Raw genomic sequence first — 115343 nt, forward strand, 5'->3', positions numbered from 1 at the left:
GACGAGGTAGAGGTAGCGGAGGCACTCGGTGACCTGCCGCTCCACGTAGGCGCGTTCCTCGCCGGTCTCCTTCACGAAGTACGTGACCACCTCGCCGTGCAGGCCGTGGCCGAGCAGTTCGCGCAGGTCCTCGTCGGTGACGGTCGTGGTGGGTGCTTCGTGCGCCGCCGCGTGCGGGGTCTGCTGGTTGGCCTTGTGGTGCTGGTCGTTCACGTCGTTCCCCTCGGATGCTTCCCTCGGTACTGCCCCGGGTTGTCCCGTACTGTCCCGGCCTTCGCTCCTTCTGAGGGCTGGCGGTACCCGTCAACTCCTCGTCAGCCAGGCGTACTTGCCGGAGGCGCCGATGGGGATGTGGTCCCGGTGTTCGACGCGGCAGGCGCGTCCGGTCAGCGCGGAGACGGAGCGTCCCAGTGCTTCGGACTCGTCCGTGCCGAGCGGCTTGCCGTCGAAGGTGGTGCAGCGGAGCACGGCCGACGGTGACCCGCGCCCCTCCGATTCGGCCTCCGGCAGCAGCAGTTGGTGCACAAAGACGCGGGGTGCGGCGGTGGCGACCCGCTCGTCCAGGTCGCCCGCCGCGACGGGCCCGTCCGGCCCGTCGAGCAGCTCCTTCTCCCGGCCGCAGAACGAGACGATCTTCTCGGGGTCCGGCGAACCGTCCCGCGTACGGGCGCAGTCGCCGGAGCGGTAGCGGACCAGCGGCATGTGCGGGTTGCGGACGCTGGTGACGATGAGGGAGTAGAGGGTGCTGCCCGGGGCGACGGGGTGGAGCTCAACGCTCATCCCCTCCAGGTACGGGCGGTAACCGCCGGTGCGGTCGCTGTAGAAGAGGTAGCCGAGCTCGGTGCTGCCGAAGAGGTCGACGACCGGGCAGTTGAACCGGTTCTCCAGGAAGCGGCGTACATTGCGCGGCGTGTACTCGTACGCGGTGATGATGCTCGCCGGGCGCGGGAACGACTCCGGGTTCTCCCACAGCCCGGCGTCCTCGGCGTGGCGCACGAGGTGTGCCAGGTGGTAGCCGGAGCAGTCCAGGTGGTAGCGGCCCTCGGGGTGCGAGGCGGCGATCGCGCGCAGCTCGCCGAGCATGCGCTCGACATCGGCACGCTCCCACAGGGCGGGGTCGAGGCGCAGGTTGAGATAGACGGTGCGCTCGTCCAACCGCCGGTCGTCGAGGGAGGGTTCGGCGCCCGGGGTGCTTGCGTCCTGTCCGCCGCCGCGCTTCTTCGCATTCACGCGGGCCACGTGTTCGGTCGCAAGGACGGTGGTGAGGGAGGCGCGTCGGCAGCCGTCCCGCCAGGTGTGCGCGATGTCGGGGTGTTCGCTCCACAGCCGGTAGTAGGAGCGGAGCAGGAAGTACGGGGGGCGGATGAGCTGCATCCGCGCGTGGTTGGTGCCGGTGGACAGGACGTACTCCGCCGCGCCGGCCGCGAGGGCGGCCTCCAGTCGCGGCGTCATCCAGTTGTCCGGGAATCCGCGGGCGATCTCGGGCTTCTCCAGCACGGGGAAGTGGCCGCGCGCGACGGAGTCGCGGTAGATCGGTATGTCCTTGACCTGCTCTATGACGTCGGCAGTCGGCTGACCGTCCATGGTCGTCCTCGAAGGATCGGGAGCGTGGGGGGAGGGGGCGGGCCGCGGTCGGTCCTGTCGGTCCGGCCGCGGCCCGCCTGGACCGCCGCTGTCACCCGGGTCGGTGCTCAGCCGTAGTCCTTGATCGTGCGACCGGGTGCGTTCTGCTTCAGGAGATGCAGCCGGTCTTCGGGGCCGCGCTGATGCAGCCCGCCTTGGGGGCGGCGCTGATGCAGCCGTCCTTGGCGGCGGTCGCCGAGTTGGCGGCGACCCAGCCCTGCCAGTTGGCGTCCTGGGCCATCTTCTTGACGAGCTTCTCCATGTCGACCTCCGCAAATGTGGTGGGGACAGCGGTACGACGACCAAGATCCGTACCGCCCGATTGAGCGTAAAAGGCCCCCCAAGACAATGTCAAAGGTCGGTAAAGTGAACTGGTCGACGGCTGGGTGGAATTGGCTCGAACTGATCGTTAACGGGTCGCCACCTTCGTCGGCCACCACCTGCTTCACACCCAACTCGCCGCACGGGTCGGCGAATTCCCGGGACGTGAACTGGGTGCCCGTCGGCGCCGAGGCTGGTGTCGAGGACACCGTGTGGGGTCCCGGCGGATGCCGGGACCCCACACGACCGGCATCAGAGCGCGGCCAGCACCTTCTCCACCACACGGTCGGCCGCGAGACCGTACCGGTCGTGCAGCGTCGGCAGCGCGCCCGCGTCGATGAACTCGTCCGGCAGCGCGATCGGCAGCACCTGCTTGCCGAGCCCCGTACGCACGGCCGCGGACGCCACCGTCTCGAAGAGGCCGCCGACGACGGTGTGGTTCTCCAGCGTCACGGCGAGCCGGTCACCGGCCAGTTCGCGCAGCACGGTCTCCTCGTCGAACGGCTTGAGCGTCGGCGAGTGCACGACCGCCACATCGACGTTGTGGGCGGCCAGCTTCTGAGCCGCTTGCAGCGCCCGCATCGTCATCAGGCCGCTGGAGACGAACACGACGTCGCGCCCGCCGCGTACGACCTTCGCCTTGCCCAGCTCGAAGCTGTAGTCGTACTCGTCGAGCACGAGCGGCACCTTGCCGCGCAGCAGCCGCAGATACGTCGGACCGTCATGGGCGGCGAGCTGCGGGACGGCCTGCTCGATGTCGAGGGCGTCGCACGGGTCGACGATGGTGAGGTTCGGTATCCCGCGGAAGATCGCGACGTCCTCGGTCGCCTGGTGGCTCGGCCCGTAGCCGGTGGTGAGGCCGGGGAGTCCGCCGACGACGTTGACGTTCAGGTTCGGCTCGGCGATGTCGAGGCAGATGAAGTCGTAGGCGCGGCGTGCCGCGAACACCGAGTACGTCGACGCGAACGGCACGAGGCCCGTCTCGGCCATGCCGGCCGCCGCGCCGAACAGCAGCTGCTCCGCCATCCCCATCTGGAAGAACCGGTCGGGGTGCGCCTGCGCGAAGACGTGCATGTCGGTGTACTTGCCGAGGTCGGCGGTGAGGCCGACGATCCGCTGGTCCTGCTCGGCCGCGGCGGCGAGTGCCTTGCCGAAGGGGGCGGGGGAGGTGCGCTGCCCCGGGTCGGCGAAGGAGGCGATCATCGCGGATGTGGTGAGCCGCTTGGCCGGGGTGGGGGTGGTGGTGCTCATCGTGCCGCTTCCGTTTCCTTGTCCTCGCCCGCCGGGGAGTGTGCCGGGGCGCCCGCTTGGTGGCCCGCCGTCAACTGCTCTCGGCACACCGCCCATTCGTGCTCGTCGATCCGCATGAAGTGCGCCTTCTCGCGCGTCTCCAGGAGCGGCACACCGCGCCCGATACGGGTGTCGCAGAGGATCACGGACGGCTTGCCCTGTGCGGCGGCCGCCTCGCCCGCCGCGTCGAAGGCGCGCAGCAGCGCCTCGATGTCGTTGCCGTCCACGCGCTGCGTGAACCAGCCGCAGGCCTGCCACTTCTCCTCGGCGGGCTCGATGGAGAGCACGGAGTCGGTGGCGCCGTCGGCCTGCAGGGCGTTCATGTCGACGAGCGCGGTGATGTTGCCGAGCCGGTGGTGGTGCGCGCCCATCGCGGCCTCCCACGTGGAGCCCTCGTCGAGCTCGCCGTCGGAGAGGAAGTTGAAGACACGGGCGCCGTTGCCCTGGAGACGCAGTCCGAGCGCCATCCCGACGGCGACGGTCAGGCCGTGCCCGAGCGAGCCGCCGGAGATCTCCATCCCGGGCGTGTACGAGGCCATGCCGGACATCGGCAGGCGCGAACCGTCGGTGCCGTACGTGGAGAGTTCCTCGACGGGGACGGTGCCGGCCTCGGCGAGGGCGGCGTACAGGCCGATCGCGTAGTGGCCGGTGGACAGCAGGAAGCGGTCGCGGTCCGGCCACTCCGGCTCCTCGGCGCGCAGCCGCAACTGGTCGGCGTAGACGGCGGCGAGCATGTCGGCGACGCCGAGCGCCTGGCCGACGTAGCCCTGGCCCTGTCCTTCACCCATGGTCAGGACGTGGTGGCGCATGCGGTGAGCGGCTTCGCGGACGCGGCCGACGCGCTCGGGGAATGCGGCCCGTGCGGGGGCCTCGGTCTCGGATATCGCTGTCATGAGACTTTCTCGGTGGTGAGGGATACGGAAGAGGTGGCGCCGTCGAGGGCGCGCGTCCTGGCCGGTGCGGTCTCCGGGGTGACGAGTGCGGCGGCCACGGAGGCGACCCCCAACAGGCAGAACAGGACGGCGGGGCCGGTCCAGCCGATCCACCCGTACAGGGCGGTCGCCGCGAAGGGCAGCAGGCCCGCGACGAGGGACGCCAGGTTGTAGCCGAGGGAGATGCCGGAGGAGCGGACCTCGCGGGGGAACTGCTCGGAGAACCAGGAGGACTCGACGGCGAAGATCGGGTCGTGACTGAGCACCAGGCCCAGCACGACGGCGATCACGATGAAGATGGTCGTCCCGGTGTTGACCAGGAGGAACATCGGGAATCCGAAGGCGATGGTGAAGACGGCGCCGATGAGGAAGACCGGTTTGCGGCCGATCCGGTCGGACAGCGCGCCGAAGAACAGATGGCTGCCGAGGCCGATCACCGAACCGACGATGGTGCCCAGCAGGACGTCGTTGCTGGTGCCGAGATCGGCCAGACCCACGTACGACAGGACGAAGCTGGTCGTGACGTAGTAGCCGCCGGTCTCCGCGAGCCGCAGCATCGTGATCTTGAGGACGATGCGCCAGTCGCGGCGCAGCACGTCCAGGGCGGGCGCCTTGCGGATCTCGCCCTTCTCCTTCATCTGCGTGAACTCGGGCGACTCCTTGATCCGCAGCCGGATGAAGAGGCCGACGGCCACCATCACGATGGAGAACAGGAACGGCGCACGCCACACCCAACTGCCGCTGAACAACTGCTCGCTGACCAGGAACGTGCCGTTGGCGAGCAGCAGCCCGGCCGGGATGCCGATTTGGGGCACGGCCCCGTACCGGCCGCGTCGGTGCGGCGGCGCGTGCTCCACGGACATGAGGACCGCGCCGCCCCATTCCGCTCCGAAGCCGATGCCCTGCAGCACGCGCAGCAGGATCAGCAGCAACGGCGCGATGACGCCCACCTGTTGGAAGGTGGGCAGCGCGCCGACGAGGACGGTCGCGACGCCCATCAGCATGAGCGAGGCGTTCAGGACGGTCTTGCGTCCGATGCGGTCGCCGAAGTGTCCGGCGAGATAGCCGCCGAGCGGGCGGAAGAAGAAGCCGACGGCGAGGGTGGCGAAGGAGGCCAGGACGCCGACGAGCTGGTTGTCGGTGTGGAAGAACTCAGTTCCGAAATAGGCGGCGGACGCGGTGCCGTAGATGAAGAAGTCGTAGCTCTCCACCGCGGATCCCACCATGGAGGCCAGGGAGACCTTGGCGGGACTGTCGCGGTGGGGCGCGTCGGCGGCTCTGCTGACAGCGCTCATGGGTGGCTCCTTGTTCGGCCGCGGGGAGGGGCGGGATCGGCGCCGCGCCCCTCCCCGCGGGATCAGGGGGTCTGGTACGTCTCGATGACGCGGGAGTCGTCGTGCGCGGCGAGACCACGGTCGGCGGCGGCCAGGTAGCGGTCGCGGGCGAGATCGAGCAGGGGAGTGGCGGCGTCGGCGGAGCGGGCCGCCTCGGCGACCAGGCCGCTGTCCTTGACGAAGATGGAGACGGCGCTGGTGACTTCGACGTCGGTGCCGCCGAGCATGCGCGGCCCGCGGTCGGACAGCAGATACGACCCGGCGGCGCCGCCCTCGATCAGACCGAGCACCTGCGCGGGGTCGAGGTCGAGGGAGGAGGCCAGGTTCAGGGCCTCGGCGGCGGCGACGATGTGGACCGAGCACAGGTGCTGGTTGACCACCTTGATGGCCTGCCCGTCACCGGCCCGCTCGCCGACGGTGCGCACCGTGCCGCAGGGGCTGAGGATCGGGGCGACGGCGGCCACGTCGTCGGCGGCACCGGCCGCGAAGATCGTCAACTCGCCGGTACGCGCGCGTGCCACGCCGCCGGTCACCGGGGCGTCGACCACCCGGGCGCCGGCCGCGGCGAGCCGCTCGGTCTGCGCGCGCACGGCGTCCGGGCCGACCGTGCTCATGATCACCCAGTGCCGGCCGGCCTGATCGGGACGGGCCGCGAGAGCGTCGTCGACGAGCGCGCCGAGCTGATCGGGGGTGGCCACCATGACGATCGTCGTGGTGGCGTCGGCGGGCGCGGCGCCGATCGCGGGGACGGCGGCCGCGAGCCCGGCCTCCTTTGCGCGGTCGGCGGCGCCGGGCGCCGTGTCGACGCCGGTGACGGTGTGTCCGGCGGCGGCGATGCGGGCGGCCATGGGGAGGCCGATGGCGCCGATACCGACGAAGACGAGGGGAGAAGGGGTCATCAGGTGTTCCTTGGTGCGCGAGGGAGGCGGCCGACGGGCCGGCCGTCCGTGAACGTCAGTGGTCTGAGGCGTCGGTGTGGGCCGAGGTGTCGGTGAACGAGGACCACACCTCGAAGTGCCGGCGCATGGCCGCGCGGGCACCCTCGCCGTCCCGCCCGTCGATGGCCTCGACGATGCCGTAGTGCACGGTGTCGATGACCAGGCTGCGGCCGGGCGGCAGCGGGACCTGCGTGGCGAGCTCGCGCCGGTCCACCAGCTCGCTGCGCAGGGCGTGGCTGAGCGCCTCGTGCATGAGGTCGAACACCGGATTGCCGACGATCTCGCACAGTCGCCGGTGGAAGTCGAGGTCCGCCTCCAGGGCGACGGCCGACTCGCCCGCTGCGGTGGCGCGCACCATCTCGTCCACCAGGCCGCGCAGTTCGTCGACGTCGTCGGCGGTGGCGCGGCGCGCGGCGGCCTCGGCGAGCGCCGTCTCCAGGATTTCGCGGGCGGAGCGGAACTGCGGCTGCGTCAGATGTCCGAGCTGCCCGGCCATGTCGAAGTACAGCTGGAGAAAGGTCGCGTCGGGCGCGGTGAGGAAGGAGCCGCGGCCCTGCGTGCGGTCCAGGAACCCGAGGTGCTCGAGGATCGACAGCTGTTCGCGCAGCGCGCCCCGGCTGATCTCGAGCCGGGACACCAGCTCCCGCTCGGTGGGCAGCCTCAGCCGCCCGCCCTCCGTGTCCGGCGTGCTCTGCTCCGAGAGCGCGCGGACCAACTGCGGCAGGTCGAGTGCCACGGCGGCCTCCTGGAATGACGACTCGTACGACGGTCGACCCACTTTGGTTCGACCAATGTGAGGAGGCTAGGACTGTCCACACTCGCAGGTCAATGCTTTGGTACAACCAATCTCAAGGTGACGGCCGGGGTCAGGTCGCCCCTGTGCGGAGGTCTGCGCTCCTACGCGGGGATCTGCGCTCCTACGCGGAGGTCTCCGCTCGCACTGGCGGCCGTGTCCGCCGCCGCGCGCTCCTCGCGGCCCCAGGTCTCGCGGGTCACGAGGGCCGAGACCAGGCCGAGCAGGCCGTAGGCGAGGAAGAGCAGGGCCGGGCCCAGCCAGCCGAGCCACATGTACAGCAGCGTCGTCACGAAGGGCGTCACGCCGGAGATCATGGCCGAGATCTGGTAGGCCAACGAGGCGCCCGACGAGCGCGTCTGTGCCTGGAACAGTTCGGGGAACCAGGCGCCCTGCGCCCCGGCCAGGGCGTTCTGGCACACGCCGTAGGAGATCACCAGGGTCAGGACGATCACCGGTACGGCGCCCGTGTTGACCAGGAGGAACATCGGGATCGCCCACACCGCGCAGAAGAGGGTCACCCACAGGTAGAGGGGGCGGCGCCCGATCCGGTCGGTGAGTGCGCCCCAGCCGACGGTGGCGAAGATGCCCAGCGCGGCGGCGATGCACAACGCGAGGATCGTCTCGCCGCTGGAGGCCAGCTGTCGGTCCTTCAGGTACGAGATCATGTACGTGACGGCCACCGCGTAGCCGGCCGTCTCCGCCAGGCGCAGGCCGATGCCGCGCAGCACGTTCTGCCAGTCGTTCCTGATCACCTGCGCGATGGGGGCCTCGGCGATCTCCCCGCTGTCGCGCACGTCCTCGAAGACCGGGGACTCGGGCACCTTGGAGCGCACCACCAGGCCGACGATCACCAGGATCATGCTGGCGAGGAACGGCACGCGCCAGGCCCAGTCGCCCGGCAGGTGCACCGACCCGAGGAAGACCAGGTTGGCCAGGAGCAGGCCGATCGGGAAACCGGACTGCACGATCCCGGTGAAGGCGCCCTTGCGGCGCCATGGGGCGTGTTCGTACGTCATCAGGATCGCGCCGCCCCACTCGGCCCCGTAGGCGACACCCTGGACGATGCGCACGATCGCCAGCAGCGTCGGTGCCAGCATGCCGACGGTCGCATAGGTCGGCAGCAGGCCGATGGCGAAGGTCGCGAGGCCCATCACGATCAGCGAGGCGACCAGCACCGGTTTGCGGCCGATCCTGTCTCCGAGGTGGCCGCCGATGACGCCGCCCACCGGGCGGGCCACGAAGCCGACGCCCAGCGTCGCGAACGCGGACAGCGTCCCCACCAGCGGGGACGCATTGGGGAAGAACGCGTCCCCGAAGTACAGCGCCGCCGCGGTGCCGAAGCCGATGAAGTCATAGCTTTCGATCACGCCTCCGGCGGTGGAACCCCAGGCCACCCGGCGGGCGTCGGGCGTCCCGTGGACGGGGCCGCGCATGGTCAGCGCCTCGTTGCGCATCTTGATCGCCTCTCTGTAGCGCCAGGGGCCGCCGTGCTGGAGCACGAGCGGCCGCACTGCTGACAGCGAGCATCACCTCAGCTCGCACAGAGGTGTTTGTCAACAGCTCTGGACGGGATGAATACCCGCGATCAAGCGCTCGAATGGCAATTGACTGGGAGGCATTGACGTCTGTTGACAGCGCATTGTTAACATCGCTGGCCATGGAACGACAGCAATGGCCGGGCTGCTCCTCGATCAGCTTTCGGCACCTACCGCTCGCCGCCGCGCTGGCCACCATCGCGGACTGCGGATTCGACGAAATCGACCTCGGCGCCCTGCCGGGCGTGTGCGACCACGTGCCGTACGAGCTCACCGACCCGGCCGTGGACGAGGTTGCCGCCCAGGTACGCCGCTCCGGGCTGGCCGTCCGTTCGGTCAACGGCGACATCGGGGACCTCAACCGCCCCCTCGACGCCGAAGCGCGCCGCGAGCGCGACGCCCACCTGCAGCGGCTCCTGCGGCTGTCGTCCGCCTGCGGGGCACGGGCCCTCGTGCTGCCCTGCGGAGCGTCCTCGCACGATCCGGTCGCCGGTTTCGAGGCCGACCTCGACCTGGTCGCCTCCGAACTGGCCCGCGCCGTACGGGCCGCGGCCGAGCACGGCCTCGCCATCTGGGTCGAGGCCCCCCACCTGTACCGACTGTGCTGGAACTCCGACCTCGCGGCCCAACTGGTCGCGCGCCTCGACCCGGCGATCGGGCTGGTCCTGGACACCAGCCACATTGCCGCCTCCGGAGGCGACCCCGCCGCGTTCGCCCACCGCTTCGCCGGCCGCATCACGCACGTCCACCTGCGCGATGCCACCCCCGACTACATCAACTGCAGCATCGGCAACGGCGACATCGACTTCCCCGCGGTCCTCACCTCCCTGCGCGCGACCGGCTACCAGGGGGGCGCCGCGCTGGAGTTGGAGACCCGCGACATCACGGACGACGAACGCCCCGCCGCCGCCGTCAAGGCTGCCCAGTACATCGCCGCCTTGTAGGAGCCCGTCGTTCGTGGCCTGACCTGGCCTGGCCAGTCCTGACCTGACCGCCCCCCGCCGCTACTAGCCCCGCCCCATTCGTCCCGCACCCACCCGCCCTGACCCGACCTCGACCTCCGCCACTGCCCCCACGCCCGCGACCAGCGCCGCCGCACCAGCGCCGCCGCACCAGCGTCCCGCGCACACGGCGGCGGGCCAAGGCCAGGCCCCGACACCCACCACCGGGAGACCCGCACATGACCAGCACTCAGCAGCGCACCGCCGTCGTCACCGGAGCCGGAGCCCCCCGCGGCCTCGGCCGCGCCACCGCCCTGCGCCTCGCCGCCGACGGCTGGGCCGTCGCCGTCCTCGACCTGGACGAAGCGGCCGCCAAGACCGTCGCCGAGGAGATCGCGGCCACCGGTGCCACGGCCTTCGCCCACCACGTCGACGTAGCCGACGAGCCCTCCGTGCTCACCGCTCGTGCCGCCGTGGCCGCCGAGGTCGAGGCCGGTCGGCTGCCCATGGTCGGTGCCGTCGTCAACATCGCCGGCATCACCTCCCCCGTCCCGTTCCTGGAGACGACCCTGGAGCTGTGGAACCGGATCATGGCCGTCAACGCCACCGGCACCTACCTGGTCACCAAGGCATTCCTCCCCGGACTCATCGAGGCCGGCTGGGGCCGCATCGTGAACATGTCCTCCGTCTCCGCCCAGCAAGGTGGCGGCGTCTTCGGCCGCACCCCGTACAGCGCCGCCAAGGCCGCCATCCTCGGCCTGACCAAGTCCCTGGCCCGCGAACTGGGCGCGGCGGGCGTCACCGTCAACGCGGTCGCCCCAGGCGCCGCCGACACCGACATCCGCGCCGCCGACACCAACGACCGTCTTGAAGCCGCCATCACCAGCGGCGTCCCTCTCGGGCGCCAGGCCACCGCCGAGGAGATCGCCGGCGTCATCGCCTGGCTGACCACCGAGGACGCCGGCTACCTGCAGGGCACCACGATCGACATCAACGGCGGCTCGTACCTCCACTGAGCCGCTTGGAGCGCTCCCGATGACCTACCTGTACAACGACCCGGCCGCCTTCTCCGAAGACGCCCTCGCCGGGTTCTGCGACCTGCACTCCGACACGGTGCGGCAGGTCCCCGGCGGCGCCGTGCGCGCCGCCAGGCCCGAGCGCCCGAAGGTGGCCGTCCTGCCGGGCGGCGGCTCCGGCCACTACCCGGCCTTCTACGGCCTCGTCGGCCCCGGGCTCGCCGACGGCGCGGTCAGCGGGAACCTCTTCACCTCCCCCTCCGCACAGGACGCCTGCTCGGTGGCCGCTGCCGCGCACTCCGGCGCGGGTGTCGTGTTCACCTACGGCAACTACGCGGGCGACGTCATGAACTTCGGCCTCGCCACCGAGCAGTTGCGTGCCCGCGGCATCCGCGCCGAGAGCGTCGTCGTCACCGACGACATCGCCAGCGCCCCCGCCGACCGTGTCGACGAACGCCGGGGCATCGCCGGTGACTTCACCGTCTTCAAGATCATGGGCGCGGCCGCCGAAGAGGGCCTCGACCTGGACCGCGTCGTACGCGCCGGCCGCAAGGCCAACGCCGCCACGCGCACCATCGGCACCGCCTTCGCCGGCTGCACCTTCCCCGGTGCGGCCGACCCGCTCTTCACCGTCCCCGATGGCCACATGGGCCTCGGTCTTGGCATCCACGGCGAACCCGGGCTGCGCGACGTGCCCCGCCCCACCGCCGACGAACTCGCCGCCGAATTCGTCCGGCGGCTGCTCGCCGAGAAGCCCGCCGGCGCGGGCGACCGCCTCGCCGTCCTGCTCAACGGACTCGGCTCGGTCAAGCAGGAGGAGCTGTTCGTCCTGTGGCCCCAAGTCGCCGGCCTGCTGCGGGCGTCGGGTCACACCCTGGTCCGCCCCGAGGTCGGTGAGCTCGTCACCAGCCTCGACATGGCCGGCGTCTCCCTCACGGCCACGTGGCTCGACGAGGAACTCGAACGCTGGTGGACCGCCCCCGCCAGCACCCCCGCCTTCCGCCGCGGAGCCCTCGAGCAGCGGACGGCCGCCGACCCCGAACACGCCGTGGAGGACGAGGAGTTCGGCGGGCCGCGGTTCGCCGCGTCCACAGCGGCCTCCCGGTCCCTGGCCGCCGACCTCGTCACCGGCATCGAATCCGTGCGCAAGGCGCTCGTCGCGGCGGAGGACCGGCTCGGCGCCATCGACGCCGTCGCCGGGGACGGCGACCACGGACGGGGCATGGTCCGCGGTATCGAGGCCGCCAACGCCGCGGCCGAGGCGGCCCTGCGCGCGGGCGCGGGCGCCGGCGACCTTCTCGCCACCGCGGGCGACGCGTGGGCCGACCGCGCGGGAGGCACCTCCGGAGTCCTGTGGGGAGCGGGACTGCGGGCCGCCGGAGAGACACTCGGCAACACCTCCGCCGAAGCCGACACGGCCGGCGCCCTCGACGCCTTCGCCGAGCGCATCGCCGCCCTCGGCGGCGCCCGGATCGGTGACAAGACCCTCGTCGACGCCCTGGAACCGCTGCGCACCCGACTGCGCGGTTCCCTCGCCGAGGGCCGCCCCGCCGCGCTCGCCTGGGCCGAGGCCGCACACGCGGCGCAGACCGCGGCCGACGCCACGGCGGAGCTGCTGCCTCGCAAGGGCCGCGCCCGCCCCCTCGCCGAGCGCAGCCTCGGCACCCCCGACGCAGGCGCCGTCTCGCTGGCCCTGATCGCACACACCGTCGCCGTACGACTGCAGGAGGAGGAGTGATGGGTTTCCGGATCGTCATTGGCTGCGACGACGCGGGCATCGACCACAAGGAGCGGCTCGCCGCCGATCTGCGCGAGGCCCCCCCCGCGTCGACGACGTCCTCGACCTCGGGGTGCATCGCGGCGGCGCCGACGAGCACCGCCCCTCCCCGGAGGTCGGCTTCGCCGCCGCTGAAGCGGTGCGGACCGGTGACGCCGACCGTGCCCTGCTGATCTGCGGCACCGGTATCGGCATGGCGCTGTCCGCCAACAAGGTGCCCGGCATCCGCGCCACCGCAGCCCACGACTCCTTCTCTGTGGAGCGCTCGGTCCTGTCCAACGACTGCCAGGTCCTCACCCTCGGCCAGCGCGTCATCGGCATCGAACTCGCCCGCAGACTGGTGCGTGAGTGGCTCGGATACGCCTTCGATGAGCACTCGGCCAGCGCGGCAAAGGTAAAGTTGATTTCCGAGTACGAGAAGTGCTGACCGGCAGTCGGAGCCGCAGCAGCGTCGACAGTCGGAGGGGGACGCACGTGGCGGGCGGGCAGGCAGCGGCGAAACAGCCCGGACGCAATCTGCGCCAGATGGCCGTGGACTCCCTGCGCCGGGCCATCACCACCGGCCAGTTCCCCCCGGGCAGTCACCTGGGCGAGGTGCAGGTCTCCGAGCAGCTCGGCATCAGCCGCGGCACGCTCCGCGAGGCCCTGCGCCAGCTCCAGCAGGAGGGCCTGGTCAGCTACGGCGACCGGGGGCGCGTCACCGTCCGCTCGATAGACGAGAAGGACATCGTCCACACCTTCACCGTCCGCGCGGCGCTTGAGGCCCTCGCGGGGGAGACGCTCGCCTCCAGCCCCTACCGCCGCGAGCACTGCCGGCGGCTGCGCGAGGCGGTCGACGACATGGAGCGCGCGTCCCATGCCTCGCTGGAGGCGCAGATCGAGGCCGACCTCGCCTTCCACGAGCTGCTGCTCCAACTCACCGGGAACGACGCCCTCGTGCGCTCCTGGAAGCTTCTCGAGGGGCCGATCCGCATGTGTTTCATGCACCGCGGCCTGGAACGCGCCCTGTCCAACATGCGCGCCCAACGCCACCGGGACATCGTCACCGCCATCGAATCCGGAGACGCGGCCGCGGCCCAGAAGGTGATCTCCGAGCACATGGTCGCCGCCGCGCAGTCGCTCCTCTTCGGCGACGTCCGCAATCGCCCGCGCATCCGCATCACCGACGACCAACCGGCGGATCAGGACTGAGCGGGCGACGTTCACTGGTACGTCGACAGGGCGGAGCGTGCTTCGGCGGGCGTAGGGGAAATGAGCACGGACCACGACGTTCAGCTGCCTGTTGATGCGGCGGACGTGCTGTCGCGGACCACCAGACGCGGCGTCATCGACACCTGGACGGCTCGGTCGCGCCGCCCCTCGACGCGTTCGATCAGGAGTCGTACGGCAGTTGACCCCATGTCGTGTCCTGCTTGGTCGACGCTGGTCAGTTGCACGGTGGCGAGATCGGCGACAGCCGTGTTGTTGTACCCGACGATGGAGACGTCGTCGGGTACGCGCAGCCCGAGTTCGTGGGCGGCCCGCCACACACCCATGGCCGCCACGTCCGCACCGGTGACGACCGCGGTGGGGCGGTGGCTCCCCGACAGCAGGCTCATCCCCGCCTTGTGGCCGCCTTCGTCGGAGTAGGCACCCTTGCAGACGCGCGTGAGGTCGGCCAGGCCGTGTCTCTCCATGGCCTGCTCGTATCCAGTCACCAGCTCGATCTCGGGGGTGTGGCGCCAGCGACTGCCCCGGGTGCCGGGCGAGGCGACCAGGGAGATGTGGCGGTGGCCGAGACCGACGAGATGATCCACGACGAGCCCGGCTCCCGCGGCGTCCGCGTCGGCCACGGAGTCGTGGACGTCAGAGGTGTCGTGATGGCCGATGACGACGGTCGGCGTCGCACGTGCCACGTTCAGGACCTCGTCGCGTGGGGTGCCGGGGGCGATCAGGATCAGCCCGTCCATCTGCCGGTCGACCATCGATTCGACGGTCTTGCGCTGGGCCTCGGCGCCGAAGCCCGCCGCGCCGATCAGCACCGTGTACTCGCTGGTGCTGAGTGCGTCCTGGACGCCGTCGAGGATGTCGGCGAAGAAGGGGTTGCGGATGTTGTCGAGGAGCACGCCGATCGTGTAGGTCCGCCCGCGCATGCCCCTCGCCGCCGCGTGGGGGCGGTAGTCGAGTTCCGCGATGGCGGCGCGCACCTTTTGCTGCATGCCGGTGCTGACTCCGTAGGCGTTGCGCAGCACCTTGGAGACCGCCGTGGTGGAAACGCCCGCGTGCCGTGCCACGTCCGTGATGGTGACGCGTTTCCCCCGCTGTCGACCCTGCTCCATGTGTGACGCTCCTCGAACCGTTCGCGACCCAATCCAGGTAACGGTTTACACGATAAGGGACGCACCCGGTGGGCCGGTCTCTGATTTCATCACGTTATCCACTGGTGTCTTGACGGTCCCTGGGGCTGAGTGCATCGTAGGGCGCACCTCAGGAATGGGTAACGTTACCCATCGCTCGGCTCGTCTCCCACGGGGTGTACCGCACCCCGTGTCAGCCCTTCTTCCACGACGACGGGGAGCCCCATCGTGAACACCGTTCGGTCCGCCGCCCGCAGGGTCCGGTTCGCCTCCCTGGGTGCGAGTACCGCTGTACTGGCTCTTCTGGTCACCGCGTGCGGCGGCTCCGGGGGAGGTTCGACGGCCGCGCCGAAGGAGTTCAGCTATCTGACCAACACGGAGAACGCGACGGTGAAGACGGCGCTCGGCACCCTCGCGAAGGGCGCGTGCGCCGACGCGAACAAGGCACTGCCCCTGAAAGTGGAGACCGTTCCGCAGACCAGCCTGGACCAGAAGCTGCAACTGCTGGCCGGGCAGGGCGCGTTGCCCGTGCAGTTCGCCGCCGGTAACGCGCCGGCCCTGACCGACCAGCTCTACAAGTCGGGCAAAATCGCCGACATCGAGGGCGAGTTGAAGAAGCTGGGCGTCCTCGACCGGATCGAGCCCGGCGCGATCTCCACGATCAAGGCGCTGTACGACGGGAAGATGGAGGTCCTCCCGTACGAGTACAACATCGAGGGAATCTTCTACAACAAGAAGGTCTTCCGTGCGAACGGGATCGAGGAGCCCCGCACCTGGGGCCGGCTCACCAAGGCGGCAAGCACCCTTCAGGGCAAGGGAGTTCAGCCCTTCTCCGCGTCCGGGCAGCAGGGCTGGCCGCTGACCCGGCTCATCAGTGGGTACCTCTACCGCAGCCTGGGGGCCGACGCGCTGGAGAAGGTGCGGGACGGCAAGGCCAAGCTCACCGACCCCGCCTATGTGAAGGCCGCGCAGGCGGTCGCCGACCTGGGCAAGAAGGGGTACTTCGGCAAGGGTGTCGGCTCGGTCGACTACGACACGTCCTTCAACACGTTCCTGACCGGCAAGGCCGCCATGTTCTACATGGGCAGCTGGGCGCTGACCAACATCGCCGACAAGAAACAGAACAAGATCGGCGCTGCGGACATCGGCTTCATGCCCTTCCCTGCCGTCGCCGGAGGAAAGGGGTCGATCGACGAGTACCCCTCCAACGTCGGCCTGGCGATGACGCTCAACAAGAAGACGTTCGACTCCAAGGTCGGGGACTGGGTCGGCTGCGTCGCCAAGAACTACGGCAGCACGGCCCTGAAGGACCAGGGGTCGATCTCCGGATTCAAGCCGAGCAGCCCGGTCAAGGCCGCCAACGCGGTGAGCGGCGACGTCCGCGACCGGATCAGCAGGACCCGGCGGAACGTGCTGTGGTTCGAGGCCCTGTTCAGCACCAAGGCCACCACGGTCAGCCAGACGAACGCGGCCCAGCTCGTCAGCGGGTCCATGAGCGCCCAGCAGTTCATGCGGACCGTGCAGGACGCGCTCGACAGCAAGTGACGCCTTCCACCGTCGACGGTTCACCCCGTCGCCCCGCGCCGGCGGCACCCCCGCCGGCCCTCTCCTCAACGCTCCGCGACGAAGTGGACTGCGCTCATGCACCGCGTTCTCGGTGACCGCAGGGCCGTACTGATCCTGCTCGGTCCCGCTCTCCTCGTCTACTCCCTGATCATGCTCGTCCCGATGCTCTGGTCCCTCGGCTACAGCTTCACGCGGGGCAACGCGATCGACGGCTTCACCGGCAACGGACTGGCCAACTTCCAGCGCCTGTTCACCGACCCGGACGTCGGTCACGCCCTGTGGTTCACGGTGAAGTTCGCCGTCACCGTGACCGTCGGTCAGGTCGTCGCCGGGTATCTGCTCGCCCTGCTCTACGTGTTCTTCCTGAAGCGGGCCTCCGCCCTGGTGCGCACACTGGTGTTCTTCCCCGTCGTGCTGCCCACGGTGGCCGTCGGCCTGCTCTTCAAGAACTTCTTCCAGGTCGCTCCGCAGGCCGGCCCGGTCAACTCGCTGCTCAACGCCGTGGGCATCGAGTCCGTCGACTGGTTCGGCAGCGCGGGCAGCGCCTTCTGGGTGCTGATCATCATGGAGATCTGGCGCTCCATGGGCTTCTACGCGGTGCTCCTCTTCGCCGGACTCGTCGACATCCCCGAGGAGATGCTGGAGTCCGCGCGCCTGGACGGGGCCTCCGGGCTGCGCCTCGTGCGGCACATCGTCCTGCCGATGTCGTTCCCGGTGCTCCTGTCGTCGCTGATCTTCAGCATCAACGGCACGCTCAAGGTCTTCGACTCGATCGTCGCGCTGACGGGCGGCGGCCCCGGCAACAGCACGTCGCCCCTCACCCTCTACATGTTCCAGACGTCGTTCACGTACAGCGACTACGGCTACGGCAGCACCATCGCGCTGTTGCTCACCGTCGTCTGCCTGCTGGTGACCCTGGTCGTCTTCCGTGTCTCACGGCGCGACCTCACGAAGGACTGAACCCATGGCCCTCGACACGACGCACCGATCCACCACGAAGAGGGAGGGCGGCCGCGCCACCCCGAGGCGCCCAGTGCGCACCAACCGCGGCCCCCGCAGGGGCCGTTGGTGGGTCAGGGTGCTGATCGCCCTGCTCCTGGTGGCCGAGATCTACCCGCTGGTCTGGATGTTCCTCACGTCGCTGAAGTCCAACAGCGACTACCTGAACAACTCCACCTGGAGCCTGCCCACCCACTGGGAGTGGGGCAACTACAGCGACGCGTGGACCACCGGGAACATCGACCTCTACGTCAAGAACAGCGTCCTCGCGGTCGCGCCCGCGCTCGCCCTGATGCTGCTGCTCGGCACCGCCGCCGGGTTCGCCCTGCAGATCATGGTCTGGAAGGGGCGGAGCCTGACGCTGCTGGTCTTCCTCGCCGGGATCATGGTGCCCGCCCAGATGATCCTGCTGCCGCTGTTCACGATCTACTTCCAGACCGGCCTGTCCGGCACGCTCTGGCCGCTGATCCTCACCTACACCGGCACCGGGCTGCCGCTCACCGTCTTCATGATGGCCACCTACTACAAGGCGCTGCCCCGCGAGCTGTTCGAGGCGGCGGTCATCGACGGCGCCGGCGTCCTGCGGGCCTTCTGGTCGATCAGCGTGCCCATGGTCCGCAACGCCGTCCTCACTGTCGGCCTTGTCCAGTTCTTCTTCATCTGGAACGACCTGCTGATCGCGCTGACCTTCACCAACAGCCAGGACCTGCGCACCGTCCAGGTCGGCCTGCTCAACTTCACCGGTGACTTCGGCGCCACCCAGTACGGCCCGCTGTTCGCCGCCATCTGCATCAACGTCTTCGGCACCCTCCTGATCTACCTCTTCCTCAACCAGAAGGTGATGAAGGGCCTCACCTCGGGTGCCCTCAAGGGCTGACCGACGCCGCCCCGCTCCATCCCGCCCGACGGCGTTCGCGCGCCCACTTCATGAAGGGTTTTCCCCTGTGTCCTCGCTCCAGCCCGCCCCCGTCACGTTCGAGCACCTGCGTGACGGCCTCGGTATCGGCCGGGCCGCACCGCGGCTGTCGTGGCAGCTGCCGGCCGACGCCCCGGACCAGACCGCCTACGAAATCGAGATCGAGCGCGCCGGGGCCGTCCACCGCACGGGCCGGACCGAAGGCGCCGACCGCAATCTGGTGCCCTGGCCGCACACCCCGCTCGTCTCCCGTGAGCGGGCGGCCGTGCGCGTACGGGTGTGGGGCGACGGCGACGAACCCGGCGCCTGGTCCGTGCCCGCGCACGTGGAGGCCGGGCTCCTCGACCCCGCGGACTGGCAGGCCCAGCCGGTCGGCGCGGCATGGCCACAGACGCCCCACACCGACCGCCGACCGGCCCGGGTCCGCCGGGACTTCGAGCTGACCGCCCCCGTGTCCCACGCCCGGCTCTACATCACCGCACACGGCCTGTACGAGGCGGAGATCAACGGCGTGCGCGTCGGTGACGACACGCTCTCGCCCGGCTGGACCGTCTACGGCGAACGCCTGCGCACCCACACGTACGACGTCACCGGCCACCTCACCCAGGGTGCCAACACCATCGGCTCCTGGCTCGCCGACGGCTGGTACCGCGGCCGCATCGGATTCCACGGCGGCCACCGCGACCTCTACGGCACCGACCAGTCCCTGATCGCCCAACTCGAAGTCGTACACACCGACGGCTCGACGACCGTCGTCGCGACCGACCGCACCTGGCGGGCCGCCGTCGGACCGATCCTGTTCACGGGCCTGTACGAGGGCGAGGCCTTCGACGCCCGACTGCACGACCCGACGTGGTCCACCCCCGGCCACGACACCACCGGCTGGAGTCCCGTGGCGGTCCGCACCCGCGATCCCCGCACCTTCGTCGCACCGCGCACCGCCCCGGTGCGCTGCACCCAGGAGGTGTCACCGGTCTCCATCACCCGTACCGGAGAGGGCCGTTATCTGCTCGACTTCGGACAGAACCTGGTGGGCCGGCTCCGTGTCACCGCGGACGGCCCGCGAGACACCGCCATCACCCTGAGACACGCCGAGGTGCTCCAGGACGGCGAGCTCGCCACCCGGCCGCTGCGCGGCGCGGCAGCCACCGACGTCCTCACCCTCGCCGGGGACGGTCCCTTCACCTGGGAGCCCCGCTTTACCCTGCACGGCTTCCGGTACGCCGAAGTCGACGGCTGGCACGGCGAGTTGACGCCCGGCGATGTCACGGCCCGGGTCCACCACACCGACATGCGCCGCACCGGCTGGTTCGAGTGCAGCGACGACATGATCAACCGCCTGCACGAGAACGTGGTGTGGAGCATGCGGGGCAACTTCGTCGACATCCCCACCGACTGCCCGCAGCGCGACGAACGTCTCGGCTGGACCGGAGACATCCAGGTCTTCGCCCCCACCGCGAGCTTCCTCTACGACTGCGTGGGCATGCTCGACTCGTGGCTCGACGACGTGGCCGCCGAGCAACTGCCCGACGGCACGGTGCCCTGGTACGTGCCGGTCATCCCCGGGGGGCCTGCCTGGACCCCGATCCAGCCGGGTGCGGCCTGGGGAGACGTGGTCACCCTCACCCCCTGGGTCCTGTACCAGCGCTTCGGCGACCTTGACGTGCTGCGGCGGCACTTCCCCATGGCCAAGGCGTGGGTCGACCTCCAGGAACGGCTCGCCGGGGAGGACCGCGTCTGGGACACCGGCGACCAGCTCGGCGACTGGCTCGACCCCATCGCGCCGCCGGACGACCCCGGCGCCTCCCGCACGGACCGCTACCTGGTGGCCACCGCCTACTTCGCCCACTCGGCCCGCCATCTCTCCCTCGCCGCGGCCGAGTTGGGGGACACGGAGACGGCCACCCGGTACGCGCGGCTCGCGGACGAGGTCGCCGCCGCCTTCCGCGGCCGCTACGTCACCGCGTCGGGCCGGATGACCAGCGACAGCCCCACCGCCTACTCCCTCGCCCTGGTCTTCGGGCTGCTGGACACCGACGCCCGGCGCGCGTTCGCCGGTGACCGGCTGGCCGAACTCGTCCTCGCCGACGACGCACGCATCGCGACGGGCTTCGTCGGCACCCCGCTCATCTGCGACGCCCTCACCGACTCCGGTCATCTGGACGTGGCCTACCGCCTGTTGACCCAGACCGAGTGCCCGTCGTGGCTCTACACCGTGTCGATGGGCGCGACCACCATCTGGGAACGCTGGGACAGCCTGCGCCCCGACGGCACACTGAACCCCGGCGGCATGACCTCCTTCAACCACTACGCGCTGGGCGCCGTCGCCGACTGGCTGCACCGCACCGTCGCCGGCCTGGAGCCTGCCCGGCCCGGCTACCGCACCATCGCCTTCCGGCCCCGCCCCGGCGCGGGCATCACCTGGGCGAAGGCCCGCCACGAGACGCCGTACGGTACGGCCGCGATCTCCTGGCGGCGGACCGAAGCGGGCCTGAGCGCGCACATCACCGTCCCGCCGGGCTGCGAAGGCCGCGTCGAACTGCCAGGCCGCCGCGCGGTGACCGTCGGCGCCGGAGAACACCACCTCGACAGTGGCGCGGCGGGTGAGCGCGCCGCCTGACACCTCCGCGACGCACATCGCCGAGTCGTACCAGTGCCACCCCGAAGCGGTCTGCCTTCCACATCGCAGCTCACCCCTCCAGGGCAAGATCACAGGTCTCGCCCGGCCGCACCGTCACAGCACGGTCCGGCAGCTCAACGGTGATGGGGGAGCGGTCGGAAGCCGGGACCGTGATACGCAGGCGTTCCGGGAGAATGCGCAGCCGCACGCCCCAGTGGCCCTGGTACCGGAGCGTGAACCCGTAGGCGGAGCCGGTCAGTTCAGGGAGTGGGGCCGGGGCCAGATGCAGGGTGTCGCCGCGGGTTTCCAGGCCGGTGACGCCGCGCTGGACCAGGTCCACGGTGCCGGCCATCGCGCCGAGGTGGATGCCCTCGCCCGTCGTGCCGCCCTGCACGTCCGCGATGTCCCCGAGCAGGGCCTCGTGCGCGAACCGCCAGGCGTCGGCGCGGCGGGCGCGTGCGAGCACCCAGCCGTGCACGAGCCCGCTCAGGGTGGAGCCGTGGCTGGTGCGGCGCAGATAGTGGTCGACCGTGTGCTGCCAGGTGGTGTCGTCGAGTGGATGACCCAACTGGGCGAAGAGGGCGGAGAGTTCCGCGGGCGGAAAGAGGTAGCCGAGCATCAGGGCGTCCGCCTGCTTGGACGCCTGGTAGCGGTTGACGCTGTCGCCTTCGGCCTCCAGGATCCGGTCCAGGCGGCGGATGTCCCCGTACTTGTTCGCGTACGCCTCCCAGTCCAGTTCGGTCAGCCGCTCGTAGCCGGCGAACTGGCTGATCACCCCGTTGTGGAAGGGGACGTGCAGCGACCGGGACACGTCCCGCCACAGCTCCGCCTCACCGCTGTCGAACCCGATCCGCTCCGCGAGCTCCTGGCGGCGCGGAGGCGGCAGCAGGTCGAGCAGGTCGAGGGCGCGGGTCAGCACCCAAGCCGCGGTCACGTTCGTGTAGGCGTTGTCGTCGATGCCCGGCAGGTCGGAATCGGGATACGCGTCGTGGTACTCGTCCGGGCCGACGACGCCGCGGATGCGGTAGCGGGACAGAGCGGTGTCGTAGGTGGCCGTGGCAGCCCAGAAGCGGGCGATCTGCAGCAGGATCTCGGCGCCCTTGGTGTGCAGGAACTCGGCGTCGCCGGTGGCCTCCCAGTAGCGCCAGACGTTGTACGCGATGGCCGAGCCGACGTGGTGCTGCAGATGGGTGTGGTCGGGCAGCCAGCGCCCGGAGTTCGGGTTGAGGTGAAGCTGCTGGGTCTCCTCCCGGCCGTCGCTGCCGCTCTGCCACGGATACATGGCGCCCCGGCGGCCGGCGTCCTGGGCGGCGCGGCAGGCCCGCTCCAGGCGCCGGTGGCGGTAGGTGAGCAGCGCGCGGGACACCTCGGGGAAGTGCAGGTTCAGATACGGCAGGACGAACAGTTCGTCCCAGAAGACATGCCCGCGGTAGGCCTCGCCGTGCAGCCCGCGCGCCGGCACCCCGACGTCCAGATCGGCCGTGTGCGGTGAGAGCGTCTGCAGCACGTGGAAGAGGTGCAGCCGCAGAATGCGGCCCGCCTCGCCGGGCACGTGCAGCTCGGCGCGCCGCCAGAGCTGGTCCCACGCGGTGAGGTGGGACTCCAGCAGGTCGTCGAAGGGAAGCGCCCGCCGCGCGCGGTCCACGGCGGCTTGCAGCGGGTCGCTGATGGCGGGGTCGCGAGAGGTGTGCAGGGCGACGGTCTTGTCGAGGGTCACCGGGCTGCCGGCCCTCATCGGCAGGTGCAGCAGCCGCGTCGCACGCAGGTCGGTGTGCTGGTCGTACGTCCGTGTGATGTCGGGGCAGGTGGTCCGGGCCGCGAGAGCGATGCGGACGTCGGACGCGCGGGTGCGGCAGCGCAGCCAGATCAGGTCGGGGGCCGCGGTGCCGGTGTGGCCGTGGACGAGGTGGCGGTTGGCCAGGTCGCGGTAGCGCGGCACACCCGTGTTGTGGACGGCGCCGTCCAGGGCGGACTCGACCTCCAGCTCCCCTGTCCAGTTCTCCGCGGTGAACTCCGTGCGCAGCACGGCGAGATGCGGGTCGGCCATGTGCACGAGCCGCAGCTGGCGCAGGCTGACGCGCCGCCCCATGGCGTCCTCGTAGGTGGTCCGGCGCTCCAGTAGGCCGCTGCTGATCAGGAGCTTCTGGCGGTGTTCCAGGACGCGGGCGGTGTCCGGGTGCAGCCACGGTCCGGGGCGGCCGTCCTCGTCCCGGCAACGGAGGCGCAGCGGAAGCCAGTTGGGTACGTTGACCAGGTCCTCGTTCTCGATGTGGCGGCCCGCCACCTCGGAGGTGAGGCGGTCGTAACAGCCCGCGACGTAGGTGCCCGGGTAGTGGATCTCGTCCGCCGTGCACTCGGGAAGGACACCGCGCGTGGCGAAGTAGCCGTTGCCCAGCGTGCACAGGGATTCCCGGAGGCGTTCCTCGTGCGGAACGTAGCCTTCGTAACTCCACGTCGCGTCGGTCACGGCGAGGCCTCTTCCTTGAGCAGGTCCCCGAGGTCGGCGACCACGAGGTCGGCGCCGTGCAGCAGGAGTTCGCGGGTGCGCTCCCGCCCCGGGGTCCGGTCGACGCCGATCACCAGGCCGAACCCGCCCCGCCTGCCCGCCTCCACGCCGGCCAGGGCGTCTTCCACCACCGCCGTACGTGCGGGGGCGGTGCGCAGCCGGCGGGCGGCTTCGAGGAACAGGTCGGGGGCGGGCTTGCCCCGCAGTTTCAGGCGTGCCGCCTCCGTGCCGTCCACCACGGTGTCGAAGAGGTCCAGCACCCGGGCACGGGTGAGCAGTTCACGGGCGTGCAGTGACGCGGATGCCGCGGCCAGCAGCACTCCCGAGCCCAGCAGGACGTGCAGCAGACTCACGGTTCCGGGATAGGCGGGCACGGCGGTGTTGCGGTGGAGGTGTTCCGTGTAGCGGCGGTCCTTGTCGGCGGCCACCGCTTCGACCGCGGCCGGGTCAGGGTGCAGGCCGCGTGAGGTGAGGAAGGCGGCCGCGCCGTCGCGGCGCGCCTTTCCGTCCACATACCGCGGATAGTCGAGGCCGATGTCGAACGGTCGCCGATGCGCGGCCAGTCGCGGTGGGTGCTCCTGCAGGAAGGCGTCGAAGACGGTCTTCCACGCCTCCGCGTGCAGCCGGGCCGAATCGGTGATCACTCCGTCGGTGTCGAGGACCACGGCACGCAGAGCCCGCACAGGTGGGATCAGGTCACGCACGACAACTCCTCACGCGGTCCTTCAGGTTCCGTGCCCTGGCACAACGTCCCTGCCGGTGGGGTCATGCGTGCGGCACGAAGGCGACGGGGCAGGCGACATGGTGGATCACGGCGTGGGTGACCGCTCCCGGGTGTGCACCGAGGCCGGGGTGGTGGTGCGGCCCGCGCCCGACCACCAGCAGACCGGCGCCCTCAGAGGCGTGGACGATCTCATGAGGGGCTCGGGCATGAACGGTGGCGGCTGTCACGGGGACCGTCGGGTACTTCTCCCGCCACGGCCGCAGCAACTCCTCCAGCGCGGACCGGTCCGGTACGTGGTCGCCCGGAATCGCCTTGAGCGGCAGGCGTTGGACATGCACGGCACGCAGCGCCGCACCTCGCCCGGCGGCCTCGTCGAAGGCGTACGACAGCAGTCCGTCACAGGGCCTGCCGAGCTCGACGGCCGCCACGACGTCCCGATACGCGGTGCGTTCGGAAGCGGCACCGAACTCGTCACGCTCGTGCTCGTCCGAGGCGGTGAAGCCGGCGCGTACGAGCACGACGGGCAGCGGGGAGTGGGCCACGATCGACAGGGCGACGGTTCCCGAGAACAGCCCGCCGATGCCGCCGAGGCCCTCGTTTCCGATGACCAGCAGCTCGGCGCCCTCGGCTTCGGACAGCAGGGCCTGGCGCGGGGGCCTGTGTACTTGCTCCGCACTGATGTAGAGCTGCGGATACCGTTCGCTGACGTGCTCCATGGCACCGCGCAGCACCCGCCTCGCCCAGTACTGCGGAACGACGCGGTCGGATGGTCGCGATCCCGCGATGTCATGGCCGGGCACGCTTTCCCAGGCGTGGACGAGCCGCAGGGGCAGACCGTGGCGCAGGGCCGTGCGCGCGCCCCAGTCGGCGGCGGCGAGACTCGGGCGTGATCCGTCGACACCGACGACGACCGGCTTGGTCATGATCTTCGCCTCCCCGGGGATGCGGTTGCCGCGACGAGCCTTCCGGCTCCTGATTCCATCGTCGTGGTCCAGGGCGGGGCGCGGCAGGGCACTTGGGGCCTTGCGGGGTGGCCGGACGGCCCCCTCCGCGGAGCCGTGACCCTGGCCGGATCAGGCGATCAGGCGATCAGGCGATGAGGCGGCGATCGGCCCTCGTGTCTTCCGCACGGCCATACAGTCAACAGTCACGGGGACCACCAGGCCGAGTGGTCGTCCCGTCGCACCGGGTCGACAGGTCCCGCCAGGTCCACGAAGTCGTCGACCGCGACATCGTGCACGTGCAGGGCCAGGTCTTCGAGGGCGCGGCCGACGGCGAGTTCGTCACCGATTTCCGGCACCGGCCGGTCGACCGGATTGCGGCGCGCGCTTCCGTGGCCGAAGACCTTCATGGAGGACCCGGGAACGGTGAGTTCGGCACGGGCGCGAGTGACGTCGCCGTCCTCGACGAGGTGAATGCGAACCGTCCACTCCTTGGTGGTCATGGCGAGTACCTTCTTGTTCGGGTGACGTGCGCTCGGAGCGGCGGACCGTCGGGAGGGACCCGTCCGGATCGCGGTGTGCCCACCGCACACAGAGAGCGTCAGCCGCGGCGGTGACCGCGAGCACCAGCAGCGTCGAGGTGGCCAGGAGCGCTGCGAACATCCACCAGAACTCGGCCGGCAGGATCGTACGCATCGGGATCATCCCCTTGAGCGAGAGGGTCCGCTGCAGGTTGTGCGTGAGGTAGTGGGCCCGGAGCGCGTCGGCCACGTTTTCGCTACGAGTCGGCCGTCAGACCTTGCGGGGGCGGGGGGAGTCCTCGGCGTATCCGCTCAGGACGGACAGACGGCGCCGGTACTCGTCCTCGTCGATCTCGCCGCGCGCGAAGCGTTCGGCGAGTACTTCCTCGGGCCGGATCGACACGCTGCGAGGCGGAGTCCCGGCGCCTTCCGGTCGGGACAGGACGCGGAAGAGCAGCACACCGACCGCGATGACCAACACCCAGAAGAGGGCCATGCCGGCCGACATGGCGAACCAGTCCCACCCGCTGAAATCGTGGTCGTACCGGAACATCACCTCAGCCTCCCTTCCACGGAGACCGGGATCGACGCGGGCCCGCGCCCACTTCCATTCCGCGGTCTCGTCTTCACCGTCCTTCCGGCCGAGCCGGGCGTCATGGGTCGATGGGGCCAAGTCTGCCGACCATTGGGCACTTGCTCCGTACGCACGGTGGGGGGTGGGGGCGCGACAGCGCCGAATGAGGTCCGGCCGGCCCCACGTTCGGGGTCGTCCGGCCCGCGCAGGGCCTCGGGGTCCGGGCGGAGGGTCGAAGCAGGAGCCGTAGCCAGAAGGAGGGGGCGTCATGCCGTGGCAGACCATCCACAAGCCGGCGGGGGCAACAGCGTTCCACGTGGCACCGAACCTGACCGACTACGAGCGGGAACGCCGCTGGTTCACCTGGTCCAACGCGCGCGGGCAACTGCACGGCCTGCCCGGCGGGCGCGGCCTGAACATGGCGTACGAGGCGGTCGACCGGCACGTCGACGCGGGCCACGGCGAAGCGGTGGCACTGCGCTGCGTCGCACGCGACGACACCCTCACCACCGTCAGCTATGCCGAACTCGCCCGGCGGACAGGCCAGTTCGCGAACGTCCTGCGCTCCCTGGGCATCGGCCGCGGCGATCGCGTGTGCACCCTCCTGGGGCGCGGGCCCGATCTGTTCACCGTCGTCCTCGGCACGCTGAAGAACACCAGCGTTCTGTGCCCGCTGTTCTCCGCGTTCGGCCCGGAACCGGTGCGTCAGCGTCTCGCGCTGAGCGAAGCGAGGGTCCTGGTCACCACCGCCGCGCTGTACCGGCGCAAGGTCGCGGGCATCCGTGACGAACTCCCGGGGCTGTGGCACGTACTGATCGTGGGGGAGGGCGCGCAGGACCTGCCCGGGACCCAGTCGTTCGACGATCTGATGGCCGCGGCCCCGCCCGAGTTCACCATCCCGCCGACGGCCGGCGAGGACATGGCGCTGCTGCACTTCACCAGCGGCACGACGGCCGCCCCCAAGGGGGCCGTCCACGTGCACGAAGCCGTGATCGCACATCATGTGAGCGCCGCCTATGCGCTGGACCTCCACGACGACGACGTGTTCTGGTGCACCGCCGACCCCGGCTGGGTGACCGGCATGTCGTACGGGATCATCGCTCCGCTCACCCACGGCCTGACCGTGGTCGTGGACGAGGGCGACTTCGACGCCAGGCGCTGGTACCGGATCCTGGCGGAACAGCACGTCGCCGTCTGGTACACGGCTCCCACGGCGCTGCGCATGCTCATGCGCACCACCCCGCGCCAGGGCGACCACAGCCTGCCGCGCTCCTACGACCTGTCGGCGCTGCGCTTCGTCGCCTCCGTGGGTGAGCCCCTCAACCCCGAGGCCGTCGTGTGGGGCCAGGAGGTCCTGGGGCTGCCCGTGCACGACAACTGGTGGCAGACCGAGACCGGTTCCATCATGATCGCCAACTTCGCGGCCTGCGAGATCCGGCCGGGCTCGATGGGGCGGCCGCTGCCCGGAGTCAGCGCGACCGTGCTCGAACAGGGCACGGACGGACAGGTGAAGGTGGGGCCGGACGGGCACGTGCACGTGCTCGAAACGCCGGGTGTCGAGGGCGAGTTGGCGCTGCGAACCGGATCCCCCTCGATGTTCCGCGGCTACCTCCACGACAAGGCACGCTACGAAGAGGCCTTCGTGGACGGCTGGTACCTCACGGGGGACCTGGTGCGACGGGACGCGGACGGCTGGTACTGGTTCGTCGGCCGGTCGGACGACGTGATCAAGTCGTCGGGCCACCTCATCGGGCCGTTCGAGGCCGAAAGCGTCCTGATGGAGCATCCGGCCGTCGCCGAGGCCGGGGTCGTGGGACGCCCCGACCCGGTGGCCGGGAACATCGTCAAGGCATTCGTGTCGCTCAGGCCCGGTCACGAGCAGGGGCCCGAGCTCGAAAGGGAGTTGCTCGCCTTCGCCCGGCGCAGGCTCGGCCCCGCCGTCGCCCCGCGCGAGATCGCCTTCGAGCAGCTGCTGCCGCACACGCGCAGCGGCAAGGTCATGCGACGCCTGCTGCGGGCGCGGGAACAGGGACTGCCCGAAGGCGACCTCTCGACCCTCGAGGGACCGGAGGAGGCGTCATGACCACCAAGCGTGCGACGCGTGCGGCGGGCGCGTCGCGTCAGCGTGCCGCCAACCCGAAGGAGCGGGCGGAACACGGGCCGAAACTGCTGGAGTCCATGCTGCGCATCCGGCGGTTCGAGGAACGCTGCGTGGAGCTGTACAGCGCCGCCCGCATCCGCGGCTTCGTCCATCTCTACATCGGCGAGGAGGCCGTCGCCGTCGGCGTCAACGAGGCCCTGACGCAGGACGACGCGATCGTGTCGACGTACCGGGAACACGGCCATGCCCTCGCCCGCGGGCTCACCGCGGAAGCCGTGATGGCCGAGATGTTCGGCAAGGCCACCGGCTGCAGCCACGGACGCGGCGGCTCCATGCACCTGTTCGACGCCGACCGGCGCTTCTACGGCGGCAACGCGATCGTGGGCGGCGGCCTCCCGCTGGCCGCGGGGCTCGCCCTGGCCGACCGGATGAACGACCGGTCCCGCGTGACCTGTTGCTTCTTCGGCGACGGCGCGGTGGCCGAGGGCGAGTTCCACGAGACCGCCAACCTGGCCGCCCTGTGGGAGCTGCCGCTCCTTCTCGTCTGCGAGAACAATCGGTACGCCATGGGTACCGCGCTCGACCGGGCCCAGGCGCAGACCGATCTGGCGCTGCGGGCGTCGTCGTACGGCATGGTCGCCTGGGCCGTCGACGGCATGGACGTCGACGCCGTCGAGACCGCCGCGCGGCGCGCCACCGAGGCCATCCGCGCGGGCGGCGGCCCGCACTTCCTGGAACTGCGGACCTACCGCTTCCGCGCCCACTCGATGTACGACCCGGACCGCTATCGCGACAAGAGCGAGATCGAACGGTGGAAGAAGCAGGACCCCGTCGTCACGTTCGCCGACCGGCTGCGCCGCGAACACGCCCTGCCGACCGTGCGGCTGCACGCCATCGAAACACGGGTGAGCACCGAGATCGAGCGTGCCGTCGAGGCCGCCGAACTGGCCGCGCCCGAACCCGTCGAGGACCTGTTGCTGCACGTGACCAGCGAGGCGGGCAAGGAGCGCGAGAAGGAGGAGGCACGGTCATGACCGCGGCGAACGTCCACGAGCGGACGGCGAAGGAGACGCGCGGGAAGACGGAGCCGGGCGAGGCGTCCGCCGCCGAACACAAGACGACCTACCGCGAGGCGCTCAGGGAGGCGCTGCGCGACGCGCTGCGCGGCGACGAGCGCGTGTTCCTCATGGGCGAGGACGTCGGCGCGTACGGCGGCTGCTTCGGCGTCAGCCTCGGACTCCTGGAGGAGTTCGGCCCCGAGCGCATCCGGGACACACCCCTGTCGGAGTCCGCGTTCGTCGGAGCGGGGATCGGCGCGGCGCTGGCCGGGATGCGGCCGATCGTCGAGATCATGACCGTCAACTTCAGCCTGCTGGCCCTCGACCAGATCCTGAACAACGCCGCCACGCTGCTGCACATGTCGGGTGGCCAGCTGGCGGTGCCGCTGGTGATCCGCATGACGACGGGAGCCGGACGGCAGCTCGCCGCGCAGCACTCGCACAGCCTTGAGGGCTGGTACGCGCACATCCCGGGGTTGCGTGTGCTCGCTCCCGCGACGATCGAGGACGCCCGCCACATGCTGGCCCCGGCGCTCGCCGACCCCGATCCGGTCCTGATCTTCGAGCACGGCACGCTCTACAACGCCTCCGGCGAACTCGATCCGGCGGCGCGGCCGTTGCCCCTGGACCGGGCGGCGATCCGTCGCCCCGGCACGGACGTCAGCCTCATCACGTACGGAGGCTGCCTGCCCAAGACCCTGGCAGCCGCGGATGAGCTCGCCGCGGTGGGTGTCTCGGCGGAGGTCGTGGACCTGCGAAGCCTGCGTCCCCTCGACGACACCACGATCACCGAGTCGGTGTTCCGCACCCACCGGGCCGTGGTCGTCGACGAGGCGTGGCGCACCGGCTCCCTGGCCGCCGAGATCTCGGCGCGCATCGGTGAACAGGCCTTCTACGCGCTCGACGCACGCGTGCGGCGCGTGTGCAGTGCCGAGGTCCCGATCCCGTACGCCCGTCAGTTGGAGGCCGCGGCACTGCCCCAGATCGCCGACATCGTCAAGGCCGTGCGGGAGGCGGTGGGCTGAGATGGCCGAGTTCACCATGCCGTCGCTGGGCGCCGACATGGACGAAGGCACCGTGCAGGAGTGGCTTGTCGCGCCAGGAGCGCGGGTGGCGAAGGGAGATGTGGTCGCGGTCGTCGAGACGGAGAAGGCGACCATCGAGGTGGAGTGCTTCGAGAGCGGCACCGTGGGCACCTTGCTGGTCGAACCCGGCACCCGGGTGCCCGTGGGGACGCCGCTCGCCGTGATCGAGACGGTGGGCGGGCAGGCCGCGGCGGACGGGCCGCGCGCGCCGGCCGACCGCGGCCCGCAGGTTGCCGTTCCGGCTGCCGCCCCTGCCCGGCCGGCCGAGAGGACCGCGGCCACCGGCCCCCTCGTACGAAACCTGGCCAAGGACAAGCACCTGGACATCAGCAGGATCAAGGGCACGGGCCCTGGTGGACGCGTCACCCGTCACGACGTCGAGTGCGCGACGTCGACGGGGGCCGTACGTGTGCGGGCCACCCCTTACGCGAGGAGGATCGCCGAGGAACTGGGCGTCGATCTCGCCGCGCTCACGGGAACGGGCGAACTGGGCTCCGTGCGCGCGGCGGATGTGCGCGCCGCCGCGACAGCGCAGCACATGCCCGATGGACGGCACACGCCCGCTGGACGGCACACGCCCGACGGTCGGCAGGCGCCGGCGGCCCGCACGTCGCGGGAGCACGGTGACGGCTTGGCCATGCGCCGCAGCATCGCGCACCTGATGGCCCGTTCGAAGCGTGAGATCCCGCACTACTACCTCTCCACCACCGTCGACCTCGCCTCCGCGCTCGCCTGGTTGCACACGGCCAACCGCCAACGCCCCGTGACTGAACGGCTGTTGCCCGCCGCGCTGCTCCTGAAGGCGGCGGCCCGCGCGGGGCGGGCAGTGCCCGAGCTCAACGGCTTCTGGCACGACGACCACTTCGAACCCGGTGACGGTGTCCACCTCGGCGTGGCCGTGTCGCTGCGCGGCGGCGGTCTGCTCACCCCCGTCCTGCGGGACGCGGACGAGCTGGAACCCACCGTGCTCATGGCCCGGTTGAAGGACCTCGCGGGCCGGGCCCGCACCGGTCGGCTGCGGGCGAGGGAACTGACCGGCGCCACGCTCACCGTGACCAACCTCGGCGACCAGGGCGTCGAGACCGTGTTCGGCGTCATCCACCCGCCTCAGGTCGCCCTCGTCGGTTTCGGCGCGATCACCGACCGCCCGTGCGCGGTGAACGGACTGCTCGGCGTGCACCCCGCGGTGACCGTGACGCTCAGCGCCGACCACCGGGCGTCCGACGGGGCGCTGGGCGCCCGCTATCTCACGACAGTCGACCGCCTGCTGCAGCATCCGGAGGAGCTATGACCCACGAACAGGCACTGGCCCTCGTCAAGGAGGCGCTCAACCGCGTGGTGCCGGGCGCCGATCTCGCGTCGCTCGGCCCCGACGAGAAGTTCCGCGAGGTCCTTGAGGTGGACTCGCTCGACTTCCTGCAGTTCGTCGAGGTCCTCTCCGGGCTGACGGGTGTCCGTCTCGACGAGGACGACTACCAGGCCCTGACCACGCTCGCCGACAGCGCCCGCTTGGTCGCCGCCCGGGCCGGGGCGTGACCGGACGGGAACCGCTCCACCGGTTCCCGCCGGGGGAGGAGAGAGGCATGAGCGCGTGGCGGTCCCGGCCCGGTACGCGGCGACGCCGAGCACGGACTGCTCGACCATTCGTGGCGCCCGTCTTACGCTCAGTGGCATGAGGTGGGGGGACCTGGCGGCCTTGTGGCAGGCGCTGATCTATACCTTTGCCACGCTCGTTCTGCCAGCGGCTGCCTGGTTGCGGCGGCGCTCAACGAACAGGCGCGACGACGACGCGACAGACCCGGACTCCGTGAACCGTGTCGACCGCCGCGCGGTTGTCAGAGGGCTTGTTCTTGCTGGGACGGGTGCAGGAGTCGCAGTTGTCCTCATGTTGCTCGTTCCATCGTTGATCTCGGCGAGTAAGGGGGAGCGGCCGCAGGGGACGGACATGCCGGGCCAGTGGAAGATGTCGTCCGAACTGCGAACCGGTGAGTGCTTCGAGGCGAAGGGGATCCGAGGGGCGGACTACAAGGGACTTCCCGATCCTGTCGAAGTGGTGTCCTGCGAAGCCGGGCACGACGCCGAAGTGTTCTGGGCCGGCACGGCATGGCCCATTGCCGCCCCCTTCCCCGGGGACTCCAAGGCGGAAGCCACGTTCGACGAAGTCTGCGAGCAGAAGTTCGTGGCCTACGTGGGAATCGACTACAGGCGTTCGGTCTTGGAGTTTCTCGGCTATTACCCGTCGAAGGGGACATGGACGGACGGTGACCGCGACATCGTCTGCGTCGCCTTCCATGCGAAGGAGACGCTTCGCGGAAGCGTCGAAGACAGCCGGATGTGAACCCGCGGGCTCCCACGGGGGGCCGTGGCATTGGGCACGAATCGGGTAGCGGGATGGGCCGGACGGCCCTCTCCGGGGCCCGGCGGCCCCTTCTGGGGCCGAGGTGGCGGCGCAACCATGAGGTCGGACGGAGCAGGAGATCTCACGGAGGGTGCCGCACCATGCTGCGAGCTGTGGTCGTCGGAGTGGACGAGTCGACGGAGAGCCGGGCCGCCGCACAGTGGGCGGGCAGGGAAGCGACCCTGCGGGAACGGCCGTTGAGGCTCGTGCACGCCTGGAGCTGGAGCCCGCACCTCGCCTCGGACGTGCCTGCCGGTGTCTTCGAGGCCAGTGCCGCACAGCGGGAACGGGCACGCTCGACGCTGGGCGCCGCGGAGACACGGGTGCGTGCCGCCTTCCCGGCCCTGAGCGTGACGGCCGAAGCGGTGGAGGGGCCCGCGTCAAGTGCGTTGATACGGGCCGGTGGGCAGGCCGAGGTGTTGGTCCTCGGGTCGCGCGGGCTCGGCGTCATTGGCGGTGCGGTCGCGGGATCCGTCGCGCAGCACGTCGCGGCCGCCGCGACCGTGCCGGTGGTGCTCGTCCGGCCGGGTACGTCGACGGAGCAGCCCCGTACGGCCCCTGAGGACGTGGTGCTGGGGCTGGATCTCGCCGACCCGTGCGACGAGGTGATCGCATTCGGCTTCACGGCAGCCGCCTTGCGCGGTGCGCCGTTGCGCGTCGTGTCCGCCTGGCGCGATCCGGCCTTCTACACGCTGGGGCCGGGCGAAGTCGCCCTCGCCGAAGGGCCGCAGCGTGCGGCGGAGTGGCAGAGCTTTCAGCAGGCCGTGCTGGAGTCGTGGCGCGGAAAGTTCCCCGGAGTCGAGGTGAGCCCCGCGGTCGTCGAAGGGCGGGCCGCGCGGCCGCTGCTGGACGCGGCGCAAGGGGCGGGCCTCGTGGTGGTCGGGCGGCGCATCCGCGAAGCGCCCGCTCTCGGCCGGCACAACGGCCCCGTCACCCACGCGGTGATGCACCACGCCGCCTGTCCCGTCGCCATCGTGCCGCACGCCTGAAGGGGACAGTCATGAGCAAGCCCGAGCAGTACGTGTACGCCTTCGCCGACGGCGGCCGTGACATGGCCGACCTGCTCGGTGGCAAGGGCGCGGGCCTCGCCGAGATGAGCCGCCTGGGGCTGCCTGTTCCGCCCGGCTTCACGGTGACCACCGAAGCGTGCCGGGCGTTTCTGACCACCGGGTCGGAACCGGCGGACCTGGGCGTCGAGCTGGCACAGCATCTGGCGGCCCTGGAACGCGCGGTGGGGCGCACTCTGGGCGCCGCGGACGAGCCGCTGCTGGTGTCCGTGCGCTCCGGTGGCAGGTTCTCCATGCCCGGGATGATGGAGACGATCCTCGACATCGGCCTGACCGACGTCAGCGTCGAGGGGCTGGCTCGCGCCACCGGGCAGCAGCGGTTCGCCTGGGACTCGTACCGGCGGCTGCTGCAAATGTTCGGGCACACGGTCATGGGCGTCGACGCGGCGCTGTTCGAGAATCTCATCGCCGACCACAAGCAGGCGTGTGCCGTCAAGAACGACAGCGAACTGGACGTCGGCCAACTTCGCGTCCTTGTCGATGAGTTCAAGTCGCTGATTCGGCAGGAGAGCCGGGCCGACTTCCCCCAGAACCCCGTCGATCAGCTTCAGCAGGCCGTGCGGGCCGTCTTCACCTCCTGGAACAGTGAGCGCGCCCGGCTGTACCGGTCCCGCGAGCACATTCCGGACCATCTCGGGACCGCCGTCAACGTCCAGGCCATGGTCTTCGGCAACCTGGGGTCGAGCTCAGGCACCGGCGTCGCCTTCACCCGGGACCCCGCGACCGGTTCCATCGGCCTGTACGGCGACTACCTCCCCAACGCCCAGGGGGAGGACGTCGTCTCCGGGGTGCGCGACGCGCTGCCGCTCGACGCGCTGCGCCGGGAGCAGCCGGACGTGCACGCGGAACTCGCCCAGCACCTGGAGGCGTTGGAGCGGCACTACGGCGACATGTGCGACATCGAGTTCACCGTCGAACGCGGCAGACTGTGGATCCTGCAGACACGGATCGGCCAGCGGACGGCCGAGGCGGCCTTCCGCATCGCGTACGACCTGCTGGACGAGCGGCGCGTCACCGAGGACGCGGCGCTGCTGCGCGTCGACGGCGCGGCGCTGAACCGGCTGCTGTTTCCGCGCTTCGCGCGGCGGCCCTCCGACATGCCGCTCGCCCACGGCGTGCCCGCCTCGCCCGGTGCGGCGGTGGGCGTGGTCGTCTTCGACTCGCAGAGCGCGGTGCGCCGCCACAGGGCGGGTGACCGGGTCGTCCTCGTGCGGCGCGAGACCACGCCGGACGACCTGCCCGGCATGGTCGTCGCGGAGGCCGTGCTCACCAGCCGCGGCGGGAAGACCAGCCATGCCGCGGTCGTCGCGCGCGGCATGGGCAAGGTCTGCGTCTGCGGCGCGGACACCCTCACTGTCGACATCGCCGCCCGTCGCCTCACCACGCCCTCCGGTGCGGTGGTTCAGGAAGGTGACACCATCTCCGTCGACGGCACGGCGGGAACGGTCCACCTCGGGACACTGCCCCTGGTGGACTCCGAGATCCGGGAAAGCGTCGAAACCGGCCGGGGCGGGGGAGCCTTGGGTGCCGCGGTGCTGCGCGCTCTCGCCCACGCCGACGGGGCGGCCCGCCTGGAGGTCAGGGCGAACGCCGACAACCCGGCGGACGCGCTTCTCGCCCGGCGCTTGGGGGCCAGGGGGATCGGGCTGTGCCGCACCGAGCACATGTTCCTGGGGGAACGCCGCGTCCTGATCGAGGAGATGATCCTCGCCCGCGATGACCAGGCCCGCCGCTCCGCAGCGCTCGAAGCGCTGCTGCCCCTCCAGCAGGAGGACTTCATCGGCATCCTCCGGGCCATGGACGGGCTGCCGGTCACCATCCGGCTGCTCGACCCCCCGTTGCACGAGTTCCTGCCCGACCTGACGGAGCTGGCGGTCCGGGTCGCGACGGACGAGCGGGCGGACCCCCGCACGCGTGAACTCCTGGCCGCCGTAAGGGAACTGCACGAACAGAACCCGATGCTCGGCCTGCGCGGCGTACGTCTGGGGCTCGCGATCCCCGGCCTGTTCGCCACCCAGGTCCGCGCCATCGCGGAGGCGGTCGCCCGGCGTCTGCGGGACGGCGGGGACCCGCGCGCCGAGATCATGATCCCCCTGGTGGCCGACGCCGCCGAACTCAAGCTGGCCCGAGTCGAGGCGCAGCGGGTGCTCGCGGACGTGTCGCGCGCGACGAGGACCCGCGTCGCCTGCCCGATCGGCACGATGATCGAGTTGCCCCGCGCCGCGCTCACGGCCGACCGCATCGCAGCCCACGCCGACTACTTCTCCTTCGGCACCAACGACCTCACGCAGACGGTCTGGGGCATGTCGCGCGACGACGCCGAAGCCTCCTTCTTCCCGCTCTATCTGGACTGCGGCATCTTCGCCGTCTCGCCCTTCGAGAGCCTCGACGAGGAGGGGGTGGGCGCGCTGGTGAAGGGAGCAGTGGCCGCCGGACGCGCCGCCAATCCGCGCCTGGAGACCGGGGTGTGCGGCGAACACGGCGGTGACCCCGCCTCCATCCACTTCTTCCACCGGGCCGGCCTCGACTACGTCTCGTGCTCGCCGTTCCGGGTCCCGGCGGCACGGCTCGAAGCGGGCCGGGCGGCACTCGGTCCGGCGGAGGGGAGCGACACCCGGTGAAGGAGTCCGCGCAACGCGTTCGAGAGGGGGACGGACATGGCCAAGCCGATCGTCGTCGGCGTCGACGGCTCGCGTGAGAGCTCCGCCGCGGCGCACTGGGCGGCCAGGGAGGCGCTCCGCCGCGGCCTGCCGCTGCGTCTGGTCCACGCCTGGGAAGGGCTTCCGGAGCCGGGCACGCAAGTGCGGCTGCCCGAGCTGTCGGCCCCGCAGTACCGGGCCCGCGGGGTGCTGCGCTCCGTGAGTGCCGGACTCCTCGGCGGTTACCCCACGTTGTCCGTGTCCACCGAGCAGGTCAAGAACTCGCCCGTCCCGGCGCTCCTGGCCGAGTCGGCATCGGCCGAGCTGCTGGTGCTGGGCAGCCAGGGCCTTGGGAGCGTGAGTGGGGTGCTCGCCGGTTCGGTCGCTCTGGCGGCCGCTGCCCACGCGGCGTGCCCGCTGGTGCTCGTACGCGCCGCATTCACGCGTGACAGTGAGCACCTGTCGTTCGGTGGGGCCGCGGGTACGTGCGGCCCGCTCCGTGACGTGGCGCTCGCCGTGGACCTCCGGCAGCCGAGCGGTGCCGTCACGGAGTTCGCCTTTCACGCGGCGGAGTTGTGGAACGCACCGCTTCGCGTGGTGCACGCGTGGCATGTCCCGTTGCGGAAAGGGCTGGTGGGCCGGGACGAGCGCGCGGCGGCCAAGGAGTGCGCGGAGACCGGTCTTGCCGCCGCCCTGAGTGCCTGGCGGGCCACGTTCCCGAAGGTTCCGGTCCGTGAGGTCGTGGTGGAGGGAAGGCCCGTCCACCACGTCCCCAGGGCGGCGGCCGGCGCGGGGCTGCTGGTCGTCGGCCGTCGGTCGCGGCCGGCCGCGCTGGGACCCCACACGGGTGCGGTGACGCATGCGGTGATCCACCACGTGGGGTGCCCTGTGGCGGTGGTTGCGCACGAGTGACCACGGGTGCCAGCCGGTGACATCGGTGTGCCGCGGTCGGGTGCCTGTCGCCGGCCGTGCCGCGGGGCTCCTGCCGTCAGTCGAGCGGCACGACCGCGACCGGGCAGGCCGCATGGTGCAGCACGGCATGGCCGACCGGACCGAGCTGCAGGCCGACCGAACTGTGACGTCGACGGGCGCCGACGACCAGCAGGTCCGAGAGCGCGGACGCCTCCACCAGCACGTCACGCGCCCGGCCTTCGTGCGGCTCGGCGTGTGCCCGTACGCCGGCGTGGGCCTCACGGGGGTCGTGCAGCGCCACCGCCAACTCGTTCTCGGCGCGCACCACATGGGCCTGGCTGTCGTCCGTCGGGTAGTCGGGCAGCTCATGGGCGGGGCAGCGCCAGGCGCGCAGTGCGAGCACCTCGGCCCGCCTCAGTTCCGCTTCATGGAAGGCGAAATCGGCTGCCGTGGGAGCTTGTTCGGGAGCGCCGACGCCGAGGGCGATCCGGCCGAAGCCGCCGTGCACGTTCTTGTCGCTCCCGCGTACCACGACCACGGGACACTCGGCGTGGGCGGCCACCGGGAGGCTCACCGAGCCGAGCAGGAGACCGGAGAACGTCCCGCGGCCGCGGCTGCCCACCACGATGACGCCTGCCTCGCGCGAGGCCTCGACGAGTGCGGACGAAGGATCCTTCTCCGCGATGTGACTGGAGATTCGTGCCTGCGGGGCGCGCTTTCGGGCCCGCTCAAGGGCCTGCGCCACAAGGTGTTCGGAATGCTGGCGCAGGCTGCCCCGGGTGAGACCGGAGGACGGCTGGAGCGCTTCGTACCGCTCCCAGCGCGAGGCATGCACGATGCGCAGATCGGTGTTCCGCAGGACCGCCTCGTCGACCGCCCAGTCCAGCGCCTGCAGACTCGGGTCCGAGCCGTCGATGCCCACGATCATCTCTCGCTCCACTGTGTCCCGCCTCCTTCGGATCGGTCCCGCCACAGGGGTCCGTCGCTCTCACGCTGCCACCCACTCGGATCGGTGAGCAGGGCCCGACCGGCATTCCCGCATGGGACGTCCGGCCCATTTCCATCCGCCGCCCGGATGCGCAACCTGGGCGAAGAGCCCCTCGTACGAGCCGGGTTGGGAGGTAGTGGTGATGAGCACCACGCCATGGAGTGCATCGCTTCTGGAGGGCTGGCTGACGGCGGCCATCGCGGCACCTTCCATCTTCAACACGCAGCCGTGGAGGTTCCGCCTCAACGTCGACACCATGTTCCTGGAGGTGCGCGCCGCACCGGACCGGGGCCTGCGGGAGGCGGACCCCACCGGCCGGGCGCTGCACCTCTCAGTGGGCGCGGCCCTGTTCAACCTCCGTGTCGCGGTGGCCCATGACGGCTGGACGCCGGTGACGCGTCTGCTGCCCGAGCCGGACGATCCGGAACTGCTGGCCTGCGTGCGCACGGTCCAGGCGCCGCAGCGGCGTGTCCAGGACCATCGGAGCGACCTGTACGACGCGATAGGACGTCGGCACAGCTCACGCTTCCCGTTCGCGGACCGTCCGCTGAGCGCCGGTGTCCGCGCGGAGTTGACCGAAGCGGCGCACCTGAGCGGGGGTGCGCTGACGTTCCCGGAGTCGGCCGAGAAGGCCTTCCTGCTGGATGTCACGAGGGAAGCCGAGGAGCGTAACCGCCGCGACCCCGACCGTGCCTCCGAGAGCCGTCGCTGGGTGCACCGAGACGCCTACGACCGGGCCGACGCGGGAATGCCGCGCGGGACCCTCGGAGTGCAGGACGCCCATGAGCAGCTGCCCATGCGGGACTTCACGGCGCTGCGAAACGTGGCGCGGCTGCCGTCCCAGGAGTTCGAGCGGCACCCGGTGATCGCCGTGCTGAGTACCGCGCACGACCGCCGCGCGGACTGGTTGCGGGCCGGGCAGGCTCTTCAGCACGTGCTGCTCGTGGCGACGGCCCACGGCCTGCGGACCTCCCTGCTCCATCAGGCGGTGGAGTGGCCCGACCTGCGCCGGGCCCTGCGCCCCGAGCCCGAGCACACCGGGCATGTCCACATGCTGGTGCGCCTGGGGTACGGACCGGAGGGCGCGGCCAGCCCGCGCTCGGCGTCCAGCGAGAGTCTGCTCACGTCCGCGCGTGGGGCGTAGGGGATGAGGACGTGGCCGGGGTGCCGAGAAATGTGGTCGTCGGAGGGTGGCCGGGAGGGAATCGGACGGAGGCGGGACCAACGGGACGGCTACCAACTTTCTTGTGACCAGAGAAGGCGGAACGCGCCGCCGAGCAGGAGGAGCAATGCCGGTGCCGGCCTTGGACCCCACGTCCCTGACCGCCCTCGTCCGGGACTCCGCCACGGCCCCCTCGATGCACAACGCTCAGCCGTGGCGCTTCCACTTCGCGTCCGACAGCCGGACGCTGCGCATCAGCGCGGACCCCGCCCGTGCCATGCCGACGAGCGATCCCGATCGTCGTGCGGTGCACATCGGCTGCGGGGCGGCCCTGTTCAATCTGAGGGTCGCCGCCGCCCACGCCGGGTGGCATCCGGGCGTGCGGCTGCTGCCCGACCCGGCGGACCCCCTGCTGATGGCCACGGTCCACTTCGGGGCGGACGCCGCGACGGACGAGGCCGGCTCCCTGGCCGCGCTGTATCCCGCGGTGCGCCAACGGCACACCAGCCGCTGGCCGTTCGACGACAAGGAGGTCCCGGAGCGGGTGCGGGCCGCCCTCGCCGAGGCCGCCCGCGAAGAGCAGGCCCGGCTGGCCTTCCCCGGGCAGTGGCACACCGAGGTGCTGCGGGAACTCGTCCTCGACGCCGAGGGGCGTGACCGGGAGGACCCGGGCCGCCTGGCCGACATCGAGCGATGGACCCGCATCGGCCCGGAGGCCGACGTGTCGACCGAGGGTGTCCCCGCGTACGCCTTCGGGCCGAGGAAGCGCCGGGGCGAGGCGCTGGTGCGGGACTTCGCCGGCCGCCGCGCGGTCGCCGGTCGCGGCGCCACGGCGTTCGAACTCGTCCCGCATCTGGCTCTGTTGGGTACGACGGGGGACCGGGCGCTGGACTGGCTGCGGGCGGGCCAGGCGATGGAACGGGTCCTGCTCCTCGCCACCCTGCACGGCCTGGCGACCTCGCTCACCTCGCACGCGCTGGAATGGCCGGATCTGCGCAGCCTCGCCAGAGACCCGCTCTCGGCGATGGGACACGTCCAGATCGTGCTCCGACTCGGCTACGGGCCGATGGGGCCGACCACCCCACGCCGCCCTGTGAACGAGATCCTCGACATCGAGTGAGCGTAGCCCCGGTCACCCCTGGGCCGACCGGCCCTCCCCTCGCGCCCCGGGCGGCCCATACCGGCCCCGCGGGTGGACCGGCAGGCTGGCGGCACAGGCGCATCGGGACGGCCCGCGAAGACGGACGCGGTCAACGCGGCCCACCGGGAGGCGGTCGGCGGATCCTTGCAGGGGATCCCGCGGGTGTCCGAGGCCCCGATCGACGTCGGCGCGCGCCTGACGTGGACCCGAAGCAACCGGCGGAGGGAGTGGTGATGGCCCCAGGGACGCGTATCGCGGTGATCGGCGTGGGCAACGAGTTCCGGCGCGACGACGGTATCGGCTGGGCCGTCGTGGAGCGGCTGCGGGAGCGCGCCGCGCGGCGCCCGCTGCCCGCGGGCACCGTGCTCGGCACGTGCGAGGGGGACCCGGGACGGCTGATCGGTTTGTGGGAGGGGGCGGGCCTGGCGGTCGTCGTCGATGCCGCGCACGCCCACCCCGGGCAGCCGGGCCGGGTGCACCGGATCGAGCTCGACGCCGAGCGGCTGAACCAGCCGCCCACGACCAGCTCGCACGGCCTCGGCCTGGGCGAGGCCGTCGAACTCGCCCGCGTGTTGGGCCGGTTGCCGGGCCGCCTTGTCGTGTTCGCGGTCGAGGGCGGCGACAGCTCGCTCGGCACGCACATGTCGCGGGCCGTGGCCGACGTGGTCGGGCCGCTCGCGGCGTCGGTCGAGGACGAGATCGTCCGCTACCGCGACGCCGCCGCCCGGGGGTGAGCGCATGAGCCGCGTCGTGCGGGTCCAGGGGCAGTGGGTGTACGACCCCCTGCCCACCCTCGCCGATCTGTTGGCGCGCCGCGCGGAGGGCGAAGCCGTGCCCGCGCTGGCCGCCGCCTTCCACATCACGCTCGCCGAGGCCACCGCCGAACTCGTCACCAGAGCCGTTGAGTCGGGCGCCCCGCGCACCGTCTGTCTGGCCGGTGGCTGCGCGGAATCAGTTACGGACAGGCGGCCGTCGCCGCCGCCCGGCTCGGGCAACAGAAGGAGTGAGCAGGCGCCATGTGTCTTGGAATCCCCGGGCAAATCAAGGAAGTTCACGACAGCGGCGGACTGCCCATGGCGACCGTCGACTTCGGCGGAGTGCGCCGCGAGGTGTGCCTGGCCTACACGCCGGAGGCCGCCACAGGGACGTACGTCATCGTGCACGTCGGCTTCGCCATCACCACGGTCGACGAGGCCGAGGCACGGCGCACCCTCGATGTGCTGCGCGCCATGGACGGCGCCGTCGAGGGAGAGCTCGGCGAGGCGCTGCCCGCCCCCGGGCCGGGCGGTGGGAGGGCAAGGGCCGGACGGCCCAACGGCGATGCCCGCCCGGCACCTGGGGAGCGGGGCACCGGCGCCGGAACCTCTAGGTGACCGTGGCCGACTCCGCGCCGGCCCGCGACGGACAGGGGAGAGGCCGTGCCCGAGACGCATGCACTGCTCACCGACGGGACGACCGTCCGGATCCGCCCCGCCCGGGGTTCGGACCACGACGCGGTACAGGGGCTGTACGAGGAGATGTCGGACCTCAACCTGCGGCTGCGCTTCTTCGGCATGAGCCGCAACTCGGCCCGGAAGGCCGCGGACCGCATGTGTGTGTCCCTGCCGCCTCCCGGCTGTCAGGGGCTGCTCGCCGAAGTGCACGAACAGCTCGTCGGCGTCGCCGAGTACCAGCGGACCGCCGACTCGGACCTCGCGGAGATCGCGCTGGCGGTCTCCGACGCCTGGCACCACCGGGGCGTGGGCACACTGCTGCTGGAACACCTCGTCTCCGCCGCCCGCGACGACGGCATCACCGCGTTCACCGCGGACGCCCTCGCGGAGAACCACGCGGTGCTGAAGGTCTTCGCGGACCTGGGCCTGCGCACCGTACGCCGCTTCGACGGCCCCGAGGTGCACTGCACCGTCCAACTCGACCAGGACGAGGACTACTTGGCGACGGTGGACGAGCGCGGGCGCGCGGCGGACGTGGCGAGCCTCGGGCCCCTGCTGCGACCCGGTTCGGTGGCGGTGATCGGCGCCGGCCGCAAGCCCGGATCCGTCGGCAGGGCGATCCTGCGCAACCTCTGCTCCGGCGGATACACGGGACGCATCCACGTCGTGCACCCCCAGGCCGCCACCCTTCTCGGAGTGCACGCCAGTCCGTCCGTGTCCGCCCTGCCCACGCCCCCGGACCTCGCCGTCGTGGCCGTGCCCGCGGTCGAGGTCGGCCCCGTCGTCGAGGAGTGCGGCAAGGCGGGCGTGCGCTCCGTGCTGGTCGTCACCGCGGGGCTCGACGCCGCGCAGGCCGCCACGTTGCTGGCGACCTGCCGCGCCTACGGAATGCGCTGCGTCGGCCCCAACTGTCTGGGACTCGCCAACACCGAGGAGGGCTTGGCCCTCGACGCCACCTTCGCCGCCGGACACCCGCGCCCCGGCACGGCCGGCGTCGCCGTGCAGTCCGGAGGCGTCGGCATAGCGCTGCTCAGCGGCCTGGAGCGGCTCGGCATCGGCGTCTCCAGCTTCGTCTCCCTCGGCGACAAGTACGACGTCAGCGGCAACGACCTGCTGCAGTGGTGGGAGAGCGACGGCCGCACCGACCTGGCGCTGCTGCACCTGGAGTCCTTCGGCAACCCGCGGGCGTTCTCCCGCACCGCGCGCCGGATCACCCGGCGGATGCCGTTGCTGACCGTGGACGCGGGGCGCACCGAGGCCGGACGGCGGGCGGCTGCCTCGCACACGGCCGCCGCTGCCACCCGCACCATGACCCGCCGGGCCCTGTTCACCCAGGCCGGCATCACGGCGACCGGCACCGTCCGTGAACTCCTGGACACCGCGGCCCTGTTGCACACCCAGCCGGTTCCGGGCGGAAACCGGGTCGCCGTCGTCACCAACGCGGGCGGAGCCGGAGTGCTCGCCGCCGACGCCTGCGCCGAGGCCGGACTCGTCCTGCCGGAGCTGCCCGCCGAACTCGTCGACGACCTGCTGGCCGTCCTGCCGTCCGGCGCCACGGCCGCCAACCCCGTCGATGCCACGGCCACCGTGTCCGAGGACGAACTGCGCGCCTGCCTCGACCGGCTCGCCGACACCGGCGCCGTCGACGCCGTCCTGGTGGCCCTGGTGCCGACGGCGGTCGCCGCGGCCACCGGGGACGACCTCGTCCGCTCCCTGTCCCGCGCCCCGGGGACACCCGCACCGCGTGGCACCCGGACGACCGTCGCGGTCCTCCTCGACCAGGACGTTCCCGTACGCCTGCTGCCCGCCGGTGACGGACATGTCCCCGCCTACGCGGACCCGCGGTCCGCGGCCCGCGCCATCGAGCACGCGGTGACCCGTGCCCGGTGGCTCGCCCGGCCGCGTGGCACGGTCCCCGTGATCGCCGACACCGACCGGGCCCGTGCCGAGGGCGTCGTGGAGCAGTACCTCGCCGCGCACGAGGACGGCGGCCTGCTCGACCCGCGCACCTGCGCCGAGCTCCTCGACTGCTACGGCATCCGGCAACTGCCCTGGGCCTGGGCCGAGACGGAGGACGACGCGGTGCTCGCGGCCGAGCGTGTCAAGGGCCCCGGCGGCCTCGTCGTCCTCAAGGCCTACTGGCCGGGTCTGCTGCACAAGACGCAGGAGCACGCCGTCCACCTCGACCTGCGCGGTGACACACAGGTCCGTGCGGCCTGGAGGGACCTGGAGACCAGGTTCGCGGGGCTCATGACCGGAGCGGTGGTGCAGCCGCTCGCCGAGCGCGGCACCGAACTGTTCGCCGGAGTCGTGCAGGACGCCGTGTTCGGCCCGCTGGTCCTGTTCGGCCTCGGCGGCACCGCGACCGAGGTCCTGGCCGACCACGCGGCCCGTCTGGCACCGCTGACCGACCACGATGTCCACGACCTGATCACGGCCCCGCGCTGCGCTTCGCTGCTCTTCGGACACGGCGGCGGGGGACCGGTCGACCTGGAGGGTCTGGAGCAGCTCCTGCTGCGCCTGTCCACGATGGCCGGAGACCTTCCGCAGCTCGTCGAGGCCGACTTCAACCCGGTCCTCGCCCGCACCGACGGTGTGACCGTCCTCGACGCGCGGGTGCGCCTGACACCGGCCCGCGCTCAGGACCCGTATCTGCGCCGGCTGCGCTGAGCGGGCCCGCCGCCCGCACGCGGTCAGTCAGAAGGAGGCAAGACGATGAAGCACAGCAAGGTCGGCTCGGTCATGGTGAGCGACGTCATCCGGGTCGAATACGGCACCTCGTTCAAGGAGTTGGCACGCCTGCTGCACGGACATCGCATCAGCGGCCTCCCGGTCGTCGACGAGGACGCACACGTCATCGGGGTGATCTCCGAGACCGATCTGCTGACCCGGCAGGCGCGGGACGACGAACGCCCGTACGTCGGCCGTGGGCGCCGACTGCGGCGGCCGGTCCTCAGCCGTGCGGCCCGTTCCGAGACCCGCAGGGCGACCGCGCGTACGGCGGGCCGGTTGATGTCCCAGCCGGCGATCACGGTCCACGCCGAGGACACCATCGCGGAGGCCGCTCGCACCATGGCCCACCACAAGGTGGAGCGGCTGCCCGTGGTCGACGAGGAGGAACGCCTCGTCGGCATCGTCACCCGGCGCGACCTGCTCCAGACGTTCCTGCGGACCGACTCCGAGATCCGCCGCGAGGTGATCGACGAGGTGTTCGTACGCAGCCTGTGGCTGTCGCCGCAGACCCTCTCCGTCCAGGTGCACGAGGGCGTGGTCACGCTCTCCGGACAGGTCGAGCGGATCAGTGAGAAGGAGATCGCTGCCCGCATGACCGGCCACATCGACGGAGTGGTCGGCGTGGTCGACAAGCTGACGTACCGGCTCGACGACTCGCATCTGCGCCCGGACAGCGACGCGTTGCACGGCGTCGCGGACGACTGGCTGCGCAAGCTCTGAAGGAGGGCGAGGAACATGACGGACGCGATCCCCGCGGTGCTGGTCGTCCACGCGACGAAGAACGGCTCCGCCACCGAGAATCGCCGAACACATCGGCGAGGTACTGAGGAAGGGGGCTGCGCCGTCACGGTGCGTCCGGCGAGCGACATCCACACGGGCACGTCACCTTCGGCGGCCGTCCCGGAATCCTCCGACAGATGGGCCGGAACGGCCTGTGACAGGGACTTTCGGCCCAGGACGTGCGACCGGGTGCGGAGGAGGCTGGTAACGAGGAGCCTGGGGCTGCGCCCCCGAGGCCCAAAGGGAGGAGGCACGGCATGTTCGCCATGTTGCTTCTACTCGGAGCGGTGATCCTCGGGGCCGGACTGGTATTCGGCTTCCACGCCGCGATCATCGGCCTGATGCTGATGGTCGGCGGAGTCATCGGCCTGACCACGCTCACGGGCGTGCGTCGACTGCCGGGCGAGCGCGCGAAGGTCGTCGAGGAGCGGCACTACATCGGGGGCCGTGAGGACTTCGACCACCGCGCCGGCCACTGGCGTTGACACACGAGGTCATGATCGGCCGCCGCGAGCCCCGTTGACCGGATCAGGGCCGCTCGGCCCATACCCCCGACGGCCCCGGCGTCCGACCGTGGAGACGGACCGGAGACCCGACCAAGGAGGCGGCCATGGAGGCCACCCGAGCCACGGCAGCGCACCCCATCGGCGCCACCGCAGTCCTCGACCGGCAGGGACTCGACGCCCTCGTCGCGGCCCTGGCGGCCGACGGACGCACCGTCGTCGGCCCCACCGTGCGCGACGGCGCCGTGGTGCTCGCCGAACTCGACGGGGCGCAGGCGCTGCCGTGGGGGTGGGGGACCGAACTGGACGCCGGGCGTTACCGGTTGACGCGCCGCGGCGACGGAGCGGCGTTCGCGCACACCTCGGGGCCGCAGTCCTGGAAGTCCTTCCTGCACCCGCAGCGGGAGAAGCAGTGGGACGCGGACCGCGACCCCGACACCGGCCGGCTGACCGTGCGGCCGTCGGGGGAGGAGCGACCCGCCTACGCGTTCCTCGGCGTCCGGCCCTGCGACCTGCGGGCCATCGCCATCCAGGACCGCGTTCTGGCCGGCGGCCGCTTCAAGGACGACGGTTACGCGGCGCGGCGCAGGAAGGCGTTCCTCGTGGCCGTCGAGTGCACCGAGCCCGGCGAGACGTGCTTCTGCGTGTCGATGGGTGCCGGCCCCGGCGCCGACGCCGGCTTCGACCTCGCCCTGACCGAACTCGTCGACGCCGACCGGCACCGCTTCCTCGTCCGCGTCGGGAGCACGGACGGCGCCCGGATCCTGTCGCACGTGCCGTGCACCGAAGCGGACATGGCCTCCGCCGAGGCCGCGCGCGGGGCCGTCGACGCGGCCCGCGAGCGGATGGGCCGCGCCATGCCGCCGGTCGACCTGCGCGCCCTGCTCGGCGCGAACCCGGACGCCGACCGCTGGGACGACGTCGCCGCCCGCTGCCTGACCTGCGGCAACTGCACCATGGTCTGCCCCACCTGCTTCTGCACCACCACGGAGGAGGTCACCGACCTCACCGGCGACCACGCGGAGCGGTGGCAGCGCTGGGACTCCTGCTTCGACCTCGACTTCTCCCAACTGCACGGCGGCCCGGTCCGCGCCACACCGCGCAGCCGCTACCGGCAGTGGCTCACCCACAAACTCTCCACCTGGTACGACCAGTTCGACTCCACGGGCTGTGTCGGCTGCGGCCGGTGCATCACCTGGTGCCCCGTCGGAATCGACATCACGGAGGAAGCCGCGGCTCTGGCAGAGGAGGCCGCACGATGATCGCGACAACGACACCCCGGATGGCTCAGGCGCTCTCCCCTGTCCACCGGGCCCAACTCATGGGCATGGCACGGCAGGCCAACTTCGCCGAGGGCACCAGGATCCTGGACGAGGGCGCACACGCCGACCACTTCTGGATCATCCGCACCGGCACCGTCGCCCTCGACATGCACGTGCCCGGACGCCGTCCGGCAGTCATCGAGACTCTCGGGTTCGGCGAACTCGTCGGCTGGTCCTGGCTCTTCGAGCCGTACGTGTGGCAGCTGGGCGCCGAGACGATGAGCCTGGTCCGCGCCTTCGAGTTCGACGCCACGAAGGTCCGGGCGCTGTGCGAGAACGACGCCGGCTTCGGCCGGGAGATCGAGCACTGGGTCGGCGAGGTCCTCGCGCACCGCCTGCTGGCGGCGCGCACCCGGCTCCTCGACCTGTACGCCCCGCACGGCAGCGGGCTGCCACGATGAGCGCGGTCCCCGTCCCGTACCAAGTGGTCGAGCGGTGGGACGAGACACAGGACACGGTCACACTGCGCCTGGCCCCGACGGACACACCCCTCTCGCGCTTCGCCCCGGGGCAGTTCGCCATGGTGTACGCGTTCGGGGTGGGCGAGATCCCCGTCTCCGTCAGTGCGATCGCGACCGCAGGGGACGGTCTCGCCCACACCATCCGCGCGGTCGGAGCCGTGTCAACGGCGCTGTGCGGCAAGCAGGTCGGTGACGTGGTCGGGCTGCGCGGCCCCTTCGGGACGAGCTGGGGCGAGGAGAAGGCGCTCGGCCACGACCTCTTGGTCGTCGCGGGCGGGATCGGACTCGCGCCCCTGCTGCCGCTGATCCAGCATGCCACCCGCACACCAGAGGCGTTCGGCCGGACCAACCTCCTCATCGGAGCCCGCACCCCGTCCGACCTCATCTGCCGTACGGAGACCGGCACTTGGGCCACGGCGTACACCGGTGTCACCGTCGACCACCCCGACACCGCCTGGCGCGGCGAGATCGGTCTGGTCACCCGGCTCCTGGACGGCGCCCGCTTCGACCCGGCACAGTCCACCGCGTTCGTGTGCGGACCCGAGCCGATGATCAGGGCCACCGCCCGCGACCTGGTCCACCGAGGGGTGACACCGGACCGGATCCGGGTCTCCTTGGAGCGCAATATGCGCTGCGCGACCGGCCACTGCGGGCACTGCCAGCTCGGCCCGGTCCTGCTGTGCCGCGACGGCCCCGTACTCGGCTACGACCGGGCCGAACCCCTCATGTCCGTAAGGGAGTTGTGAAGACGATGACCGGGACCCCGACGCTCGCCGTCTTCAAACTGGCCTCCTGCGACGGCTGCCAGCTCACCCTCCTTGACTGCGAGGACGAACTCCTCGCGCTCGCGGACAAAGTCCGCATCGCACACTTCCTGGAGGCGTCCAGCAAGGTGCTGCCGGGACCGTACGACCTGACCCTCGTCGAGGGATCGATCACCACCGCCGCGGACGCCACCCGCATCCGTGACATCCGCGCGGCCTCCCGCCACCTCGTCACCATCGGTGCCTGCGCCACGGCCGGCGGCATCCAGGCGCTGCGCGACTTCGCCGACGTCGAGGAGTTCCGCCGCACCGTCTACGCCCGCCCCGACTACATCGACACCCTCGCCACCTCCACCCCGGTCTCCGCCCATGTCGACGTCGACTTCGAACTGCGCGGCTGCCCCATCGACAGGCGCCAACTCATCGAGGTCATCACGGCGTTCCTGGCAGGCCGGAGGCCCGACGTCCCCGACCACAGTGTGTGCTTCGAGTGCAAGCGGCGCGGCACGGTGTGCGTCACCGTCGCCCACGGCACACCCTGCCTGGGCCCCGTCACCCACGCCGGCTGCGGAGCGATCTGCCCCGCCTACGGACGCGGCTGCTACGGCTGCTTCGGCCCGTCGGGATCGGTGAACCTGCCCGCGCTCATCCCGGTGCTGCAAAGGGGAGGGGCATCGCGCGGCGATTCGGGCGAGGGCGGTGGCGGGCGACGGGCGGGCGGACTCGACGACCGGGACACCGAACGCCTCCTGCGCACCTTCAACGCCACCGCGTTCGCCCCGTACCAGAGGGAGCCCCGACCGTGACCCACCGTGGAACCCGTGTGCTGCACGTCGGCTCCCTGGCCCGCGTGGAGGGCGAAGGCGCCCTCCACCTCACCGTGGACGGCGAGTCCGTGACCGCCGCCCGGCTGCGGATCTACGAGCCACCGCGCTTCTTCGAGGCGTTCCTGCGCGGCCGCGCCCACACCGAACCGCCCGACATCACCGCCCGGGTGTGCGGGATCTGCCCGGTCGCCTACCAAATGAGCGCCTGCGCGGCGATCGAGAACGCGTGCGGCGTCCAAGTTCCGCACCGGATACAGGAGTTGCGGCGCCTGCTGTACTGCGGGGAGTGGATCGAGAGCCAGACGTTGCACATCTATCTGTTGCACGCCCCCGACTTCCTGGGCCGGGACGGCGCCGTCGACCTGGCCCGCACCCACCGCGCCGACGTCGAGCGCGGACTGCGCCTGAAGCAGGCGGGCAACGCCCTGCTGGACCTGCTCGGCGGCCGGGCGATCCACCCCGTCAACGTCCGCGTCGGAGGCTTCCACCGCGCCCCGACGAAGGCCGAGCTGCGCCCACTCGCCGAGCGGCTCCGCCGGGCCCGCGACGACGCGTGGGCGACGGTGCGGTGGGTGTCGGGATTCGACTTTCCCGAAGCCGAGAGCCCGCACGACTTCCTGGCCCTGTCCGAGCCGGACCGGTACGCCATCGACACCGGCACACCCACCGTTTTGCCCTCGGACTCGAACCGCACCCGCAGGTTCGCCCTCGCCGATTTCACCAGTGAGGTCGTCGAGACACAGGTCCCGCACTCCACAGCCCTGCACGCCACACTGCGCGGACGTCGCCACCTCACCGGCTCCCTCGCGCGGTACGCGATCAACGGCCGGCTGCTGTCACCCACCGCGCTGGAGGCGGCCCGCGAGGCCGGACTCGGCGACCCGCGCGACGCAGACGTGTGCCGCAACCCGTTCCGCAGCATCCTCGTCCGGTCCGTGGAGGTCGTGTACGCCGTCGAGGAGGCCCTGCGCATCATTGACACCTACGAGCCGCCCGCGCGCCCCTCCGTGGAGGTGCCGCCGCGCGCGGGTGTCGGTCACGGAGCCACCGAAGCGCCCCGCGGACTGCTCTACCACCGCTACGTGCTCGACGCCGACGGGACCGTCACCGATGCCCGCCTCGTCCCGCCCACGTCCCAGAACCAGGGCGCGATCGAGGAGGACCTGCGCCGCATCGCCGAGGACGCGCTCGTGCAAAGTCGTTGTGACGACGCGGAGTTGACGCGGCTGTGCGAGCGGGTCATCCGCAATCACGACCCGTGCATTTCCTGCTCCACCCACTTCCTCGACCTGACCGTCGACCGCGTTCCCGCTCCGTAGGAGGCTCCCGTGAACGACAGCCCGCACATCGTCAGTGACGTGATGACCCACACCGTGGTCGCCGTCGGGCGCGACGCCCCCTTCAAAGAGGTCGTCGAGCTGATGGAGCAGTGGAAGGTCAGTGCCGTGCCCGTCCTGGAGGGCGAGAGCCGCGTCGTCGGTGTCGTCTCCGAGGCGGACCTGCTGCCCAAGGAGGAGTTCCGGGACGCCGACCCGACCCGGTACGACCAACTGCGCCGGCTGTCCGACCTGGCCAAGGCGGGAGCCGTCAGCGCGGGCGAGCTCATGTCCAGCCCCGCCGTGTGCGTGCGGGCCGACGCCACGCTCGCCGAGGCCGCCCGCATCATGGCCCACCGCAAGGTCAAGCGACTGCCCGTCGTCAACACCGAGGGCATGCTCGAAGGCGTCGTCAGCCGGTCCGACCTGCTGAAGGTGTTCCTGCGCAGTGACACGGACATCGAGGAGGAGGTACGGCGCACGGTCACCTCGTACCTCTTCCCCGGCCAGCCGGTGACCGTCACCGTCGCCGAGGGCGTCGTCACCTTCGGCGGCGCTCTGGCCAACCGGAACCTGGTGCCCGTCGCCGCCCGGCTCGCACGGGCCGTGGAAGGCGTGGTGGACATCCGCATGGACTTCACCGAGACCGCCCCGAAGCCGCGATGAAGTACCTCGACGAATACCGCGACCCCGTACTGGCCCGGCGGCTGCTCGCCGATCTCACGGCCACGGCGACCCGGCCCTGGCGGATCATGGAGGTGTGCGGCGGCCAGACCCACACCCTGGTCCGCCAGGGCATCGACGAACTGCTGCCGGCCGGCATCCGAATGATCCACGGCCCCGGCTGCCCGGTCTGCGTCACCCCGCTGGAGACACTGGACCGGGCCATGGAGATCGCCGCTCGCCCCGGTGTCGTGTTCACCAGCTTCGGCGACATGCTGCGCGTGCCCGGTTCCACGACGGACCTGCTGTCGCTGCGGGCCCGGGGCGCGGACGTCCGCGTCGTCTACAGCCCCATGGAGGCGGTGCGCCTGGCCGTCCAACACCCGGACAGGGAGGTGGTGTTCCTGGCCGTCGGATTCGAGACCACCGCTCCCGCGAACGCCATGGCGGCCCTCGACGCGGAGCGGCTCGGCCTGCCGAATTTTTCGCTCCTGGTCAGCCACGTCCTCGTACCGCCCGCCATGACCGCCCTGCTCGACGACCCCGACTGCGAGGTGCAGGCCTTCCTGGCCGCCGGGCACGTGTGCGCGGTCATGGGCTGGCGCGCGTACGAACCGATCGCCGCCCGCTACCGCGTCCCCGTGGTCGTCACCGGATTCGAGCCCCTGGACCTTCTTGAAGGCGTCCTGATGGCCGTGCGGCAGCTTGAGGGCGGGCGGTACGCCGTCGAGAACCAGTACGTGCGCGCCGTACGTCGCGACGGAAACACCGCGGCCCAGGAGGCGATGGCCCGAGTCTTCCGCGTCACCGACCGCGCGTGGCGCGGCATCGGCACGCTGCCGGGCAGCGGCCTCGAACTCGCCCCCGCCTACGCACGGTTCGACGCGGCCCGCCGCTTCGACGTCGCGGGCCTGCATCCCGTCGAGGATCCCGCCTGCATCGCGGGCGCCGTCCTGACCGGCGCCGCGCTGCCCACCGACTGCCCCGCGTACGGCACTCGCTGCACACCCCGCACCCCGCTCGGCGCCCCGATGGTGTCCACGGAGGGCACCTGCGCCGCCTTTCACACCGCGGGCCGCGTCCGGACCGAGTCGACCACGAGGAGCACACCATGACCCCGGCCTGCCCCACGCCGCACCACGACGAGGAGACCCTGCTGCTGGGCCACGGTGCGGGCGGGCGGCTGACCGCCGAACTCCTCGACGACGTGGTCCTGCCCGCGCTCGGCGCCCCGCCGGACGGGGTCCTGGAGGATGCGGCCCTGTTGCCGGGCGACAGTCAACTGGTGCTGTCCACCGACGGTTTCGTGGTGGATCCGCTGGTGTTCCCGGGCGGCGACATCGGCTCGCTCGCCGTCCACGGCACCGTCAACGACCTCGCCATGCGCGGGGCCCGTCCGGTCGCCCTCGCCCTCGCGGCCATCGCCGAGGAGGGCCTTCCGCTCGCCGAACTGCGGGCCGCCCTCCAGTCCGCGGGCAAGGCGGCGCGTGCCGCCGATGTCCCGGTGATCACGGGTGACACCAAGGTCGTCGGGCGTGGCGCTGCGGACCGCCTGTTCCTCACCACCACCGGCGTCGGCCGCCGCATCCCCGGCCTCGAACCGTCCGCCGCCCGCGCGAGGACGGGAGACCAGATCCTTGTCTCGGGCCCCATAGGACTGCACGGCACGGCCGTGCTCTCCACCCGCGAGGGCTTCGGCTTCGAGACCACCATCGCCTCCGACACCCGGCCGCTGCACCGCCTGGTTGCCGCGCTCGCCCCCTTCGGCCCCGATGTTCACGCACTGCGCGATCCGACCCGCGGCGGGGTCGCCGCCGTGCTGAACGAGATCGCCCGGGACGCGATGGTGGGCGTCGAGATCGAGGAGGGGGCGCTGCCCGTGCCGCCCGAAGTGGCGGCCGCTTGCGACCTGTTGGGGCTCGACCCGCTGGTCGTCGCCAACGAGGGCTGTTTCGTCGCGTTCGTGGCGCAGCGGTCCGCGGAGGCGGCGCTGGAGGCTCTGCGCCGACTGCCGGAGGGCCGCCAGGCCGCCTGGATCGGGGCGGTGGTCGATGCCTCGCCGGGAGGAGTGACCTTGCGTACGCTGGTCGGCTCGCGGCGCATCGTGGACATGCCGCTGGGGGAGCAACTGCCGCGCATTTGCTGAGGGTCCGGGTCGGCCGGGTTCGGGTTCAGGCGGTGACGGCGTGTCGGCCCACATGGCCGTCTCACGCCCGGCTTCCGGCACCCCGGCTTCCGGCACCCCGGCCGCCATCCCCCGGCGCGTCCCGGCGACGCCGGCCGGGGGCATGGCCGTCCTCGCGGTGCGAGAGTGTTCCGACTCAGCCGTGAGCGGGGCGCACCGGGATCGTCCGGGTGTCGGCCTTCGCGGCCTGGGCCAGAGGAACGGTCACGATGAGGATGCCGTCCTTGTAGTCGGCCTTCGCCTCCTCCCACCGTGTTCCCGAGGGGAGCCGCACGGCGCGGGCGTAAGTGCCGTAGCGGAATTCGGTGTGGCGCTTCTGCGCCGTCTGGGCCGTGCGCTCCGCGTGCAACGTCAGGACATCGCCGGTGACACTGATCTCGATGTCCTTCTCCGGGTCGAGGCCGGGCAGTTCGGCGGACAAGGTGTACCCGTCGTCCGTGAGCTGCTCCTCGATACGGATGCCGTGCAGCGAGGGAGCGGCCCGATGCGCGGGAAGGCCGCCGAGCCCCGACTCGATCCAGTCGAACAGATCGGGCAGCATCGGAGGCCGCCATTCCAGCATGCCGGTCATGTGGAACCTCCCATCCGGTTGAGTGGGTTGGTCACTTTCAGCGTCCCTCGCGGGGCAGCGGGGGCCCAGGGCCGTATCGGTCCGAATCCGGGACGGATGGCCCCTCGCGCACACCGACAGGTCATGGAGCGCGGAGGGCGGGGCCGTGTGTCGTCCACGTCGTGCCGTCCGCGGTGACCGCGAATGCCGTGACACCGGGGAGTCGGTCCAGCCAATCCTTCGCTCCGGCTCCCCGTGCGTACGCGGCCGTCGCGAGGACGCCCGCGTCGGCGAGGGAGCCGCACACCACGGTGAGTGAGGCGAGTGTGCCGGCGGCCGGCTGTCGGGTGTGCGGGTCGACGATGTGGCAGCCGCGTTCGGCAGCGCCCGAGGTGGCGATCGCGAGGGGGCCTGCCGTGGACTCGATGTGTGCGGCTGTCTTCCCGGGCAGCAGGGGGTGGCTGACCCCGACGCGCCAGGGGCCGCCGTGCAGTTGGACCTCACACAGCTCGTCCTGCCACGCCACGTCGAGAACGCCCTCAGCGAAAGGCAGCGCAGCGAGGAGCGGCTGCGCACCTTCTCCGCCGACGCCAGCCACGAACTGCGCACCCCCGTCGCCTCCGTGCGGGGCCACGCGGAACTCGCCCTGCTCCACCGGGGGCCCGTCCCGCCGGAAGTGACCCACGCCCTGGAACGCATCGTCGCCCAGTCCGGCCGGATGGGCGCGATGGTCGACGACCTGCTGCTGCTCGCCAACGCCCGTCGGCACACGCCTCCCGGCACCGAGGTCACCGCGAGCCTGACCGCCCTCGACCACGACGTCGAATGAACCGTCTCCGACAACGGACCCGGCAGCACCAGGTTCACGGTGCGGCTCCCCCGGGACACTCGTGCGGACAGTCTTGAATGAGGTTTCCCTGCGGCCTACTTGCCTTACTGCTGTTGTGCGGCGGCTTCACGCAGCTGCCGCATACCCTCGGCCCGTGAATCGGCACTTTCCCCGTAGGGGAAGTTGTGTGTCATCTGCGCATCGGGGAAGACCTGCCCGAGCCACATCGAGCAGTAGTGTCCGGGCGTGAAGCACGGCTGCAGCTCGGTGTGGATGCGCAGTACCTGCTCAGCGTCAAAGCCTGCCGCGCGCAGCTGCTCCCACAGCTTCTCTTCGGGGTGAACGCCGATACCGCCCGGGGCGGTGACGATCTGCTTCTCGTCCTGACCATTGACGACTTCGAAGGCGGTGAACCACTCGGCGCTCGCGGTATCGCGGATGTCGTCCAGGACCAGCGGCCACCAGTTCTCGCGGCCGGCGAAGGCCTGCGCATCGGTGCTGTGCAGACGCTCCTTCAACTGGGCGAAGGCATGCCCGGCCCGCTCGGGGTCGTCGGTAGCCAGGATGAATCGCAACGCCTCGTCCAGCGCGGAAAGTGCCGCGGCGAAAGCCTCGGGGGAGGAGCTGACGTAGCGCGACTCCTCCTCCCAATCCAGCAGTACGGCTCTCACCGCCCCCTCCGCGTCGACACACAACTCGAATCCCTGGTCGGTTCCGAGGCGCGCCCAAGTCCGGCACTCGTCCCGGACGACCTGCCGGTCCATGAATTCCGCGTACTCGCCGAGCAACACGGGATCCTCGACCCGGGTCGCGAAATACGGCCCCACGCGGAGCGGCAGCACAAGTTGCCCAAGCCGCAGCACGCTGTCGGGCGTATGGAAGGGGCCACCAGTGGACGCTGCGCCGAAATGCCGCTTGCTCGTGCCTGACAATTTATTTTCCTATCCAGAGTTTCGCGCGTGCGCAGAGGGCGGTTCCATCATGCGGTATCCCCGGTGGGCGGTCCGGGAGAGGCCGCAGCCCCCGGCTGGCTGGTCTCCCGGGCAGTGGCGACGTACGCGCGCACGCCGGGGTCGCGCTCGTCGGTCTTCGCCTCACCCGGGTAGAGGTCGGCGATCCGCCGCATGGCCAGGCCGGGGAGGTAGGCGACCTTGCAGCCGACGTCCCTTGCGACGGTCAACGGGAGGGCGCCGATCGAGGCGGGCTGGTCCACGATCAGCAGGACGGTGCCGAACTTCGCGGTCGGCCCGTGGCCGTGATGGGCACCGCCCGGCATCGCGCCGGACCGGACGGTGGCCGGACCCCTGGCTTGTTGAATCGACCCCAGACGCGCGGTCTGCAGCCGTAGCGTCCAGGGTGCCGACCGGCACAGGCTCGCGTGACCTCATGCCGCCGCAACTCGGGCTGGCTCATGATGAGTTCGCCGCCGCCGGGGGCGTACACCCGCCTCCCCCGGCCCAGCCGGTCACGCCTCAGTGCGAGTCAGCGCGAGCGTGCCGCGCGTCGTTGGCCACCACCGTGTTGCGCAGCCGCCCGAGGCGTTCCACCTCCACCTCCACGACGTCCCCGGGGTGCAGCAGCCACGGGGGCGTGCGCGCGTAGCCGACACCGGAGGGGGTGCCGGTGGCCAGCAGGTCGCCGGGGCGGAGGGTGAAGGTGCGGGAGATGTGGGCGAGGGTGTCACCGACGCCGTACACCATCTCGTCGGTGCGGCCGTCCTGGACGACCTCACCGTTGACCCGGGTCACCACGCGCAGTCCGTCGCGCAGGTCGCCGACTTCGTCGGCGGGGACCATGGGGCCGAGCGGGCCCGAGCGGTCGCCGTTCTTGCCGAGGATCCACTGCGAGGTGAGCTTCTGGGCGCGGCGCGAGGTGAGGTCGTTGAACGTGGAGTATCCGACGACCGCGGCCAGTGCCTGCTCGGGCGTGGCGTCCACGAGCGGCGCTCCGACCCATGCGACGACCTCGCCCTCCCAGTCGAGGCCGTCCTCGCCGGCCGGGACGGGGACCTCGGCGCCGTCGACGGTGAGCGAGGCGGTCCAGCGGGCGAACAGCGTGGGATGCTCGGGCAGTTCCTGGTCGCGGAAGGTGCCCTCCGCCACGTGCTTCAGGTAGTTGAGCCCGATGCAGATGACACGGGCGTCCGGCCGCACCGGGGGTACGAGCGTGACCTCCGCGGCCGCGAGCGTCGGTCCTTCGGTGTCCGCCGCGAGATGCCCGGCGGGATCGGCCCAGAACGCGTCCAATGACGCGATCACGGTGATCTCCCGCCCGTCGTCGGAGAGTTGGGCGACCTCCGTGCCCCGGTCCGGCCGTCGGATACCCACTATGCGCATGCGCTGCTCCCGGTTCGCAGGGACCCCCGCCTTCGCCAAAGGTTCAATCCCTTTAAAGGTTCGGAGGTTTGTGCTTCGATGGCGACTATGCCTGACGAACCAGTGGCCCGACAAGCGGTTCTCGGCGGCCTCGGCGCCGCACCCCGCCGCACCCGCGCCGAGCAGCTCGCCGCCGACCTCGACGCGCGCATCCGCTCGCTCGGCCTCCGGGCCGGCGACCCGGTGGGGACCCTCGACTCCCTTCGCGAGGAGACGAGTTACGCGTACTCGACGGTCAGCGAGGCGGTGCGGATCCTGCGGGATCGCGGGGTGCTGCACATCCGTCCCGGCCGGGGCGGCGGGCTCTTCGTCGCCGACCGGGGGCCGGTGGTGCGGCTGCGCCACACACTGCTCGACGTGCGGGACGAGCCGGAGACGGTCGCCGACGCCATCGAACTCCGCGACCACCTGGAGGTGTTGGTCGATCTCGGTGCGGCCCGCTGCCGCACCGAGGACGACGTCGTCGAGCTGCGCGCGCTCCTGGAGGGATTGCGCGAGGCGCCGGACTGGGACGCGTTCATGCGGGCCAACTGGGCCCTGCACGAACGGATCGCGGCCATCTGCCCCAACCGCATGGCGTCGGCCGTCTACGCGGGGACGCTCGGGCACCTGAATTCCTCCGCCTCCTCCCGCCTCGCCGACGACGAGGAGACCTCGCGCCGTTACCGGGCCGAGCGCTATCAGGCGCACGAGGACCTCGTCGAGGCGATCGCCGCGGGCGACGAGGGTGCCGTCCGCGCGGCCGTCGCCCGGCACAACACGACCGTCTAGGACCCGCCGTGCGACGAGTCATCCGAGAGGGACGCCTCATGTCATCCGCCGCGTACCGCCAGTACCTTTTCCCGCCGGACCACCCGCGCATCCAGGAGCTCAAGGGCCTCGACCCGTACGCGTACCGGGAAGTGGCGCAGGCCGAGGGCACCTTTACCGGCGGGCTGATCCGCGGCTGGCGTCCGCTCTACAAGAACGACTTCAGGGGAATCACCGAGGACGGCCGGCTGCGCGAGGGCCTCCATCCCCTCGAACCGGCGCGGCCGGACGAGAAGGCGCCCGTCGACGACATGGTCGCCGCCGCGCAAAAGCTGCTCGCCGTACTGGATGCGGAGAGCCGTGACCGGATCAGCCACCCGGTGGACGCCGTGGAGTGGCAGACGTGGGCCAACCCGGAGTTCATGCAGTTCGACACGGGCCTGCGGCTCGAATTCCAGGCGCCCGAGGTGCGTGACGCCGCGCTGGCGCTCGTACGGGCGTCGCTCAGCGCCAAGGGGTACGACGAGGTCCGCACGATGATGCGGATCAACGGGTTCCTGGGCGAGGTCGTGGAACTGGAGAACATCCTGGGGGAGTTCAGCTACAACATCGCCCTGTACGGCACGCCCGACGCGCACGCCCCGTGGGGCTGGCAGCTGTACGGTCACCACTGCGCGGTCAACTGCCTTGTGGTGGAGGGACGTTCGGTGATCGGCCCGGTCTTCCTCGGGGCGGAGCCCAACCAGATCGACGTGGGGCCGCACGCCGGCACGACCGCGTTCACCGAACGGATCGCGCTCGGCCGGCGGATCATGGCGGCGCTCACCCCGGAACTGCGCACGGCGGCCACGGTGTACGGGCGGATGGTCGATCCGGAGATGCCCGAGGGACGGGTGCACCCCGGTGACGAGCGACATCTCGCCGGCGCCTTCCAGGACAACCGGGTGATCCCCGTCGAGGGCGTTCGCGTCCGCGACATGCCGCGGGCCGCCCGGGACGTGACCTGGACGACCGTCGAGGAGTTCCACAAGCTGCTGCCCGCGGGGCCGCGCGCCGCCCGGATGCGGGAGGTGCGCGCACACCTCGACGAGACGTGGTTCTGCTGGATCGGCGGCCACGGCCCCGACGACGTCTTCTACTACCGCATCCAGTCCCCCGTGGTCATCGCCGAACTCGACCACCACTGCGGGGTGTTCCTCGACTACGACTCACCCCAGCCGTTCCACGTCCACACCGTCCTGCGCACACCGCACGGCAACGACTACGGCCGCAGCTGGGTCCGGCAGTGGCAACAGGGGCGTCACCAGTAGCCAAGGAGGGCGCACGATGAGAATCAGACCCGGCACACGCGCGACGAAGGCGGACGTGCGCACGGCCGCGCGGGCAGATACGGCGGGGGAGTCACCGGCCGCGCCACGTGGCACCGGGGCCCGCACGGCGACCATCCTCGGCCTGGCCATGCTCTGCATCGAGGGCTACGACCTCTTCATCCTCGGTGCGGTGGGCCCCTCGCTCCTCGCCCACCCCGGCTGGGACGTCACCCGGTCCACCCTGGGCCTGCTGGGCAGCCTCACGGCGCTCGGCATGCCCATCGGCTCGGTCGCGGCGGGCTGGGCCGGAGACCTGTACGGTCGCCGTCTGCCCATGGTGCTCAGCCTGGCCTGGCTCTCCCTGTGGATGCTCCTGAGCGCGGTCGCCGGCTCCCTCGGCTTCTTCACCCTGACCCGCTTCGCCACGGGTATCGGCCTCGGGGCGCTCATCCCACTCGTCACGGCGTACGTGAGCGAATCGGCGACGCCGGCCCGGCGCAATCTGCAAGTCGGCACGGCCCTGACCGGACTCGCCGTCGGCGGCATCATCACGGGGGTGCTAGGCCGCGCGCTGCTGCCGTCGGCGGACTTCCACACCCTGTTCCTCTTCGGGGTCTTCCCGCTCGTGCTCGTGCCGGTGGTGTGGCGGCTGGTGCCGGCGACAGCGCCCTCGACGGCACGGGAGACCGGGGCTCGGGAGGCGGAGGAGCAGGTGGCCGGGGAGCGGGTGGCCGGGGAGCGGGAAGCCGCCTCCGCCAACCGCCTCGCCGACATCCTGACCGCCCGGCACCGCAGGGCCACGCTCCTCTTCTGGGCGGCCACCTTCTCCGGACTCGTCCTCGTCTACGGGGCGGGCACCTGGCTGCCGACCCTGATGGTCAGGACGGGCTACGACCTCGGCTCGTCCCTGGAGTTCTCGATCGCGTTCAACGCGGGCGCGGTCCTCGGCACCCTGGCCGCGACCCGCATGGCGGACCACGGCCACCTCAAGGCCGCCACGGTGGCCAGCTTCGTCCTCGCCGCCCTGGCCATGATCGCACTGAGCACTCCGCAGCCCCGCCCGGTACTGCTGCTCGCCTCCGCCATCGCCGGTCTCGGCGCCCTGGGCACGCAGAACCTGGTGAACATCGCGGTCGCCCACTACTACCCGCCTCATCTGCGTGGCACGGGGCTCGGGTTCAGCCTCGGAGTGGGCCGCATCGGAGCGGTCGTCGGTCCGAGTTACCTCGGCGCGGTCACGGTCCTGTTCACCTGGCCCAAGGCGGGCTTCTACGCGTTCGTGGTTCCGGCCCTGCTGGGAGCGGGCCTCGCGGCGCTGTTCAAGGGACCGGAGCGCGGGGCCGGGACGTAGGTGACGGGCTACAACGAGCCTTTGGTCAGGCGAAGTTGGCGCTCCCGCGACGCACACCCACCTCCGTGCGCCACCCCAGGCCCCGGGACACCGCGAGTCCACCGGCGATGACGGCGGGGCGCACCGTCCGCAGATCCACCGTTCCCGCCCGGACGACGACGCCGAGGGCGGCGACCACCGAGCCTTCGGCGTCGAGTACACGCGTGGCCACGGAATTCACCCCGGGCGAGGTCTCCCCGTACACCGAGGCCGTCCCGCTCTCGCGTATGTCGGCGAGCTCGGCGCGCAACAGGCCGGGGTCGGTGACGGTCCGGGGCGTGGTCGCCGGCAGTCCCTCGCGGACGACTGCGTCGGCCAGTTCGGGGGCGGCGTGCGCGAGCAGGACCTTGCCGACGCCCGAGCTGTGCAGGGGCAGCCGGCCGCCGGTCCTGAAGGCGACGTCGACGGCGCGGTCCGCGGAGAGCCGCTCGACGAGCACCGCCGACGTGCCGTCCAGGACGGCGATCTGTACGTGCTGGCGCAGGGCGGCGTGCAGGTCCTGCATGTACGGCAGCGCGACCGTGCGCAGCGGCAGGCTCAGTGGCGCCAGCGTGCCCAGTTCCCACAGCCGTATGCCCACCGTGAACGTGCCGTCCCGCGCGCGGTCGAGGGCGCCGGCCTCGACCAGCTCCAGCGCGAGACGGCGCACCGAGGCGTGCGGAAGGCCGGTGGCGCGGGTCAACTCGGCCAGGCTGAGCCGGGACCGGCCTGCCCGGAAGGCGAAGAGGACGTCGAGCAGGCGCGCGCTCACGCTGCGCCCGGGCTGGCCGGTGCGGGACATGTGCCCTCCCCGTACGGCCGGTCGACGACGATGTTCGCCCAATGAACATAGCGGTTACGGCGGTTGCCGCATACGGCGAGGATCTCAAGGGTGCCGCGGGGACAAGGACGTACGCGGCGGAGCCGAGGAGGAACCAGTGCGCAACAGGCAGCAGCAAGGGCCGCGGATCGCGATCGTGGGAGGCGGAATCGGCGGCATGGCGGCCGCGGCCTACCTCCACCGCGCGGGACTGACCGTGACCGTGCACGAACAGGCGGCCGCGCTCACCGAGGTCGGCGCGGGTCTCGTCCTCGCCCCCAACGCGGTGCGGCCGCTGCGCGCGCTTGGCGTGGCGGACGCGGCCCTTGCCCGGGCCGTCCCCCTCGACCTGGGCTGGGAGTTCCGGCGCTGGCAGGACGGCACGGTGCTGTCCGTGGAACGCCTCGACGGGGTGTGCGAGCGCCTCTACGGGGAGCGCATGTACACGGCGCACCGCGCCCACCTGCTCGACGCGCTGCGCTCCGCGGTGCCGGACGGGGCGGTGCGCCTCGGCGCGCGCTGCACGCGGGTCGAACCGCGCGCCGACGGGGTGCGGCTGACCTTCGCCGACGGCAGCCGTACGGACGCGGATCTGGTGATCGGCGCGGACGGCATGCACTCCCTGGTGCGCGCGGCGGTCGCCGCACCGCAGCAACCCCGGTTCTCGGGCCTGTGCGCCTTTCGCACAGTGGTTCCCGCGGCGGCGGCGCCCGCTTTCGCGCTGCGCCGCGCGCAGACGCTGTGGCTCGGCCCCGGCCACCACTTCGTGCACTACCCGATCTCCGGCGGCGACGCGGTCAACGTGGTCGCCTACGCCCCGGCGACCCGGGCAACGGAGGAGTCCTGGAGCGCGACGGCGACGGTCGAGGAGTTCCACGCCGAGTTCAGCGACTGGGACGACCGGGTGACCTCGCTGATCAAAGCCGGTTCGCTGCCCGGCCGTTGGGCGCTCTACGACCGCCCGCCGCTGCCCTCGTGGACCCGGGGCCGCATGACACTCCTCGGCGACGCCGCGCACCCCATGTTCCCGTTCTACGGCCAGGGAGCGGCGCAGGCCATGGAGGACGCGGCGGTCCTGGCCCGCTGCCTTTCCGCCACGCCCGAGGCCCCCGCCGAGGCCCTGTCGCGCTACGAGACGGAGCGCCTCCCTCGCGCCACCCGCCTCCAACGGGCCAGCCATGCCCGCGCCGAGTCCAATCACCTCCCGGACGGCCCGGAGCAGCGGAGGCGGGACGCGGCGCTGGGCGACGCGGACCCGCTGGCGGACAGTGGGTGGATCTACGGGTACGACGCCGGGGCAGTCGTCATCCAGCTCGGTTGATCAGGAGTTTCAGAATGAGGTCATCGAGGGACCGGTGGGGGGCATCCGGCGACGGTCGCCGAGATCGACATCGTCGAGTCGATGTCCCAGTGGGCCGTCAGCGTCATGGTGTCTCCTACCACGCCACAGGCGGTCACACCGGCACAGGGTCAGCCCATGCGGGGGTTTCCGGCCGATGCTCCTCCGTGTCGGGCGAAGGTCTCTACGCTGCCTGTATGCCGCCCGAACACCCGAAGGCGCCGAACCGGCGTGATGCCTCCGCCACCGAAGCGGACGAGATGGCCGAGGACCTGATGCGCCTCGCCCGTCAACACCCTCAAGATCGCGATGAGTTGCTGCTGGAAGCGGCCTCATTGTGGGAGGGGGAGCAGCGATATGACCGGGCCGTGGAGGTCTACGACGTGCTGCGCGCGGGTAAGTGCGCGGACCGGGACGTGGTGGACGCCTACCGCGCCGGAGCGCTCGCCGAGGCCGGGCGCGTCGAGGAGTTCCGTGCGGCCGCCGCCGAGCTGCGCGCCCGGCATCCGCACGACTGGGCTTCGTGGCTGTTCGTCGCGGAGACCTTCGAGAGCCTGAACGAACTGCGTACGACGGCCGAGTGGTGCACCGCCGGCCTGGCTCACCTGATCGGTCCGGGCACCGACCTCACCACGGACCTCGTACGGCACCACCCGCAGGCGCTCGACCAGCTCCTGGTCACCCGTCACCGCGCCCGCCGCGCCCTGCGCGAACCGCATGACCCGTGGGACGACGTCGCCGACGCGGCGCACGAGCGGCGCGTGTGGTCGCTGGGCCAAGACCCGCTCCCGCTCGACGAGTTGCACGACCCCGACCGGAGCGACGAACAGGAACGGCGCTTCCACGAAGCGGCCCTGGAGCGGCTGAACAGCCGCCACACCATGCACACGTCCCACCCGGCGAACCGCCCGACGGTGATGCTCTTCTGGCCGCGCGAGGAATTCGCGAAGGTGCTCGCCCGGTGGCCCGAACTCTCCGAGCACTACGGCGCGTTCCACCCGGAGCACGCGGACATCCTGGAGCGCGCGCTGCGCGACTACAGCGACCGGGGCACTCCGCGGCTCGCCCTGGCACCCGCGACCCTGGACGGGCTGCTCGCCCACGCCGACGACACGGGCGCGGACCCCACTGAGGGCAGCACGCGCGCCGCGTACGCGGCCGCCCTCGCCAAGAGCGGTGACTCCATCCCGTGGCCCCCGCCGCGCAACGGCCCGTGCTGGTGCGGCAGCGGCCGCAAGTACAAGAAATGCCATGGGGGCCCGGCCTTCAGCTGACCGCCGCGGCCAAGTCGGCGGCGCCGTCGCGTGCGACGCGGGAGTTGCCGCGCAGTGAAGGATCGCGCCAGATCACTGTTGCGCAACGGCAACTCGGTCCCGATCGAAAGCCCGGTCATCGGTCTCGAACTCCGCCCAGCTGAGGGCCGGGAGCTCGGCGTTCTGTCACCGTCGCTCCCCGCTCGGGGACGGGTGATCGCTAGGCGATCACCAGGGAGGTGGGCTCGTTGCTCAGGCCCAGGGGGGTGGTTGCCGAGACCGTGTTGGTCGTCGTGTCCACGCGGATGACCGTGCTGGACGTGTTGTTGGCGACCCATATGTCGGTGCCGTCGCCGATGATGCCGGTGGGTATGTGGCCGACCGTCAGGGTGCCGGTCACGGCCAGGCGGGACGTGTCGATGATCGACAGGGTGTCGTCGTTGGCGTTGGTGACGTACGCGTGCGAGCCGTCGCCGGTGAAGGCCACGTTCCACGGGGCGCGGCCGGTGGTGACGCGCTTGGCGACCTTGCCGGTGGCGGTGTCCACCACGGCTACCCGGTCGTCCATCGGCAGCGTGACGTAGCAGAACTTGCCGTCGGGGCTCAGCGCGGCGCCCCGGGCGCGGGACAGTTCGCTCAGGACGGTCAGCCGACGGCCGTCCGCCGCGTCCAGCACGTACAGGCCGTTGCTGCAGGGAACGTACAGCCGGGCGCCGTCGGGGGACACCGCGATCGTGCAAGGGGCCTCACCGGCCTGGTATGTGGCGGTCACCGTGTCGGTCGCGACGTCGATCACCGAGATGTCTCGCGAGCCGCCTGAGCCGGTGTCCGGGCCGGTGTCGGCCACGTATACGCGGGTGTTGTCCGGCGAGGCGGCGGCGCCGTGCGGGTATACGCCCACGGCGATCTTCTTCGTGATCCTGTTGGTGGCCCGGTCGACCACCGCGACCGTGTTCGCGCCGGAGTTGGCCACGTACACCTTGCCCGCGGCGGCCGTGATGCCGTACGCGTTGGTGAACCCCTTGACCGCGGCGATCAGGGTGCCGGACGACCGGTCGAGGATCGCGAGCCCGCCGCCGAGCGACGCGACGTACACGGCGGGTGTGGTCGTGTCCGCCGCGGCGTCCAGGTGGCTCTGGCTGGACACCGCCTCCATGATGCCGGGGAAGTTGGTGCCCCTGCCGTGGTCGGGATAGTCGTCGCGGGCGCTGGTGCGCACCTCGTCCAGGCGGCTGGGGGAGTCACGCAGGGCGCCGCCCCGGCGTCGGCCCGGGTTCTTCTGGGACGGCATGGGGGACGGCGACTGCTGCTGGTGCGGCGGCGTCTGGTCCGTGCCGGGAAGCGTCGGCGCGGGCAGGTTCCCGGCCTCGTACTCCGCCAGCCAGAACGACGGCAGCGTGGGCGGCATGGGCGGGAACCGCTTGTTCACCTTCATGCCGAGCGCGGACGTCAGGTCGCCGAACGTCTCGCGCCGCCAGTCCGTGATGTTGGCCGCGCGCACGCCGGTGACCTGCTCCAGGAACTGCAGCACGGACGTGTGGTCGAACGCCTCGCTCGCCACGTGCCCGCCGCGCGTCCACGGCGACACGATCGTGCAAGGCACCCGGAACCCGCCGCCGATGGGCAGCCCGCCCACGAACTCGTGCGGGGTGCCGGCCGGCGGCGTGGGCGGCGGCACATGGTCGAACAGCCCGTCGTTCTCGTCGTAGTTGATGATGAAGACGGTTTTGGAGAACAGGTTCGGGTCGGACGCGACGGCCTCCAGCTTGCGGGCCACGAAGTCGGCCGCGGCGGCCGGGAGATACGCCGGGTGGGAGGACTGCTCCGACGTCGGGACGATCCACGAGACGGCGGGCAGCCGGCCGCGCTTGACGTCGTACTCGAACTGATCCGCCGGGCCGATCCGCATGCCCCGCGTGTGCAGCGGCGAGCCGGGCCTGGCGTCCTGGAACGTCTGGAAGAACTCCAGCGGGTTGCAGCCGTAGTCGTCCTCGTCCTGGTAGACGCGCCAGCTCACCCCCGCCTCCTCCAACTGCTCGGGATAGGACTTCCAGCGGTACGGCTGCGGCACGACGTTGCTGATGACCGGGCCGCCCGCCGCGCCGTCCGGGTCGATCGTGCCGGACATCAGGTACAGGCGGTTCGGCCAGGTGGGGCCCATGAGGGAGCAGAAGTAGCCGTCGCACAAGGTGAACGCGTGGGCCAGCGCGTAGTCGAACGGGATGTCCTGCCATGCGTAGTAGCCCATGGTGTACGGCCCGACCGCGTCTCCATCGGCTCGCCGGTGAGCGGGCAGCCAGTTGTCCATCTGGCCGTTGTTCCAGGCCTCGTGCTGCACGGACCAGGCGTGGCTGGTCGAGGGGATGGCCTGGGCGCTCGTACGGTGCGTGTCCAGGTGCCAGGGCAGCAGGTAGCCGTCCGGGTTCTTCGGATCCGGTTGATGGAACACGGACTTGCCGTCCGGGAGCTTCAGCGCGTCCGGGTCGTCGAATCCGCGGACCCCGGCCAGCGATCCGAAGTAGTGGTCGAACGAGCGGTTCTCCAGCGTCAGGACGACCACGTGCTCGATGTCGCTCAGGGAGCCGGGTCTGGCCGTCGAGGCTGCCGCCGCTTGCAGATTGGGCGGCAGACACGAGGCGATGAGCGCACCGGTGGCGGTGCCCGCCAGGGATCCGAGCAGTCGACGACGCGTGATCTCGGGCATGTGGGAGACACCTTTCTGGCACGACGGTCCGGACGCGTTTCCCCCGAGAGGACAGCAGGTCTGGTCTCTTGATGACTCGGCCGCATGCGGGTGCCTGGCCGGCTCCGGGACGCGGCTACGGTGACGTGGAGAGCGAGAGGCGACTTGGATGACCATTACACGGATGTGCCGCGAGGGGCAGTTGTGTGATCGGACTTTGCGGGCTCTTTGCGGACGGGCTGAGGGGCTGTCACCTCGTGCCGCATGCTGGCCGAGGGAGTCGCCGTAACGCGCTCACCGGGCATCGTGGGGCGTGGCGCGTCGAGTCCCCGGCGCCCGCGCGCAGTGCCGGGCTCAGGCCGACTCGCGCACCACCAGACGCGGCCGCACCGCCGCCGCGACCTCGTCCTGGTCGACACCTTCGCCGTCCAGCAGCCGCCGCACGGCCGTTGCCACGGCCTTCGCGCGGGCGTCGGCCGGTACGTGGGCGGTGGTCAGCCGGGGCCGCAGCACCGAGCCCATCGGGAAGTCGCCCGAGCCGATGACGGCGATGTCCTCCGGCACCCGCAGGCCGTTGTCGCGCAGCACCTGGATGAGGGCGAGGGCGAACTCGTCGTTGTAGGCGTAGACGGCGCTCGGGCGCACCGCGGGGTCGGACCACGACGCGATGGCCGCCGCGATGCTGTCGGTGCCGAGCTCGCAGTCCACCCGCCGCACCGGCACCCCCGCGGCGTCCGCCACCTCCCGGACGGCGTCGAGGCGCAGCGCGCCCAGGTCGGCGAGTTCCCCGCCTGGCACCAGGGAGGCCAGGCGCCGGTGGCCCCGGTCGACCAGGTACTGGGCCGCGCACCGGGCGACCGCCGCGAGGTCCTCCGGGAGCCCGGGGGCGTGTGCCGCGCGCGGATCCGTGCTGAATGTCAGCAGCGTGACGATCTCGGCGCGGTGCAGCAGCTCCGCCGCGTCCGGTGGGCAGCGCGCGACGTCGACGAGGACGGCGGCGGGGCGCAGCGCCGCCCAGATGCGGGCGCCTTCCACGCCGCTCGCGGTGCGGTCTCCATGGATGAGCAGGCTGAGGTCCCGCTCCTCCAACTCCCGGCTCAGATGGTCGATGTACGCGTCCGTGGCCGGGCTCGACGGCAGGTTCCACATGGGCAGCAGTACGACTGAGCTGCGCCCCGCCCGCAGGGTGCTGGCCGCCGCGTTCGGTGCGTAGCCGAGCTCCTCCACCGCCGACAGGACGCGGCGCCGCGTCGTCTCGCTGATGCCCTGCTCGGAGCGGCCGTTGAGGACGTAGGAGACGGTCGTCCGCGACACCCCCGCGCGCCGCGCGACGTCCGCACTGGTGGGCCGCCTTTTCGGCGCGACGTTCGTCATTCCTGGTCGGCTCCCTCGGAATCGGTCCGGCGGCGGGGGGTTCTCAAGCGTCGTGACACGTGTCAGGATACCGGCTCGGCGGCCCTGACACGTGTCAGGGCCGCCGAGCCGGGCCTCGAAGAAGCCTCGAAGGAGCTTGGAGGTGTCCTCATGGACACGAGCGAACCCGCCGGCGCCACCGTTGCCGCCGGCGGCGCGGCCCCCTCGGCGCCGAGCAGCGACGGCTCGACGGCCGACGGGCCCGCGCGCGTCGGCCCGGGCCTCGTATCGGCCCTGACCGGCGCCTACTTCGGCACCTGGCTGGCCCTGCTGCCCGCGACCACGGTGACGCTCGCGCTGCGCGTGCAGCAGATCGCGCCCGACCACAAGGCCTCGGTGCTCTCCCTCGTCCTCACGATCGGCGCCACGGTCGCACTGCTCGCGCAGAACGTCTTCGGCGCCCTGTCCGACCGGACCACCAGCCGGTTCGGGATGCGCAAGCCCTGGATCGCGGGCGGGGCGGTACTCGGCGCCGCCAGCCTGACGCTGCTCGCCACGGCGTCGACGGTGGTCATGGTCGTGCTCGCGTGGTCGCTGACCCAGCTCACCTTCAACGTCCTGCTCGCCGGTCTCAACCCGGTGCTGCCCGACCAGGTGCCCTCGGCGCAGCTCGGCAAGGTATCGGCGATCACCGGCCTCACCAACCAACTCGGCTCCGTGGGCGGGGCGTTCCTCGCCAACCTGTTCCTGCCCGACCTGACCCTCGCGATCCTGCTGCCGGGGCTCGCCTGCCTGGCCGGGGTGGGCGTGCTGATGTTCGTGCTGCGCGACCGGCGGCTCGCGGCGGGGGAGCGTCCGAAACTGAGCCCGCTCGCGCTGCTCAAGTCGTACTGGGTGGACCCGCGCACGGCGCCCGACTTCGCCTGGGCGTGGCTCTCGCGCTTCCTGGTCTTCTGCGGCAACTACACGCTGACCGGCTACCAGACGTACTTCCTCATCGACCGGTTCGGCTACGCGGCGGACCGCGTCGGCAGCGTCGTCTTCCAGGTGCTTCTGGTGAACACGGTGACCGTGGTGCTCGCCAGCCTCGTCTCCGGCGCGCTCTCGGACCGGATGCGCAGGCGGAAGGCGTTCGTGCTCGTCTCCGCGCTCATCCTTGCCCTGGCCCACGTCCTGGCCGCCTACTCGTACAGCCTGGCCGGCTACATGGTCGCCACCGCCATCGCGGGCATCGCCACCGGCGTCTACCTGTCCGTCGACACGGCCCTGGTCGCGGAGGTGCTGCCCTCGCGGGCGGACGCGGGCAAGGACATGGGCGTCTTTCACTTGGCGAACGTGCTGCCGCAGACCCTGATGCCCGCGATCGCTCCCGTCTTCCTCGCCATCGGCGGACACGGCTCGAACTATCCCGTGTTCTTCCTGGTCGGGGCGGGGCTGGGCGTCGTAGGAGCGCTGTGCATCCAGCGCGTACGGACGGTGCGCTGACGCGCCGCCGGGCCGGCCCCGGCTTCCCAGCACGGCCGATCGGCAACGTACGACGAAGAACGAACGACAGCGAACAACGAAGGGACGGTGGGTGGTTCATGAGCACCTCCGCCACACGCCCGAACATTCTGTGGATCGTCAGCGAGGACTGCCCGCCCCGCTTCGGCTGTTACGGCGATCCGCACGCCGCCACCCCGAACCTCGATGCGCTCGCCCGCCGCGGCACCCTCTTCGAGCACGCCTACAGCGCCGCCCCCGTGTGCGCGCCCGCGCGCTTCGCGCTCATCACGGGCGTGGCACCGGAGAGCAACGCTCCGGCCCACCAGATGCGTAGCGCCGGCCCGAAACCCGACCGGTTGCGCACCTACCCGGAGATCCTGCGGGAGCTGGGCTACTACTGCACCAACAACGCCAAGACCGACTACAACGCCGCCATCGACGCGGACGCCATCTGGCATGCGTCGTCCCCGACGGCGCACTGGCGCGACCGCCCGGACGGCGCGCCGTTCCTCGCCGTGTTCAACATCGACGGCACGCACGAGAGCGCCGTGTTCGGCGACCACACCTCCGCCGTCGACCCATCGGCGGTCCGCGTGCCCGCCTACCTCCCCGACACCCCGGAGATCCGCGCCGACCTGGCCCGCTATTACCGCGACATCGCCGACATGGACGCCGCCGTGGGCGAACTGCTCGGGCAGCTGGCCGCGGACGGACTGGCCGGGGACACGATCGTCCTGCACACCTCCGACCACGGCGGCGTCAATCCCCGCTCCAAGCGCTACTGCTACGACGAGGGCCTGCACGTCCCCCTGATCGTCGCGGCACCGGAGCGCCACGCGCACCTCTTCCCGCCGCCCGGCACCCGCATCGACGCCGCCGTGAGCACCATCCGCATCCCGCCGACCCTGGTCGACCTCGCGGGCGGCGAGGTCCCCGCGTACATGCAAGGGGCGAGTCTCGCGCGCACGGACTTCGACGCGACCCGTGAACTCGCCTTCGGCATGCGCAACCGCATGGACGAGCGCTACGACATGATCCGCACGGTCCGCGACGCCCGCTTCCGCTACATCCGCAACTACCACCCGCACCGGCCCCTGGGCCAACACCAGGGCTTCGCCTGGCTCGCCGCCGGCTACCGCTCCTGGGAGACGGAACACCTGGCCGGTCGGCTCGACGACACCCGGTCCGCGTTCTGGCGCCCCAAGCCGGGCGTCGAGCTGTACGACACGGTCGCCGACCCCGACCAGGTGCACAACCTGGCCGGCGACCCCGCGTACGCCGAGGTTGAACGCCGCCTCGAACGGGCCCTGCGCGCGCACCTGCTCGCCATCCACGACAACGGCTTCCTGGCCGAGGGCTCCCCTGTGCAGGGCTACGACGCGAGCCGGGCCGAGGGCGCCTACCCGCTCGCCCGCGTCCTGGAGGTGGCCGACCGCATCCCCCTCCAGGACCCGGCCCAACTGTCCGTATTCCTCAAGGCCCTTGACGACGTGGACGCCACGGTCCGCCGCTGGGGGGCGATCGGCGTCCTGACGCTGGGGGAGGCCGGCACCGTCGGCGGCGCCGCCGAACGGCTGGGTGAGGTCGTGGAGTTGGAGACGGACCCGTTCGTCGTCGTGCCGTGCGCGGAGGCGCTCGCCCGCTACACCGGGGAAAGCGCCGCGGTCGAGCGCCTCGCCCGCCTCGCGGAGCCCGACCGCCTCCCGCCCCTGCGCATCGAGGCCCTCAACGCCCTGACCGCCCTCGACGTCGCGGACGTCGCCGCCTTCCGCGACGTGGTGGCGGCCGCGGCGGACGACGCGGACGAGTACGTGCGCGGGGCGGGCCGGTACCTCCTGTTCAGCATCGACGGCAGCTACCGGCCGGAGTCGGTGGTGTTCCAGTGGGAGCGGATGGCGCGGCCCAAGAGGTGAGAACCGCGCACGCCACGCCGGAGGGCCGGGCGGCGGCCGAGGACATCGCCAACTTCGTGGCCCCGGGCGGCTTCCGGACGAGCTTCTCGGAGGTGGTCACCTATCCGCTGTGAGCGGCCCGGCAACTCAGGCGGGTCCTTCGGCCCGCGTCCAAGCAGCCGCTCCGCCGCCGCGGCTGGTCGAGGGCATGCTGCGCCCGATGCGCAGGCGCTGCCGTAGGGCCGGCGCCGGCCGGAGGCGAGGAACCGCTGGTCACTGCCACCCACGTAGGAAAGATATTGCCCCAAGGTCACGACCCGCGGTCGTCCCGCCACCAGCAACGATTCATTTCTGCTTGCCTCTGATGCGGATTTGATTGCATCCCGGCCATTGACGGCGGGAGTTCGCCCTCGTGACGGTGTGCCACGCATCCCCGCTCGTCCCCTGAATCGTTCAAGGAAACAGCGCTTCGGGCCAGAGAAACGAGGCATCTTCGTGCACGAACCGACCCCCGCTCCCAGCACGCGGCACATCAACAAAACGACGCTGTACTTCTTCGGCGCGCTGGGCGGCATCCTCTTCGGCTACGACCTGGGAGTCATCTCCGGCGTCCTGCTGTTCATCAAGAAGCAGTGGGCCATGGGCTCGGTCGCCGAAGGAGTCGTGGGTGGCTGCCTCGCGGCCGGCGCCGTCATCGGGGCCGCCTTCGCGGGCCGTCTCGCCGACCGGGCCGGCCGCAGGGGGGCCATCAGGCTCGCGGCCGTGGTGTTCGCGGTCGGCACCGTGGGCTGCGCGCTCGCCCCGAACCTCGCGACGCTGGTCGTCTTCCGCTTCCTCATCGGCATAGCCGTCGGCGGCTCGTCGGCCACGGTGCCGATGTACCTGACCGAGCTGGCGCCGTCCCGGCTGCGCGGCGCCCTCGGTTCGCTCAACCAGCTGATGATCGTGCTCGGCATCGTCGTCGCGTACGTCGTGGGCTGGGCGTTCAGCGGCTCGGGCAACTGGCGCGCCATGCTGGCGATCGCGCTGGTTCCGGCTCTCGCGCTCCTCATCGGCATGTCGTTCCTGCCGGAGACGCCGCGCTGGCTGCTCGCCCGCGGCCGGGACGAGGAGGCGAAGGCGGTGCTGCGCGCCGCGCAGGGTGCCGACGTCGACGCCGACGCCGCGATCTCCGAGATCCGGGACATCATCCGCCTCGACAGCGAGCGCAAGGGAACGCTGCGGGACCTGAAGGCGAAGTGGGTACGCCCGGCGCTCGTCGTCGCGCTGGTGCTCGCCATGGGCCAGCAGTTCAGCGGCGTCAACGCGATCAACGTCTACGCGCCGACGATGTTCACCAACCTCGGCTTCTCGCAGTCCACTTCGCTGATCCAGTCGATTCTGCTCGGCATCGTCAAGTTCGCCTTCACCGCGTGGGTGATCTTCGTGGTCGACCGCTGGGGCCGCAAGCCGCTGCTGCTCATCGGCAACATCCTCATGGCGGTCACGCTGACCCTCGTCGGCGCCGTGGTGGTCCTCGTGCACTCGCAGACCACCGCCGGGATCTCCGCGGTCGTGCTTCTGATGATCTACCTCGCGGGCTATGAGCTCGGCTGGGGCGCGATCGTCTGGCTGATGATGGCCGAGGTCTTCCCGCTGCGGGTACGGGGTGTGGGCATGGGCACCAGCAGCGTCGCGCTGTGGGCGTCCACCTTCGCCATCACCTTCATCTTCCCGGTGATGAACGACAACCTGGGCCTCGCCTGGAGCTCGTGGATCTTCGCCGTCGTCAACGTCGTTCTCTTCCTGCTCGTCTGGAAGCTCGTGCCCGAGACCAAGAACCGCAGCCTGGAGCAGATCGAACTCGACCTGCGGGCGCGGTCCCGCCTGCGCACGACCCCGGCCGGCGCGGAGCCGGTGGAGGCACGGCGCGGGTAGGCCCGTCCACGGGTCGGCTTCCCGGTTCCGTTGGAAGCAGCGGGCCGGGCGCGGGTGCGCGGCGGATTTCTGGAGGGGGGCCTCGGGAGGTGTCGGCCGTCCGGCAGAATGAACCGACGATGTTGACTTCGTCCCCAGATGCGGCGTCGCCCGACACGTACGCCGCGTTCGCCCATCTGACCGTGCCCAATGCCGCGCTCTACCGCGAGGTCATGGGAGTGTTCGTCGCGGCCAAGGAGCGCTTCACGGTGCATCTGCGGCCCGAGGACGTGTACGCCGAGATGCCCGCCGGGCGGCGGCCCGCGGACCCGGAGGATGTGGCCAAGGCGCTCGACAGTCTCGTCGGCTGGGGGAACCTGCGCGCCGACCCGGACACGGCGCGGGTCACCGCGGTCGAGGACTTCTACCGCAAGCGGTTGATCTACCAGCTGACCCAGGCGGGCGAGGCGGCCGAGGAGGCGCTCGGCGTCTTCGGCGAGGCGCTGGGGCGGCGGGGCGCGCTGCAGGCCGTGGCACTGCACGACATCGTCACCCAGCTGCGAGTGCTGCTCGTGCTCGCCGCCGAGGACACCCCCGACCCGGCCCGTACGCACCTGACCCTCGATGCCCTGAGCAGCCGGTTCGCCGCGCTCGCCGAGAATGCGCGGGCGTTCATGGGCTCCCTGCAGCGCACCATCGACCTGCACGGAGTCGAGATCGAGGACTTCCTCGCGTACAAGGACCGGCTGATCACGTACCTGGAGCAGTTCATCCAGGACCTCATCACCCTCGGCGGGCGGATCGCCCAGCTCCTCGGCGAGCTCGAAGGACCGGCCGGCGTGGAGCCGCTGTTGCGGATCGCCGCGGCCCGGGAGGCCGCCGATGCCACGCCCGACGAGGCTTCGACCGCGGAGAAGGCGGCCCTGGACCGGTGGCGGGAGCGTTGGGCAGGCCTCAGGTCCTGGTTCCTGTCAGGAGGCCGGGGCGAGGGGCGTACGTCGCAGGCGCGGCTGCTGCGCGCGCAGGCGCGTGGAGCGATTCCGCAGCTCCTGGCCGTCGTGCGGATGCTGAACGAGCGGCGTACGGGGCGTTCGGACCGGTCGGCGGACTTCCGGGTCCTCGCCCGCTGGTTCGCCGAGGCTCCCGATGACGAGGAACGGCACCGGTTGTGGCGCGTCGCCTTCGGCCTGTACCCGGCGCGGCATCTGACCGTCGACGGTGACACCCTCGCCGCACGTGATGCCGCGCCGGTCGCGCCCGCCACCCCATGGGCGGCGGCCGAACCGCTCAGGATCAGCCCGCAACTGCGCCGCACCGGCAGCTACGAGCGGCGCGGCAAGGCCCGCAAGGTCGAGGACCGCTCGGCCGCCCGCCGTGTGCTGGCCGAACGCGCGGAGCGGCAGTCCGCACAGATCGCGGAGGCCAAGCGGCGCCTGGTCACCGCAGGACCGGTCCGCCTGTCCGACCTCGGCGAACTCGACCCGGCCGCCTTCAGCCTCTTCCTCCAGCTGCTCGGCGACGCCCTGGCCACCTGGCGGCCCGGCATGACCCGCACCGCCACCACCAGTAACGACGGCTCGATGGAAATCCGCCTCGCGCTCCTCCCCGGTGGCGGCCAGGCCGAGATTCGCACCCCCGACGGGGTGCTGCGCGGCCCCGACCATCTGGTGGAGATCGTCGACCTCGATGCGGCGTACGCACGCCAGGCGACCGATCCCGTCCGCGACGACGCCGCTGCCGCACCCGTCGCTGCTGCCGCCGATCCTGCCGCACCCGCACCCGCACCCGCACCCGTACCCGCACCCGCTCCCGCCCGCGCCGCCGACGCCCTCGCCGTACGTACGAAGGAGACGTCGTGACCACCCCACTCGCCGAAGTCCTCGAAGGGCAGCGCGCCGCAGAGCTTCGACGGGCCGCGCGTGCACTGCTCAAGCGGCCGCTGCTGCTCGTGCGCGGCCCGTACGCCGACGACTTCCGGCTCGTGCGACGGCACTCGGCAGAGCTGCGGGAGTGGTTCGAGCGGAACACCGGCTGGGCCCTCCAGGTGGACGCCGAGGCGGCGCGTTTGCGCAAGACGCCGGGCCGGCTCGACGACCACACCCATCCGGCACGTGAGGCCACTCGCGCCGCCGCACCCTTCACCCGGCGTCGCTACGTCCTGTTCTGCCTCGCGCTCGCGGCACTCGAACGCGGCGAGGCACAGATCGCGCTCGGCCGGCTCGCCGAGCACATTGTCCTCGATGTCGCCGACCCTCAACTGGTCGCTACAGGCATGGAGTTCACGCTGGAGCGGCGCGACGAGAGGCTCGACCTGGCCGCCGTCGTCAAGGTCCTCATCGACCTCGGTGTGCTGCGGCGGGTCGCAGGCGACGAGGAGGCCTACGTCAGCGGCGCCGGGGACGTGCTCTACGACGTCGAGCGGCGGGTGCTCGCCGGGCTGCTCGCCACCCGCCGCGGCCCCTCGACGGTCCGCGGTGACGACCTTCGCGAACGCGTCGCCGAGCTGACCCGCGACAGCACCCTGGACACGGACGAGGCGCGGTTCAGCGCGATCCGCCGCCATCTCACCCGGCGCCTCATCGACGACCCGGTCCTCTACTACGACGAGCTCAGCGACGCCGAACTCGCGTATCTGACCAAACAGCGGCCGTTCATCCTGGCCCGGATCAACGAGCTGACCGGTCTGGTCGCCGAGGTCCGCGCCGAGGGCATCGCCATGGTCGACCCGTACGACGACCTCACCGACGTACGCATGCCCGAACAAGGCACCCACGGGCATGTGACATTGCTGCTCGCCGAGCGACTCGCGGCGGCGGACGGTGCGGTGACGGTCGCCGAACTCCAGGCGCGCGTGCGCGAACTCGCCGTCGAGCACGCCGGGTTCTGGGCCAAGAGCGCCAAGGAGCCCGGCGCCGAGGCGTGGCTCGTCGAACAGGCGCTGGCCAGGCTCGCCGCACTCGATCTCGTCACCCGTACCCCCGAGGGCGCGGTGTCGCGTCCGGCGCTCGCCCGGTACGCCGTCGGCGAGGCGGTCGTCATCGAGCCCCGCAGCACCGGGAGCACCGGGAGCACCGGAAGCACCGCACGAAAGGCCACTCAGCGATGAACCGCCGCCCCCTGCCCGCCCCCACGCGAAACCGCTGGCAGCCGCTGCGGACCGGCCTCGTCGACCTCTTCTACTACGACCGTGAGGAGTTCTGGTTCCGCGACGGTCGGCTCCTGCTGCGCGGCAACAACGGCACCGGCAAGTCCAAGGTCCTCGCCCTCACTCTCCCCTTCCTCCTCGACGGCGACCTGTCCGCGCGGCGCGTGGAGCCCGACGGCGACCCCAAGAAGCGCATGGAGTGGAATCTGCTCCTGGGCGGCGAACACCCCCACCCGGAGCGGCTGGGCTACACCTGGATCGAGTTCGGGCGGCGGGACGAGGCAGGCCGTGAGCACTTCCGTACGCTCCTGTGCGGACTCAAGGCGGTCTCGGGGCGGGGCATCGCCCGACACTGGTTCGCCGTCACCGACCAGCGCGTCGGCGCGGACCTCAGTCTGCTCGACGCGACCGGCAGTGCGCTCGGCCGTGACCGCTTCGCCGAGGCGATCGCCGGGCACGGCCTCGTGTACGACCAGGCGCGCGCCTATCGCAGGGCCGTCGACGAGGCGCTGTTCGGGCTCGGCGAGCAGCGGTACCAGGCCCTGGTGGATCTCCTCGTGCAGCTGCGTCAGCCACAGCTGTCCAAGAAGCCCAACGAAGCGGCCCTGTCCAAGGCGCTGACCGAGGCGCTGCCGCCGATGGACCAGGCCGTGGTCGCGGACGTGGCCGAGGCGTTCCGCTCCCTCGACGAGGAGAAGGACACGCTGCGGGCCGCCGGCGAGGCCGAACGTGCGGCGAGCGCGTTCCTCGACCACTACCGGCGGTACGCGCGCGTCGCCTCGCGCCGCCGCGCCCGGCTCCCGCGTACCGAGCACGCGCGGTACGAGCAGCTCGGCCGGGATCTGGCGCATGCGAGCCAGGAGCGGGACGGTGCGGCGCGCGAGCGCGACGAGGCCGAAGGGCGCATCGCGGAGCTGGCGGAGACGGCGGCCCGGCTGAAGGCGCAGGACGAGGCGCTCCGCGAAGGGCCCGAGATGCGCAGCGCGCGGGAGTTGGAGCGTGCTGCGACGGAGGCGGGCCGCGCTGCCGACGCGCGCGCCCAGGCGGCCGACGACCAGGAGAAGGCCGAAGGGGACAACGTGCGGGCCATGGCGCGGCTCGACGAGGCGTGGGCCAAGGCGGCCGGCGCCGAGGAGCGGGCCGCCGCGGCCGTGACCCGCGCGCGCGGACACGCGAACGCCGCCGCTCTCGACGGCGAACCCCGCGTCGAGGCCGGAGCCGCTGCCGCCGACGAGGCCCTCGACCGCCGGCTGCGCACCGTCGACCACGTGACCCGGCTCCTTCGCGACGCCGAACAGGCCGAGGGCGACCGGCGCGAAGCCCAGCGCCGCCTCGACGACACGGCCGCCGAACTCGACCAGTGCCGCACCCGGCAGGCCGACGCCGAGGAGGCCGCCGACGCCGCCGGACGCGACCTCGTGGAGCGCGTCCGCCTGCACCTCGCATCCTGTACGGAGCTGACGCCGGCCGATCCGGTCGGGCTGCTCGACCGGCTGCAGGACTGGGCCGGCCACCTGGACGGCACGAACCCCGCGAACGCGGAGACCGCACGTGTCCATCGGGCCATCGGGCGTGAACTGGCCGAAACGGAAGCGTCGTTGGCCCGGAGCCAGGACGAGACCGAGCGGCAGGCGGGGGAGGCGCGGGCCGAGCTGGAGCGCCTTCGGTCGGGCGGGCAGCGGCCGCCCGAGGCGCCGCGGACCCGTACGCCCGGCGTACGCGACGGGCGGCCCGGTGCGCCGCTGTGGCGGCTCGTGGACTTCCGGGACGGCGTGCGTGAGTCCGAGCGTGCGGGGGTCGAGGCGGCGCTTGAGGCCTCCGGGCTGCTCGATGCCTGGGCCGGGGACGACGGCGTGCTGCACGACAGCGAAGGGCACGATGTCCTGCTGACCCCTGGTGCGGCGCTGCCCGGTCCGCACCTCGGTGAGCTGCTGCGACCGGCGATCGACCACGGCGACGAGTCGGCCGCGTCGGTCGGCGAGGCCGCGGTCGAGGGGCTGTTGGCGTCGATCGGGACCGGAGGAGGAGCCCATACATGGATCTCGGCCGACGGCCGGTTCCAGGTGGGAGTACTCACCGGAAGCTGGGCCAAGCCCAGCGCCGAGTACATCGGCGAGGGAGCGCGCGAGGCGGCGCGGCGCGCGCGTATCGACGTACTCGACGGTGAACTGGCCGTACTGGAAGGGCAGTTGGCGCTCCTCGCGCACGAGCGGGAAGAGGTCTCCGTCCGTCGCCGCACCCTCGACTCCGAAGTCGCCGCTCTCCCCGACGACGCGCCGCTGCGCCAGGCCCACGCCCGCGCGGGCGAAGCGGCACAGGCCGTACGGCGTACGAAGGAACGGCACGACGAGCGCGCCACGGAAGTCGCCGAGGCCGTCGGACGCGCCGAGCAGGCCCACGCCACCCTCACCGGGACCGCCACCGAACTGACCTTGCCCGCCGACCCCGACGGACTTGCCGCCGTACGGCAGGCGCTCCACGCGTACACGGTCGCTCTGGCCGCGCTCTGGCCCGCGCTGCGCGCCCGCGACGAGGCCGAAGCAGCCGTCGCACGCGAACGCGCCGAAGCCGAACAGACGGCCCAGCGCGTCGCCGAACTCGCCCTGCGCGTCGAGGGCCTCGCCCGCGAGGCCGCGGCAGCCACCGAGCGCCTTACCACGCTGCGCTCCACGGTCGGCGCGGCCGTCGCGGAGCTGGAGCGGCGGCTCGACGACACCGCACGCGAATTGGCGCGGACCGAGACGGAGAGGCGTGCGACCGCCCTGACGGAGAAGGCCGCCGATCAGCGGGCCCAGCGCGCCGCGGGCCGTATCGAGCAGCTGGACCAGGACGTCGCCGAGTCCACGGCCCAACGCGCGGACGCGATCGCGCAGTTGCAGCGGTTCGCCGGCACCGGCCTGCTCGCGCTCGCGCTGCCCGGCATCGACGTACCCGACCCGGCCGGGGAGCCCTGGGCCGCCACCCCGGCCATCGCGCTCGCCCGCACCGTGGAAGCCGAGCTGGCTCGTACCGACGCCTCGGACGACGCGCTGGAACGCGTCCAGTCCCACCTCAACGCCGAACTCAAGAAACTCCAGGACGGCCTGTCGCGCGGCGGGCACAGCGCGTCCGCACGGACGGTCGAGGACGGCGTGCTCGTCGACATCGTCTACCAGGGCCGCGAGAGGGGAGTGGCGGAGCTCGCCGAGGCACTCGCCACCGAGGTCGAAGACCTCCAGCGCATCCTGTCCGCCCACGAGCGGGAGATTCTGGAGACGCACCTGCTGAGCGAGGTCGCGGGTACTTTGCAGGACCTGATCGGCACGGCCGAACGTCAAGTGCGCGAGATGAACCGGGAGTTGGACGAGCGTCCGACCTCCACCGGCATGCGACTGCGCCTCGTGTGGCGGGCGTCGCGCGACGCACCCGCCGGACTCGGTCAGGCCCGCGACCGCCTCCGCCAGTCGGCCGATGCCTGGTCCCGCGAGGACCGGGCGGCGGTCGGTGAGTTCCTGCAGGCGCAGATCGCACGCCACCAGGCACAGGACACCTCCGGCAGCTGGCTGGAACACCTCACCGAAGCCCTGGACTATCGGGCGTGGCACGAATTCGGCGTCGAACGGCAGCAGCACGGCAAGTGGGTGCCGGCGACCGGCCCCGCCTCCGGTGGCGAACGCGCCCTCGCCGTCTCCGTACCTCTCTTCGCCGCCGCCTCCTCGCACTACGCCAGCGCGGCGTATCCGCACGCCCCGCGCCTGGTCACCCTCGACGAGGCGTTCGCGGGCGTCGACGACGACTCCCGCGCCAAGTGCCTCGGCCTGCTGCACGCCTTCGACCTGGACGTGGTGATGACCAGTGAGCGCGAGTGGGCCTGCTATCCATCGGTACCGGGCATCGCCATCGCGCAGCTGTCACGTGTCGACGAGGTCGCGGCGGTGCTGGTCACGCGCTGGGAGTGGGACGGCACGGCTCGGACGCGAGTGGAGGAGCCGGAGACCGCAGGGCAGAGGGAGCCGGACGCCGGGGAGGAGGCCGGGGTCCTGTGGTGAACGACGAGGCGCGCGGCGATACGGCGCACGTCGACTTCGCGCGGCTTCAGCGACTCCTGGGTGAGCCGGAGTCGGCCTGGCTGGTGCAGCGTGCCCGGCAGCGCATGGCCCGTGAAGAGCCGCTCACCGGCCCCGTCAGGCTGTCCGCGCCCACCCCTGCCCAGCGCGACGCCGCCGAACGGCTGCTCGGCCGTGCCCCTGGTGCGGGCCGCTCCCTCAGCGTGCGCCTGGAAGCGGTGGACGACGTGCTGCGCCGCAGCGGGATCAGCCCCGGAGGACTCGCCCCGGCCCTGGTCGCGCTCGGCGGCCCGGTCGAGCCACTGCGCGCGGTCCGCGAGCGCATGGAGCAGGCCTGGGCGAAGGCCTACGAGCCGCTGGCCGAACTCACCGCCTCCGGGCTGGCCCACTGGGCCGAGCGCCTGCCGCAAGAAGGTCTCGTACGACGCCTCGCACGCGATCCCGACACCGCGCACGACCTCGTTGCCGAGGTCGTGCGCGCCCTGCGTGAACTGCCCGCCGACCCGCCTGTTTCCCTCCCCGCCTTCGCCGCCCGCGTCCTGGGCGACGCACACGCCCTCGACGACGGTCGCCCGCCCGCCACCTTGCTGCTCTCCGCCGTACGCGCACTCACCGGTCACCCACAGGGGGCGGGAGCCGAGTGGCGACGCGATGCGTGGGCCTCGGCCGGGCTTCTGAGGGACGAGGTCTCCGCGACCGTCCTCGCCCTCAACGTGCGTGGCACCCCGGCCCTCGACTGGCTGGCCGACACCGGAGAGCCGGCCGTCCTGACCCTGCGCCAGCTTTCGGGTCGGGCCTTCACCCTGCCCCACCAGGAGCTCTGGATCTGCGAGAACCCGGCCGTCCTGGCCGCGGCCGCGGACGCCCACGGCCCGCACTGCCCACCGCTCGTCTGCCTCCAGGGCCAGCCGTCGGCCGCGGCACTCACCCTCCTCCGCAGAGCGCACGCCCAGGGGATCGTTCTCCGCTACCACGGCGACTTCGACTGGGGCGGCATCCGCATCGCCACCGGACTGCTGCGCCACGTGCCCTGGCAGCCCTGGCGCTACCGGGCGGCCGACTACCGGAGGGCGGCCCGCCACCCCGGTCTCCCACCACTGGCCGGGAGTGCCGCGGAAGCCCCCTGGGATACCGAACTGGCGTCGTCACTCTCGGAGTTCGGTGTGCGCGTCGAGGAGGAGACGGTGCTCGTCGATCTGATCCAGGACCTGGGTGCGTAGGGGCGATCGTCCTCATGGTCCCGCAGGAGCTTAGTTGGAGCGGCCGAGCAGGACGGGAAGCTCGCTGTGGCCGTTGCTGATCAGTGAACCGCCCGGCTTCAACTGGTCGGCGGGGACGGCGAGTTCGATGGCGGGGAAGCGGGCGAAGAGGCTGCGGAGCGCGGTGACGACTTCGAGGCGGGCGAGCGGGGCACCGAGGCAGAAGTGGACGCCGTGCCCGAAGGCCAGGTGGTCCTTGGAGGGCCGGCCGGCATCGAATTCGCCGGCGGTGTCGCCGTGCCAGTCCGGGTTGCGGTTGGCCGCGGAGTAGGAGGCGAGGATCGCCTCGCCCTTGGCGATGATCCGGCCGTCGGGCAGCTCGATGTCCTCCACGGCGAAGCGCATGGGGAGATGCTTCACCGCCGGTTCGACGCGGAGGGTCTCCTCGACGACGTCGGACCACGTGAGCTTGCCGGAGCGGACGTCGGCGAGCTGATCGGGGTGGCTCAGGATCATGGTGATCGCCTGGTCGATGACGTTCACCGTGGTCTCGTAGCCGGCGCTGATCATGAGGAGGAGGGTGTCGCGCAGTTCGGTCGCCGACAGGCGGCCGCCGTCCCCCTCCTCGTCACGGGTGCTGATCAGCAGGGACGTCATGTCGTCGCCGGGGGTGGCGCGCTTGGTCTCGATCAGGTCGTCGAGGGCAGCGTAGAGGGCCTGGGTGTTGGCGAGCGCCTCGGCCTGGTTCAGCTTGGTGTCGAAGACGCCGTCGACCACGGTCCGGAAGGCGGTGCGCTGCTCGGCCGGGACCCCCAGGAGGTGGCCGATGACCTGGATCGGCAGCGGATAGGCGAGGTGCTCGCGCAGGTCGACGGGCCTGCCGTCGTCGAGGCCCTCGATGGTGTCGAGGAGGCCGGAGACGACCCCTTCGATGTGGCTCTCCAGGGCCGTGATGCGGCGATGGCTGAAAGCGGGCGCGATCATGCGGCGCAGGCGGGTGTGGTCGGCGCCGTAAGCGGTGAACATGTTCTCCACCGCGATCCACAGGGCTAGCGGCCAGGTCTGTATCGCGTCCTGGAAATCGGGCCAGTGGGCCCGTGCGTCCTTGGAGACCTCTCGCCCCCGCAGCAGGCTCTTGAGGAGCACCGGGTCCGTGATCGACGTGGCGGGGACACCGAGGACGTCGACGAGGACCGCGGAGCCATGAGCGCGCAGCTCGGCGTCCTCCTTGTGCGAGTCGGACCCGGTGGGGTCGAGGACGATCGGGGTGGGGGGCGACTGCGTCATGATGCGGGGGCCTTTCAGCTGGGCTGGTTCGAAGGAGTGGGCTGGTTTGAGGGAGTGGGGTGGTTCGAGGGAGTGGGGTGGTTCGAAGGAGTGGCGGGGAACGTGACGGGCAGGCCGGTCAGGGCGCGGTGGAAGGGGCCCGGGCGCCACGTCAGCTCCGCGGCGGGCTTGGCGAGGTCCATCTCCGGGTGCGCGTCGAGCAGGTAGGTGATGGCGGTCTCGACGATGAGGTACGCGTGCGAGCGGGCCGGGCAGGCGTGCGGCCCGGTGCTCCACGACAGGTGCGCCCCGTTGCGGAACCCGGTCGCTCCGCCCAGGTCGGGATCGTTATTGCAGCCGGCCATGGAGATGACCACGGGCTGATGGGCCGGAAGCAGCACCCCGTCGACGGTGACCGGGTGCGGGGGATACGAGATGCAGTAGGCCGCCAGCGGCGGGTCCGTGTACAGGACGGTGTCGAGGGCCTCGCGGACGGAGAGGCCGCCCGCGTGCAGGTCACCGGAGAACGAGTCGTCGGTGAGGAGCTTGAGGACCGTGTTCGTGATCAGGTTCGCCATCGGCTCGCTGCCCGCGCCGTAGAGCGTGACGAGCTGGTGGGCCATCTCGGCGTCGTCCAGGCCGACTTGGTGGGCGACGAGCCGTGACGTGACGTCGTCGCCGGGCTGCTCGCGGCGCAGGGCCACCAGGTCCAGGACGGCGGTGGTGAGGATCTGGTTGCCGCTCTCGGCGTTCACCCCGTCGAAGATCTTGGCCATGCCGTCGGCGATGCGCAGGCCGATCTCGTCCGGGCAGCCGAGCAGCGCGCTGAGCACCCGGAACACGAGCGGCGTCGCGTACTGGGCGTTCACGTCGGCCTGGCCGTCCGCAGAGAACTCGGCGATCGTCGACGCGGCGACGTCCTCGACCAGGGCGCGCAGTTGATGCTGGTCGGTGCCGTCGATCGCGGCCACGTTCGCCGACCGGTAGCGGGTGTGGTCCGCGCCGGCGGAGCGCAGCGCGTTGGGACGCCACTCCATCATCGGGCGGACCGGGCAGGTCTCGGGGATCAGCTGCTCCCAGACGCGCGGGTCGGCGGGGAAGCGCATCGGGTCGTTGAGGATGCGGCGGGCCTGCGCGTAGCCGATGACGAGGGTGGCCGGTACTCCGGGTGACAGGTCGACGGGGACCAGCGGCCCGTACCGGGTGCGCATCTCCTTGTACGCGGCGTGCGGATCGTCGGCGAACTGCGCGTCGTACAGGGCGATACGGCCGGCCTCGGTGGGGGTGAGGGTCATGGACGGGGCTCCACGGGAAGGGTCGTGAGGTATTCGCCGAGGGTGATCAGGGCCCGGACGCTGGAAGCGGAGCTGCGGGCGTCGCACTCGGTCAGCGGGGTGTGCGGGTCCAGGGCCAGGGCCTGGCGAATCTCGTCGAGGGGGTAACTGGGCGCGCCGTCGAACGTGTTGATGGCGACGGCGTAGGGAGTCCCGTCGCTCTCGTGCGCGGCGAGGATGTCGTAGCAGGCGTCGAGGTTGCGGGTGTCCGCCAGGACCAGGGCGCCGAGCGCTCCCTCGGTCAGGCCGGTCCACAAGGGACGGAAGCGCGGCTGGCCCGGCAGGCCGAAGAGGTACAGCATGAGGCTCGCGCTGAGCTGGAGGCGGCCGTAGTCGAGACCCACGGTCGTCGTCCGCTTGGCCGGAGCCCCCGCCAGGTCGTCGATGCCGCTGCTGGCCTCGGTGATCCGCTCTTCCATGCGCAGCGGCCGCACTTGGGAGACGCTGCCGACGAGTGTCGTCTTGCCGGCTCCGAAGGCCCCGCTGATGACGATCTTCGCGGATCTGGTGACGGTGGACGGTACGAAGACGAGGCCGTCATCACGTGAGGGCGCGGAGACCACTCAGTACCTCCTGGAGCAGGTCGGGGACGGGCTGGTCGGTGTGTGCCGCGACGGGCTCGGTCAGCAGGCCGGCGTCCATCAATCCCGAGACGAGGATGCGGACCGTGGAGCCGGGCAGGTCGACGGCGGACGCGATGTCCGCCACGGCGAGGCTGCCGCCCTCGCTGTGGCGGAACAGGTCCATCACCCGCCGCGCGTCGAGGCCGAGGGAGTGCGTGGGACCGCTCGCGGCGAGCACGACGGTCTCCAGGCTCACCTCCCGGCTGGGACGCACCCGGCCTTCGGTGCGGACGTACGGCCTGACCAGGTCAGGGTCCCGCCGCGGGCCTGTCATGTCGCGGGTACGCCGTCGGTGACGGACTCGCGCGGTGCGGTGGCGAGTTCGCGGCCGACGCGGGTGGCGAGGCGCTCCATGTGATGGGCGATCAGACCGACATCGACCATGGCGTCCGTCGTGAGCACCGCGAGCATGGTGTTGTCGGCGGCCTGCGTGACCATCCCCAGATTATTGGCCGACTCGATCAGGATCTGCCGGGTGCCGCCGCCTCCGGTCTCGCTGTCGAAGGCCTTCGCGGCCGCCCGCAGGGCGGCGGTGATCGCCGCGAACTTCTCGGCTTCGTCACGCTCCACGGTCTCGGTGTGCGCCTTGAGGAGCCCGTCCGAACTCATGAGCACGGCGTGCTTGACACCTTCGATGCCCCCCAATTCGCCGTCCAGGAGCCATCCGAGCTCATTGCGGTCGGTCACGGTCGGGCTCCTTCGTGCGTGGTGGTGGCTGAGGTGTCAGTGGTGGCTGAGGTGTCGGTGCTGTCAGTGGTGTCAGTGGTGTCAGTGGTGTCGGCGGTGCGGGCGCTGCGGGAGCCGCGGCTCCAGGCGGCGGCGATGCCGGGCCGGCCCGGCATCGCGGGCTCGTCCGCCGCGGGCGCGGGGGCCGGGGCCGGGCGGGCCGGCGCCGAAGGGGCGCGGGTGCGCACGCGCAGCCCGCTCGCGGTGGTCTGCGCGACGGGCTGCTCGGCTGCCGCCGGCTCCTCGGGAGCGGGCGCCGGCGCCGGCGCTGCGGCACGGGCAGGAGCAGCGGCAGGAGCAGCGGCAGCGGCTGCGGCAGGGGCGACGGCCTTCGCGGCGGGCGGGGCGGGAGCCGCGGGGACGGTGGTCAGCAGCTCCTTGGGGATGAAGACGATCGCGCGTGTCCCTTCGAACCGGTTGGGTGCCTCCAGATCGACCCGGAATCCGTACTGCCCGGCAAGCATGCCTGCCACCCGGAGACCGGTCTGAGGGTGCGCGCCGAGATCGGCGATGCTGTCCTTCTGCGCACCGTTCAAGACCCGCCGTGCCCAGCCCAGTTGCTCGTCGTTCATCCGCAGCCCGGCGTCGTCGATGATGACCGACGTCCCGTGATGCCCTTCGAGGAAGGAGACGTGTACGGGGGCGGAGACCGGAGAGAAGTGGGCGGCGTTGTCCAGGAGGACGGCGAGCGTGTGGACGAGGGGGCCGACGGCGCGGCTGGTCACCGCGGTGTCGAGTACGTGGTACTCGACCCTTTCGTAGCCCTCGATGTTGCCCATGGCGGCGCGGATCACGTCGGTGAGTGCGGTGGCCGGCCAGCGTCGCTGCAGCGTCCCGCCGGCGAGCACGGTGTACCCCTGCGCCGTGAGCAGCATCTGCTGGGTGGGCTGGTCGATGCCGACGAGCGTCGCGTAGGCCTCGTCCCCCTCGTGGCGGCGCACCCCGGCGCTGACAAGGAGACCCACTCTGGAGGCCGCCGACACCATGGTGGCGGCGAAGCCGCGCACGGCGGCCTGTGTGGCCTGCTCGGACACCTTGCGAGCGGTCAACACCTCCTCCCGCGCGCTCTGTTGGGCCTCGTCCACCTGAGTGTCCGCACGGGCCTGGGTGGTGTCCCGTACGGTCCGCACCGTGTCGGCCGCGGCCGATGCCACCGCTGACACCTGCTGGTTCAGGACGCTCTCCGGCAGCTGCGGTGGCAGCGTCAGCTCGACGCCCGTTGCATCTTCCCGCTCCGTGGCGAGCGAGGGGATCGCTCTTTCGGCCAGCTGCTGCAGCGCTCCCGCCGCCGCGTATATCTCCGCGTTGAGCTGTCCGTTCTGCGCGCGCAGGTGTTCTCCCGCGGACCGTTCGTCGTCGCGTTGGACTCGCCAACGCCATGAGAACGCGGCCGTGCCGACGGCCCCGGCCGCCAGGCTCAGTACCGAAGGCACTACGACCTGTAGGAAATCCGTCATGTGGTCCTCACGATGTGGGGGTGTGTGGGTCACGTCGCAGTGCCGGGGCGGTCGTTGGCGACACGGTGGGTCCATGCGTCCGCGATCGCGGGGCGCGGTGCATGGGGTGGACGGCCCGTGCGGGGCGGCGGGAATCGGCAGTGCCCGCACCGCCGTGGCCCGGCGGAGGGCGGGGGCTCGGGTGTCCGCTGCTTCGCGGTGGGGGAGCCGCGCAGGCGTAGCCCCGTGCTCACGATGGGCAGCGCCTCCCCACTCCGTATCCCCCCAGTGCGCCAGCTGGTCCGTGCTTGCGGTGATCAGTGTGTTGCTCTGGACGTGTCGAGGTCAAGAGGATCCTGACAAGGGGTCAATAACCAGTCGAGTTACCGGTGTTCGGCGGCGACAAGGTTATACGGAGGGCGTGACCAGGTCGTGAGGGTGATGTGCGACAGCGGCGCCGCCCGAGGGGGCGTGTCGTACGACATGGGGCATTTCTGTTGGATCTCGCCAAATCGGCTGCTGCCGAGGGGGCGGGGGTCGGCCTCAAGTAGTCGGGTCACCTCGGGAGGCGGCCGTCAGCGTTGCAGGGTCAACAGGCCCGGCCGGTAGGGCAGGAGGCCGTAGTCTCCGCCGGAGGCCGGGCTGCGTCCCTGGTAGAGCAGCTGCAGGTTGCAGGGGTCGACGGTCATGGTCTGATCGGGGCCGGTGCGGAGTAGTTCGCCGTGGCTGATGTCGTTGGTCCAGGTGGCGCCGCTGTTGGCCTTGCCGGCGAAGGGGTTGTTCTCGGTCGCGGCCTGGGGTGTCCAGGAGCCGTTCAGGCTGGTGGCGGTGAACGAGCGGAAGTAGCGGCCCTGTGAGCCGATCGCCTCGACGATCATGAGGTAGCGGTTCTGGCCCTGGAGCTTGTAGACCTGCGGGGCCTCGAACAGGTTGTTCGTCGTGTCGCTCATGACCACGGTCGAGTTCGTGCCGAAGCTGCCCGGGAAGTTCCCGATCGGCATGCCGGCCCGGTAGATCTTGCCGTTGTCACCGGCGAAGAACAGGTACATGTTCGTGCCGTCGCCGATGAGCGTCTGGTCGATGGGGCCGGTTCCGGAGCCCGTGATGCTTCCGGAGAACAGCGTCTGCGGGGCGGACCAGCCGTTCGCGTTGGTGGGGTCGCTCGACGTCCGGTACGAGAAGGCGCTCCCGCCCCACTGATAGGTGAGCACCCAGATGTTCTTCGGCGCGAAGTAGAAGAGCGTGGGCGCGACCGTGGCCGACGACATGGTGTTCTGGCCGGCCGACGCCATGTCCGACCAGTTGGTGAACGGGGTGAAGTTCATCGAGCCCCAACTCGTCCCCGTGTCGTGCGTCGTCGCGTAGACGAGCTGCTTGCCGTTGTGCGGGACGACGGTGAAGTCCTTGAGGGAGACCCAGCCCGACTTGGGCTGCGCCAGCGCGCCCGTGGACGACCAGCGGTAGGTCGGGGGCAGATCGCACGGCGTTGGGGTGGTGTCGTCGCCGACCTTGACGAGCTTCCACTGCTGGTTGGCGCCGCCCCAGTCGTCGTACTGGACGATGTTCGCGCCGTCGGCGGTGGAGCCGCCCTGTACTTCGAGGGCCTTGCCGCTGTGCCGCGAGATCAGCCGTACGTAGCCGTCCGCGCTGTCGGCCAGTCGCCACTGCTGGTTGGTGGCGTTCAGGTCGGTCCACTGGACGATGGAACCGCCGTTCGCGGTGGACCAGTTGTAGATGTCGAGCACCTTGCCCGAGAGGCGGGACTTGATGCGGTAGGAGCCGTCGCCGGAATCGACGAACTGCCACTGCTGCTGGCTCTGGTCGTTCCTGGACCACTGGGTGATGCGGGCGCCGTCGTTGGTCGCCATGTTGTAGACGTCAAGCGCCTTGCCGCTGTTGCGGTTGACCAGGACGTACGAGGCGCTGGGGTCGACGGTCGCCGCCGCGGCGGGCTGGGCGCCGAGGAAGGCGGCCAGGAGCAGCAGGGGGGACAGGACGGCGAGCAGGCGTCTGAGTCGGATCGGGGACGGGCGACGTAACCGCATCGGAGGGCCTCCTTGGAGTACGGGGGTACGGGGGGTACGGGGGGTACGGGGGGTACGGGGGGTACGGGGGGTACGGGGATGGTTTCGAAAACTTTCGGAAGGTTCCCGGATCCGTTGACGCCACAAGCTAGGAATGTGGGTCCGCCCGGTCAAGGGTTGTCGCCGATCTGTCTACAAGTAGCCGCCGCATCAATGAATGTGACAGGACGTCATGACGGGTGAGGCGGTTCGGAATTCTCGGGTGAGTAACGGAAACTCCGTTGGGGTTGTCACGCTCGACGGCTGACCGTCGGCGCACTGGCGGCCGTCCCCCGCGTGGAACCACCGCACACCGTCGAGACGTGCTTGATCACATGGACGTCGAAGGCAACGCGCGGAGGACCCCGCGCAAGCGTGGCGGCAAGCGCCGGTGGGTGGTCGCGGGCGGTGCGGCTGTCGTCGCGGTCGCCGGCACGGTCGCGGTGGTGGTGGCGAAGTCGGGCCCCGAGGCCATCGCCGCACCCCGCACCTGCCACACCTCTGTTCACGGCACCGCGCCCTCCGGGACGGCGGCGAAAGGTGCCAGGACACCGGCCGGTACCGCGCCCGCCGCCAACTTCGACGGTGACGGGCACCCCGACCTGGCCATGGGGGCACTGGGCGATGTCGAGAACGCCGGCGCCGGCGGCAGCATCGCGGTGGCGTACGGGTCGGGTGACGGGACCGGGCTCGCCCGGTGCCAGTACCTCACGCAGAACGACGCGGGGATCCCGGGGAAGGCCAACTACGAGGCGTACTTCGGGTCCGACGTGGTGGCCCGCGACCTCGACGGGGACGGGTACACCGACCTCGCGAGCGCCGTCTTCGACGACGAACCGGGCGTGATCGTCATGTGGGGGTCCCCGGACGGGCTGAAGGAAGCCGTCCGCGTTCCGGGGACGGACGGCAGCCATGTCTCCTGGGTACTGGACCAGGCCCTGGAGGAGCATCTCGTCGCCGGTGACTTCGACGGGGACGGGCATGCCGACCTGGTCTTCGGGCTCGGTTCCGGCAAGGGCCTGCTCAAAGGCCCCTTCACCCGCGACGGCGCCCCGGCGGCGACCGGCCCGGTGGCCGCGCCGAGTCGGCCGTCGAAGGACATCACCTCCGCGAACTACAGCGACCTCGTCGCCGGGGACCTGGACGGCGACGGCTCCGACGAACTGCTGGCGCTCCACCACGAAGAGCCCCTCGGCACCGCCGAGTTCGAGGAACGTTGGCCGGTGAGCTACCTCCACGCACGCCGCGGCGGTCTCGCCCAGGCAGCGGACATCGACCTCCCCGACGCGGCGGCCGTAGCCGTCGGCGACGTGGACGGCGACGGACTCGCCGACCTCGTGCTCAGCCCCCGGCGCGGCAAGGTGAGCCACAGCGCGGTGACCGTCGTGTACGGCTCCGAGGAGGGGCCGGGGAAGGGGAAGCGCTCAGCCACCATCGACCGCGACACCCCCGGCGTACCCGGCGAGGAACCCCAGGACGAGGACGCGGCCCTGGTCTCCCTGGACACCGGTGACGTCAACGGCGACGGCTACGCGGACGTGGTGGCCGGCTCGCCCCGGAGCAAGGCGTACGCGAAGACCGGTCCGGAACAGGTGCTGCTCCTGCGGGGTGGGCCCAACGGCCTCACCGGTGAAGGGGCTCAGGCCGTCGACGCGGGCGACATCGGCGGCAGGAAGAGCGCGCGAGCCACGTTCGGGATGGCCGTGCGCCTCGTGGACATGGACGGCGACCACCGGGCCGACCTGACGGTGGCCGCACCCGGGGACAACAAGGTCCGCAGCGCCGCCTGGGTGCTGCCCGGCACGGCGGAGGGCCTGTCCACAGGCGGAGTCACCCGGCTGTACGGCGACGCCTTCGAGCCCACCGGAAAGCTGCGCCTGTACATGGGAGGGGGCGGGATCGCCCGGTAGCGGAGGAGTGGAAGCGGGGTCAACTCCTGGTCCGGTAGACCCGCATGGCCAGGGGCGCGAAGACGACCAGCATGACCGCCGCCTGGGTGCGACGCAGGCCACGATTGGTCGGCCCGCAAGTGGCTGTTGCTTGCCCACCAGTTGCACGGAACCGGCAGGCGCGATCGGGAATCAGGCGCGTCCAGGGCGGGTGAGGGCTGACAGTGAGCACAGATCGCGTACCGCTGCGCCCTGTCACCACCGAACTCGCCGCCCTCGCCGGGGGCGTCACCGCCGCCACCATCCGCACGGAACTGCTCGGCGCCCGGCTCGCGTTCGAGCGTGCCGCCACCGCGTCCGATCCGCGGATCGCGGTCATCGATGCCGGTGGGGCGGACCACCTCATGTTCGTCGAAACCGACACCGCCCCCAGCACCGATCTCGACCCTCTGGGCCGGGCGGTCGGAGAGATCGAGACCTTGCCCACCCAGTGGACGGCGACAGCACGCGACCCCGACGGCCGGCCTCTGGACATCAGGGCCCACCGCCCCCGGGGCGACTGGCGTCCAAGATCCGGATAAGTTGTCGCGAATTGGACTCACGTTACCTATCGGTATGCATCGACTTGATTGGCGATCAACAGTAGAACTCGTTCCCATTCCGTCGAGAGTGAGGAACGTGCGATGACCGACTCAACCCGCCCTGAAGTGGCCCGTAACGGGATCTCCCGTCGAGGCTTCCTCGCAGGAACGAGTTCTCTTCTCGGCGCCGTGGCCCTCAGTGGTCACGGCGCCGCCGCGGCCGCGGCGGCCGTCGCTCCCGTCGTCGACGGGGCGCGGCTGCCCGCCCTCGTCATCGGCACCGGGTACGGGGGCTCCGTGGCGGCGCTCCGGCTCGCCGAGGCCGGGGTCGACGTGCGGATGGTGGAGATGGGCATGGCCTGGGACACCCCGGGATCCGACGGCAAGATATTCGCCAACACCACCGCACCCGACAAGAGATCCTTCTGGCTGAGATCCAGAACCAAGCAGCCCCTGAGCAACTTCCTCGGCTTCCCGATCGACAAGGACATCCCGAAGTACACCGGGATCCTGGACGCCGAGGAGTTCGCCGGCATCACCGTCTACCAGGGCCGCGGCGTCGGCGGCGGCTCGCTGGTCAACGGCGGTATGGCGGTGACGCCCAAGCGGGAGAACTTCGCGGCGATCCTGCCGTCCGTGGACCCGGGCGAGATGTACGGCACGTACTACCCGCGCGCCAACGCGGGGCTCGGCGTCGCCACCATCGACCCGACCTGGTTCGAGACCGCCGAGTGCTACCAGTACGCGCGCGTCGGCCGTAAGCACGCCCAGCGTTCGGGCTTCCCGTTCGTGTTCGTCCCCGACGTGTACGACTGGGACTACATGAAGCAGGAGGCCGCGGGGACAGTGCCGAAGTCGGCGCTCGCGGGGGAGATCCTCTACGGCAACAACTACGGCAAGAAGTCACTGCAGAAGACCTACCTCGCGCGGGCCGCCGCCACCGGAAAGGTCACCATCTCCCCGCTGCACAAGGTGACTTCGGTCGCCCCGGCCGCGGGCGGCGGCTACACCGTGCGCATGGACCAGCTCGACACCGCCGGCACCGTCACGGCCACCAAGGAAGTCACCGCGGACCGGGTCTTCTTCGCAGCGGGCAGCGTCGGCACCAGCAAGCTCCTCACCCGGCTCAGGGCGACCGGCGTCCTGCCCGCGCTCAACGGCGAGATCGGCAAGGGCTGGGGCGACAACGGCAACGTCATGTGCGGGCGCGCCAACCACCTGTGGGACCCGACCGGTTCGCTCCAGGCGTCGATCCCCACCGGCGGCATCGACAACTGGGCCGCGGGCGGCGCCTTCGCCGAAGTGGCGCCGCTGCCGACCGGCATCGAGACGTACGCGTCGTTCTATCTGTCCATCACGAAGAACCCGTACCGGGCCGAGTTCACGTACAACCCGACGTCCGGCGGCGTGGACCTGAACTGGCAGACGGCGTGGAAGCAGTCGGGGATCAACGCGGCCAAGACCATCTTCGACAAGATCAACGCGAAGGAGGGCACGATCTACCGCACCGACCTGTTCGGTACGTACAAGATCTGGGGCGACCACCTCACGTACCATCCGCTGGGCGGCGCCGTACTGAACAAGGCGACCGACAACTACGGCCGTCTGCACGGCTATTCGGGCCTCTACGTCATCGACGGCGCGCTGATCCCGGGCAACACCAGCGTCAACCCGTTCGTGACCATCACGGCGCTCGCCGAGCGCAATATCGCCAAGATTGTCGCCACTGACCTCTGACGGCCACGACAACCTGCCCAAGTCGTGGCCGCCGCACGGGGGTTCACGGCTTGGGCAGCGCGCACACCGTGTCGAGACCCAACACATGATTGAGCCGTCCGAAGGCCAGCCAGGAGCCGATGGCCATGCTCAGCTCCACGATCTCGGCCTGGCTGTAGTGGGCGGTCATCCGCTTCCAGAACTCCTCGTCCAGGCCGTGGTGGTCGACGGCGTACCGCTCCGCGTACTCGGCCGCGAGCCGGGTCCGGTCGTCGAACGCGTCGGTCTCGCGCCAGTCCTCGACGGCGTCGACGAACGACTCCTCGACCTTCTCGCCGTCCCGCTCGGTGCGCCAGTCCAGGCAGAACAGGCACCCGTTGAGCTGCGCGATCCGCAGCCGCGCGGCCTCGAACTCCCGCAGCCCCAGGGTCGAGTGGTCGTACACGGCCATGGAGAACTGCGCCGCCGCGGGCCCGATGCCGGGCACCATCTCGCCCCACACGTACGGGATGGGTTCCTGGCCGTCAGGTATGTCGATCCTCATGGCTGCTTCGCTCATGGCTGCTTCCTTCCGAGTCGGCCGACGGCGGGGGACACCGGCACGTCGAGCGCGTCGTAGAGTCCGGGCGGCGCGGCCACGAGCCAGTCGATCGCGCCGACGAGACGCCCGACGGCGGTCGCGTTTCCGCCCGCCGCGTGGTTGCCGCCCTCGTCGGTGGCCTGGACGGTGACCTCGATGCGCGGGCGGCCCTCGACGATCACCCGGTGCGCGCCGGCCCCGCCACCGGGCGGCACCGGCCAGTCGGGCGCACAGGACGGATGGATCCGCGTCACGTGCTCGACGACGATGCGCACCTCGCCGTCCACGACGCCCTGCACCTCGAAGCGGACCGCGCCCTGGGTGCCCGCGGCGAAGGCGCCCATGGTCGCCGTCGTGACGTCGCTCTCCAGGGGCCGACGCTCCAACGTCTCGCGGATCTCGTCGAGTTCGACCCCGAGCGCCCGCGCCATCAGCCTCAGCTGCCCGCCCCACACCATCGTCGGTATGGACTCCGCCAGCATCAGGGGCTCGTACTCCATGGGGTGTCCCATGCCGACGAGGTCGCGTACCGAGTCCTCCTGGTCGTACGTCGAGTAGTCGAAGATCTCCTGGCAGCGCAGTACGTCGATGTGGGTGCCGAGTCCGCTGACCAGCAGGGGCAGTACGTCGTTGGCCCAGCCGGGGTCGACGCCGGACACGAACAGCGAGCCGCCGCCCTCCGCGATGGCGGCGCGCACCGGATCGGTGAAGTCGGGCGGTGCGCCGCGGTGGTCGTAGAGCGGATAGAGGGCGGGGGAGACGACGACGGCGCCTGCGCGCAGTGCGCGGCAGATGTCGTCGAGGGCCTCGGCGGGGCGCAGTTCGCCGGAGGCCGCGTAGAAGACGGCGCCGGGCCGGGCCGCGAGCACCGCGTCGACGTCCGTCGTCGCGGTGAGACCGAGGGCGTGGTCGTAACCGGCCAGGTCGCCCGCGTCGCGGCCGTCCTTGGCGGGGTCGTGCACGAGCACGCCGCAGAGTTCGAGCCCGGGGTGGGCGTCGACGGCTCGGATCGCCGCGCGTCCCACGTTCCCGGTGCCCCAGACCACCGTGGAAGTCATGCGCCGGAGCGTAACTTGACGTGTCGTCAGTTCATAGACCCGCCACGTGGGTTGCCGCCCCCGCCGCAGCGTCAGCCTGTCGATCACGGTCGGCCAGGGCCGTAATATTGGGCTCTTCTCGTGGGTGGGGGGAAACACATGGGCAAGCAACGCCCCGGCGCGGGGCCGACCTTGGAGCAGGTGGCCGCGCTCGCCGGTGTGGGGCGGGGCACCGTCTCCCGTGTCATCAACAACGTGGCAGGGGTGAAGGAGTCGACGCGCCGCACCGTGCAGCGTGCCATCGCCGAGCTCGAGTACGTGCCCAACCTGGCGGCCCGGTCACTGGCCGGGCATCGTGCGGACGCGATCGCTCTGGTGATGACGGAGCCCGACTGGCGGAAATTCGCCGAGCCGTTCTTCTCGGAGACCATTCGTTCCGTCGGGGACGCGTTGACCGATACCAGGATGCAACTACTGCTCACGCAGGTATGCACGAGCGAGGAGCGGAAGCGCTTCGTCGAGTACGCGCGTGGCGGCCGGGTCGACGGAGTGCTGCTGATGTCCGTGCACGCCGAGGACCCACTGCCCGACATGCTCGCGGACGCCGGGGTGCCCACCGTCATGCTGGGCCGTCGCTCGGGCGACGAGAGCATCACCTACGTGGACGCGGACAACGCCGGGGGCGCCCGGAGCGCGGTCACCCACCTGCTGAACAGCGGCCGCCGCGCGGTCGCGACCATCACCGGGCCGCTCGACATGTACGTTGCCCAGTGCCGGCTGCGTGGCTACCGCGAAGCGCTGGACCGCGCGGGCCTCTACGCGAAGCCGTCCTGGGTCGTCGAAGGGGACTTCACCGAGCAGAGCGGCCGCACGGCGATGGCGGAACTCATCGAGCGGGAGCCGGAGATCGACGCCGTGTTCGCCGCGTCGGACAGCATGGCCGCCGGAGCGCTGAACGCCTTGCGGGCGGCGGGCCGCCGAGTGCCGCGGGACGTCGCGGTGATCGGATTCGACGACTTCCTCCTGGCGCAGCGCACGGACCCGACCTTGACGACCGTGCGCCAACCGCTCCAGGAGATCGGCCGGACCATGGTGCGGCTGCTTCTGGAGGAAATGGAGGATTCGGGAGTGGCCTGGCGGCATGTCAGCCTGCGTACGGAACTGGTGCTCCGCGACTCCGCCTGACCCGCTCGCCCTCCGGATCGCCCCCGCTCGCCCGCCTCACCGCCCGGCATCGAGCGGAGGGGCTCCGGCAAGGCCGGAGCCCCGGCGGGTTCAGCTGGTGGGGAAGGCGTCGGGCGTGCTGATACGGCTCTTGACCAGCGCCCCCGATTCCGTCAGCACACCGCTGCCGGCGTAGTCGGTGCCGTCGCACGTGCCGGGTTTGAGCGCCGCGGCGCCCTCATCGGCGTCGGAGTAGGTCCAGTTGGCGTAGCCGATCTTCAACTGGTCCAGCAGATCCAGCCAGGCCGTGGAACTGGCGCGGTCGACCGCGCCTCCGCCGGTGTAGGTCACCGTCCCGAACTCGGTGACGAACAGCGGCAGTTTCTGGGCCGCACGGCTCACCGCGGCGCGGTAGTTGTCCTTGTGGCTGGCGGCGTAGAAGTGGAACGTGTACATGATGTTGGTGGCGTTGACCGGGTTGTTGACGACCTCCGACTCGTTGGAGCCGTCCGAGACGCCGAGCGAGGACCAGCCACGTGTGCCGACGATGACGACGGCGTCCGGGTCGGCGGCGCGGATGACCGGGATGACCTGCTCGGCGTAGTTCTTGATGGTCGACCAGCTCACGCCGTTGGGCTCATTGGCGATCTCGTAGATCACGTTCTTCTTGTCGGCGTTGCGGGCGGCGACGGACGCGAAGAACGTCTTGGCCCGTGCGAGGTTGTAGGTCGGGTCGCCCGGCGTCAGGGTGTGGAAGTCGATCATGGCGTACATGCCGCGGGCCTCGGCCATGTCGACAAGGCTGTTCACCCGGCTGGTGAAGCCCGCCGGGTCGGTCTCGTAGCCGTCCTCCTGCACGTACATGGCGAGGCGCAACAGGTCCGACTTCCAGTCCCCGGCCAGCGCGTCCATGGAGGCGTTGTTGTAGCACTTGCTGAACCACTGAAGGCCGTGCGTGCTCATGCCGCGCAGCTGGACGGGGCGGTTGTACTGGTTGCACAGGTGGACGCCGCACACCTTGAGCTGCCCGTTGACGCCGACCGGGGTGCCGGTGGGCTGGCCGGGATCCGGGTCCGGCGGGGGCTCCTCGCCGCCGATGGAGCCGGTGCAGGTCACGCCGTTGAGAGCGAAGGCGGCGGGCTTCGGGTTGGCGCCCGTGAACGTCGCCGTGAGGCCCAGGTCGGTGGCGCCGCCGGTGGCCAGGGTGCGGTTCCAGTCCACGTTGGTGGCGCTGACCGTGGAGCCGGACTGCGACCAGGTGGCGTTCCAGCCCTGGGTCACCTTCTGCCCACCGTCGGACCAGGACCACTTCAGGGTCCAGCCACTGACGGGATCGCCCAGGTTGGTGATCTTCACCCCGGCCTGGAATCCTCCCGACCACTGGTTGGTGATCGTGTAGTCGACTCTGCAGCCCGCGGCGGCCGACGCCGGTGGGCTGACGAGAACGGTGAGGCCAAGGATCGTCGCGCAGGTCGCCAGTAGGGCCAGTAGACGTTTCACACTCGCTCCTCGTGTGCCGATGTATGCCGATGAAACTTGCATTGGGAGCGCTCCCAATATGGCTCGGGGATCAAGAACAGCTCGGGGACGGGTTTCGCCCTGCTCGCCGTGCGGCGGCTCAGGCCGGGGGCGTTCCCCAGGCCAGGGCCGTGCCGGTGTACGCGGGAACGGCCGGTGCGTCGGTGTACGTCGTCGAGGCCTTCCGGCTGTAGTCGTTCGTCTCGTCGAAGTTCGACCAGTCCGCCTTGCTCATCCTCAACTGGAGGTCACCGGTGGTGCCGCCGCCGGCCAACGAGCCGCCCGTGAAGCTCACCTCCACATAGGCGTCCGCGCCCGGTACGGCCGTCGTCAGCGGCACGACCCGCAGCTTGACCTGCGCGCAGCCCACGGCCGCGTAGTCGCACCAGGCGTTCACGGAGGCCGAGCCGTCGCGTGTGAAGTAGTAGCGGACCGTGACGTCGTCGAGTTTCACGGCGGACGAGCCGGCGTTCAGGACTTGGAGCGAGGGCCGGATGGCGTTGTCCGTCGCGGAGTTGTCGTCGTTCTTGTACCGCACCTTCAGGGCCCCGGACGGGGTGTCCGGCGACTCCGTGGTGATGGTCAGTGCCGCCGAGGGAGCGGAGACGTTGCCTGCCGCGTCCCGGGCCCGCACGGTGTAGCCGTACGCCGTGGAGGGCGAGAGCCCGGTGTCGGTGTAGGTCGTGCCGGTCACCGGCGCCGCGTTCACCCTGGTCGTTCCCCGGTAGACGTCGTACCCGGTCACCCGGGTGTTGTCGGTCGACGCCGTCCAGGACAGCGTGACGCTGGTGGAGGTCTTGGCCGTGCCGGTCAGACCGGTGGGGGTGGTGGGCGCCTGGGTGTCGTCGGGGTCCGTCGGGCCGTCGTACACGTCGCTCAGGCTGATGCCGGTGGTGCTGCCGGCGCCGCCCAGGGGAACCTCGTGGTCGAGGCTGACGAACTCGCCGCCGTGCTGCCAGAGTGCCGGCTTGAGCAGGGCGTACTTCTCCTCGTCCCAGGACTTCCAGTCGTTCAGCAACAGGCCGCCCGTGTCGCCGGAGTTGGGGTTGAGGCACCAGAACGTCTGGTGGATCCGGTGCTCGACGACGAGGTCCCGCAGCGCGGTCATCCACTTCTGGTTCGGGCCGCCGTCGAGGAAGCCGCCCCACTCGCCGATCAGCAGCGGGGCCTTGTTCTCCTTGTGCAGGTAGAGCCAGTTCGGGTCCCAGACGTCGCGCTCTAGCGTGCCGCGGTTCCAGTCACCGGTGAACCAGGGCTGCTGGTGGACCAGCGGGCCGTAGTCGTGCGGGGAGTACACGAGCTGGTCGCTGTGCGCGCCGAGGTCCACGGGATGGTCGCGGGCGCCGCGCAGATTGCCGCCCCACCAGGCCGAGTGGTAGTCGGCGCCCGTGGTGGAGGTCCAGTCCGCACCGGACTTGGGATAGATCTCGATGCCCTCGCAGAGCACCAGCAGGTGGGGGTTGATGGCGAGCATGCGCTTGCCGGCGGTCTCGCACACGTACTTGAAGTTGTCCTGGTCCGTCGAGCCGTCCCACTTGGCCCGCGGCGACGTGCCCGCCGTGCCGTGCGGCTCGTTCTTGACGTCCATGGCGACGACGGTGTCGTCGTTCTTGTAGCGAGCGGTCACCCACTCCCAGGCGGTGTAGAAGTCCTCGGAGGTGATGCTGCCCTTCCACCACACCGGGTAGACGTGGCCGGAGTTGTCGGCCTCGGCGCTGTGCACGTCCAGCATGACCTTGATGCCGTACTGCTTGCACAGGGCGAGCCAGTGGTCGAAGACCTGCACGGAGGTCTTGCCCGCGAGCTCGGGATTGGCGTAGGTGTTGACGCCGCTCGGGACGGTGGCCTGGCCGTTCTTCCACTCCAGGAGGAGTTGGGTGGAGATGGGCACGCGGACGATGTTGATGCCGCGGTCGGCCATCGACTTGGTGATGTCGTTGATGTTGGCGGACCACAGTCCGTGGAAGACCCGTTCGCCGGCGTTGAAGCCGAACCAGTTGGCGCCGGTGAGCCAGACCTCGTCCCCGTTCGCGTCAACGATCTTGTTGCCCTTGGTGTGCAGCCAGTCGTCGCCGGGTGCGGCGGCGGCCGCCTCGCTGCGCGCGGGGGCCGGTCGCGCCTCTGCCGCGGGCGCCGGCCCGGTCCCGAACAGTAATAATCCGGTGGTCAGTGCCGTAGCGAGCAGCACCTGGACGCGCTGGAACGGCCCGGCGCGGCCTCGTCCTGATGACGGTCCCACGATGTCCCTTTCTGTCGCATGGCCGGAGCAAGAAACATGGAACAGCGTTGGGAGCGCTCCCAGAATTGCGCGCTGTTCATGAAGCCAGGCGCCTTGGGGGCTGTCAACCTTTTGAACGAAGGCGGCCAGGTCCTTTCGGCCGCGGAGTTCAGCGTCGGGTGGCGGCGGGTTGGCGGCGTCGTATGGCCGTCAAGTGCCCACGACTGCTTGGGACTTCCTCTGGTGGGCCGGCAGTGGCCCACTGGAACCGGAAGTTCGAGAGGGGGCGGTCGCCTCGCAGAGGTGAGGCGACCGGCCGGGGGCCTCACCGGGCCCCACGTGTCCTACTGCTGCAGCTGCTTCGGGTCGATCGGGATCTCGGGTGCCGTGTTCTCTGCGCGCTCCTCGGCGCTCAACTTCCGCACCACGGTCCCGCAGCAGCGGTTGTACTGGTTCTGCCAGTCCGCCATGAACATGTCGTAGCTGGACTGTCCGACCAGCTTCAGGTCCGACTCGTCGTTGTGCCAGACGGCGTTGCTGGTCCAGTTCGCGGAGCCGGTGAACACGAGTTTGGCGTTGCTCGCCCCCGCGTAACCGCCGCTGATCATCATGTACTTGTTGTGCGTGTAGTGCAGAGCGTTGCCGTTCGCGTCGGTGCCGCGGCTGGTGTCGTGCACCTCGATGTTCGTCCGGTCCCGCAGGTAGTTCTCGACGCTGCCGTCGACCTGGCCGGCGGTGAAGAGTATGCGTATCTTGACGCCGGATTTCGCCAGGCTCACCAGCTTCTTCGGCAGCTCCAGATAGTTCGGGTCGCCCGACTGTCCCTGAGAGGTCCACTGGAACATGGCGATGTTGATCGTGGCCGGTGCCTTGACGTTGTTCAGGAAGTCGACCCAGGTGTTGCTCTTGGTGCGCGCCTTGGGCCACTGGTACGAGGGCGGGGACACCGTCGTCCTGGCGGCCGTGCCACTGGTGGAGTTGTAGTAGTCGGGCATCAGCGGGCCCGGGCCGCCCTGTGCCCCCTTGGACATGGCGGTGAAGTAGCGGACGTAGGAGTTGTACAGGTCGACGTTGCCCTTGACGGTGGCGCTGCTGTTCCACGCGGTCTTGACCTGGGCGGAGGTGGGGTTGGCGCTGCTGACGGTCACCGTCCTGTTCGCGTCGCTCCCGCCACTGAGCATGTAGTACTTCGCGTGCAGGGCGGAGCCGGAGTAGTGGGTCAGGCAGCCGCCCGGGCACATCGCGGCGAAGCTGGAGGCGCGCGGGTCGTTGCCCAACTCGGTGACCAGCGACTGCCAGACCGCGTTGTCGCTGTGGGAGTCCATCAGCGCCTTGACGATGACGCCGCGCTGGTGCGCGGTGATCAGGGCGCCCGCGAATTCCGGGCCCGGCCGCGTGCTGCCTATCGAGTACATGGCGACGCGTATGGTCTGCCCGCAACTGGCGCTGTTGATCGACTCGATGATCGGGCCCATGACGTTCATCTGGGCGTCGGGGTCCTCCGGGTCGTTGAAGCGCGGGCCCGGGCTTGAGGTGAACGTCCGCGACTCGCAACTGAGCGGAGCCTTGGCCTGCTTGACCGCCGCCTGTGCCGTTGTCGGCGACAGCGCGGTGACGGCCAGTGCGGTGATCAACGTGAGGGTTCTTCGCTTCATGGACGGGCCTTTCGGGCTTTCAGTGGGTTGTTGATGATGAGGAGTTCGGGGAGGGGCGCTGTGCTGATCGACCCGTGCGTGGTCGCCGAGTTGGGCCTGGTGGTCGATGTCGCGGCGCGGGCCTGTCAGGCAGTTCGGGGTGACGGGATCGCATCGCCCGTCATCCGGCGTCATCCCGCTGGATGAACTGCCCATGGCCTCGGGTCAGTTGACGGCGTTCGCTCCGAACGTCAGGCAGCCGTCGCCTGCTTCGGAGGGGCTGGGCGGGGTGGTAGGGCGTATGTGCGTGGCCATGCGTTGGGCTCCTGCAGGGGGCAGAGGTGTCCGGCGGACATCCCGCGTCGATGAGGTGCCGGTTCGTCGGTGTTTGCCCGAAGTTGTTCGAGGCGTGACCGTCGTTCGGCAAACAGAAGACGCGCAAGGGCGCCCGAGGGTTGCACGAGAAAGCGGGGAATCGGCTGTGACGCTGCGCATGTTGAGCCAGAGGGCGAGCCGGCCGCTCCGCGCGTTCGGTGGGCCGCGTGCGGCGGCGCAGATGCGGCAGGACCAGAAGGCGACGGAGAACGCGTCGATGGGCGCACGACCGCCTCCGCCGAGCAGGCCGCCTCGGCGGAGGGCTGGGCTTCGGCCCGGTGGACGGGCCGGCAGATCAAGGGGCGATCACGACGCCATGGAGTGCGGCTGGTCGGCCCGCGAGTGACCTCTCCCTCTCCTGGGGCTACGACAGTCCGGCTGACTCCGGTTCGGGGGTGCGGATGACGGCCAGTACCAGGAACAGTCCCACGGCTGCGAATGCCAGCCCGCCCACACACGTGGTCGCGATGCTGTCCGCCAGGGAGGCCTTGGTCGTACCCCCGCCGTGTGTGCGCAGGGCGTTGCCGAAGATGGTGACCAGCACCGCGGTACCGATCGAACCACCGATCATGCCGACCGACTGCAGCGCGCCGGACGCACCGCCCGCCTCCTTCGGAGGGATGTCGGCGAGGATGATTCCGGCGAGCGGTGCGTTGAGCAGGCCAACACCGGCTCCGGCCAAGAGCATGGGGAGCATGATGCCGCTGAAGTACCCGGTCGACGACGAGATCTGTGTCAGCCACGTCATCGCGGCGGCGACCAACAGCAGGCCGATCGTCATGGATGTCTTCGGGTTGTAGCGCTTGACGATCTTCGGGGTCAGCGTCCGCGGCACCAGCACCATCCCGAGGGACATCGGCAGGAAGGCGAATCCGGCCTCGATCGGATTCATGTCCAGTACGTTCTGCACGAATTGGGTCAGGAAGAAGAACATCCCGAACATCGCGCCGCCGGAGCAGACGAAGACGAGGAAGCCGCCGGCTCGGTTGCGATGGGTGAACAGGCCCAGGTTCAGGACCGGTTGGGGATGCCGGGCCTCCACCAGCACGAGCAGGCCGAGCAGTACGACTCCCGCGGCGAAGGAACCCACGGTGAGGGTGTCGGCCCACCCGGCGTCGGCGGCGTGGACGAAGCCGTACACCAGCGCGCTCATGCCCGCGGTGCCGAGCAGCGCCCCGGCTCCGTCGAATCGGCCGCCCTGGGGCTCGGCCGCGGGGATCAGCCGGGGTGTCAGGATGAGCACCGCCAGGCCGATGGGCACGTTGATGAACAGCACCCACCGCCAGGAGGCGAGGTTCGTGAGGACGCCGCCGAGGAGCAGGCCGCCCGTGGAGCCGATACCGGAGGCCATGACGGAGATTCCGAGGGCCTTTGTGCGTTCTTCCTGGTCGGTAAAGGTCCTCACGATCAGTGCCAGGGTGGACGGCAGGGCCAGAGCCGCGCCCAGGCCCTGCAGTGCACGGGCGGTGAGCAGCCACCAGGTTTCCTGGGCGCAGCCTCCGGCGAACGAGGCCAGGGTGAAGAGCGCGACACCGGTCATCAGGGCTCTGCGGTTGCCGAGGATGTCGCCCATGCGCCCGCCGAGCAGTAGGAATCCGCCGTACACCAGGGTGTAGGCGTTGAGTACCCAGGACAGCCCGGTGGGCGAGACGTCCAGGGAGTTCTGGATCTTTGGCAGGGCCATGTTCATCACGGTGATGTCGATGGCGCTGAGGAGTTGGACGCAGAGGATGACGGTCAGGATGGCGCCGCGGTGTGCGGGGGCCTTTACGTCCTGGCTGGGGAGCGCGGTGCTGGACAAGGTTCGGAGCCTCCTCCGGCGAGCCGGCGCTCGCCAACGGATGATGGCTTGTTCGGGTGGGAGTGCCCGGACATAAAAGCGGGGAGTCCTCTCCGGGTGTAGCGAGTACGATACGGGGGATACTCTCCGATTTGCAATATGGAGGCTTGATGCAGCGCTCAAGGCCGGCTCCACCGAGCCTGCCCCCGCGGCCGGTCAGGACGGATGCCCGGCGGAACTACGACCGTCTGGTGGCCGCGGCGGACGACTTGTTCGACGAACGGGGCACGGAGGTACCGCTGGACGACGTCGTCCGCAGGGCCGGGCTCGGCTCCGGCACGCTCTACCGCCACTTCGCCACCCGCGACGCTCTGTTGGCGGCCGTGTTCTGGGAACGGATCGCCGCGCTGTGCAAGGAGGCGGAGAACCTCCTCGCGGCCGAGTCGCCGATGGACGGCATCGTCGTATGGCTCCGCAGTCTCATCCGGCTGACGATGCGGCGCGGGCTCGCCGCGGCGCTCGCCGCGGACAACAAGGACGGTGGCTCGGAGCTGTTCCGGTATTGCAGGGAGGCGCTCGACGGCGCGGCCGCCCCCTTGCTGGAGCGGGCCAAGGCGGCCGGCTCGTTCGCCCCGGAACTGGAGGTCTCTGACCTGATCACGTTCACCCACGCCATCGCGGTGGCTGCGGAGCGGGCGCCTGACGGGGCGGAACACGCCGACCGGCTGTTGCGTCTGCTGCTGGACGGGCTGCGAACCCGAGAGGATCCACTGCGGGCACTGTGATCGCTGAGCGGTACCTGCGGAGCCGCGCACACGGACGACAGGGGGAGAGGGCGGGTGGAGTACGTGAGCACGAGCGGCGGAGTCCAAGTCGCGCACCGTTGGGATGACTGCTCGGCCGCCGAGGACTTGGAGGGCTGGGCGCAAGTCGGCCACTTGGCGAGATCGCCGCTCGACCAGCACTATCAGCAACTCGCCCCCGACGAGCGTGCGGTGTTCCGGAGACTGTCGGTGCTGGGCCCCGAATTCGATGCCGAAGCGGCCGTCGTGGTCTCCAGGGACGGCCGGCTCGGTGCCATCGAGGTGGTGGGCGCCCTGGACGTGCTGGAGTTCAGGGAACTGATCCAACAAGTGCACAGCGACTCGGAGAAGATCCGGTTCCGATGGGCCGCGAGCACAGTCGAGTACGCCGCCGAGCGGCTGCGGGAAAGTGGCGACGCGGCCGCCGCCAACACCCGTCTCGTGGACTGGATTTGGGGCCACGCCCGCCGGCTGACCCATGCCTACATGCTCTCTCGCGAGCAGAACGAATGGTTTGCCGATCGTGGGAACCATCTCCTGAAGGCCATCGAGTGGACCTGGCGCGGGCCCGACGACGACAGACACGACCTGATGGTGGTTCTGCTGGCCAACCTCTGGCTGCACAGCGGCCAACAGGAAGCCGGTCCGGGGCCGGGAAATCCGCGTTCTGATCGAGGAGATGAACGAGCAGGCGCACCAGATCAGGGCCCAGGGAATGGACGGCGTCTTCGAGAAGCCCGTCTTCCTCGCCAACGGAGACCAGGCCGTCGTCGAATGGTCGCTGCGCAAGGAGGACGGCACCGTCATCCAGCGGGGTATTGACCTCTTCACCCTTCGGAACGACAAGATTCTCGTGAAGGACGTCTTCCGCAAGGCGTGACGCTCGCGGGAGGCGAACCGTCCCGACACCTGGTCCCCGGGGCCGGGCCCCGGGGGCCGGGCGGGGCCACCTTCTTCGATGCCGATCGACACGACGGGAATCATGGGCGTACTACGAGCAATCAGCGACCTGCACATCTCCTACGCCGAAAACCGGGCCATGGTGGCCGAGTTGAAGCCGACCGATCCCGACGACTGGTTGATTGTCGCCGGCGACATCGGTGAGCTGACGGCGGACATCGAGTGGGCCCTGGCCCTGTTGCGAGAGCGCTTCGCGCGGGTGATCTGGGTACCCGGCAATCACGAACTGTGGACCGTCAAGCAGGAGACCAGTCCGCTCCGAGGAGTGCGACGCTACGAGAGCCTGGTGGAGATGTGCCGCCGCCTCGACGTGATCACGCCCGAAGACCCCTATCCGGTGTGGACCGGAGCGGGCGGTCCGGTACGGATCGCACCCCTCTTCCTGCTGTACGACTACACGTTTCTGGCCCCGGGCGCCACGACGCGTGAGGAGTCCCTGGAGAAGGCGTACGCGGCCGGGATCGTGTGCACGGACGAGTTCTTCTTGCACCCCGACCCCTATCCGACGCGTCAGGACTGGTGTGCGGCCCGCGTCGCGGCGACGGAACTGCGCCTGAGTGAGGTCACGGGTCCTGGTTCGCCGCCCCTGGTCCTGGTCAATCACTGGCCGTTGGTGCGCAGCCCCACCGAGGTGATGACCCATCAGGAGTTCGCCCAGTGGTGCGGCACGGTGCGCACCGCCGACTGGCACACCCGCTTCGACGTACGAGCCGTCGTGTACGGGCACTTGCACATCCCGCGGCGCACCGTCCACGACGGCGTACCGTTCGAGGAGGTGTCCCTCGGATACCCGCGGGAATGGCGCCGCTTTGGGTTGCGCGACGATCTGGCGCGGCAGATCTGGCCCCGGCCCCGGGACATCACCGAGGGCGCCGCCGCATGATCGAGTCGATTCTGCCCTCCGACGTACTGGCTGTTCAGTCGTACACCGACCGGCTCGACATCACCCTGTCCCCGCGGGAAGAGGCGCTCATCGCCAGGGCTGTGCCCAAGCGGCGCGCCGAGTTCACAACCGTACGGTCCTGCGCCCGGGACGCCCTCGCGGCGCTCGGCGTACCCCCCGCGCCGCTGCTTCCGGACGGGCGCGGCGCACCGGTTTGGCCGTCCGGTGTCGTCGGCAGCATGACCCACTGTGCCGGGTACCGGGCCGCGGCCGTGGCGCACGCCCGTCGGATCACTTCTCTCGGCATCGATGCCGAGCCCAACTCGGGCTTGCCGGATGGGGTGTTGGAGACAATCGCTCGCCCTGAGGAACGCTCTGCCCTCGCCGCCCTGCCCGCGGGCGGGCCTGCCTGGGACCGCCTCCTGTTCAGCGCCAAGGAATCCGTCTACAAGGCCTGGTATCCCGTCACTCGCCGCTGGCTGGATTTCAAGGAGGCTTCTCTCGTCCTCGCCCACGACGGCACGTTCACCGCAGACGTCCTCGTCCCGGCTCCGCCCGAACTCGCCCGCCTGCGAGGACGCTGGGTGGTCGAGGGTGAGCATGTGGTGACGGCTGTGGTGGTGGAGAGGGACTGTTGATCCGAAACTCAACTGATCCGAAACTCAACTGAACGCCGCGGCTGAGAAGCCCCCCGCATACCGTTTCCCCCTCGCGTTGGGCGTGGGCCAGGACGTCCGGGTCGTGGTGCCGCGTGGGTTCCACATGGTTGTGCTGTCACATCTGGGGTCGCTGATTTGTCCTCGCTTCAGAGGATGTATCTGTGACAGAGAGGACCGACAGCATGAAGACCCTCATCGTGTGCACCTCCGTGTCCCACGGGAACACGCGTCGCGTCGCCGACGCCATGGCCCCCGTTCTGGAGGCGAAGGTCGTCTCCCCGGAAGCGGTGGACCCGGCGGAGATGGCCGACGCCGATCTCTTGGGCTTCGGGTCGGGTGTTTTCTACGGAAGGCTCCACCCCGGCCTCAGCCGGTTCGTCGAGGAGCTGCCGGCAGCGCGGGGGCGGGCGTTCGTGTTCGCCACCAGCGGGCTGCCCGAACTGCCGCCCGCCCCGTTCACCCGGCCCCTGGCCAGGACCCTCCAGGGCAAGGGGTACACGGTGGCCGGGACCTTCACCTGCCGGGCGTTCGACACGTGGATGCCCTTCAGGCTGGTGGGCGGCCTCAACAAGCGGCGGCCGAACACCGGTGACCTCGCCGCCGCGAAGGAGTTCGCGGAGCGGCTGCGGGGCGGGTGAGCGACCAGCGCCTGCGCGGCGCGCCTGCAACTGCGCTGCAACGAGTCCTGCAACAGGTGCTGCAACGCGGCCTTGCACGATGCATTCCACGTCCCGTCAGCGGACGCATGCCCGGCCGCACGGTTCGGCCGGCGCAGGCCCGAGAGAAACGAGGAGCGAAGAGGAATGCACATACTCACCGGCGTGAACATGCTGTCCAAGGATCTCGTCCTGGTCCATTCCAAGCAGGACAAGTTGGTCAGGGTGCCACTCGCGGACATCGACGGCTGGCTGCCGGCGACTCCCCAGCACACGTGGATCGCCTCCGACGAGGTCACCGTCTACGTGGCCACCGACGCCATCCCGCCGTTCAACGCCTCCATCGTCACGCTGCACCTGAACGACGTGGACTGGGACGCCGGAAAGGCCGACGTGGAGCTCCGGCAGATCCTTCCGCTGGACGTCTCCGGCACGCCGTCCGACATGCCGAACCTCAAGCAGACCTCGCCGAACCAGCCGATCATGCCGTGGACGAGGCCCCTCTACACGCAGACGCATGGCCCCACCTTCCTGCCGCGCTCGAAGTTCACCTACGTCACGCACTACACGGACGACCGCGTGCGCGGATTCAGGATCAGGTCGGACGGCACGCTTGAGCAGCGCGTCCTGTACTCCCAGCGCGGCCTGACCCGGCAGACCCACGGCGTCAACTTCAACCCCGAGGGCACCGTCGGGCTCGGTGTCGGCTACGACTACGACATCGGTGAGGTGCGCGTCTACCGTCCCGACCGGCACACCGGCAAGGTCGAGGCGACGCACACCATCACGCTGGGGACGGAGACCGAGTACGGGGCGTTCGCGCACTACGCCTCATGGCTGGACAACCGCTACGCCTACATCGGGGCCATGCAGATCGGGCCCACGTCGAGGACGCCCCTGGGGGCCACGGTCGTCGGACAGAGCGTCTGGCTGATCGACACCGAGCTCGACACGGCCGAACGCGTCATCGGCCCCACCACCAAGCCGGGCGGCGCGGGCATGTACAGGTCGCCATCGGACGTGACCATCGCCAAGGGCAAGTTGTACGTGGCCGAGGAGGACTCGTGGGCCGGGCAGACGGACAACGCCGCCGACTACGGGCGCGACGGCTACATCTCGATCTGGGACCTGTACGACCGTCGCCGCCCCAGCTTCGTCAAGCGGCTGCGCCCCGGCCATGAACTGCCCGCCGGCTTCCGCAACGCCCACACGGCCACGGCCATGTTCGACGAGGAGTCGGTGTTCGTCTCCAGCTTCGTCAGCGATCACCTCATCCGGATCGACACCTCCACCGACAAGGTGGCGAAGGTCTACGACGCCGACGACGGACTGAGCATGTTCCACGGGGAGTTCGCGACCGGAAGGAACCGGTGACCGACGGATGACCACCCAGGCCGAGCAGCACGACGACCTGTCGCACACCAGGATCATGCTGGGCCGGCTCGCCGCCAACTGGCCCAGGCGCGCCTACGTAAAGAAGGACGAGTTGGATCCGTTCTTCGAGTCGGGCGAGCCGGGTGAGTCGGGCGAGCCGGGAGAGCCGGGAGAGCCGGGCAAGGAGGATTTCCTCGAAGGGCTGTTGCCCTTCAGGGACTTGCCGCAGTACCAGGCCAGTTCACCCGGGATGAAGTCCCGCGTCCTGAGCTGCGGCTGGCTGATGTACAACGCCAAGACCACGCAGATCGAGACGGAGATCGTCAACCCGTCCTGCCTCGACATCATCGCGGGGGCGATGCCGGGACTGCGTACGGCCGATGCGCAGAAGGCCGTCTGCGAGACCTTGGTCGACGAGGCCTACCACGTACACCTCGTGGAGCAGGCGAGCCGCCTGACGCGCAGCCGTCGCGGCCTCGAGGACCTGCACATCCCGCGGTTCAACCTGGTGCGGCACATGCGCGAGCGCCAGCGGACGGGCACGGACCCCTGGCACGGCCAAATGGTCCAGTTCGCCACGGCGGTGGTCTCGGAGATCTTCATCAGCGACTACCTGCACCTGCTCAGCGAGAGCGAGGAGATCCAGCCCTTCAACCGCATGACGGTGGCGGCCCACCGGCACGACGAGATGGTGCACAGCCCCCTGTTCCGGTCCATGGCCCAGCTCTTCTCCCATGACCTGACGGTGCGGCAGCGCGCCGCGTTCGCCGACGTGCTGGCCGAACCCGTCGTCTGGTTCGCCGACCGCGAGCTGGACATCTGGCTGTCCATGCTGCGGCAGATCGGATTCCCGAAGGCCGAGGAGATGATCCACGAGTGCCGGTCCCTGGGCGCCGCCGACCTGGCGTCCCTGGACTACTCGGAGATCGTCACGCTGGCCGAGGAGATCGGCCTGCTGGACTCGGCCGCGGCCCGCGACAGCTTCGCCAGGCAGGGCCTGATCGCCTGATCGTGCCGGAGTGACGGGGCGGGCGCGCCATCGCGCCCGCCCCACCACTTCCCGTTTTCCGTAACCCCATTTCCGTACGGACTTTCCGTACGAAGGAAGCGCAGGAGTCAAGTACGTCATGGCAGTCGACATCGCGGCACCCACGCTGCGCGGGGCACCCGGGCCCCCTGACACAACCACCACCGTCCTCCGCGTGAGCGGACGGACCAGGGGAGCCGACGGAGTGCTCACCCTCACCCTGACCGACCGCGCCGGCAGGGAACTGCCCGAGTGGTCGCCGGGGGCCCACATCGACCTGATGCTGCCCGAGATCGATCTCGTACGGCAGTACTCGCTGTGCGGCGACCCGGCGGACCGGTACACCTGGCGCGTCGCCGTCCTGCTCGAACCGAACGGCCGCGGCGGCTCGCGCCATGTGCACCAGTCGCTCCACACCGGCGAGACGGTGCGGGTCAGGGGCCCGCGCAACCACTTTCCGCTGGAGCCCGCGGCCCGCTACCTCTTCATCGCGGGCGGCATCGGCATCACACCGATCCTGCCGATGGTGGCCGCGGCCGAATCCGCGGGCAGGGACTGGCAGTTGGTCTACGGCGGGCGTTCCCGCGCGTCGATGGCCTTCCTCGACGAATTGGAGGCCTACGGAGACCGGGTACGGGTCCACCCCCAGGAGGAGAGCGGCCTGCTCCCGCTCGACGAGCTCCTCGGCACACCTCGCGAGGACTGCCTGGTGTACTGCTGCGGGCCCGAGGCCCTGCTCGGCGCCGTCGAGGAACGCTGCACCGGATGGCCGCCCGGCGCGCTGCGCACGGAGCGCTTCGTGGCCCGGCCGGCACCGGCCGACGCCGACGGCGGCACCGCCTTCGAGGTGGAGTGCCGGCGCTCCGGCCTGACCCTGGCGGTCGCACCGCACGAGTCGATCCTCGACGTGGCCGACCGGGCGGGCGTGCTGACGTTCGCCGCCTGCCGCGAGGGCGTCTGCGGCACGTGCGAGACGAGCGTCGTCGAAGGCGCCCCCGAGCACCGCGACTCCCTGCTCACCGAGGCGCAACGGGCCGCCGGGGAGAGCATGATGATCTGCGTCTCGCGCAGCCGCGGCTCCCGGCTCGTCCTCGACCTGTGAGCGACCGCCCACTCATCACCAACCATTGCGAGGCTGATCGAGATGACAGAGGCGCTGGCCGTCCGGCACGTAGCCTTCGAGGACCTGGGCTCCTTCGAGGAGGTGCTCAGGGAGCGGGACATCCGGGTGACCTACGTGGATGCCGGACGCGGCCGGCTCAGGGAAGAGGTCGAACGGCGCTCGCCCGAACTGCTCGTCGTCCTCGGCGGCCCCGTCGGGGCGGGCGAGACGACCGCGTACCCCTTCCTCACGGAGGAGATCGAGCTGGTCGGGGACCGGCTGTCCCGCGAGGAACCCCTGCTGGGTGTCTGCCTGGGCGCGCAACTGATCGCTGCCGCGGCCGGCGCCAAGGTCTACCCGGCCGCGGTGCGGGAGATCGGCTGGCAGGGCGTCGACCTGACCGCGGCAGGGGCCGATTCCGCCCTGGCGGAGCTGACCGCGCCCGTACTGCACTGGCACGGTGACACCTTCGACCTGCCGGCGGAAGCCGTGCACCTCGCCTCCACACCGCAGTGCGCGAACCAGGCCTTCAGCCTCGGGCGGAACGCCCTGGGGACGCAGTTCCACGCGGAGGTCCGCGGCGCGGCCATCGAGTCCTGGCTGATCGGCCACGCCCATGAGATAGCGCACGCGCCCGGGGTGTCCGCCACCGGCATCCGCGAGGACACCCGCCGGTACGCGGGCCTGCTGGAGAGCCAGGGCCGGAGGTTCTTCGGCCGCTGGCTCGACGACGTCGGCCTGTAGGCGTCGGCCTGAAGACGTGGGGCTGTAACGGAGACGGCATGCGCCTGAAACGGAGACGTATGGTCATGTAACGGAAACGTAGGGGCCTGTAACGGAAGACGACACCGCCTACGCACCCCGTACCCGGCGAAGCCCCCACCGCTTACCGGCCACGCCTGGCCCAAAAGCCATACGCCCGCCTCTTGCCGGAGGACCGTCGTGTCCCGTACCGGGGCCGCGTCGGGTGATGCGGCGGCTCCGTCGTGCGGGGCGGTGGGGCGCGACGGGCACCCGTACCGGCCACGGCGGTGCGGGCCCGGCCCCCGGCCGATGACCGGCGCGCGGCGCGCCGATTAGGTTGGGGTCGACTGCTTCACGGGGGAGGCGGTGATGGGCGACCCCATGACGTCCGCCACGCTGCGATTCGAGGTGCTCGGCCCGCTGCGGGTCCGGCGGGACGGTCTGGAACTGGACGCCGGGCCGGTGCAACAGCGGGTCATGCTCGCCGTGCTGCTGCTGTCCGCCAACCGGCCGGTGTCACGGGAGAGGCTCATCGACGCCATCTGGGGGGAGGCCGCCCCAGGGCGGGCGGTGAACCTCCTGCAACGCCATGCCGCGGGCCTGCGCCGCGTCCTTGAGCCCGGGCGCCGGGCCCGTACGCCGTCCCAGCTGCTGACCTGGACCGAGGCGGGCTACCTGCTGAAGGTGGCGCCCGGCGGCCTCGACCTGGACACGGTCACCGCGGAGGTGGCCAGGGGCCGCTCGGCGCGGGCCGCGGGGGACCTGCCCGCGGCCGCCGAGGCCCTGCACGCCGCCCTGCGGCTGTGGCGGGGCAGGCTGTGCGAAGGGCTCGCGGGGCCCTTGCTGAGCGCGGAGCGCGACCGTCTGGAGGAGGACCGCCTCGGCGTCGTCGAGGAGCGCGTCGAGGCCGACCTGGCGCTCGGCGCCGACGCGGAACCCGTGGCCGAATTGCGCCGATTGATCGACGCCCACCCCTTGCGCGAGCGGCCGTACGGCCTGCTCATGCGCGCCCTGCACCGTTCGGGGCGGCAGGCCGAGGCCCTCCAGGTGTACCGGGACGCCCGCCGGCTGCTGGCCGATGAGCTCGGCATCGAACCCGGTGCGGAACTGCGTCGGGTGCACGAGCAGATCCTGACCGCCGACGCCGCCCTGAGCCCGCCCGCCCCGGCCCGCGCGGAGGCGCCCGAACCGGCGCGGAACGACGACGGCCACTCCGCCCGCCTCGCCGCCGGCGCGAGCCCGCCGGCGTCGGGCAACCTGCCCGCCGAGCTGACCAGCTTCGTCGACCGACAGCGCGAACTGACCGAGATCGGCGAACTGGTGCCCGCCACGCGCCTGGTGACGCTCACCGGGGCCGGCGGCGTGGGCAAGACCAGGCTCGCGCTGCGCGCCGCACGGAACCTGCGTCCGGGCTTCTCCGACGGCGTGTGGCTGGTGGAGCTCGCGGGCCTGCGCGACCCCGGACTCGTCGAGCACACCGTCGCCACGGCGCTCGGCATCCAGGACCGGTCGGGCCGCACACCCCTGTCCGCCCTGATCAGGCACCTGCGGAACCGGCACGTCCTGCTGGTGCTCGACAACTGCGAGCACTTGCTCAGTACGTGTTCCCCACTCGTCGACCGACTGCTGCGCGCGGTGGAAGGCCTGCGGGTCGTCGCCACCAGCAGGCAGCCGCTGGCCATCGACGGCGAGCGCATCTTCGCGGTACGGCCGCTGTGGGTGCCGCCGGACGCCGCGAGCCCGTGCGCACCGGCCGCGCGGCGCGCGCCCGAGGAGGACGGGGCCGCCGTCACCCTGTTCACCCACCGGGCGCGCGCCGCGGTGCCCAGCGGGTTCTCCCTTTCCCCTGAGAACCAGGCGATCGTGACCCGGATCTGCCGACGGCTCGACGGCAACCCGCTGGCCATCGAGCTCGCGGCCGGACGCCTGCGCGCCCTGTCGCCCGCCCAGCTCCTCACCCGCCTCGACGACCGCTTCCGGGTCCTCGCGACGGCGCGGCCCACCGCGCTGCCGCGCCACCAGACGCTCCAGGCGACGGTGGACTGGAGCTTCCACCTGTGCACGGACAAGGAGCGGCTGCTCTGGTCCCGCCTCTCGACGTTCACCGACACCTTCGACCTCGAAACGGCCGAGGCCGTCTGCGCCCTGGACGACCTGCCCGCCGAGGAGGTCCTCGACCTCGTCGACGGGCTCGTCGACAAGTCGGTGCTCATCCGCGAGGAGTCCACGGACGGCGTCCGCTTCCGGCTCCTCGAGATGCTCCGCGAGTACGGGCGCAAGCGGCTCTCGGACAGCGGCCTCCAGGCGGAGCTCCGCCGCCGCCACCGGGACTGGTACCTGGCCCTTGCCGAACAGGGCGAGGCGGAGTGGTTCGGTGCCAAGCAGGCGGACTGGGCCGCCCGGATGCGCCTGGAGCACGCCAACCTGCGCGAGGCACTCACCTTCTGCCTGACCACACCGGGGGAGGGCAGGGCCGGTGTCCACCTGGCGGCCGCGCTGTACTTCTTCTGGGTCGGCTGCGGCCACGTCGAGGAGGCGCAGCACTGGCTCGGCCGGGCGCTGGCCGTGGACCGCGAACCGTCCAGCGAGCGCGCCAAGGCCCTGTGGGTGCTGAGCCGGATCGCCTATCTCCGCGGCGACCTGCCCGGCAGCACCGCCAGGTCGCAGGAGTGCCGCCGACTGGCCAGGACGCTCGGCGACGAAGCCGCCCTGGCCTACGGCACACACATGGCGGGGGCCGCCGCCCTGCTCGGCGACGACCCGCGGCGCGCGCAGGACCTCCTCGAGGACGCCCTGGGGCGCTATGTCGCGCTCGGCGAGCTGAACAGCGTGGTCGTCATGGCGCAGATCCAGCTCGCCATGACAAGTGTCTTCGTCGGCACACCGGACCGCGCGGTGCGGCTCTGCAGCCGGGCGCGGGCCATCTGCGAGGTCCACGACGAGACATGGACGCTCGCCTACGTCCTCTACGTGCAGGCCTTCGCCGAGTGGGCCAGGGGCGACCGCGGGGCGGCGACCTGTCACGCCCGCGAGAGCCTGCGCCTGAAGCGGGACTTCTGCGACCGCCTCGGCATCGCCATGGCCGTGGACCTCCTCGGCTGGATCGCCGCCGCAGAGGGCAGGAGCCACCGGGCGGCGGTGCTGCTCGGCGCGGCCG

Annotated in this window: 94 protein-coding genes and 5 pseudogenes (2 of these 99 only partly in view); 61 read left to right on the plus strand and 38 right to left on the minus strand. The window is 71.0% G+C overall.

Translation table 11 applies throughout. The annotated features are described in order from the left end of the window. The 9 genes from RBJ65_RS27815 to RBJ65_RS27855 form a co-directional block, all read right to left on the minus strand. A protein-coding gene (locus tag RBJ65_RS27815) for a hypothetical protein (RefSeq protein ID WP_306322166.1) crosses the window boundary here: on the minus strand, nucleotides 1-126 show its start. 381 nt of this gene lie to the left of the window's left edge; the window shows 126 of its 507 coding nt (coding positions 1-126); its start codon is at nucleotides 124-126; its stop codon lies off the left edge, out of view. A 177-nt stretch (nucleotides 127-303) separates the two neighbouring features. After that, nucleotides 304-1584 carry a hypothetical protein gene (locus RBJ65_RS27820; protein ID WP_306322118.1) on the minus strand — a complete coding sequence of 427 codons (1281 nt, stop codon included), beginning with the start codon at nucleotides 1582-1584 and terminating at the stop codon, nucleotides 304-306. Between the two features lie 148 nt (nucleotides 1585-1732). Further along, nucleotides 1733-1885, minus strand: a complete 153-nt coding sequence (locus RBJ65_RS27825; protein WP_266717401.1) for a hypothetical protein — start codon at nucleotides 1883-1885, stop codon at nucleotides 1733-1735. A 311-nt stretch (nucleotides 1886-2196) separates the two neighbouring features. Then, nucleotides 2197-3195, minus strand: coding sequence for a transketolase family protein (locus RBJ65_RS27830; RefSeq protein ID WP_306322117.1), 999 nt, complete (start codon nucleotides 3193-3195; stop codon nucleotides 2197-2199). Beyond that, a complete protein-coding gene (locus RBJ65_RS27835) occupies nucleotides 3192-4127 on the minus strand; it encodes a transketolase (RefSeq protein ID WP_306322116.1) in 936 nt (311 codons plus the stop codon). The genes RBJ65_RS27830 and RBJ65_RS27835 overlap by 4 nt, the downstream gene beginning before the upstream one ends. Then, nucleotides 4124-5461: an MFS transporter gene (locus RBJ65_RS27840; protein ID WP_306322115.1), complete on the minus strand. Its 1338-nt coding sequence runs from the start codon at nucleotides 5459-5461 to the stop codon at nucleotides 4124-4126. The genes RBJ65_RS27835 and RBJ65_RS27840 overlap by 4 nt, the downstream gene beginning before the upstream one ends. Nucleotides 5462-5523: 62 nt before the next feature. Continuing rightward, nucleotides 5524-6399: an NAD(P)-dependent oxidoreductase gene (locus tag RBJ65_RS27845; protein WP_306322114.1), complete on the minus strand. Its 876-nt coding sequence runs from the start codon at nucleotides 6397-6399 to the stop codon at nucleotides 5524-5526. Nucleotides 6400-6454: 55 nt separating this feature from the next. Then, nucleotides 6455-7174 carry a FadR/GntR family transcriptional regulator gene (locus tag RBJ65_RS27850; RefSeq protein ID WP_306322113.1) on the minus strand — a complete coding sequence of 240 codons (720 nt, stop codon included), beginning with the start codon at nucleotides 7172-7174 and terminating at the stop codon, nucleotides 6455-6457. A 161-nt stretch (nucleotides 7175-7335) separates the two neighbouring features. Then, nucleotides 7336-8745: an MFS transporter gene (locus tag RBJ65_RS27855; protein WP_306322112.1), complete on the minus strand. Its 1410-nt coding sequence runs from the start codon at nucleotides 8743-8745 to the stop codon at nucleotides 7336-7338. A 146-nt stretch (nucleotides 8746-8891) separates the two neighbouring features. Between RBJ65_RS27855 and RBJ65_RS27860 the strand changes: the two genes are divergently transcribed. The 5 genes and pseudogenes from RBJ65_RS27860 to RBJ65_RS27880 all read left to right on the plus strand — a co-directional run bounded on the left by RBJ65_RS27860 (nucleotide 8892) and on the right by RBJ65_RS27880 (nucleotide 13694). Continuing rightward, nucleotides 8892-9713, plus strand: coding sequence for a sugar phosphate isomerase/epimerase (locus RBJ65_RS27860; RefSeq protein WP_306322111.1), 822 nt, complete (start codon nucleotides 8892-8894; stop codon nucleotides 9711-9713). Nucleotides 9714-9949: 236 nt separating this feature from the next. Then, nucleotides 9950-10726, plus strand: a complete 777-nt coding sequence (locus RBJ65_RS27865; protein WP_306322110.1) for an SDR family NAD(P)-dependent oxidoreductase — start codon at nucleotides 9950-9952, stop codon at nucleotides 10724-10726. Between the two features lie 19 nt (nucleotides 10727-10745). Beyond that, nucleotides 10746-12464: a dihydroxyacetone kinase family protein gene (locus RBJ65_RS27870; protein ID WP_306322109.1), complete on the plus strand. Its 1719-nt coding sequence runs from the start codon at nucleotides 10746-10748 to the stop codon at nucleotides 12462-12464. Beyond that, nucleotides 12464-12930: pseudogene (locus RBJ65_RS27875) on the plus strand (RpiB/LacA/LacB family sugar-phosphate isomerase). Before RBJ65_RS27870 ends, RBJ65_RS27875 begins: the two are co-directional and overlap by 1 nt. A 47-nt stretch (nucleotides 12931-12977) precedes the next feature. Continuing rightward, nucleotides 12978-13694 carry a GntR family transcriptional regulator gene (locus tag RBJ65_RS27880; protein WP_306322108.1) on the plus strand — a complete coding sequence of 239 codons (717 nt, stop codon included), beginning with the start codon at nucleotides 12978-12980 and terminating at the stop codon, nucleotides 13692-13694. Between the two features lie 80 nt (nucleotides 13695-13774). On the opposite strand, the gene RBJ65_RS27885 is transcribed toward RBJ65_RS27880, so the two are convergent. Beyond that, entirely contained in the window at nucleotides 13775-14821 is a 1047-nt protein-coding gene (locus RBJ65_RS27885; RefSeq protein ID WP_306322107.1) for a LacI family DNA-binding transcriptional regulator, read from the minus strand. 246 nt (nucleotides 14822-15067) lie between these two features. On the opposite strand from RBJ65_RS27885, the gene RBJ65_RS27890 reads away from it, so the two are divergent. The 4 genes from RBJ65_RS27890 (at nucleotide 15068) to RBJ65_RS27905 (ending at nucleotide 20940) form a co-directional block, all read left to right on the plus strand. After that, on the plus strand, nucleotides 15068-16384 hold the full coding sequence (locus RBJ65_RS27890) for an ABC transporter substrate-binding protein (RefSeq protein ID WP_306322106.1): 1317 nt from the start codon (nucleotides 15068-15070) through the stop codon (nucleotides 16382-16384). Nucleotides 16385-16480: 96 nt separating this feature from the next. Next, nucleotides 16481-17365 (plus strand): carbohydrate ABC transporter permease, encoded by an 885-nt coding sequence (locus RBJ65_RS27895; protein WP_306322105.1) that lies wholly within the window; start codon nucleotides 16481-16483, stop codon nucleotides 17363-17365. 4 nt (nucleotides 17366-17369) lie between these two features. Continuing rightward, nucleotides 17370-18281 (plus strand): carbohydrate ABC transporter permease, encoded by a 912-nt coding sequence (locus RBJ65_RS27900; protein ID WP_306322104.1) that lies wholly within the window; start codon nucleotides 17370-17372, stop codon nucleotides 18279-18281. Between the two features lie 67 nt (nucleotides 18282-18348). Further along, complete coding sequence (locus RBJ65_RS27905; RefSeq protein WP_306322103.1) at nucleotides 18349-20940, plus strand: alpha-L-rhamnosidase; 2592 nt, start codon at nucleotides 18349-18351, stop codon at nucleotides 20938-20940. Between the two features lie 70 nt (nucleotides 20941-21010). Here RBJ65_RS27905 and RBJ65_RS27910 read toward each other — a convergent pair whose 3' ends face one another. From RBJ65_RS27910 to RBJ65_RS27930, 5 genes are all read right to left on the minus strand, one after another. Then, nucleotides 21011-23407 (minus strand): glycoside hydrolase family 65 protein, encoded by a 2397-nt coding sequence (locus RBJ65_RS27910; RefSeq protein WP_306322102.1) that lies wholly within the window; start codon nucleotides 23405-23407, stop codon nucleotides 21011-21013. Further along, nucleotides 23404-24150, minus strand: coding sequence for an HAD family phosphatase (locus RBJ65_RS27915; protein ID WP_306322101.1), 747 nt, complete (start codon nucleotides 24148-24150; stop codon nucleotides 23404-23406). The genes RBJ65_RS27910 and RBJ65_RS27915 overlap by 4 nt, the downstream gene beginning before the upstream one ends. 61 nt (nucleotides 24151-24211) lie before the next feature. After that, nucleotides 24212-25093: a universal stress protein gene (locus tag RBJ65_RS27920; protein WP_306322100.1), complete on the minus strand. Its 882-nt coding sequence runs from the start codon at nucleotides 25091-25093 to the stop codon at nucleotides 24212-24214. Nucleotides 25094-25317: 224 nt separating this feature from the next. Next, the gene (locus tag RBJ65_RS27925) at nucleotides 25318-25614 is read right to left on the minus strand and encodes a dsRBD fold-containing protein (protein ID WP_306322099.1); all 297 of its coding nucleotides are present in this window, start codon (nucleotides 25612-25614) and stop codon (nucleotides 25318-25320) included. A gap of 289 nt (nucleotides 25615-25903) precedes the next feature. After that, nucleotides 25904-26185 carry an SHOCT domain-containing protein gene (locus tag RBJ65_RS27930; protein WP_306322098.1) on the minus strand — a complete coding sequence of 94 codons (282 nt, stop codon included), beginning with the start codon at nucleotides 26183-26185 and terminating at the stop codon, nucleotides 25904-25906. A 289-nt stretch (nucleotides 26186-26474) separates the two neighbouring features. On the opposite strand from RBJ65_RS27930, the gene acsA reads away from it, so the two are divergent. From acsA to RBJ65_RS27975, 9 genes are all read left to right on the plus strand, one after another. Further along, entirely contained in the window at nucleotides 26475-28289 is a 1815-nt protein-coding gene (gene acsA / locus RBJ65_RS27935; RefSeq protein WP_306322097.1) for an acetate--CoA ligase, read from the plus strand. After that, nucleotides 28286-29341: a pyruvate dehydrogenase (acetyl-transferring) E1 component subunit alpha gene (pdhA, locus tag RBJ65_RS27940; protein ID WP_372341394.1), complete on the plus strand. Its 1056-nt coding sequence runs from the start codon at nucleotides 28286-28288 to the stop codon at nucleotides 29339-29341. The genes acsA and pdhA overlap by 4 nt, the downstream gene beginning before the upstream one ends. Next, a complete protein-coding gene (locus RBJ65_RS27945) occupies nucleotides 29338-30390 on the plus strand; it encodes an alpha-ketoacid dehydrogenase subunit beta (RefSeq protein ID WP_306322096.1) in 1053 nt (350 codons plus the stop codon). The genes pdhA and RBJ65_RS27945 overlap by 4 nt, the downstream gene beginning before the upstream one ends. A gap of 1 nt (nucleotide 30391) precedes the next feature. Then, nucleotides 30392-31741 (plus strand): 2-oxo acid dehydrogenase subunit E2, encoded by a 1350-nt coding sequence (locus tag RBJ65_RS27950; protein ID WP_306322095.1) that lies wholly within the window; start codon nucleotides 30392-30394, stop codon nucleotides 31739-31741. Beyond that, entirely contained in the window at nucleotides 31738-31986 is a 249-nt protein-coding gene (locus RBJ65_RS27955; protein WP_306322094.1) for an acyl carrier protein, read from the plus strand. The genes RBJ65_RS27950 and RBJ65_RS27955 overlap by 4 nt, the downstream gene beginning before the upstream one ends. Nucleotides 31987-32122: 136 nt before the next feature. Next, nucleotides 32123-32788, plus strand: coding sequence for a septum formation family protein (locus tag RBJ65_RS27960; RefSeq protein WP_306322093.1), 666 nt, complete (start codon nucleotides 32123-32125; stop codon nucleotides 32786-32788). Nucleotides 32789-32949: 161 nt separating this feature from the next. Continuing rightward, nucleotides 32950-33837, plus strand: a complete 888-nt coding sequence (locus RBJ65_RS27965) for a universal stress protein (RefSeq protein ID WP_306322092.1) — start codon at nucleotides 32950-32952, stop codon at nucleotides 33835-33837. 11 nt (nucleotides 33838-33848) lie between these two features. Further along, nucleotides 33849-36536 (plus strand): pyruvate, phosphate dikinase, encoded by a 2688-nt coding sequence (ppdK, locus tag RBJ65_RS27970; protein WP_306322091.1) that lies wholly within the window; start codon nucleotides 33849-33851, stop codon nucleotides 36534-36536. 36 nt (nucleotides 36537-36572) lie between these two features. After that, complete coding sequence (locus tag RBJ65_RS27975; protein ID WP_306322090.1) at nucleotides 36573-37466, plus strand: universal stress protein; 894 nt, start codon at nucleotides 36573-36575, stop codon at nucleotides 37464-37466. Between the two features lie 76 nt (nucleotides 37467-37542). Here the strand turns inward: RBJ65_RS27975 and RBJ65_RS27980 are convergent, their stop codons facing one another. Beyond that, nucleotides 37543-38406 carry a universal stress protein gene (locus tag RBJ65_RS27980; protein ID WP_306322089.1) on the minus strand — a complete coding sequence of 288 codons (864 nt, stop codon included), beginning with the start codon at nucleotides 38404-38406 and terminating at the stop codon, nucleotides 37543-37545. Between the two features lie 190 nt (nucleotides 38407-38596). Here RBJ65_RS27980 and RBJ65_RS27985 point away from each other — a divergent pair, with 190 nt between their 5' ends. From RBJ65_RS27985 to hypE, 16 genes and pseudogenes are all read left to right on the plus strand, one after another. Next, complete coding sequence (locus RBJ65_RS27985) at nucleotides 38597-39598, plus strand: nitroreductase family protein (protein ID WP_306322088.1); 1002 nt, start codon at nucleotides 38597-38599, stop codon at nucleotides 39596-39598. Nucleotides 39599-39743: 145 nt separating this feature from the next. Continuing rightward, nucleotides 39744-40736, plus strand: coding sequence for a nitroreductase family protein (locus RBJ65_RS27990; protein WP_306322087.1), 993 nt, complete (start codon nucleotides 39744-39746; stop codon nucleotides 40734-40736). A 254-nt stretch (nucleotides 40737-40990) separates the two neighbouring features. Further along, complete coding sequence (locus tag RBJ65_RS27995; protein ID WP_306322086.1) at nucleotides 40991-41491, plus strand: hydrogenase maturation protease; 501 nt, start codon at nucleotides 40991-40993, stop codon at nucleotides 41489-41491. A 4-nt stretch (nucleotides 41492-41495) separates the two neighbouring features. Next, nucleotides 41496-41645 (plus strand): annotated as a pseudogene (locus RBJ65_RS42175) (hypothetical protein); the annotation flags it as partial. Between the two features lie 128 nt (nucleotides 41646-41773). After that, nucleotides 41774-42130 (plus strand): HypC/HybG/HupF family hydrogenase formation chaperone, encoded by a 357-nt coding sequence (locus RBJ65_RS28000; protein WP_306322085.1) that lies wholly within the window; start codon nucleotides 41774-41776, stop codon nucleotides 42128-42130. Nucleotides 42131-42175: 45 nt separating this feature from the next. Next, complete coding sequence (locus tag RBJ65_RS28005; RefSeq protein ID WP_306322084.1) at nucleotides 42176-44860, plus strand: bifunctional GNAT family N-acetyltransferase/acetate--CoA ligase family protein; 2685 nt, start codon at nucleotides 42176-42178, stop codon at nucleotides 44858-44860. A 45-nt stretch (nucleotides 44861-44905) separates the two neighbouring features. Next, nucleotides 44906-45643, plus strand: a complete 738-nt coding sequence (locus RBJ65_RS28010) for a CBS domain-containing protein (RefSeq protein WP_306322083.1) — start codon at nucleotides 44906-44908, stop codon at nucleotides 45641-45643. Nucleotides 45644-45960: 317 nt separating this feature from the next. Further along, nucleotides 45961-46188 carry a hypothetical protein gene (locus tag RBJ65_RS28015; protein ID WP_306322082.1) on the plus strand — a complete coding sequence of 76 codons (228 nt, stop codon included), beginning with the start codon at nucleotides 45961-45963 and terminating at the stop codon, nucleotides 46186-46188. Nucleotides 46189-46313: 125 nt separating this feature from the next. After that, entirely contained in the window at nucleotides 46314-47468 is a 1155-nt protein-coding gene (locus tag RBJ65_RS28020; protein ID WP_306322081.1) for a 4Fe-4S dicluster domain-containing protein, read from the plus strand. After that, nucleotides 47465-47929, plus strand: a complete 465-nt coding sequence (locus RBJ65_RS28025) for a cyclic nucleotide-binding domain-containing protein (protein ID WP_306322080.1) — start codon at nucleotides 47465-47467, stop codon at nucleotides 47927-47929. Before RBJ65_RS28020 ends, RBJ65_RS28025 begins: the two co-directional genes overlap by 4 nt. Then, complete coding sequence (locus RBJ65_RS28030) at nucleotides 47926-48735, plus strand: FAD/NAD(P)-binding protein (RefSeq protein WP_306322079.1); 810 nt, start codon at nucleotides 47926-47928, stop codon at nucleotides 48733-48735. Before RBJ65_RS28025 ends, RBJ65_RS28030 begins: the two co-directional genes overlap by 4 nt. Before the next feature lie 5 nt (nucleotides 48736-48740). Next, nucleotides 48741-49559 (plus strand): oxidoreductase, encoded by an 819-nt coding sequence (locus tag RBJ65_RS28035; RefSeq protein ID WP_306322078.1) that lies wholly within the window; start codon nucleotides 48741-48743, stop codon nucleotides 49557-49559. Beyond that, a complete protein-coding gene (locus RBJ65_RS28040; protein ID WP_306322077.1) occupies nucleotides 49556-50899 on the plus strand; it encodes a Ni/Fe hydrogenase subunit alpha in 1344 nt (447 codons plus the stop codon). The genes RBJ65_RS28035 and RBJ65_RS28040 overlap by 4 nt, the downstream gene beginning before the upstream one ends. 9 nt (nucleotides 50900-50908) lie before the next feature. Beyond that, entirely contained in the window at nucleotides 50909-51562 is a 654-nt protein-coding gene (locus RBJ65_RS28045; RefSeq protein ID WP_306322076.1) for a CBS domain-containing protein, read from the plus strand. Further along, nucleotides 51559-52674 carry a hydrogenase formation protein HypD gene (gene hypD, locus RBJ65_RS28050; protein WP_306322075.1) on the plus strand — a complete coding sequence of 372 codons (1116 nt, stop codon included), beginning with the start codon at nucleotides 51559-51561 and terminating at the stop codon, nucleotides 52672-52674. The genes RBJ65_RS28045 and hypD overlap by 4 nt, the downstream gene beginning before the upstream one ends. Beyond that, nucleotides 52671-53705 carry a hydrogenase expression/formation protein HypE gene (gene hypE, locus RBJ65_RS28055; protein ID WP_306322074.1) on the plus strand — a complete coding sequence of 345 codons (1035 nt, stop codon included), beginning with the start codon at nucleotides 52671-52673 and terminating at the stop codon, nucleotides 53703-53705. The genes hypD and hypE overlap by 4 nt, the downstream gene beginning before the upstream one ends. A 175-nt stretch (nucleotides 53706-53880) precedes the next feature. Here the strand turns inward: hypE and RBJ65_RS28060 are convergent, their stop codons facing one another. Further along, complete coding sequence (locus RBJ65_RS28060) at nucleotides 53881-54315, minus strand: Hsp20/alpha crystallin family protein (protein ID WP_306322073.1); 435 nt, start codon at nucleotides 54313-54315, stop codon at nucleotides 53881-53883. Nucleotides 54316-54436: 121 nt separating this feature from the next. Continuing rightward, a complete protein-coding gene (locus RBJ65_RS28065; protein ID WP_306332177.1) occupies nucleotides 54437-54928 on the minus strand; it encodes an FAD:protein FMN transferase in 492 nt (163 codons plus the stop codon). On the opposite strand from RBJ65_RS28065, the pseudogene RBJ65_RS28070 reads away from it, so the two are divergent. Continuing rightward, nucleotides 54818-55048, plus strand: a pseudogene (locus tag RBJ65_RS28070) (histidine kinase dimerization/phospho-acceptor domain-containing protein); the annotation flags it as partial. The gene RBJ65_RS28065 and the pseudogene RBJ65_RS28070 overlap by 111 nt on opposite strands. 179 nt (nucleotides 55049-55227) lie before the next feature. On the opposite strand, the gene RBJ65_RS28075 reads toward RBJ65_RS28070, so the two are convergent. The 3 genes and pseudogenes from RBJ65_RS28075 to RBJ65_RS28085 all read right to left on the minus strand — a co-directional run bounded on the left by RBJ65_RS28075 (nucleotide 55228) and on the right by RBJ65_RS28085 (nucleotide 57459). Beyond that, nucleotides 55228-56055 (minus strand): nucleic acid/nucleotide deaminase domain-containing protein, encoded by an 828-nt coding sequence (locus tag RBJ65_RS28075; protein WP_306322071.1) that lies wholly within the window; start codon nucleotides 56053-56055, stop codon nucleotides 55228-55230. A gap of 116 nt (nucleotides 56056-56171) precedes the next feature. Further along, nucleotides 56172-56399 (minus strand): annotated as a pseudogene (locus tag RBJ65_RS28080) (transposase); the annotation flags it as partial. Between the two features lie 196 nt (nucleotides 56400-56595). Continuing rightward, a complete protein-coding gene (locus RBJ65_RS28085; protein WP_306322070.1) occupies nucleotides 56596-57459 on the minus strand; it encodes a fumarylacetoacetate hydrolase family protein in 864 nt (287 codons plus the stop codon). Nucleotides 57460-57546: 87 nt separating this feature from the next. Here RBJ65_RS28085 and RBJ65_RS28090 point away from each other — a divergent pair, with 87 nt between their 5' ends. From RBJ65_RS28090 to RBJ65_RS28100, 3 genes are read left to right on the plus strand one after another with little or no spacing between them, the layout of a single operon-like run. Next, complete coding sequence (locus RBJ65_RS28090) at nucleotides 57547-58269, plus strand: FadR/GntR family transcriptional regulator (protein ID WP_306322069.1); 723 nt, start codon at nucleotides 57547-57549, stop codon at nucleotides 58267-58269. Nucleotides 58270-58307: 38 nt separating this feature from the next. Then, complete coding sequence (locus tag RBJ65_RS28095; protein ID WP_306322068.1) at nucleotides 58308-59558, plus strand: DUF3500 domain-containing protein; 1251 nt, start codon at nucleotides 58308-58310, stop codon at nucleotides 59556-59558. 16 nt (nucleotides 59559-59574) lie between these two features. Then, nucleotides 59575-60909, plus strand: a complete 1335-nt coding sequence (locus tag RBJ65_RS28100; protein ID WP_306322067.1) for an MFS transporter — start codon at nucleotides 59575-59577, stop codon at nucleotides 60907-60909. Between the two features lie 25 nt (nucleotides 60910-60934). Here RBJ65_RS28100 and RBJ65_RS28105 read toward each other — a convergent pair whose 3' ends face one another. Continuing rightward, a complete protein-coding gene (locus tag RBJ65_RS28105; RefSeq protein ID WP_306322066.1) occupies nucleotides 60935-61729 on the minus strand; it encodes an IclR family transcriptional regulator in 795 nt (264 codons plus the stop codon). A gap of 136 nt (nucleotides 61730-61865) precedes the next feature. Between RBJ65_RS28105 and RBJ65_RS28110 the strand changes: the two genes are divergently transcribed. Then, nucleotides 61866-63068 (plus strand): NAD(P)/FAD-dependent oxidoreductase, encoded by a 1203-nt coding sequence (locus RBJ65_RS28110; protein ID WP_306322065.1) that lies wholly within the window; start codon nucleotides 61866-61868, stop codon nucleotides 63066-63068. Nucleotides 63069-63283: 215 nt separating this feature from the next. After that, on the plus strand, nucleotides 63284-64360 hold the full coding sequence (locus RBJ65_RS28115) for an SEC-C domain-containing protein (protein ID WP_306322064.1): 1077 nt from the start codon (nucleotides 63284-63286) through the stop codon (nucleotides 64358-64360). A 199-nt stretch (nucleotides 64361-64559) separates the two neighbouring features. Here the strand turns inward: RBJ65_RS28115 and RBJ65_RS28120 are convergent, their stop codons facing one another. From RBJ65_RS28120 to RBJ65_RS28130, 3 genes and pseudogenes are all read right to left on the minus strand, one after another. Beyond that, on the minus strand, nucleotides 64560-65630 hold the full coding sequence (locus RBJ65_RS28120; protein WP_306332182.1) for a beta-propeller fold lactonase family protein: 1071 nt from the start codon (nucleotides 65628-65630) through the stop codon (nucleotides 64560-64562). Beyond that, nucleotides 65631-67043 (minus strand): annotated as a pseudogene (locus RBJ65_RS28125) (alkaline phosphatase family protein); the annotation flags it as partial. A gap of 333 nt (nucleotides 67044-67376) precedes the next feature. Beyond that, nucleotides 67377-68396, minus strand: coding sequence for a LacI family DNA-binding transcriptional regulator (locus RBJ65_RS28130; RefSeq protein ID WP_306322063.1), 1020 nt, complete (start codon nucleotides 68394-68396; stop codon nucleotides 67377-67379). A gap of 150 nt (nucleotides 68397-68546) precedes the next feature. Here RBJ65_RS28130 and RBJ65_RS28135 point away from each other — a divergent pair, with 150 nt between their 5' ends. The 7 genes from RBJ65_RS28135 (at nucleotide 68547) to RBJ65_RS28165 (ending at nucleotide 82059) form a co-directional block, all read left to right on the plus strand. Then, entirely contained in the window at nucleotides 68547-69860 is a 1314-nt protein-coding gene (locus RBJ65_RS28135) for an MFS transporter (protein WP_306322062.1), read from the plus strand. 98 nt (nucleotides 69861-69958) lie between these two features. Continuing rightward, nucleotides 69959-71773 carry a sulfatase gene (locus RBJ65_RS28140; protein ID WP_306322061.1) on the plus strand — a complete coding sequence of 605 codons (1815 nt, stop codon included), beginning with the start codon at nucleotides 69959-69961 and terminating at the stop codon, nucleotides 71771-71773. A 474-nt stretch (nucleotides 71774-72247) separates the two neighbouring features. Further along, nucleotides 72248-73669 (plus strand): sugar porter family MFS transporter, encoded by a 1422-nt coding sequence (locus RBJ65_RS28145; protein WP_306322060.1) that lies wholly within the window; start codon nucleotides 72248-72250, stop codon nucleotides 73667-73669. A gap of 119 nt (nucleotides 73670-73788) precedes the next feature. Then, a complete protein-coding gene (locus RBJ65_RS28150; RefSeq protein WP_306322059.1) occupies nucleotides 73789-75507 on the plus strand; it encodes a TIGR02677 family protein in 1719 nt (572 codons plus the stop codon). After that, nucleotides 75504-76754: a TIGR02678 family protein gene (locus tag RBJ65_RS28155; RefSeq protein WP_306322058.1), complete on the plus strand. Its 1251-nt coding sequence runs from the start codon at nucleotides 75504-75506 to the stop codon at nucleotides 76752-76754. Before RBJ65_RS28150 ends, RBJ65_RS28155 begins: the two co-directional genes overlap by 4 nt. Next, nucleotides 76751-80821 (plus strand): TIGR02680 family protein, encoded by a 4071-nt coding sequence (locus RBJ65_RS28160; protein WP_306322057.1) that lies wholly within the window; start codon nucleotides 76751-76753, stop codon nucleotides 80819-80821. Before RBJ65_RS28155 ends, RBJ65_RS28160 begins: the two co-directional genes overlap by 4 nt. Continuing rightward, a complete protein-coding gene (locus RBJ65_RS28165) occupies nucleotides 80815-82059 on the plus strand; it encodes a TIGR02679 family protein (protein ID WP_306322056.1) in 1245 nt (414 codons plus the stop codon). Before RBJ65_RS28160 ends, RBJ65_RS28165 begins: the two co-directional genes overlap by 7 nt. A gap of 30 nt (nucleotides 82060-82089) precedes the next feature. Here the strand turns inward: RBJ65_RS28165 and RBJ65_RS28170 are convergent, their stop codons facing one another. The 7 genes from RBJ65_RS28170 to RBJ65_RS28200 form a co-directional block, all read right to left on the minus strand. After that, entirely contained in the window at nucleotides 82090-83325 is a 1236-nt protein-coding gene (locus tag RBJ65_RS28170) for a cytochrome P450 (RefSeq protein ID WP_306322055.1), read from the minus strand. Nucleotides 83326-83339: 14 nt separating this feature from the next. Continuing rightward, nucleotides 83340-84599, minus strand: coding sequence for a cytochrome P450 (locus RBJ65_RS28175; RefSeq protein WP_306322054.1), 1260 nt, complete (start codon nucleotides 84597-84599; stop codon nucleotides 83340-83342). Continuing rightward, entirely contained in the window at nucleotides 84596-85201 is a 606-nt protein-coding gene (locus RBJ65_RS28180) for an ATP/GTP-binding protein (RefSeq protein ID WP_306322053.1), read from the minus strand. Before RBJ65_RS28180 ends, RBJ65_RS28175 begins: the two co-directional genes overlap by 4 nt. Then, nucleotides 85179-85535, minus strand: a complete 357-nt coding sequence (locus RBJ65_RS28185; RefSeq protein ID WP_306322052.1) for a DUF742 domain-containing protein — start codon at nucleotides 85533-85535, stop codon at nucleotides 85179-85181. Before RBJ65_RS28185 ends, RBJ65_RS28180 begins: the two co-directional genes overlap by 23 nt. Further along, nucleotides 85532-85948, minus strand: a complete 417-nt coding sequence (locus tag RBJ65_RS28190; RefSeq protein WP_306322051.1) for a roadblock/LC7 domain-containing protein — start codon at nucleotides 85946-85948, stop codon at nucleotides 85532-85534. Before RBJ65_RS28190 ends, RBJ65_RS28185 begins: the two co-directional genes overlap by 4 nt. Then, nucleotides 85945-87444: a hypothetical protein gene (locus RBJ65_RS28195; protein ID WP_306332178.1), complete on the minus strand. Its 1500-nt coding sequence runs from the start codon at nucleotides 87442-87444 to the stop codon at nucleotides 85945-85947. Before RBJ65_RS28195 ends, RBJ65_RS28190 begins: the two co-directional genes overlap by 4 nt. 554 nt (nucleotides 87445-87998) lie before the next feature. Then, nucleotides 87999-89468, minus strand: coding sequence for a non-reducing end alpha-L-arabinofuranosidase family hydrolase (locus RBJ65_RS28200; RefSeq protein ID WP_306317147.1), 1470 nt, complete (start codon nucleotides 89466-89468; stop codon nucleotides 87999-88001). A gap of 341 nt (nucleotides 89469-89809) precedes the next feature. On the opposite strand from RBJ65_RS28200, the gene RBJ65_RS28205 reads away from it, so the two are divergent. From RBJ65_RS28205 to RBJ65_RS28215, 3 genes are all read left to right on the plus strand, one after another. Next, a complete protein-coding gene (locus RBJ65_RS28205; protein ID WP_306317146.1) occupies nucleotides 89810-91396 on the plus strand; it encodes an FG-GAP-like repeat-containing protein in 1587 nt (528 codons plus the stop codon). Nucleotides 91397-91599: 203 nt separating this feature from the next. Further along, the gene (locus RBJ65_RS28210) at nucleotides 91600-91956 is read left to right on the plus strand and encodes a hypothetical protein (RefSeq protein WP_306317145.1); all 357 of its coding nucleotides are present in this window, start codon (nucleotides 91600-91602) and stop codon (nucleotides 91954-91956) included. A 102-nt stretch (nucleotides 91957-92058) separates the two neighbouring features. Beyond that, complete coding sequence (locus RBJ65_RS28215) at nucleotides 92059-93693, plus strand: GMC oxidoreductase (protein ID WP_306317144.1); 1635 nt, start codon at nucleotides 92059-92061, stop codon at nucleotides 93691-93693. A 43-nt stretch (nucleotides 93694-93736) separates the two neighbouring features. Here the strand turns inward: RBJ65_RS28215 and RBJ65_RS28220 are convergent, their stop codons facing one another. Together RBJ65_RS28220 and RBJ65_RS28225 are read right to left on the minus strand one after the other, a co-directional pair. After that, a complete protein-coding gene (locus RBJ65_RS28220) occupies nucleotides 93737-94216 on the minus strand; it encodes a carboxymuconolactone decarboxylase family protein (RefSeq protein ID WP_306317169.1) in 480 nt (159 codons plus the stop codon). A gap of 11 nt (nucleotides 94217-94227) precedes the next feature. After that, the gene (locus tag RBJ65_RS28225) at nucleotides 94228-95310 is read right to left on the minus strand and encodes a dihydrodipicolinate reductase (protein ID WP_306317143.1); all 1083 of its coding nucleotides are present in this window, start codon (nucleotides 95308-95310) and stop codon (nucleotides 94228-94230) included. A 138-nt stretch (nucleotides 95311-95448) separates the two neighbouring features. Between RBJ65_RS28225 and RBJ65_RS28230 the strand changes: the two genes are divergently transcribed. Then, on the plus strand, nucleotides 95449-96474 hold the full coding sequence (locus RBJ65_RS28230) for a LacI family DNA-binding transcriptional regulator (protein ID WP_306317142.1): 1026 nt from the start codon (nucleotides 95449-95451) through the stop codon (nucleotides 96472-96474). A 90-nt stretch (nucleotides 96475-96564) separates the two neighbouring features. On the opposite strand, the gene RBJ65_RS28235 is transcribed toward RBJ65_RS28230, so the two are convergent. From RBJ65_RS28235 to RBJ65_RS28250, 4 genes are all read right to left on the minus strand, one after another. Further along, nucleotides 96565-97953: a cellulase family glycosylhydrolase gene (locus RBJ65_RS28235; protein ID WP_306317141.1), complete on the minus strand. Its 1389-nt coding sequence runs from the start codon at nucleotides 97951-97953 to the stop codon at nucleotides 96565-96567. A 118-nt stretch (nucleotides 97954-98071) separates the two neighbouring features. Further along, nucleotides 98072-100210, minus strand: a complete 2139-nt coding sequence (locus RBJ65_RS28240) for a cellulase family glycosylhydrolase (RefSeq protein ID WP_306317140.1) — start codon at nucleotides 100208-100210, stop codon at nucleotides 98072-98074. 323 nt (nucleotides 100211-100533) lie between these two features. Beyond that, nucleotides 100534-101844, minus strand: coding sequence for a phosphatidylserine/phosphatidylglycerophosphate/cardiolipin synthase family protein (locus tag RBJ65_RS28245; protein ID WP_306317139.1), 1311 nt, complete (start codon nucleotides 101842-101844; stop codon nucleotides 100534-100536). Nucleotides 101845-102562: 718 nt separating this feature from the next. Continuing rightward, complete coding sequence (locus RBJ65_RS28250; RefSeq protein WP_306317138.1) at nucleotides 102563-103999, minus strand: MFS transporter; 1437 nt, start codon at nucleotides 103997-103999, stop codon at nucleotides 102563-102565. Between the two features lie 149 nt (nucleotides 104000-104148). Between RBJ65_RS28250 and RBJ65_RS28255 the strand changes: the two genes are divergently transcribed. The 10 genes from RBJ65_RS28255 to RBJ65_RS28300 all read left to right on the plus strand — a co-directional run. Beyond that, a complete protein-coding gene (locus RBJ65_RS28255) occupies nucleotides 104149-104763 on the plus strand; it encodes a TetR/AcrR family transcriptional regulator (protein ID WP_306332179.1) in 615 nt (204 codons plus the stop codon). A 697-nt stretch (nucleotides 104764-105460) separates the two neighbouring features. Further along, on the plus strand, nucleotides 105461-105661 hold the full coding sequence (locus RBJ65_RS28260) for a hypothetical protein (protein WP_306317136.1): 201 nt from the start codon (nucleotides 105461-105463) through the stop codon (nucleotides 105659-105661). 78 nt (nucleotides 105662-105739) lie between these two features. Then, complete coding sequence (locus RBJ65_RS28265; RefSeq protein WP_306317135.1) at nucleotides 105740-106624, plus strand: metallophosphoesterase; 885 nt, start codon at nucleotides 105740-105742, stop codon at nucleotides 106622-106624. Continuing rightward, nucleotides 106621-107262, plus strand: coding sequence for a 4'-phosphopantetheinyl transferase (locus RBJ65_RS28270; protein ID WP_306317134.1), 642 nt, complete (start codon nucleotides 106621-106623; stop codon nucleotides 107260-107262). The genes RBJ65_RS28265 and RBJ65_RS28270 overlap by 4 nt, the downstream gene beginning before the upstream one ends. Before the next feature lie 203 nt (nucleotides 107263-107465). Continuing rightward, complete coding sequence (locus tag RBJ65_RS28275) at nucleotides 107466-107921, plus strand: flavodoxin family protein (RefSeq protein ID WP_306317133.1); 456 nt, start codon at nucleotides 107466-107468, stop codon at nucleotides 107919-107921. A 165-nt stretch (nucleotides 107922-108086) separates the two neighbouring features. Beyond that, on the plus strand, nucleotides 108087-109313 hold the full coding sequence (locus RBJ65_RS28280) for a hypothetical protein (RefSeq protein ID WP_306317132.1): 1227 nt from the start codon (nucleotides 108087-108089) through the stop codon (nucleotides 109311-109313). Between the two features lie 7 nt (nucleotides 109314-109320). Then, nucleotides 109321-110322, plus strand: coding sequence for a diiron oxygenase (locus RBJ65_RS28285; RefSeq protein ID WP_306317131.1), 1002 nt, complete (start codon nucleotides 109321-109323; stop codon nucleotides 110320-110322). Nucleotides 110323-110440: 118 nt separating this feature from the next. Continuing rightward, the gene (locus tag RBJ65_RS28290) at nucleotides 110441-111442 is read left to right on the plus strand and encodes a PDR/VanB family oxidoreductase (RefSeq protein ID WP_306317130.1); all 1002 of its coding nucleotides are present in this window, start codon (nucleotides 110441-110443) and stop codon (nucleotides 111440-111442) included. Nucleotides 111443-111484: 42 nt separating this feature from the next. Further along, on the plus strand, nucleotides 111485-112186 hold the full coding sequence (locus RBJ65_RS28295) for a glutamine amidotransferase (RefSeq protein ID WP_306317129.1): 702 nt from the start codon (nucleotides 111485-111487) through the stop codon (nucleotides 112184-112186). Between the two features lie 369 nt (nucleotides 112187-112555). Further along, nucleotides 112556-115343 carry the 5' portion of a BTAD domain-containing putative transcriptional regulator gene (locus RBJ65_RS28300; protein ID WP_306317128.1) on the plus strand. The gene runs 284 nt beyond the window's last position, so 2788 of the gene's 3072 nt are visible here — the first part of the coding sequence; its start codon is at nucleotides 112556-112558; the stop codon falls past the right edge of the window.

This window comes from Streptomyces sp. KL109B (assembly GCF_030766935.1).
Taxonomy (GTDB): domain Bacteria; phylum Actinomycetota; class Actinomycetes; order Streptomycetales; family Streptomycetaceae; genus Streptomyces.

Coding starts and splice junctions, on each gene's coding strand:
- RBJ65_RS28230 (WP_306317142.1), top strand. CDS start 95,449: ATGGGCAAGCAACGCCCCGGCGCGGGGCCGACCTTGGAGCAGGTGGCC.
- RBJ65_RS27965 (WP_306322092.1), top strand. CDS start 32,950: ATGCTGCGAGCTGTGGTCGTCGGAGTGGACGAGTCGACGGAGAGCCGG.
- RBJ65_RS28245 (WP_306317139.1), bottom strand. CDS start 101,844: ATGAAGCGAAGAACCCTCACGTTGATCACCGCACTGGCCGTCACCGCG.
- RBJ65_RS27825 (WP_266717401.1), bottom strand. CDS start 1,885: ATGGAGAAGCTCGTCAAGAAGATGGCCCAGGACGCCAACTGGCAGGGC.
- RBJ65_RS27945 (WP_306322096.1), top strand. CDS start 29,338: ATGACCGCGGCGAACGTCCACGAGCGGACGGCGAAGGAGACGCGCGGG.
- RBJ65_RS27950 (WP_306322095.1), top strand. CDS start 30,392: ATGGCCGAGTTCACCATGCCGTCGCTGGGCGCCGACATGGACGAAGGC.
- RBJ65_RS28135 (WP_306322062.1), top strand. CDS start 68,547: ATGGACACGAGCGAACCCGCCGGCGCCACCGTTGCCGCCGGCGGCGCG.
- RBJ65_RS28280 (WP_306317132.1), top strand. CDS start 108,087: ATGCACATACTCACCGGCGTGAACATGCTGTCCAAGGATCTCGTCCTG.
- RBJ65_RS28290 (WP_306317130.1), top strand. CDS start 110,441: ATGGCAGTCGACATCGCGGCACCCACGCTGCGCGGGGCACCCGGGCCC.
- RBJ65_RS28120 (WP_306332182.1), bottom strand. CDS start 65,630: ATGCCGTCCCAGAAGAACCCGGGCCGACGCCGGGGCGGCGCCCTGCGT.
- RBJ65_RS27845 (WP_306322114.1), bottom strand. CDS start 6,399: ATGACCCCTTCTCCCCTCGTCTTCGTCGGTATCGGCGCCATCGGCCTC.
- RBJ65_RS28115 (WP_306322064.1), top strand. CDS start 63,284: ATGCCGCCCGAACACCCGAAGGCGCCGAACCGGCGTGATGCCTCCGCC.
- RBJ65_RS28270 (WP_306317134.1), top strand. CDS start 106,621: ATGATCGAGTCGATTCTGCCCTCCGACGTACTGGCTGTTCAGTCGTAC.
- RBJ65_RS28020 (WP_306322081.1), top strand. CDS start 46,314: ATGGAGGCCACCCGAGCCACGGCAGCGCACCCCATCGGCGCCACCGCA.
- RBJ65_RS28030 (WP_306322079.1), top strand. CDS start 47,926: ATGAGCGCGGTCCCCGTCCCGTACCAAGTGGTCGAGCGGTGGGACGAG.
- RBJ65_RS28285 (WP_306317131.1), top strand. CDS start 109,321: ATGACCACCCAGGCCGAGCAGCACGACGACCTGTCGCACACCAGGATC.
- RBJ65_RS27895 (WP_306322105.1), top strand. CDS start 16,481: ATGCACCGCGTTCTCGGTGACCGCAGGGCCGTACTGATCCTGCTCGGT.
- RBJ65_RS28035 (WP_306322078.1), top strand. CDS start 48,741: ATGACCGGGACCCCGACGCTCGCCGTCTTCAAACTGGCCTCCTGCGAC.
- RBJ65_RS27900 (WP_306322104.1), top strand. CDS start 17,370: ATGGCCCTCGACACGACGCACCGATCCACCACGAAGAGGGAGGGCGGC.
- RBJ65_RS27955 (WP_306322094.1), top strand. CDS start 31,738: ATGACCCACGAACAGGCACTGGCCCTCGTCAAGGAGGCGCTCAACCGC.
- RBJ65_RS28090 (WP_306322069.1), top strand. CDS start 57,547: ATGCCTGACGAACCAGTGGCCCGACAAGCGGTTCTCGGCGGCCTCGGC.
- RBJ65_RS28025 (WP_306322080.1), top strand. CDS start 47,465: ATGATCGCGACAACGACACCCCGGATGGCTCAGGCGCTCTCCCCTGTC.
- RBJ65_RS27920 (WP_306322100.1), bottom strand. CDS start 25,093: ATGACCAAGCCGGTCGTCGTCGGTGTCGACGGATCACGCCCGAGTCTC.
- hypD (WP_306322075.1), top strand. CDS start 51,559: ATGAAGTACCTCGACGAATACCGCGACCCCGTACTGGCCCGGCGGCTG.
- RBJ65_RS27975 (WP_306322090.1), top strand. CDS start 36,573: ATGGCCAAGCCGATCGTCGTCGGCGTCGACGGCTCGCGTGAGAGCTCC.
- RBJ65_RS27925 (WP_306322099.1), bottom strand. CDS start 25,614: ATGACCACCAAGGAGTGGACGGTTCGCATTCACCTCGTCGAGGACGGC.
- RBJ65_RS28015 (WP_306322082.1), top strand. CDS start 45,961: ATGTTCGCCATGTTGCTTCTACTCGGAGCGGTGATCCTCGGGGCCGGA.
- RBJ65_RS28095 (WP_306322068.1), top strand. CDS start 58,308: ATGTCATCCGCCGCGTACCGCCAGTACCTTTTCCCGCCGGACCACCCG.
- RBJ65_RS27885 (WP_306322107.1), bottom strand. CDS start 14,821: ATGGAGCAGGGTCGACAGCGGGGGAAACGCGTCACCATCACGGACGTG.
- RBJ65_RS28000 (WP_306322085.1), top strand. CDS start 41,774: ATGTGTCTTGGAATCCCCGGGCAAATCAAGGAAGTTCACGACAGCGGC.
- RBJ65_RS28150 (WP_306322059.1), top strand. CDS start 73,789: ATGTTGACTTCGTCCCCAGATGCGGCGTCGCCCGACACGTACGCCGCG.
- RBJ65_RS27860 (WP_306322111.1), top strand. CDS start 8,892: ATGGAACGACAGCAATGGCCGGGCTGCTCCTCGATCAGCTTTCGGCAC.
- RBJ65_RS27960 (WP_306322093.1), top strand. CDS start 32,123: ATGAGGTGGGGGGACCTGGCGGCCTTGTGGCAGGCGCTGATCTATACC.
- RBJ65_RS28100 (WP_306322067.1), top strand. CDS start 59,575: ATGAGAATCAGACCCGGCACACGCGCGACGAAGGCGGACGTGCGCACG.
- RBJ65_RS28200 (WP_306317147.1), bottom strand. CDS start 89,468: ATGCGGTTACGTCGCCCGTCCCCGATCCGACTCAGACGCCTGCTCGCC.
- RBJ65_RS27995 (WP_306322086.1), top strand. CDS start 40,991: ATGGCCCCAGGGACGCGTATCGCGGTGATCGGCGTGGGCAACGAGTTC.
- RBJ65_RS27830 (WP_306322117.1), bottom strand. CDS start 3,195: ATGAGCACCACCACCCCCACCCCGGCCAAGCGGCTCACCACATCCGCG.
- acsA (WP_306322097.1), top strand. CDS start 26,475: ATGCCGTGGCAGACCATCCACAAGCCGGCGGGGGCAACAGCGTTCCAC.
- RBJ65_RS28130 (WP_306322063.1), bottom strand. CDS start 68,396: ATGACGAACGTCGCGCCGAAAAGGCGGCCCACCAGTGCGGACGTCGCG.
- RBJ65_RS28295 (WP_306317129.1), top strand. CDS start 111,485: ATGACAGAGGCGCTGGCCGTCCGGCACGTAGCCTTCGAGGACCTGGGC.
- RBJ65_RS28140 (WP_306322061.1), top strand. CDS start 69,959: ATGAGCACCTCCGCCACACGCCCGAACATTCTGTGGATCGTCAGCGAG.
- RBJ65_RS28060 (WP_306322073.1), bottom strand. CDS start 54,315: ATGACCGGCATGCTGGAATGGCGGCCTCCGATGCTGCCCGATCTGTTC.
- RBJ65_RS28265 (WP_306317135.1), top strand. CDS start 105,740: ATGCCGATCGACACGACGGGAATCATGGGCGTACTACGAGCAATCAGC.
- RBJ65_RS28170 (WP_306322055.1), bottom strand. CDS start 83,325: ATGACGCAGTCGCCCCCCACCCCGATCGTCCTCGACCCCACCGGGTCC.
- RBJ65_RS28010 (WP_306322083.1), top strand. CDS start 44,906: ATGAAGCACAGCAAGGTCGGCTCGGTCATGGTGAGCGACGTCATCCGG.
- RBJ65_RS27820 (WP_306322118.1), bottom strand. CDS start 1,584: ATGGACGGTCAGCCGACTGCCGACGTCATAGAGCAGGTCAAGGACATA.
- hypE (WP_306322074.1), top strand. CDS start 52,671: ATGACCCCGGCCTGCCCCACGCCGCACCACGACGAGGAGACCCTGCTG.
- RBJ65_RS27930 (WP_306322098.1), bottom strand. CDS start 26,185: ATGTTCCGGTACGACCACGATTTCAGCGGGTGGGACTGGTTCGCCATG.
- pdhA (WP_372341394.1), top strand. CDS start 28,286: ATGACCACCAAGCGTGCGACGCGTGCGGCGGGCGCGTCGCGTCAGCGT.
- RBJ65_RS28220 (WP_306317169.1), bottom strand. CDS start 94,216: ATGAGGATCGACATACCTGACGGCCAGGAACCCATCCCGTACGTGTGG.
- ppdK (WP_306322091.1), top strand. CDS start 33,849: ATGAGCAAGCCCGAGCAGTACGTGTACGCCTTCGCCGACGGCGGCCGT.
- RBJ65_RS27865 (WP_306322110.1), top strand. CDS start 9,950: ATGACCAGCACTCAGCAGCGCACCGCCGTCGTCACCGGAGCCGGAGCC.
- RBJ65_RS27985 (WP_306322088.1), top strand. CDS start 38,597: ATGAGCACCACGCCATGGAGTGCATCGCTTCTGGAGGGCTGGCTGACG.
- RBJ65_RS28185 (WP_306322052.1), bottom strand. CDS start 85,535: ATGACAGGCCCGCGGCGGGACCCTGACCTGGTCAGGCCGTACGTCCGC.
- RBJ65_RS28215 (WP_306317144.1), top strand. CDS start 92,059: ATGACCGACTCAACCCGCCCTGAAGTGGCCCGTAACGGGATCTCCCGT.
- RBJ65_RS28195 (WP_306332178.1), bottom strand. CDS start 87,444: ATGACGGATTTCCTACAGGTCGTAGTGCCTTCGGTACTGAGCCTGGCG.
- RBJ65_RS28275 (WP_306317133.1), top strand. CDS start 107,466: ATGAAGACCCTCATCGTGTGCACCTCCGTGTCCCACGGGAACACGCGT.
- RBJ65_RS27840 (WP_306322115.1), bottom strand. CDS start 5,461: ATGAGCGCTGTCAGCAGAGCCGCCGACGCGCCCCACCGCGACAGTCCC.
- RBJ65_RS28105 (WP_306322066.1), bottom strand. CDS start 61,729: ATGTCCCGCACCGGCCAGCCCGGGCGCAGCGTGAGCGCGCGCCTGCTC.
- RBJ65_RS28175 (WP_306322054.1), bottom strand. CDS start 84,599: ATGACCCTCACCCCCACCGAGGCCGGCCGTATCGCCCTGTACGACGCG.
- RBJ65_RS28255 (WP_306332179.1), top strand. CDS start 104,149: ATGCAGCGCTCAAGGCCGGCTCCACCGAGCCTGCCCCCGCGGCCGGTC.
- RBJ65_RS28160 (WP_306322057.1), top strand. CDS start 76,751: ATGAACCGCCGCCCCCTGCCCGCCCCCACGCGAAACCGCTGGCAGCCG.
- RBJ65_RS28260 (WP_306317136.1), top strand. CDS start 105,461: ATGAACGAGCAGGCGCACCAGATCAGGGCCCAGGGAATGGACGGCGTC.
- RBJ65_RS27990 (WP_306322087.1), top strand. CDS start 39,744: ATGCCGGTGCCGGCCTTGGACCCCACGTCCCTGACCGCCCTCGTCCGG.
- RBJ65_RS28085 (WP_306322070.1), bottom strand. CDS start 57,459: ATGCGCATAGTGGGTATCCGACGGCCGGACCGGGGCACGGAGGTCGCC.
- RBJ65_RS27870 (WP_306322109.1), top strand. CDS start 10,746: ATGACCTACCTGTACAACGACCCGGCCGCCTTCTCCGAAGACGCCCTC.
- RBJ65_RS27835 (WP_306322116.1), bottom strand. CDS start 4,127: ATGACAGCGATATCCGAGACCGAGGCCCCCGCACGGGCCGCATTCCCC.
- RBJ65_RS28225 (WP_306317143.1), bottom strand. CDS start 95,310: ATGACTTCCACGGTGGTCTGGGGCACCGGGAACGTGGGACGCGCGGCG.